Raw genomic sequence first — 115343 nt, forward strand, 5'->3', positions numbered from 1 at the left:
GACTATATGAAATTATTTCAAAAGATATAACAGGCAATCAATTTAATGAGCTTTGATTAAACCCTAAAGTTGTTAAATAATGTTTATGTAGCTTACTTCACAAACCGACATTTTATTGTCGGTCAAACGAAAAAATAGCTATAAATAATAAAATTCAAAATATTTTGCTTTTCTTTAAAAATATAGTATACTAATTACAAATGAAAATGACCGGTTATTTAGTAAAATAAATAATGTCTGGCTAAGTCTCCGACGAAGAGCGGTTAAAGAACTAATGGAAACATTAGTTTTTTTAATTCTTTTCGAATTCATGATAAAACTGATATTTTGAGACATCATGATCAAATATTTTTAAAATATAAATGCTGTCTTTTAGTTAAAAAATCATAACTGTGTTGTGAAATACTTAGGATTCTAATTAAAATGTAAAAAAACAAGCTCATAAATTAGCTTGATTCTGAATTAATCCTCTTTAAGTGCATTCATTATATGTTTATTATTATTGACAAAGATTTTTCAAGTCTGAATTGATGGTTTTGGTTTTCAATTATATAGCTTTGCTAGAGGTATAATATTTTCCTTTATAAATTTAACAATTTGTTCTTTTGTACTATGGTTTACTTTTCGATAAAATAAAACCATTAAAGCTAGATAGTTATAGAATTTTGCATCTATTAACTGAATTTTTTCTTTAGGTTCTTTAACATCTGCCTCTATGTATTCAAGAGCTTTTTTGTAGGCAGCAAAGAGAAAATTCATTTTATTTCGAAAATTATCTCCACTGAAAGCCGAAAGGGAATTACTTCTTCTGTAATATCTAACTCCTAAAACATTAACATGAGCAAAGGATTTAGCATTGATAAATAATTTAGTTACCGGAGCAATATCTTCGAACAGTCTAGATTCAATCTTAATATTCAATGAATCAAAAAAAGATTTTTTAATAAAATTGCCTCAAAAATAAACAATATTATTAATTAAAAACTGAGAAGTTGTTTTGATGTTTGAATATTTATATAATGGTGGCAATATTGAATAATTACCTCTTTTTGTTTTGAAATGATAAAGAACTTTACTTGTTACTGTATCAGCATCAGTCTCAAGAGCTTTTTTAGACATTTTTGCTATAGCATTTTTACCTAGGTAGTCATCATCGTCAAGAAATAAAAAATATTTGGTTTCACAATTTTGAATCAAAATATCACGCACTTTTCCTAATCCGGAGTTTGTTTCCGTACGAATTACCTTAAACCTTGAGTCATCTTTCACTTTGTCTTTAATAAATTCATATGTACCATCGTTACTTGAATCATCACAAATTACAATTTTAAAATTTTTTTGTTTTTGTCACAAAATGGTTTTTAGCGTTTCTTCAAAGTATTCCTTAGCTTTGAAAACTGGTACTAATAAGGTTACGATAGATTCGTCCATTAATTTTCTTTTTTTAAACATTATTTATTCAGTTTGTTAATAACTTCTCGTCTTCATTCAAATTCGCTTTTTGCAATATCTTCAATGTCGAATTGAACGTGAAAATTCATTTCCTCAGCGATTTTGGTTGAGTCAGCTACTAAATAATCCGGGTCCCCCTCTCTTCTATTGCTCAAATGATACTTAATTTCAATATTATTGGCTTTTTCAAATGCATTGATTATTTCTAAAACAGAATAACCTTTTTTTGAGCCAATATTAAAAATGTTTGAATCATGATTGTCTAAATAACTTACAGCTTCTATGTGTGCTCTAGCCAAATCGCATACATGTATGTAATCTCTAACACATGTTCCATCTGCAGTATTGTAATCATTACCGAAAACTTTTAGCGGTTGTGTTAAATTAAAATATGATGAACTAATTGCCGGGATAATGTGATTGACTTTACTTTGATTTTTAGTTAAGTAACCTATTTTTAAACTATCAGATGCACCCGCAACATTAAAATATCTAAAAATAACATATTTAAATGAGTGAATTTTAGCTAAATCCTTAATAATATTTTCGACCATCAGTTTACCGTAACCGTAAGGATTAATTGGTTTTTGATCATCAGTTTCTTTTAAAGGTTTACCGCGGCCTAGACCGTATGTAGCCGCAGTCGAAGAAAATATTAATTTAGGAACATTGTATTTTTGAATGCAACTTAAAGTGTTTATTGCTCCGACAACATTATTCTTATAATAATTTATCGGTTGCAAAACTGACTCACCAACAGCGATTTTTGCCGCTAATAAAATGACAACATCAATCTTATTTTGATTAAACACATTCTCTAATTCACCTATTTTAGTAAAGTCCCCTTCAATTACTTCCGCTCCGGTAGTAAATTCTCTAAATCCAGTTGAAAAATTATCAAAAATAGTTACTTATTGTTTTTCTTTTAATAATTGTTCTTTTATATGTGAACCTATATAACCAGCTCCGCCAATAAGTAAATACTTCATTATAACTCCTTAAATTTGCACTAATATTATAGTAATGTATCTTAATTATATATTGTCAATAATTAATTTAAATTTAAAAAGCAAAATAAACACATTTCTTGAAAAAATTCATCTAAAACATAGTTTTTTAATCCACAATCAATAATACGGAGAAATAATATTTTTATAAAAGTGGTACGGTTTTTAACCACAAAATGTTTGTAAATCTTGGAATATATAATATACTGATTACAAATAAAAATGACCAGATATTTAGTAAAATAAATAATGTCTGGCTAAGTCTCCGACGAAGAGCAGTTAAAAGAACTAATGGAAACATTAGTTTTTTTAATTCAATAATCAGGGAATACTTTACAAAATTTGTTGTAAATAAACTCGGGAATTATTATTAAGTTTAATTCTTGCAATTAAATGAATTGCAATACTCCACTTATTTAAATTGAATCAAAAGAAAAAACTAAAATCATATAAAATTATAATTACAGTATAGGAGTAATGATGAATGATAAATTAAAAAAATATTTAGATAATACACCAAATGATGAAGGTTATTTTGGTGAATTTGGTGGTTCATATTTGCCTGATGATTTAAAAGAGATATTTAATAATATTGCTACACAATATAAAATTATTTCAGAATCAGATGAATTTAAAAACGAGTTAAAAAATTTAAGAAAAAATTTTCAAGGACGTCCAACACCAATTTATTTTTGTAAAAATTTGAGTGCTAAATTTGGGAAAGCAAGAATTCATATTAAAAGAGAAGATTTAAATGAGGGCGGTAGTCACAAAACTAACCATTGTTTAGCTGAAGGTTTGTTTGCTAAAATGATTGGTAAAAAGAAACTAATTGCTGAAACAGGTGCCGGAAGTCACGGTTCTGCTGTAGCACTTGCTGCTGCTCATTTTGGTTTGGAGTGTGAAATTCATATGGGGGCTGTGGATATCGCTAAGCAACAGGCAAATGTTGAAAAAATGAAAATTTTAGGTGCTAAGGTTGTCCCAGCAACACACGGAAATCAAACGCTAAAAGAAGCAGTTGATTCAGCATTCGAGGCATATCGTAAACAAAGCGATACGGCCTTGTATGCTATCGGGAGTGTAGTTGGCCCACATCCATTCCCATTGATGGTTCGTAACTTTCAAAAAATAATTGGTGAGGAAATGCATGAGCAATTCAACACACAATACAATAAAAATCCTGATTATGTCGTGGCCTGTGTTGGAGGAGGTTCAAACGCAATTGGTTCTTTTTCTGCATTCCTGTTCAGCGACACGAAATTAATCGGAGTTGAACCATTAGGCAAAGGTAACAAGAAAGGTAATCACGCTTCTACTTTATCATTTGGCAAACCAGGAATTTTACATGGTTTTAAATCAATATTACTTGCAGACGAAAATGGTGAACCAGATGATGTTTATTCAATAGCTTCTGGTCTTGATTATCCTGGCGTCGGTCCAGAACATGCCTATCTAAAACAAAATAATTTGGCAACATATGTTTCAATTAATGATTTAGAAGCTCTTGAAGCATTCTTGTTTCTGTCTTCAACCGAAGGAATTATTCCAGCACTTGAATCTTCTCATGCTCTTGCTCAAGCAATTAAGATTGCTAAAGAATTTAAAGACAAAGAGATTGATATACTAGTTAATTTATCTGGTCGTGGAGATAAAGATTTGGCGTATGTTCTAGAAAATTATAAAAATGAGATTGAAGAATTCAGAAAAAATAATCATTATTAATTTAACGAGTTCAATATAAATATCAGTAATTTAGTAAAAAATAAAAAAGATTAGACTAAACAGCTAATCTTTTTTTAATAATTATTTTTTCATTTTGCTATTGTAATTTTTAGCATTTTCAACAAAAGAATCAATTTCAACATCTGAAGCTAAGACATAATGTTTATCAGCAACTTTTTGTCATTTTGGTTGAGTTTCTTCTGTGTAATCATGAATTGAAGGGTCGTATAATTTTCCAACCAATGAACCTTTTTCAGCTTCAATTGATGGAACAGCATCTAAAAGACTTTGGGTATAAGGATGGTGAGGGTTATAAATAACAGATTTTGTCGGTCCAACCTCAAGTAGTGTACCTTTATTAATTACAGCAATTCTATCTGAAATATATTCAACCATACGCAAATCGTGAGCAATGAAAATTATAGTTAAGTTGTACTTTTCTTTAAGTTCTTTAAAAATGTTAATTACTTGTGCTTGAATCGAAACGTCAAGAGCAGAAATCGGTTCATCAGCAATAAGTATTTGTGGTTGTAAAACAACAGCTCTACAAATACCAACACGTTGTTGTTGTCCGCCAGAAAATTCCAATGGAAATCTATTAAGAACAGTTTCATCTAAACCCACTTGATGTAAAATGTCAATTATCAGTTTTCTCTTACATTCCTTTTCAGTAAGGTTTTGTTCATTATCGCGTAGTTCTTTCCGTTCGCCCATAAATTCAATAAGTTTGGTAAAATCATCTACATTAATGACTTCTTTTAAATGGTTGAGTTCATTTAATGTTTCAACATGTAAGAAATCATAGAGTTGTTGTTCTGTATCTCAATGGTTTCTTATCTCTTCTCAAGGGTCATCAGAAAAAACTAATTTAGGGTTTATTTCTTTTAACTTATTATTTAATTCAATATATGTCTCAATATCTATATTAGTTAAATAAAGGTATTTTGAACATTTTAAATTCGTTAAACCTTCACCAACAACGGTTTCAACATTCTTAAAGGGGTTTAAACTATTTGTAGGATCTTGAAAAATCATTTGCACTTTATTTACCATAAAGTCGATAATGTCTTTACCTTTTTTAGTTCATTTTATAATCTTATCTTTGTTTTTAGGAATAACTCTATCTAAGATTTTAATTTGACCAAAGCTATGAGGGGTTAAACCAATTATTGCTCTACCAGCGGTTGTTTTCCCAGAACCAGATTCTCCAACTAAACCCAATACTTCACCTTGATAAATATTCAAGTTTAGATCTTTCAAGGCATAAAAGGTTTTAGCGCCATAACCATAAGTGACATCCATATTTCGAATTTCCACAATTGGTTTTTTGTCAACACAATTTAGCATTTCGTCGGTGCCGGGTCTAATTTGACGATAAACTTTTTTACCAAAATGTCCTGATTCAACATAAAATTTTTTTTGTTCCATGATTTATGCCTCCTCTTGTTCATTTTCTTTGTTGCATTCGTCAATTAATAATTGTGTTTGTTTGTTCAATTCAGTAACTTTTTCTAAATCAGTTTGATATTGTATGTTTTCGACAAATATACCATCAGGATATAAGTTATTTAATCTATCAAAATATCTCTTCCATAGGTTTTGAATTACCTTAGGTGGTTCGTAAAATGGTGCTAATTCGTCTAGCAATGCCGACTTAACAAAGTGAGTTGGCGAAACATAATAGAAATCTGCTTCCTCATCTTTGTCTTTTATTAATGCGTAATCATTACGAACGGCAAAAGCATCACCTTTAATATTGTTTAGCGAACTAGGTACAGCGCCTTTTATAACATTAAGACGTTCATCATTGTTATAGTCAGGCATTGAAGAAATTAAACCTCAGGTGTATGGGTGTTGTGGATGCATTAACACCTCTTCACGAGTTCCAGACTCGATAATTTGACCAGCATACATGATGTTAATAAATTCTGAAATGGACGCAACAACACCTAAATCGTGTGTGATGAAGGCTACAGCTATTTTGAATTGTTCTTGCAATTCACGAATAATATCCAGCACCAAAGCTTGAACAGTTGGGTCTAAGGCAGTAGTTGGTTCATCCATTACCAGAATTTTAGGTTTTAGACTAACAATGGCAGCGATTGCAATACGCTGAATCATACCGCCTGATAATTCATGAGGGTAAAGCTTCATTACTTGTTCAGGATTATTAATTTTTGCTAATTTCAAATATTTTATTGCTTCTTCGTTAGCTTGTTTTTTGTTTTTACAAATGCCATTAATTAGCATCCCTTCAATTATTTGATTACCAACTTTCATAGTAGGGTCAAGAATTGACATTGGGTTTTGAAAAACGGCACTAACGATACGCCCTCTTAATTTAGATTTTTCTCAATTGAAAAGATTAAAATTATGAACTTCTAGACCATATAATTTGACGCTACCTGATTCAATAATTGAGTTATTACCAGTTAATCCGTAAAGCAATGAAGTAATAACAGATTTACCAGAACCAGATTCTCCAATAATTGAATGGATTTTTCCTTCATAAATTTTGAAGCTTGGACCCCTTAAAACTAGATTTTTTTCTCTTGGATTAGCCGGGTTTTTAAAAGTTAAGTAAACATCCTCAATCTCCGCAGCAACCTTTATATCTTCGCCTAAAACATGCTCAACTTTTGCATTTTCGATATAAGAATCAAAATCTATGTTAGATTCATTCTTCTTACCAAATTTGAATAAGTGTGTTAATCTATATCAAATGTTTCCTCAAAAATCTTTTGTGTTTCTTCAAAATGATTTATTTTGTTCCTTAGTTACAGTTAAAAGATTTTTAGGATGTGGTTTAGCTAATTTTTTTATCACCTGTGGATATAACTTCGTGTAAGGAGCTTTATTTTCAATGTTACCGATTTTTAATGTTGTTTTAAAATTTTCTGAATAGTATTCAATTTTCTGCTTATAAGATAATTTTCTTCAATCTTGAGAATTAATTTTTTTCATATGATTCTCCTATCTTTGTCTCAACAATGAATCTTGAATACTTGCTGATATAAGTTGTATCGACGTTGTTAATAAAACAAGCATACATGAAGGCAACAATACATAACGCGGATATGCTGTAAACACTTTAGAACCCTCAGAAATCAAGTTACCCAATGTCGGTATATCAATACTCAACCCTATGAAAGCCAATGATGTTTCACTAAGAATAACACCTGGAATGTGAAATACAATTTCGGTAACCAATAGAGGAATTACTACCGGTAAATAGTTCAATAATATTTTATATGTAGGGGTACCTAGAATTCCTGACGCTGAAACTCATTCGAACGTTTTAGCTCTTAACACCTGTGAACGCATTTGGTTGGCTATACCAGTTCAAGATGTAAAAGTTAAAGCAAACACCATAACTCAGAATGTTGGGCGTCAAACAATCGTGATTACAATTAATATGATTATTGAAGGAACGTTTGAAATAACTTTGATTATATAAGTCATTATAGTGTCAAAAATTTTAAAGTGGCCCATCATTATTCCAATCAATAACCCAACAAAAACTTGAATAATTGTAGTAACCAATGCTAAGGCAAGCGAATATCTTAAACCTCACCATAACCTTGCAAATAAGTCTCTACCTAGGTAATCAGTACCAAAAATTACTGATGATTTTTCGAAAAAGTTTAAATATTTATTATCAATATCTAAAGTATCGGGATTTGCTGTTGCAAAAGGAATAAAGATTGCACTGATAACCAGTACCAAAAACAATACTGCTCCAAATACTCCAGCAAAACTACGTGAATATCTGTAAAATAGTTCTTTTCATTTATTTTGTGGGTCTTTAATATGTGCTGATTCATGGTAATCTAATATATTACCCATCATTTCTCATTTTTTATAGTTTAGCGGTTGTAGGAAACGATTAGGAGCTAATTCCTTACCGTGTTCATTATTTGCTGCTGTATATTTTTTATTTATTTTTCAATCAAACATGATACCTACTTACTTCTTCTAACACGTGGATCAATGGCTTTATAAAGCGCATCACGACATGTGTAAGAAAGAATTGTTATTAATGAGAATAATGTAACCATAAACAAAATGATGTTGTAATCCTTTGAGGTTATAGCGTGTAGTAGCAACCCGCCACTACCAGTAATGAAGAATATTTGTTCAACAAACATACTTCCAATAAAACTACCGAATATAACAACCGGGAAAAATGTTGCAATTGGGAATAGAGAAGGTTTAAGTGCGTGTGTTCACACGAATCTAGATTTCGATAAACCTTTTAAATAGCAAAACTTAGCATGTTGCGAGTTAAGTTCCCTATTCAACTCAGTTCTAATGTATTTTATATATACAATTATAGAACTCAATGATAATGCGAGACCTGGCAAAATATACGTTGCTAAGTCAGTTTCAACATATAGATAAGGTATATTAATAGCCCGACCAATCAATAATAACCATAAGGCGAATACTAATGATGGAATTGATGAAAATATTGAAACAATAATTGTAGCAATATGATCAGGCAATTTATCAGGATTCATACCAACATAAACACCAACCGGAATTCCAATTAGCAATGTCAACATTACTGAGAAAATTCCAATCAAAAATGATTTATAAAATCTAATTCAAACAAAATCATTAATATCTTGTCCAGGGAATACTGAATATGAGATACCAAAATTACCGTGTGTTAAGTTTTTTAAATAGATAAAGTATCTTTCAAATAATGGTTTGTCAAGCCCATAAGTCGCTTCAATTGCTTTTGCCGATGATTCATCTAATCCGGCTGTTAAGGTTGTTGAACCAGGTATTGAGTTAATTAAGAAAAATGTAATTGTTACAACAATTCAAGCAATAGTTAGAAATTCGATCGCCATTATAAAGAATCTAATAATAGACTTTGCCAAAGGAGACTGAATATTTACAATGCTAGCAAACTTTGAAATTTTAGGTTTTAGCTTACCTGTAAAGTCAACGTAAGAAGCTTTTTCTGTGATTTTATTGCCGGACTGCTCAATGAATGATCTGTCCACAAAATTATTTTTTTGTTCCATATTTTCTCCTCCTATTTAATTAATGTTGGCAAGTCAGGTGATGGACGATTTGCCACATCATATGCATATTGCAATGAATAAGCAAATAAACTTTCAGTACCATTTACTCTTGAAACTTCTCAATATGTATCAACTTCCATTAACGGAATTACTGGTGCGGCTTCTCTAACTATTTTTTCGAATCCAGCAATAACTGCAAACCCATTAACCTCAGTTCAACCTTCATTTCTTTCTTCGTCTGTGTATTGTGCGGAGAAGAATTTCATATGACGCTTAGTATAATCATTTAAGTTTTCTCCGTTGTACATAACAGATAAATCAACTATTTTATCTCAAACATTTGGGCTCTTAGGTTGCACACCCAAGATTCTCAATCTTTGTTTTAAGTTTTCAATCTCTTTAGCTTTCTGAAGATCAAGTATTACTAATTTATTATTTTTATCTCTTGAATATCCCATTTTCGTGAAATAATCATGATATGTTCAACTGCCGGCAGGATTATTTCTGAATCCTGTTGTTTTTTGTTGTTTTGAATTGATTTCATCAGGTTTTAGAAAAACTCTGATGTAAGAATAAATATCGCTACCGAAGGCATCAAAGTTACGATATATTAAATCATATTTACCAGTTGTACGTCAGTCCTCATAAACATTCTCAGGTAAGTTTTTAATATCAATGTTGATATAATTGCCGAAAGCTTTGGCCATAAAATCTTTTAGAGCCAATCCGGCATTTTTTTGTTCATCAGTTGAATTCGAAATGAATTTCAATGTAATTTGTTTTTCGTTAGGATGAGATTTTTTGAATTCTTCTAGAAATGCACGAGCAACCTCTAGGTGGTATGCTTTATCGGTTCTGTTTACAGTTTCAAATCTCATTGATTTAGAAATATGATCGATATGTGCGTAGTTTTGAACCGGAATTGGAATTCCTCATTTTTTATCCTGGGCTTCCTGTTTAGCTTTTTGATAAATAAATTGGTTAAGGTAATTAGTTTTATCGCTTGAATCTTCAGGATAACTACCATATTTTGTGTACATATAGTCGTGGTCAAAACCAGATTCAACAGCATCACCATAGCTAGACGAAGCTTGACCAAAGGCTGTTCAAGTTATAACTGGGAATGAAGATGATCAACCTACGATATTTAACATATCATTTCTATCAATGGCATAATAAATTGCATTTCTTAAATTGATATCATTAACAACAGAATTTGAGTTAGTTTCTTTATCTAAGTTGAAAGCCAGAGCAATCGTACCGAAACCATTTGATTTCTTCATATATTTTCTAGTTTTTAAATCAGCCCAATATTTCCATTGAAGTACTGGTGGAATTTTAGAAGCTGATATATAACCATCTTCATACATTGCTGAGTTAATATTTGGGTCGTTAGAAAAGTAAATTTTGATTTTGTTGCTAATTGTTTTACTTGATGAATAATATTGTTTATTTTTTTCTAGCGAAATAAAACCTTGGGGTCCCAAAACTAAATCTTTGATATTGAATGGACCGTTAGTTAAGAAATGAGATTGTTTCAAACCAAACTCTCTAATTCCGCCAATTGATTCAACAAAACGACGATTAATTGGAATGATAATATTTGAAATATCATGATATGCATTATTGATATCAGTAGGTTGATACTCGTCGTAGGCTATTCTTAAAGTGAATTCATCTAAAGCTAGTACTCTATTGGTAAAATAATGTTTAGGTTTAAGTTTTTTGATAAATTCATTATCTAAAGTTGTTTGCCCGTTAGGCAACAAGTTTCTATACAACTTATTGACTTTTTCAGTATATAACTCTGTATTTTCATCAGAAAATTCAATATCACCAAGTTTATGTTTAAGAGCACGTGATTGTTCCAATAAATCCTTAAATTCCTTAGACGGCGTTTGTTTAGGATCGAAATATAGGTATTTCTTAACTTTGGTTGGAATTCTTTGAGGTATTGACTCTAATTCTTTATCTGAGTGAAGATTCACTGAATACTCTGGGTTGGGTAACATTAAAACTGTTTCATCTTTTTCAAAGTTGAAGTCAGGTGAATAAGGAATTGCTCCCAGCACAGTTTTATTGTCAATATTTCAATACATTCTGCCTGAATAAAACCCAAGATTTAAGGCAGCTTTTTTGATATTTTCTACTTCTTTTTCATCACCTTCAACTTGACTTGATCAAGGTTGATAACTTGGGTCGAAAACATCATATACTCACTCACCATTAACTTTTATTAATGGCGGGTATGCAAACGGATTTTTGTAAGCAACGGCATGTTTTTGAATGTATTCTTGTTGTGCCTGCATAATTTCACTTGATGATTGAAATTTTCTTTGTAACATAGTTGTTACTTTTTGAGAACCTGTTTCAAGGTCAAAAATATAGTGCATAGCATCAATATAATCATCAGCCCTAACTAAATCCCCGTTGCTTCATTTACTCTGTCCATCGTTTAATAAAACATTTAAAGATAAGAATTTGTTTGACGGTGTTTGCACGCCGTGTACTGCCAAATACTCAGATTGGTCTGTTGTGATGGTGCCCGGCGCTGAACCGAATCCATCTAAGGCATAAAATCTACCTGAGTTTTCTGGATTCGGGTTGTCTAGTAAGTATTTATCAAATGAACCATCCTCACTAGTTTGATAAATACCCATGTTAATTTTAGGAATATTTGCAAGTCTTTTAATTGACTCATTTGGACCAGATTTCAAAGGTGATTCAACTAACGATGGTAAAACTCTATTAACAGATGGATATTTAATGTAATTAAGTGAATTAATTGGGTCAGTTGCTAAACCTAAGTCATAGTCTTTTTTATTAGCACATGATAAAACACTCAAAGGTACAATCATGGCAGTAATAGATAAACTTGATTTTATTAATAAATTATTTTTCTTCATGTTGCTCCTTTATTATTTTGTCCCATTAAATTGAACACCAACTTTAAATACTGGTGTATTTTTACCATTAATATCTTTAATATAAACAGCAGTTGGTGCTTGAGAAAATGTTTTACCGTTTTCCGAAATACTTTGATTTGAACCTAAATCAATTTCAAGTGTTTTATTTCCAAGCTCATTATCTGAAAAGTAAATTTCATACTCGTGATTTGGAGTTAGTAATTTATTTGAATAATTCGACATTATTCCGTAATCAGAAACTCATGCAACAAATCCTTTACCTTTATGATGTCCGTTAGAATCTGTGTAGTCATAGACTTCATCCTTTAATCAGTGACGAGACGCCGGATTAGTTTCATTATTTACGTGTTGTGTTGTGTAATAAAACATATTACTACTGTGATTTTTATTGATTTTTAGTGTTTTTATTTCGCTGGTAACTAAATCTTTGAATACTAGATAGTTTGCTTTTTTGGCATCTTCTGAGTTTAAGTAACCAAACATAGCGATAGCATCCTTATCTGTATGTCTTCAAATATTTGATAGGTTACGTAATCCAACACCTTGCGATTGAATGTAATATTGTCAATAAGCTTTAGCACGATTTGTAACCTTTTTACCTTCTAAATCGGTAATTGAAATAGTATCATCTGCAATCGGATTCCCTTCATCATCATAAATTCTAAAATTAAGCACATCTCTATATCAACGGTCTTTAAATCAACCATTATTAATTGATTTAAATTTTCCAAAATATGTAGATTGTCTTGTTGAATCGTTTGAAAAACTTGTTTTTTTGGCCATGTCGCTAGGAATAAATTCCATACCTAATTTATCAGCTCTAAGTTTTCCTTCAGCATCTTTTCGAGTTTCATAATTAGTAATTGTAGAAATAATAGAATGTTGGTTTGAAGAGTTCATTTCAATTAATGCTTTATTTCATTTCGCAGTAGGTTGGCCATCGATAACATACTCAAGACCTGTGTTAGATTCATTTACTCCACTAATAAAACTTGGTAGGTTTCTAAATTGCGAGTTTGAAGGAGAATATGTAATTTGTAAATTATCACGGTTGATTACTTCAGCGAATGAATAAGTATAGTCTGAGAAAAATTCATTGAATTTACGTTCTGTTTTTGTTTTGAAATATGAAACAACATCATCAGAAGGTTTGGCTTTTTTGGTAATACCTTTCACAAATGCTAACAAAATATCTTTAAGTGAGAATTTACCTAATCTAAAATTGTAAAGTAGTTGAGTTGAATACATTTGTGTTTTGTTATCAAGTATTAACTCATCAAACATAGTAAATTGATTTAAATCAACGCCATTTTGGTCAGCGAATTCTTTAAATGTATTAAATAATTCCTTTACAGAAATTTCTCAATTTGCTCTATCAGGATTTTGTTTACCAACTACAACATCATCAGATTTTCAAAGTCCGTACCCTAAATCTTTATCAAAAATTCAACCATAAGTTAACTCATTTTGACTATTTTCATTGATTTTACTATCGATTTCGCCTAAAGTTAACTCTTTGACAAATAATGCAAGTTTTGAGTTAATAAATCTGTTCATTACCTCATTGGCCAATAATTGTTCATCATTAGAATTAATCAATGCTGTAAGTCTTGCTTTTTCCTCTGAAGAAAGCGTTTTTGCTGATGCTAATGATTTAGTTAAGTTTGATGAAAATATTTTTAAATTAAATCTTTCTTTTACATACTCTAAATCTCAGTTAACTACTCTGTTATCTGGATCTAATTTTGCCTTTGTTGTATCAACACTAGCGAATTTCATAAATTGTTTATAGTCATTAAATGTAATGTTGTAACCATATTCTTTTTTGCCGGCTTTGACTACGTAATAACTTCCAAATAATGATTTTTCAACATCCTGCGAAAGAATTGATTCGTTGATTTTTAAGGATTTCATCTCTCAAAAGGCTGGGAAAGATTCATATTTAGGGTTGTTATTTACAATAGAACCGTCAGCCTTAACCATTAAATAGCTATGTTGATTAGCTTTATTTCCAACCAATTGAGAAATATAAGGTTTGAATCAGTTTAAAATAGGTTTTTGATGCAATTCTTTAAGAGTTGATAAATCCAATTCTTCTTCAAGGAAACCTCACGAGATTGCTTCAGGTAATTTTACGTTTGGCAGATATTGTTCAGATTCACTTAATCATAGCGATTGTTTACCGCCGGCCGAAACAAGTTCTAATGTCGAGCCGTTACCTAAATACATTGCGACAAGTAAATTGTTAAGATTTTGTTCTTCTTTTTTAACCCCATCAAAAGCATTTAAGTAATATACTTCTTGGAATGATTCTTTAAAATTAGGGTCTTTTGAAGGATTTGACGGGTCGAATAGCACATCTCCGTTTACATCATAAAATTTAGCTATTTCATAATTATCATGAATATAACCTTTTGATTTATCTCTTGATTTCAAATGATCAATATATGGCAATAACATTGCTTTATTGTAATTTGGATCGATTGAAGGAAAAATTTCAGCGTAACTTGGATATGCAATTGAAGTTTTAGGTTTTGTTGATGTATCTGTTGTGGCAAAGTCTCAACCATTAATCACAAATTCTTCAACTATCAATGATCTAATTGTGTCAATTGCCTCTTGAATTTTGTCATTAACAAACTTAATAGTTACATTATTACCTTCAGCATCAACTTGATAATATGAACTTCTTGGATCTTCAAAATCAATATTCAACGGAACATTAACTATCGGGGTTCCATCAACATTGTAAACAAGAACTTTTGTAATCTTTTTAAATTTGCCTTCGGCATTTCTTTCACCTTCAACAATCTTAGGTAATGCCACGCCGTTAACATCTTCAAATTCAATAAAATTGCCTTTTCCGTCTTTTATTACGCCTTTTAACATATCGAGCGAAGCTTTTTTGAATCTTCATTTTCCGTCGGCGTCTTTAACCATGTATTTTACTGGGAATTGATTATCTGAAAATTTCGTTGGGTTTAGCGTTCCAGAGTTTTGGTCTAAAGTATTCATCAATCAAAGGTCAAATACTTCTAATCATTTTTTGTCTTCCGGTGTATCAATACCATTAGCTTGTCTACGCAATTTGGTTGCTTCAACTAAACCTTCATAAGTTTGCAAGAAACGACGTTTTTTGTTTTCCATCGCTTGCTTAAGATCTTCGTGGCCTATCTTATGACCTCAGACATCCTCAGGGTTTTCAACAGTGCTTTTATCTGTAATGACCTTACCATTAACTTTTTTAGGTTGGTTGTAAAGCAAGTATTCACCTTCATTATTTTCTGAAACAACATTAGGCTGGTTCAATAGTGGTGATGAATTTAATTTTAGGTGTGTTCTTGCTTTAAGATACAAGTCAAGTGCTTTTCTTGAATAGTAGTTTTGAATATTTGGGGTGGCGCCAGGTAATAGAGCTGAACCATAAATTGGCTTTTCACCTTTATCGCCTAAATCTTGAGCAGAGTTTAATGTAATATGATGACCATACTCGTGAGCAGCAACGAATTTTAAAAAGTCAATTGAAATACCTTTATATTCAGTATTATTCATTGCCAGCAATGCCCATAAACCAACACGAGAATCGGGTGTAAATCCTAAATATTTTCCTTTTTCAACTTTGTATTCAATAACTCCGTCAGCATTTAGTTTTTTAACTAAATGTTCGCCTTCTAATCACTCGCCTGCTCATGGAATCTTATTTAATAATGTATTTGTAAAATTATCGTAAGCTTCAACATAAACATTATAAGTAGGTACACTAATTGTTTGACCATTTTCGTCGACAATTAGTTTGCTTCCTTCTTCTTTAATAATTGAAGGTTGAACTACTGCTTTATAGCCTAAAACATCAAAAAGTTCCTTAACTTGTTCAAGTTTAGAATCACCAACATTATCACTAGTGTTAGCATCTATATTAAATTTTAAATATTTAGTTGACATGTAGTTATCATATTTATCATTTTTAACCAGTTGTTTTTCCTTCAAGGTTAATATCAATTTTGTTCCTTGTTTTTGAACGCTATTTAACTGCATTCTATGAATGTATTTTTGAACAAATTGGTCAACATTTGTATCGTTTTTGATTATTCCTAAATTTGTTAATTTATCAATTAATTCAATTTTTGTGGAAGCAACAATCAGCGGATTTGTGCTGTTTATCTCATTACCTTCACCAGTCAATAGTGGTTCATGTCATTTTTTATTTTTTTGGTCAAGTTCTCAAATTTGTTTTGCTACAGAAACTGCTTTTTCAAATGTGGTTTCGTATTTTTCGTCAGCAATATTAAAACTATTAGCATTAGTTAAAAGTTTTTGTAAGAATTCAATTGGTTTTTGAATAAATTCATCATTATTAGCAAATAATTTTGTTTTAGTTTCGGTATAAATTTGTAGACTCTTATTGAAGCGATCAACTTGAGCTTTAGTGTATACATCTTTTAAAGGCGACGAATCTTTGCTAAATGAAAAAATAAAATTATCATTATTTTCGAAATCAGTAAATGTTCAAGCTTGTTTTAAAACTGAAATTTTATTCAAAGTGTTATAAACTTGTCCATCTTCGAACTTATTATTTTCCGCTAAATATTCATAGTAAAGTTGGTTGTTTTGCAACAAAACCAATTCCTTTTGTTTTTTATTTTTTTCATCTTGTGTTGGTAAATTATTAATTTCTGATTGCAATTTAGTTACTTTAGTTTTATAGTCTTGAGCTTTAGCATAATTCAATTCAAAATTAGATTTTTGGTATGCAATAAGCGGGTTGAATAAAACAGCGATATATTTTCTATGGCTATTATTTGTCGTACCATCTAAATTATATTTTCTAAAAATTGGACTAGAAACTAATGAGAAGTAATCAGTAATCATCTCATCAAAAATTCCACGATCCGCAGTTGTGCTATAAATTTTACTTTCATATGATTTAACATAATCTAAAGCGTTCTTTGCTTCCACTAAAATTTTAGATGTAGTTGATTCATTGTTGGCAAGATTCTTATTGAAAATATCAATGCTTTCAAATGCTGTAGCAACTAGCTCATTCATTAATTTTGATATTTCAGAATTACTTAAGTCAACTGAAGATAATTTTGATAATAAGACTGATAATTGCTTGTCATATAGCTGCAATTGAGATTTGGTGTAACTATCAAAATCGGATTTATATTCTTTAGAGATTTTAACCATTTGAGAATATGAAGAAATAATATTAGATAAAATTTTTGCAACTTTTATTTTATAAGTTTCAATGTTTGTTTGAATTTGTTTTCTTGTAACATCAATATCAGCCATAACTGATTTAAATGATTCTAATGAACCAACTAAATCGTTATCTTCTGTAATTAACTTAACAATTTCGTTATACAAAATCTTTTCTTTTGTTTTTTCGTCTTCGTATTCGACTAAAGATTTCAAAGTCATCACTTTAACATACTGATCGACATCTAGCTTATAATTGTTTCCTAAATCAGTCAGTTCTTGAATTGCCTTTTTAAATTCAGCAACAAATTTATCAAAACCTTTTGCGTTAACTTTATTATTAATTGAATCTGATTTTTTGACTAGCCCCTTGTTTTTAATGAAGGAATCTTTGATTGTATTAAATTCTTGATTATCTTTTGCCAAAGATGATTCAAGTGTCTCTTTAGGTTCATTATAGTCGTTTTTAACTGTTTTAAGCTCGGGAGCATAAACATAAAACTGTTTAGTTTGAGTATCACTTTGCGAACGTAAAAAACCATCAATATTTACATATTCACGTCAATTTATTTGATTTAAATTAGATATCTGTGATAGTTCATCAAGAGCAATTAATTGCGTTGGTAAAAATCCTAAGTCGTTTGAGTAGTAAACATAATCATTGGATTCTGGCTCTAATTTGGCAAAGTTATTGCCGCCTAATATTTCATTATAAAATTTGAATAAAGGTCTATTTTGAGAAATAAAATCACGTAATTCTTTAACATAATCTGCTTTTTGTTTAATATTAGAAAATTCGGTAACAGGTGTATTGAATTTTGAAGTTTTTACAACGTTAGCTAACTTGTATAAACCAATTAGTGATTCAAGATGTTCAGGAGCAATTTTTGCTCTTCTAAGTATTTTGATTAATTCTTGATTAATCTTTGGTTCGTCCAATTTTGTAATTTTCTCAGTTAAGTCTTTAATTTTCTTATTTGCATTTTCTAATTCTTGGTCGCTAGGAATCATTTTTTTGTATTCTAAGATTTTTTCAACAGCAAAATTTACAAGTTGTTCTAGCTCATATTTATTTAATTCCAATGATTTATTTTCTTTTTCGATTTTGAATATTTCAAAGTTTTTTTGCTTTTTAATTACTTCGTCAGTTGATGAATTAATCTCTGCACTCAATTTTGTAATTTTATCTTTATTAGATGCTATTTTATTGTTTAAATCTTCTAATTGTTTTTGTGAGTTTACTTTATGCTCATTAAATTTATTGATAATTTCATCATAATCTTTATTTTTTTCAATAATGACTTTATTTGCGATTGTAATTTGCTTTCTTAGATCTTTGATTGAGTCAAGATCTTCCACTAATTGCACAAATCTATCTTTATTTAAAATATTAAAATAAATGTTATTAGCGAATTTATTTGAAAAAAGAGTCTGGATATCACTTTCTAAATTGCTATATTCTCTTTGGCCTCTTTCTAACCCGTGTGTAATGCTTTCAACATTTTCAGCACTAGCAAAATGATCACCTTGTTGATATTGAACATTTTCAATTGAATCGAAAAGTGCAAATGATGTCCCATCATTAAAAATTATTTTTAGATACTCATCTTCAGCACCGAATTCTTTCGCATCAATATTCGAGGTATAAACTGTGTCCACAATTGTTTTCTTAACAAATTTAAAGTTGTTTATATTTTTCAAAACTCCATTCTTATCATTGTTTTGGTATTTTTGAGCTAATTTAGCAAATTTTTCTTGCGCTTCTTTTTCATTATCAGCAAATACAACTGAGATGTAATTACTTTGGATATTTAGTCTAGATTTTTCGATATCGCTAAACGAATTATCTTTAATAATTGATGGTAAATCACCGGAAATTGCAAATACAGATTTATTTAATAAACCACGTTTATCATTAATTGTTCTAAAAGATTGTGTTTTTAAGGTTTCGTCTGAAATATTAGTTAAAGAATTATATTGAGCAATACTTTCTAAAAATTTTGTTAATTCAGAACCTGAAAGTAATTTTTTATTAATTTTATAAAGCAATGAGTCAGTCGCGTTTCCAGATCCTCCCAATTCACTGTGCAATGGAATAGAACCAAAAAACGCATCAGGGAAAAACTTGATGGTAGTATATTCTTTATCCTTATTTGAGTGAGAACCTAGTGTTATATTGTTACCGTTTAATTCAACACCTTTGACAATTGAAAATTCCTTAAGGGTGATAATTTCTGGACCTCACGAAACATTCTTCATAAATCATTGAGTGAATTCGTAAAAATCTTTAGCGCTTACAGCTTCAATATATTCATTGTAAAAATCAAACATACCGTATCTGATATTCAAGAATGGCATTGCATGATTTTCATTGTAATAAATTTTTAAGAATTCATTATAGTCCACTCATTTATCTTTGTATTTAACTGAACCATCAGGGCCTTTGTTCGGGTCAAATTCTCCGATTGTTTTATCTTTATCTGTATTGACAAAAGATAAAACGGCGCCAACGCTAGGGTCGACAAATTCGTTCTTAAGTTCTTTAGCTTCTGTCCCTTTTTCTAAAACCGGTTTAGTTGAATTGTATTTCATAATCCCAATTGTTGCTGCTGAAGCAAGCACAATAATTCCAAGTGAAATAGCATATTTAGGTCACACTAACGTTCTTCAATTAAAAGGTTTTTTACTTTTATTTTTCTTTTCCTTCATATTCCCTCGCAATTAATATTCATATTAATTTATATATATAAATAAAATTATATATTAATATTTAATTAGCGTATAAAAATAGATAATTATTTATTTTTTACTAATTACACTGAAAAACGTGTATATTCGTAAATTTTAAGCAAAAAATAATTCGCACTGTTATAGAGCGAATTAATATTATTTTTTTGTTTATTTTAGATACTCTTCGTATAGATCATTCATAACCGAACTTAACGCAAATGATTTAGCATATAGTAATAATAGAGAAGCAGCATCAAAACGATCGTAGTTATCATCCAACCCTCAATATTGGTCTGCACCAAATCTAATGAACTTGTTTCCAAAATGAATGTCTCTTGATTTTAGTTCATTTAACCATGTATAGTATGCTTCTCTTTTTTGCAATAAATCTGATTTTAGCTCATCTTTTTTATCTGAATTTTTACCATTAAATCAATCTATTAATGCTTTAGCATAGTTTGTTTCTAACTCAGTGAACTTAGCATGAATTTCTGGAATAAGTTTCGGATCAGCAACATCTCAAGTCTCGTCATTGCTTTCCACCTTCATAATTTGTTTGTATTCTGAGTATTTTGTAATTGATTTTAATTCATTTTCCAGTCAAAGAGCGAAAGGGTCATTTTTAAATTGTTCTTTTTGTAATTTATTTTTTTCAAAATCTGATCTCATAGTTTTAGATCAATAACGCAATAGAATATAAACCTCATGTCCCGAAAATACCTTGCCATATGTTGGAATATTTTCCATCTTCTTTTTAGCTCTTCTTATTTCATTATCGTAAGAATCTAAAGTTTCTTTCAACACATCTACAATTGGCGGATTATTGTCTGATACAGATCCAAATTTTTGTTTATTTTCTTTACTTAATTTGACAATTGAATCAATAATGGCTTTTCAACTTTCGTCATTTATAGTTGCTGCCTTAGTTTTAAATTCTTCCACTTTTGTTTTAAAACTACTAATTTGCTCATTTAATAACTGTTTTAATTCTGATGAATTTTCTAAATATTCTCAATCTCTTCCATATTCAGTAATGGTTTTAAATGTTTCAATAATAGCACCAATTTGAACTAACTTGTCATTTACGAATTTTATAGCATTATCTTTAGATGCAAATTCATTAGAAATAAATTGGTCGTAAATTCCAACAATTTGATTTAGTATTTTGATTGCTGGTTCGTAATATTCATCACCAGGCGTTAAATAAGAATTCTTAGCCAAAATATTGAATTTTCCATAGAAAGAATCAATGGTTGTGCCTTCTTTACCACCATAAATATTTGCAATCACTAATTTTCCATGATTAATAATGACTTCAATTTCATTTTTTAAATTTTGTTCATCTAATGTAGATGACAATGAATGTAATTTTTGAACTTCCTTATTAAAATCTGTAATCAATTTAACAATTTTTTTAGCACCATCATCTCCATACATGTGAGCTCATACTCCAACAGGAGAGTTAGTATTCTGATTTACAGTTAAATCAAAATTCTTTGTAAATGTGTCAGAAACATTTTTACTTGCAGATGATAATTCTTGAATGAATTGAATTGCAGAATTTTTATTTGTAAATTGATGTTGAAGTTTAAGTGTTTCAATAAGAGTTTTTTGTTCTTGTAAATTGCTATTATCACGTTCTTTATTTTTTTTCGCTGATTCAATTAGAGCTTGATATTTTGAGGAGTTATCCCATTTTAATAGATTTTTAAGGTTGTCAGTTTCTATGTTTTCTTCCAAATCTGTATGTAAATTAACTAAATTTTTAACAATTGTAAATTCTTTTACAAGCACTAAATATTCTTGATATCTAGCAAAGGATTGAGTAAAAGTTTCGTGATTCATATCGAAAATTGCTTTTATTTTTGTTTGGAATTCTCTAATCAATGAACTGAAAAGCAATTTTTTGGCATTTGAATCTTTATTGCTTTTAGTGGTCAATTCACCAATGAATTTAGCAGCCAAAGAAGCATTGTTATTTAAGTTGAAATTGCTATCGACTTTGTCATTCATTTCTCTTTTTGCTGATGAATTATCTATCAATAAACCTTTAAATAATGTTTCTTTAGAAGAATCGATGAATTTTTGGAATTTTTCTTTAGTAGAATATTCCGTGAAGTATTCTAGATTGCCTTCTTGCGTTGCGGATACTAATGTGTTTGTGATATCTCTGATTTCGTCAAACAGCTTTTTATAACGTACAGAATAAATAAAATCTATACCTCTGTTAACTAGAAATGACTTATACTGAGCAACCAAATCAGTTAATTGTTTTTTAGCACTATCAATAAAGTCTTTGTCAACAATTTTTTTATAAACTGGGAATAACGACATTTTAAAATCTGATAACTTGTACTGTGGCATTAATGATCTTTGGTGAGTTGAATTACCATTAATAATTTTTTCGATAACGCCATCTTTTTCATTTTCTAATTTATATCAATTTGAAATTTGATGAGACAATAGTGCAGATTTTTTGGCATCTTCGTATTGTTTTTTGTAATTGTTTAAATTTTCAATTAATTTTGCTTTAATCTCACCACCATTGTTACCTTGTGTATTATAAGCGTCATCGACTTTTGAACTAACTTGTTCAATAATTCTTGAAATATCATTTATTCTTCAATCAAAAAGAGCATCAATTAATGGGCTTTTAGGTTTGGCAATAGTCACAGGATTTTGCGGATTATCAACATATTTTGCAACCAATTCAGCTCTTTTTAAATTAAATAAAATCTTATTTTGTCAAAATCATACATTTTTAGAATTTTCCTCTATATTTTCTAAATCAGAAATTTCTTCAGTAACTTGTGTAGAAATTTTATCAAATAGTTCTTTATTTTCCTTAAACGCATCTGGGCTTTGTTCAGCCATTGCATTAGGGAAATCATCCTTAAGAAAGGTGACAACTAATTTAAATAACTCCTTAGCAGATAAATTATTAGTTTCAATTTCAGTACCATTTAATAAATCAATTTCTTTTTGCAAATTATTAATTTCTTCTATTTTATTATTTACTTCCTCTTGAGCAAGCTCAACATCAACAGATTGTTGTGCAATTTTTTGTTTTAAATCAGCCAATTCCGATTCAAGTTTTTCTTTTTGTTGATTGCTATCTTTTTGTTGATTCTGCAAGCTCTGTAATTCCTTCTTTAAATTAATTACAATAGTTGCATCATTAACATTTTCGCCACTTGAGTTACATGCCGCGCCTAAAAAGGCACTAGACACAGTAGCTAATGCAGTTAATGATAATAACAGATTTCTTTTTTTCATATTTTCTCCATTTGTTATGTATATAAAAAGTAGATTTTCATTGAAAACCTACTCTTATTATTTTTATTCTTGTTGGTAGGTTTATGATAACCACCATAATATTAATTAACTATGTGGTCGCGCATTAAAAATTCATCATTTTGTTTTTGATGTTTTGAATTTTATTTGAAATGCGAGTACATAACTTATTTAACATAACGTCGTTATTATACAATATATTTTTTTCTTACCTTTTAAAAAAATATTGCATTTTTTGTAAAACGCAATATTATCAATATTTGTTTATAAAACATTCTTTTTAATTAAATTAATATAATAATCAAGTTTTTTTTGTGAATCAATTGCATCATTTCCATAGGCGAAAACATAAAATTTTATTTTCGGCTCAGTTCCTGAAGGTCTCATTGCTAGTCAATCTGGCTTGTCATCGAAAAATAACTTAATCATATTAGACTTCATGAAATCAGTCTCTAAATTATAATCATGAATTTTTTTGTTGGTTGAAAATAAGTTTTTAAATTTGTCTTGTAGTACTGATAAATCAGTATTTTTGCCAATTTCAATATCTATTGTTTTACTTGAGACAAATCCATGTTTTAAATGAATCTTATCTAATACATCAATTAAGGTTAGACCTTTTTGTTTATAAAATTGTGCCATTTTAGCAACAGTAACCAATGATTGTATTGCATCCTTATCTCTGGCAATATCATGATTAATTAATGAACCATAACTTTCTTCAAAACCATAAAACATATCTTCATCTTTTTCGACTATCATTTTGCCTATTCATTTAAACCCAGTTGGAACAACATAAGTTTGTAAACCAAATTCTTTAGCAATTAGTTCCGGTAAATTGGATGAAACATACGAATACACTAAATATTTATTTTTTAGACTATCTGTTGAATTTTCTAATAAATATTGAATGGTTATTGATGCAGTCTCGTTACCGTTTAAATGAACATAATTACCATTGTGTAAGACCCTAACACCAACTCTATCAGCATCAGGGTCAGTAACCACCAAAATATCACAATTGTGTTTTTGTCCTAGTTTTTCGACCAACTTATAAACATCATCTCTTTCTGGATTTGGATATTCACAAGAAGTAAAATTACGATCCTGTTTGAATTGGGTAGGTTCAAAGAATACATCAACTCCTTTAGTTAAACCTAATTTATTAAATACTTTTTCCGCAACTACTGAACCTGTGCCGTGAAGCGGAGAATATGCAAGTTTAATATTAGAGTTGTTTTTATCAAATTTAACATTGCCTCCAACCGAACATGCTTTTTCAACATATTCATTTCATTCACTGGTTTTTACATTTCTAATATTTTTGCTTGTTGGTCAGTTATATTTACAACTAAATTCGTCAGGATAAGATGAAAACGGTTGAAAGTATTGTTTAATTTCAGCTATTTCTTCAGGAAGACATTGCGATCCAAAATTATTATAAAGTTTTACTCCATTATATTCCTTGGGATTGTGGCTTGCTGTAATATTAACTCCAGCGTCCGCCTTATTTCTAATTATCAAGTACGAAACAAATGGTGTTGGAGTTATTTTTCTTGAAAGAATAATTTTAATTTTGCCATAGCTATCTAAAATTTCTGCTATAACCTTTGCATATTTATTAGAGTATCTTCTATTATCTCGACCGATAACAACTAGTATTTCTTTTTTGTTTGAATATTTAGCAATTAAATATTTTGCTAAACCATGAGCAATTCTTTGAATATGGGCGTGACTTAGATGGTCAATCCCATGACCAACCTTGCCTCTAATACCAGCCGTACCAAAATCTATTGGTTTAATATTACTTTGTTTATTTTTCATGTACTAATTATAAAATAATAATCTATTTTGTTTCATGAATCTCTCTAATTATTAGTTTTACCTTATTCAATATAATATCAATAATATTAGTAAATTTTACTCATTATTAGCATTAAATTGGTTTTGTGGTTATAATACTATCTTGAGGGGGGCTAAATGGAAAATAATATTATTGCTAATAAATCAAAAATATATACCAGTTCAGAATTTATTAAAAACATTTTTAAAGTTAATATTATGGAGCTGGTTACTGCATCAATATTATTAAGCATTCACTGTTTAATGATTTTAACTGCTAAATTCACAATTTTAAGAGTTATTCCAGTTCAACTTGAATTTATTTTATATATATTCTATGGCTTATTATTAGGTCCTTTTAAAGGTGGGGTTCTAGCTATTATTGGCGATACTTTATTAATGCTTCTTACAGGCAGTATTGGTACGTGATTCTGACTTTATGCAATTGTTCCGCCTTTGATTTCAATTGTTTCTTGATTATATTTAATAATGTTCCAAAAAACCAAATACACACGTTTTATAGTGTCGTTTGCATTGACTATTACCGCATTCATTTTAACTGTTTATATTTATTTATCGCATTGCAACGAAGATGGTACTTTTCCGTTAACTAAAAAAATCGCCGCTTCTAAAACATTAATCATGATTATGATAATTGTGCTCGGTATTGCTTCTATCTTAATCTCGATAGTTTTCACAACATTGTATTTTGTTACAAAAAACGATAAATGAAATTATTACATGATGGTAACCTCATTAATAATATTTGTTTCAGTAATATTTAGATGGGTTTTAGGTCCCGTGTCTTACATAGAATGATTTAATTACATTCATCACGCAAACGAAAATTCTAAATTAAAACATTACGGAACTGACTTTATTATCTTGTTTGTCAAAATTGTTATTAAAGATTTATTTGTAATACCAATTTATATCTCAGTATTGACCCCAATTTTTGTAGTAGCATCAATATTAAAAGAAAAATATCTAATTAACTATAAGAAAAATCGTTATTAATACTCAATTTGAGTATTTTTATATATTAAATTTTAAATTAGTATAAAATAAAATCATGAAATCACGAAGAATAAATAGAATAGAAATAATTAATGCATTATATTCATGCGAGTTATTGGGTGTTTATGATCTAAAAAATGTTTTTGAACACTATGATGAATTTACCACCGAGCAATTTAAACAAGTTGAAAAAATATCACTAAATAGAGAATATTTAAAGAAAATCATCGAAAAGTTTTTGATTGAAAAATCATGAGATGAAGAAAGCCCACTAATTAGAGCTATATTATTGAATGCGGCTTATGAGTTCTTTATTTTGGGTGCAAAAATCGTGATTAATGAAGCCGTAGAAATCACAAAAGACTTTTTTGGTGAAGAGTTAGAATTATACAAACATGTTAACAAAGTCTTAGACAGCATTTATAAATTTTTCGTTGTTAACGAAGCATTAATGAGAAAATACTTAAAATAAGAAAAAACACCAATTGGTGTTTTCATCTTTTAATAGCAACAATTGTTTTTTTAAAAAAAGCGTAATGAATTCAATTTAACTCGTTTTAGTCAAATTATTGACATTAAAATTTATCAATTATAGATAGTAATTTAGGATTTATTTCTTCTATGATTTCTTCATGAGTCATTTCACTTCTTGGTGCAACTTTGTTTCCATCGACTAATAATGTGTCAACAGATTTAGCTCCTAAGAATTCAAAAATACCTTTTAAGTTATCTAAGAAAGCAGCAAAAGGATATCAGCCAACTGGAGCACCTTGGGTTCCAATTAAAATAACTTTTAATTTGTCTAATAAACCAACCGATCCACCTTTTTTGCTATATTTGTAAGAAAATGTTTTGTTAGCTACGGCTATAGCGTCTATAAAATTCTTAATTCCTGCCGAATATGAAAAATTCACCATTGGTGTTGATAGAACCAAAACGTCTGTATCGTGCAAAATGTTAATTCATTGATCTGAATCAACATTTTTAAAAAAATCATTAAATTCTTCTGCGTTTAAAACAAATCTAACAAATTCAGAATTAGTAGTATCGAGTCTTGTCAAAAATGAATTTTGATGCTTTTCCATTAACTTTTTAATCATTTCATTATTGATTTTTTGTGATAACGAATCTTTATTCACGGTTCCGGTCACTGATAAAATTTTTAATGATTTCATAATATTTCCCCCTAAACTTTATTAAATTATAACACCAATAATACCACTATATTAACTCATTAACAAATATATATTTGAGTATTATCAGTAAAAGAAAATTACTAAATGATAAATTATTAAAATTAATCTTTTTCATAATATATTGAAGATAAAATTCAAATTAAATATAATAATTATATGCAAACAAATACAAATATAAGTAAAATTTCAAGTGAAATGAAAATCGGAATAATTAGCGGAATAATTAGTATGTCATTTTTAATTATTTTAATTTTAGCACTCTACATTAGAAATGTTATAAAAACAAGTAGAAAAGATACAGCCGGTTTTGCTTTTGAAGACCAAATTACACGACGTTTAGCTTCTTATTGTAAAAATTCAAATTATAAATTCATTAAAGGCGAAAAATTTAAATATGCTGGTGAAAATTTCTTTGAAATTGATGGATTTTTAATGACAAATAAGTTTTTAATTATTGTCGAAATAAAATACATCATCGGTGAACTTACAGGCCAAGCCAGCGATAAATTAATAAGTGTTATAAATAACGGTAATACTACTCGATTTACCAATCCATTAATTCAAAATTTCAAACATATTGAACATTTTTATAAAATGTGCGGTTTTAAATTTCCTGTTCTTTCACTGCTAATTTTACCAAACGGTTCTGAATGCAACATTACTCATCAAGGTGCGTGATCGGTTGTAGCTAATGAAGATAATTTCGAGAATGTTTTACATGAATTAGATGAAGAATTGAAAGAAATGCCTAATATTTCAAAAAATAAAGTTGACGACATATTTACAGCGATTAAAGAACATAAAGTTGTTTCACTTAAAGATATTAAAAAATGAAATAAAGGAAAAAATAGTGCTTGAAAATAAATTGATTGATATCAAATTACACCCTGAAAAATATAAGTTTTTTTCTACTTATAGCTTAGATTCACGAAATATGACTAATTATGTTACGACATCTTATATTTACGCAAATAACATTATCTTGGTTAAACCGAAAATATTAAGCAAATTTAGCAATGATACAAAAAAACTAACTGAGGGCCAAGCCATTCTTGATGGTACATTGATTGATAAAATACTTTCCAAGGCACAACTTATTAAACAAAAATGCAACATAATCAGTGCTGATCTAAACAATAATTCAATTTATATTTTTGGTAATGAATATAATGTTTTATTTCACTTCAATAATTCAATTACTGAGCAACTATTTCTTGATAAATCCAAAAATATTGCACATTTTTGACTAAAAAATAATGCTCGAGTAAATAGAGAGATTAGATACAAAAAAATGATTGCAATACTAAGTGCAAATTTAAGATTAATAATTACAAAAATACAAACTTCATATGAAAAACTTTTAGCTATTGATCATATACCTTTTAAAATTCAACCTCTTACAAGTATTTGAGGACGATATAAAAAATCCTTACGCGAACCTGCAGAAATTAAATACAATTTAACTTTGATTGGACTGGGAATAGATTTTATTAACGCAGTTGTGGTACATGAACTTACACATCATTTTCATAAAAATCATGACCGAGAATTCAGAAATGCTATGTATAAACTTGATACTAATTCAATTAATTATGATAAAAAATTGAAAGAATATACTTCTGTTAAAGTAGATTTAGTGAAACTAAATTAATTTTACGCAACGCATGAAAAACGCCCATATTATAAAAATAGGATAACCAAGTATCCTATTTTTATAATAATTCTTTATATTTTTTAATGTAAATACGTTTTACAATTAAAGTCAATAATACATACAATAATATTGAACCTACTAGTAATGCATAGAATCAAGGGTTTAACGCTTGTACTTTAAGTGCCGTATTTAATCATGGGATATAAGGACAAACAGTGATTAGTATTGAACCAATTATTGAAAAACACAATAAAGGCAGGGCTGGACGAGATTGAATAAACGCAACTTTTTCAGTTCTTATAAAATGTATTACCAATGATTGGGTTCACATTGAAATTATGAATCAGCCTGTTTGGAATAACATCATAAACTGTTCGTCATCCACGCTTAATGAAGGATATAAATAAGGTATAAAAACAAATCTTAATAATACGAATGCCAAAATATCAACCATAGATGAAACAGGACCAAATCAAAGCATAAATCGAGCAATAGATTTTGGGTTTCATTTTCTTGGTTTTCTCAATAAATCTTTATCAACGTTATCTCAAGGAATAGCTCCGCATGAGATGTCATATACTAAGTTTAAAAATAGAATTTGTACAGCCATCATAGGAACGAAAGGCAACACTAAAGCAGCAAATAAAATACTTATTATGTTTCCAAAATTACTTGCAACAGTCATTTTAATGTATTTGTTCATGTTTGCGTATGTTTTACGACCTTCTATAATTCCAGTTGCTAAAACATTTAAATCTTTTTCAAGCAAGATAATATTAGCACTTTCTTTGGCAATATCAACTGCAGTATCTACGGAGATTGAAACATCTGCTTTTTTCATTGCTGGGGCATCATTAATACCATCTCCCATATAACCCACAACATGTCCTTTATCTCTTAAGGCTGTAATTATTAAAGCTTTTTGATCGGGCGAAAGTTTAGCGAAAATATTATAATGTTCAACGATATCTTTAAGTTCATCATTAGTAAGTCCTTCAATATCTTTACCAAGTATAACTTTTTCACTCGGAATACCAACTTGCTGACATATTGCTCTAGTTACACGAGCATTATCACCTGTTAAGATTTTAACTTCAACACCATGATCGTGTAGGTTTTTGACAGCACTTGCTGTCGACTCTTTTGGCGGATCTAAAAATGCTAAGTAACCAATTAGAATCATTTCTGCTTCATCTTTTACGGCAAAACTTCCCACAGAACTAATATCAACATCTTTGCGAGCTACAGCAATAACCCTCATACCTTTATCGTTTAAATCATCAACATTGGATAATACTTTTTTAATAATCCGGTCGTTAAGAACCTCGATTTTGCCCTTTATTTCAATATGAGAACAAATCGAAATCATTTCTTCAACAGCGCCTTTTGTGATAACTTGCGCCTTTTGATTGCTATCCTTGACGATTACTGACATTCTTTTTCTTTCGAAGTCAAATGGTATTTCGTCTATTTTTGTGTATTCACTTTCCAATGAACGTAATTGTTCATCTATCGCACTAAGTTCATCAGTCTTACCTATAATTGACAAGTCAAGTAGGTTTTTTAAACCAGTTTGATAATATGAGTTTAAGAAGCCATAACGTAATACACGATTATTATCCTTCCCTAAAACATCAAGATGACGTTCAAGAACAATCTGGTCTAGCGTTAGAGTACCAGTCTTATCTGTACAAAACACATCCATTGCTCCAAAGTTTTGAATTGAATTTAAACTTTTTATAATTGTTTTCTTTTTCGACATTGTGACAGCACCCTTTGCCAATGTCGAAGTAACTATCATTGGCAACATCTCGGGAGTTAAACCAACAACAACTGAAATAGCGAATAATAGTGCATCAAGTCACTTACTGCTATCGCCTTTAATCTGTCCTTTGACGCCAATAATAAGAAGAACAACTGGTACAACAATTAGCATTATTTTAATTAATAATCACGAAATAGATTTAATACCTTTTTCAAAATCAGTTTTAACTGGTTTTTCGTTAATTTTTTGAACAACTTGACCAATATATGTTTGGTTACCGGTCGCAACAACTATCGCACGGGCAGAACCAGATATGACATTAGAACCCATAAAAGCTAAATTATGATAATCAACTAGATTTTCATAATCATATCCTTCTACCAAATTAGCTAGTTTTTCAATGGAATGCGACTCGCCAGTAAGCGATGATTGAGAAACAAACAAGTCTTTTGCCGACAATATTCTAACGTCCGCCGGAATAATGTCACCAGCTGCTAAAATAACTATATCTCCCGCAACAATTTCTTCTAAAGGAATCTCGTAAAAAACTCCATTTCTTTCAACTCTTGCTGTAGTTGAAATCATCTTAACCAGTTTTTCAGATGATGCGCTAGATCTTACTTCCTCAACTAAGTGTAAAATTCCACTTAAAATTACCATTGAAAGAATAATAACCATAGTGGCCGGTTCAGCTGAATCTCCTTGATGGAGTGGAATTATAATATCAGTTACCATTGATATTAAGGCTAATACAATTAAAATTATTGAAAATGGGTTTAAAAACGATTGCACAATTTTGTGTCATAACGTATTCGAAGATTTTTTATCCAATTTATTTGAACCAAATTTCTCAAGATTTACTTCAATTGCTTTATCATCTTTCAAACCTTTTGGCGAAGAATTAAATTCTTTGTATAAAGCACTAGTACTGGAGGTAGCGGCATTTTGCATTCGTAATTTGATTTCTTGTACATTAAGTACTGGTTTCTTCGTTTTCTTGGCCATAAACACCTCCTTGGCTAATAATTTAATTTTATATTATTATTTGTGTTTTATATTATGTTTAAACAAAAAAGAATTATCATTATAAATAATAAATATTCAAAAGGGGAAATAAATATGAGTAAATATACCAAATTAGCGACTCGTCTTAAAGAATACATGGAAATAGAAGCCATGAGTAGATATGAAGAACCTGTTGCACAAGCTTTAAAAAATAACACGCAATCTAACAATCTTGAATACACAAGAGATGGTTTTGGTTCTTTGATTATTTCTAATAAACAAACAGATCCAAATGCACCAGTAATTATGATTGCTGCTCACATGGATGAAGTTGGATACTTTGTTAGAAGTATAGAAGAAAACGGTAATATGTTAGTTTCACCAGTTGGTGGAATTTGACCCGCTACTGTAATAGGAACAAAATGTAAATTAGTTACAAACAAAGATAACAAAATAATTTATGGAGTTTTCGGACATACTTCAATTCACATTTTGGAAAGTGAAAAAATTTCAAAGGTTCCAACTAACAAAGAACTTTATATCGACTGTGGTTTTAATTCAAAACAAGAAGCGTTAGATTTTGGAATTGAAGCAGGTGATAGAGTTTACATGTCAGGCGAAGCTATAGATATGCCTAATAATTTAATTGCCGGTAAAGCAATGGACAATAGAGCCGGTGTTACAGTTATTGACTTTTTAGCAAATAACATTAAAGACTTAAAACTACCTAATAAAACCTACATTGTAGGCACAGTTCAAGAAGAAGTAGGTTTAAGAGGTGCTAAAACTGCAACCTCAATTATTGACGCTGATGTTGCGATTGCAATCGATACATGTGCAAGCCATGATACAACAGGTTGCATCAAAGGTGGAACTAAATTAGGTGACGGTGTTGCTTTACTTGTTAAAGATGGCGGTTTACTAACAAATCCTAAATTAACAGAAATGCTAATGTCGTTAGCCCGTAAACATAATATTCCAGCTTATAAATACATATCTGAAGGGGGCGGTAATGACGCTACATCACTTCAATATGGTAAAGGTGGGGTTCCAGCTATTACATTTTCATTACCACAACGTTATTTACACTCTCCAATCGGTGTGTGTTCATTAGTTGACATTCAGGCAGCAATTGATTTAGCCACTGAGTTTGTTAAAACGTTTAACGCAGAAAAAGCAAAAGAATTAAAACATCAATAATTATCAATTTACCAAAACACTTGAAATTAATGTGTTTTGGTTTTTTATATCAAAATAAGTCAAAATTCCGGAAATATAAGTTAGATTAGCTTATTGGTATGGTAATTACCACTGATTTTTCTTTAAACACATGAAAAATAATAAAATTTACAGGTAAATAAATTGGAGGATATATGAAAAAAATTATTAAACTAGGAATTCCTATTATTGGTTTAACTGCTTTACCATTTTGTGCAGCGGCATGCAATAGTAACAATCAAGATAAAACTGAAGATAATTCAAAAATTGATCCCATTAAAGAAGCTGAAGAAATTGAAAAACAAAATCTAGAAAAAAAGTATAATCGAAATACTGTTTCTTTAGAAATGACAGGTGTAGACCAAATATCATTGAAGGATTTTAAACCTAATTTTGAGACTTATAAAAAACAAATAGTTATAAAACTTACTGATGGAGAAATTCCAAAAAATTACAACGTTGATTTTTATTTAAACCCGCAAGTATCAGGATATGCTAGCAATTCTGAAAAGAAAGGTAATTACAAAAATATTGGTATAGCTATTACATCTGATAAAAATATTACAATCAAAATAGAATTTATAAAATTACCTGGATTCAAGGCTGAAGAAAGCACATTGCCAAAACCAAGACAAGAAATTATTGATGAATTGAACAAAATTACAGTAGAAAGCCCTAGAGCAGAAGACATTAAGATACTTGAATCTGTTAAAAGTAAAATTGATTTACTAAATGATAAAGATGCTAGGGCAGAAGAATACAAAATATACGTTCCTAAAAAAATTCTTTCTGACAAGAAAGAAAAACAAACATCAACAACTAAAATTAAAAATGATTCAACAGTAACAAACAAACAAAAATAGAATATATTTTACATGTGCACGGAAAATTGTGCACTTTAAGAAAAAAACAAACACTCAATGTGTTTGTTTTTGATTACTTCTTAGTTTTTTGGTTTCAGTAAGTTGTCAGATTAGTTTGTGTTTTTTGGTCCGTTGGAACAATAGCTTTATGTACAACATTGTATGAATATAATACTTTATTTGTTACTGGATCTTTAATATCGTAATTATCCTTAATTTCATACAATTGTTTAGCATAAAATTGTTCATATTCATCTAGGTCTGAAAACTTATTTTCCAGTGCGTAATTATATTGCGCTTTAAATGCAGGGGTATAAGAAACATAGTCAAAGTTTGTTCAAGCACTAAATTTTTCAACTGTTTCAGTTGGTAGTGTTGATCAATCAAGCTGATTTAAACCACCTAAAAAAGATTTCTTCGCCGTGTCAAGAAGCTGGTCGTAGGTTTTTTCGTCTACCAAATCACTTTGTGCTATCACTAAACCATCAACTAGTAATAAGTTTGATTTTGGTCTAATAAATCTAATTGTTCCATCGGCAACTGTTTCAATATTATCGGTTGAAAAATAAGCATCTGTTGCATCACCGTTATAGATAATTCCAGCTTGAATATTAGACTGGTCGTTAATTAAATTTGTTAAAAGCAACTGGCCATCACCTAACAACTGAACGTTAGAATCCGTTAAAGAATATCCAGTACCATCTTGAATTAATTTTGAAAAATTATCAATTAAATTTTTATATAAATCAGGAGCATCAACTGTGCTTGCATTACCTGAAATATTACTGTCAAAGTATTCTTTTTCATTATCATATTCGTAGGCAGAGCCATAAATCATATTATCTCTAACAGCATCAGTAATTTCTCAACGATTGTAACCATTAGCTTTTAAAGCTTTTAAAACATCAATAAATCTCGTTTCTTTTTTATCATTACTCTTATCTTTATTAAATCCGGAGCTGTATAATGAATTAAGAATTTTTTGGTCTGTTTCATAAAGTTTTTTACGACCTTCGGATGTTGATAGGTCGAAATTCCTTAAATTATTATTAACTTTTGTTGGATTATAAGCAACAACCATGTCCTGACTGAAATAAGGAATAAAATAATCGTACAAATGACGTTTTACTCCATCTTTTCAATCCTTACCGTTAAAATCAGTTTCCAATGTTTTATCATATGATGTCAAATGTTGCCAAACTTGGTCAGTATATAAACTTTTTTGGAATTCGCGATACTCATTACTTAATTTATATTGGTCAAAACTTTTATTTAAAGCTCACGTAGGAGTTTGATCAGCAAATAGTTTTAAATAATCAATTTCTTTTAATTTATTACGTCTGATTAACTGAACGGCTTGTGCATCCGAACCGATCCCACCTAAGGCTTTTTTTGTTAAAATTGCTTTCGTGAATTCATTTAGTGTTTCAAATTCTTTAAAATCATATTTTTCGCTAATAATCGCAACCGCATCATCTGACATGTACGATTTATAGTTGTAAAATGTAGGTTTAAATGGTTTTTTAAATTTATATGTTACACCAGCAATCATAACCGCGCCTACCGCCGATGCTGCTACACCCAAACTTATTTTTTTAATTAATGATATTGTCTTAGTTTTCATTGTTGCCTTTCGGTGCTATTTTTTTAAGTTTATTTTTGCGAACTTTATGTGCAATATAAATAGCATTTCCAATTAATGTTAAAGTAAGAACGGACGCTCCAACAACAAGACCCCAACCTCTGAAGTTACCTTCATAAAGTTTTGTACCTAACGTTGAAGTGTTGGTAGTTGTTTTTAAAATTATAAAATCATCAAATGAAAGAAAGGCGGCCACCAATCCAACAAAAATTATTGATGGAATCATGTAAATAAAATACGTTTTAAATCAAGCTTTAAATTTAGAATAACCTAAATCCTGACTCGCTTCAAAAAGAGAACGTTCAAATTTTTCACTTCTTGGATACATTAAACTAATGCCGTATGGCAACGCCATAACTGTATGACCAACAATCCCTCTTAATAAACCTTCTTTAGCTACAGATAGTGTTCCAAAAAAGAACGAGAATACAAGTACCAAACCAATTGCTGTGATGTTATCAGGGTTAATCAAAGGTATGTTGTTAACTGATTTAATTACTCTTTCGTAGTTTTTATTCTTTTGTCTTCATAATGCAAAAACAGTAACTAACGAAATCGAAATAACCAAAACTGCTGTAAAAATTGCAATAATTACCGAGTTAATTAACGCAACATCTCGACCACCATCAAAAAATGTTGTTCACGACTCGGCGCTAAATGTATTTCATTTTGATGATAAATAACCTTTATCACTAGGTTTGTTAAAACTAAAAATTGCTGCAAAACATAACGGGATATATGTTAATGCCAAAATTATATAAATATAACTTTTCTTTAGAAATTCAGTAAATTTAGACATGTTTACCTCTTTTCGCTAATTTAATAATTGCCCGTGGTAAGAAATTAATTATTCCATAGCAACCAATAAAAATTGCACTTACAACTAATACTAGTACTGAACCTGCAGATAATTCAAATGCGTTTGATGCATCTGAATATTGATTAATTAAGGATCCTACCGTTTGTAATTGAGCTGGGTTAGATAATAATTTATCGCTAATAACAAATGTTGTTGCAGAAGCTAGGAAAATTAAGCTTAGACCACTTAATATTGCTTTAAAACTATAAGGAATAACAACCTTAAATAGTGTTTTTATTTTGTTATAACCTAAATCTCCGCTCGCTTCTATAATATTTTTAGGCATATCTCGAAAAACTGAATAAAGAGGCATTATCATGTAAGGTAAGTTTAAATAAGTTAAAGCTAAAATCATAAATCATTCAGCGTTTAAAACATCTTCATCAAACATGCTTAAGAAAAATCCTCTAATTGCATAAATTTTTGCTATTGTAAAAATAATCATTGGTGAAAGAATTAAACTCATTGCGTATATTGGCAATATTTTGCTTCTTGATGTAGCAGTAAAATACGCATAAGGAAAACCAATTAGTAGGCAAAGAATTGCTGATATAACACCAATTTTTAAACTACGCCCAATAATTTTTCAAGTATTAAATTCTTTAACTAACTGCGCATTGTCAAAATTTTCTCTAGGAGTAAAAGCTTGGACAATGATTAAAATAACTGGCAAAATTATCAAAAATATTGCAATTGCTATATAAGGCAAAAGCATCAATAAGCGCTTATTTAAAGCTAATTTTGTACCTAATTTAGAATTCATCTTTTGAGTAATCTCACTTAGGATCTTTTGCCATGATATGAATTGAGTCAATTGTTCAACTAATTGAAACTTTTGCTCCTTGTTCAAATTTCTTTGCAGTTTCTACAAAAATATGGTAACCGTTTTTGAAAACTACTTTTAAATAGTAATAACTGCCACGATACGACATTTCTTCGATTTTGCCAATAATACCCGTTTTTTTCCTTGTTTCGTCAGCGTACATAATGTCAACGTCTTCTGGTCTAATTAAAACATCTACTTGTGAATTTGGTTCAAATTCATCTTCATCATGAACAGTTTTAAATGTTTTATCCATGAATGTTACTGTAGCATCTTTGTTGAATTTTGCACTATAAATATTTGAATCACCAACAAAGTTTGCAACTCATTTATTAACTGGATAGTCATAAATTTGCTTTGGAGTGTCATATTGTTCAATAACACCATCTCTCATGATTGCTATACGGTCTGATAGTTCTAATGCTTCATCTTGGTCGTGAGTTACAAAAATAAATGTAATTCCTAAGCTTTGTTGTAGACTTCTTAAAAGTTTTTGCATTTTTTCTCTAATTTTAGCGTCTAGTGCACTTAGCGGTTCATCTAAAAGCAAAATAGTTGGTTCAATAACTAATGATCTAGCAAGAGCAACACGTTGTTTCATACCACCAGATAGTTCATTAATTGCTTTAGTCTCTGAACCTTTTAGTCCAACTAGTTCAACAATTTTAGCAACTTCTGCATTCATTTCTTCTTTTGAAATTTTTCTTGTTAAGTATACTTTTTCGAAGTTTTCTTTTTTCATATCAACATAATTTTCTCAATATGAATAGTTGAAGTCTGAACGGTCTAATCATTTTCTTCTTCTTTTATAAGGAAGAGAGTTAGTTTTCAAATTTTGCATTTCTGATTCATATTTCTTTTGTAATGAATCTAGTTTAGCCATTTCTTGTTTAGCTTTTTTATCTCATACTTTAATTTTTTGTTCTAATAAAGTTTCGTGTTTTGGGTTAATGGTATCTTTAGGAATTCTTTTTAGAGACAAACCATATTTAATGTTACCTTCAACATTTAAATGCGGGAAAAGAGCGTAATCTTGGAAAATGGTTGATAAATCTCTTTTGTGCGGTGGTAAATCTTTAATATCTCTATCATTAAATTTGATTTCACCACGAGTCGCTCTTTCGAAACCAGCAATAAGTCTCAAAATCGTTGTTTTTCCTGAACCTGATGGTCCTAACAAGGTAACAAACTCACCTTTTTTAATTTTTAAGTTAATATTTTCTAAAACTACTTTGTCACCGAATTCTTTAACAACTTCTTTTAATTCAATAACATTTCGAGTGTTTTGTGTTTTATTCATAAATCCTCCTAAATAGTTATGTGTAAATACTAGTGAGCCAGGCAACTCAACTAGTAACTATTGGAAGCTAAATCAAACAAGTCTTCGAAATACTCGGCATGCGAAAAACTAAGTGAGGTGCAAAACTCACTTGAAAAATTCTGTAATATATACTTAGTACCTGTCTTAATTGAATCTTTCATAATATTGCTTATTATATATAACTTAATTTTTTTATAAATAAAAACATATTATTTTTTTTATGCTAATTCCATCAAAAATAAAATCTTATTTCGTTATTATTTTTAAATCTTTTTTTACTATTTCACTGATTATTCAATGTAGCTAATAAAAATAACATTTTAATGCACTGAACTATAATACACATTCCAGATACATTACCTAAATATTGTAATATAATGAATTATTATAAATAACATATTAATATTTAGAGGTAATTATGAAACAATACAAAAATTTAAAAGAAGTAGACAAAAAATATTGCTTTGACCTTGATAGTTTGCTAGAGGGAAAAACTATTGAACAACTATTTGAAAAATATACTGAATTAATGGAATATTTCATTGAAACTAAGGATTCGAAATACGACAATATAGAAGCTTTTATTGAAAATTTGAACAATCGTGAGGAGGTTGGAATATTAACCAACAAAATTCACAATTACATATCAAATAATTCAAATAGAGAGCTAACTAATAGTTATTTCACTGAATTGAGTAACAAATGAGATTTGATTAACCATGAAATTGCGCAAAAAATGGGTTCAGAAACTGTGAGATTCTATAAAAACATCGATAAAATAAAATTTTGAATCAATGACGAAAGACTTAAAGCACACAAAAAGTCTTTAGTTGAAATAATTGAAGAATATGAACATAAATTAGATGATTCAGTTGAAGAATATATTATTAAAAAAGAAAAATCTTCACCATCTTTTGAAGGAGTTTTTGACTTAATAACTGATGCTGAAATGGACTATGGATTCCCACTTGATTCTAAAGGAAAAAAACACAAATTAAGTCCTGCAGCGAGGCTACAATATTTAAAATCAAACGATTCGGTTTTAAGAAAAAATACTGCTATTAATTGACAAAACGCCTTATATAGACATAAAGATTCATTAGCCAATCTTCTATTCCAACAATTCAATACAATTGCAACAGAAGCTAAAATCAGAGGTTACAAAAATTCAGTTTATATGTTAACAAAGGAAGATAAAGTTGACGACGAATTATTACAATCGCTTTTTAAAAGGGTCAGCGGACTAAAGAATGTTATTTCTAAAAAGAACAAATGATTCAAAAAGTTTTATGAAGCTAAATTCAATGAAAAATTCCGCCCAAAATATGACTCATTTAGGGAATTAGTCAATGTTAAGTCCAACTACACAGTTGAAGAAATGAAACAAACTGTTTTTGAGGCATTAAAGCCTTTTGGAAAAGAATATTCATCTATGATTCAAAAAGCATACGACGAAAACTGAATCGATTTTATGACTATAGACAACAAAGTATCCGGAGCATATTCTATCGGTTCCACATATGGATTAGATAAAAAGTATATATTGATGAATTTTGATGGAGATTTAGGTTCTGTAGAAACATTAGCTCATGAATTGGGTCACTCAATGCATTCGTACTTCAGCGACAAAAATAATGATATAAACAATTCTGATTACCCTATATTTTTAGCTGAAATAGCCTCAATTTTCAATGAATTGATGCTATATGACCACTTATTAAAAACTTCTAAAAACGATTTATTTAAGTTCAAAATTGTACAAAGTATGATTGATGGTTTTGTCGGAACCGTACACAGACAAACGCTGTGGGCTAATTACGAATATAATTTATATTCTGCAATTGAAAAAGGTGAAGTTGGTCCAAGTTATGAATCAATAGCAAAAATTTATTATGAAAATTCATTGAGATATTCAACAAAAAAACATAAATTTGACAAGAAGGATCAAATGGGTTCTGTTATAGTTCCTCATTATTACTACGGTTTTTATGTTTATAAATACGCAATCGGACAATTGGTAGCGAACTTTTTCTATACTAAATATAAAAATGATGGTGAAAAATTCCTGCAATCTTACACCAATAATTTTTTATCAGCAGGTGGAAGTGATTATCCATTAAATATATTAGCTAACATTGGTGTAGATTTAAAAAGTGAAGAGTTTTATCAAATAGGTTTCAAATACTTTGAAGAATTAGTTGAAGAATATATAAAACTAGGTAAAAAAATATTCAAAATTTCCGAATAAACACATATTACAATGTAATAAGACAAAGGAGGTTATATGATTAAAATGTTAAAAATGCTACCAAAAAAAATTAAATTCACATTTATTTCAGGGGCAATAATAGCTTTTGTTGCTGTTATTGTTAGTTTGCTTTTACCAAATTTTATATCTCAATTCATAAGATTAATTTTTGATGATAAAGAATTACAAACGATTGAATTATTGAGTGGAAAAATTACCTTGTTTAAAGATAAACCTCGAAATGAGGTTAGAGATTGATTAATAATAATGATTGCGATTCAAACCGCAATCACTGCACTATTAACATTTGCGTTTACGGCTATATTTGTATATGCTGCGGAACAATGCTCATATTTTTATAGAATGAAACTATATGACAAGATTAATAGTTTGAGTTTAAAAAACATTTCCGATTTAAAACCAGAATCGATTATGACGAAAATTTCAAATGATGTTGCTGTCTTTTGGGACTTTTTAGTTGTTGGTTTTAGTACGATGATTCGTGGTTTTATGATGATTGTAGGCGGGATAATTATGGCCTTTATGGTTAATACAACAATGGCTTTAGTTATCACACCCGTTATTCCTGGTCTACTTATTCTAATAACAATAATAGGTAAAATAACTAGTCCTCTAATTAAAAAAACGCAAAAAAATCTAGAGTATGTCACAAAAAATATCGATGAAAACATTAAGGGATCTCGCACTATAAAAACATACAATCTTGAAAATAAAAGAAGTAAACAATTCTCCGGTTCTAATGAAACATGATACAAATTAAGTGTTAAATTCAATTCAATAATTTCAATTCTTCACCCAGTGTTCTATACATTAATTAATTTTGTTGTAATTGGAATATTCATGGTAATAAGACACCAAACGCTAGAACATGTGGCGACAGCTACTGACTTAGTTAATATGAATATTTTTATTGAATACTTATGAACGATTGGTTTTGGAATTATCTTATTAACTGTATTTATTATTTTCGGTTTTAAAGCTAGGGTATCAGCTGGTAGATTAATGGAAATATTTAATGCCAAAGCAGATAAATTGTATGTTGAAAACGGAATTAGAATTTCTGATATTTCTAACAAAAATAATCTAAATTATGATTTAAATATTAAAAATTTAAATTTTAAATACTATCAAGATAATCCAAACTACGCCTTAACTGATATTAATCTAAACGTTCCGTTCAAATCTTCACTAGGAATTATTGGGTTATTCGCCTCAGGAAAATCAACTCTTGTCTCGTTGCTATTGAATAATTATGTATACAACGAAGGATCTATAACTATTGGTGGTCACGAGGTTAACCAAATCAACACTAAACAATTATTAGACACTGTCGGCATAGTTTATCAGGACCCAATGCTATATTCAGGAACTATTAAATCAAATATGCTATGAGCCAAACCTGATGCAACTGACGAAGAAATAAATCTAGCCCTAAAAAATGCTTGTGCTTACGATTTTGTGTATAAATTTGATGATAATCTAAATCACCCAGTTACACAAGGCGCCACAAATCTTTCAGGCGGTCAAAAACAAAGAATTTCAATTGCTAGAACACTTTTACGTAAACCTAAGATTTTAATCCTAGACGATTCAACGAGTGCGCTAGACAACATTACAACTAAAACAGTAATTAATAATATTATTAAAAATTATGACTGTAGCACTATTCTAATTTCTCAGAAAATTGGGGCGTTAAAAAATTGCGATAAAATCGCTGTAATGGATTCGGGTCACATTATTGACCAAGGTAGCCACGAGCACTTAGTCAAAAATTGTCCCTTCTATAAACAAATTCATCAAAATCAATTGGAACAATAAAGGAGGTTAAATGAAATTAAAACGTAAACTTGGTTCAACCCTCGGCATTATTAAGTTAGTTAATAAATATTCTGGAAAATCGAGATGATTATTATATTTGGGATTTTTAACTACTTTGATTAATTCTATTGCTTATATTGCAGGTACCGTTATTACGGGTTTGATAGTTTCACATGTCTTTACACCCGAAGCATTCCAAAACCCGACAAAGTTCAATCATAACTACTTTAATTTAATGGTATCATTAATGAGTTTATCGTTCTTAACTTATGCAGTATTTAGATTTGTAGAATTTAGAATTTATATCATTTGTGGTTATGCTACTGCTAAAAATATGCGTAAAATTGCAATGGATAAATTACTTAAAATGCCTGTTTCTTATTATGATAAGAAAAAAACTGGAGACCTTATTTCCACTTTGGTTAACGACGTTAATAACATTTCAGTGTCTTTAAGTCAAATTTTAAACCAAGTGCTTTCAAATATAACTCACCTAGTAATCACGGCAATTATGATGTTTCTATATAGCTTCACAATTTCATTAATTACAGGTGTTATTACCGTGATATTATTCTCAGTTGCTGCTGTGATGATACATAAAGCACGCCCAAGAATTGAAGCGGTTTGAGATGGTTTTGGCGATTTAAACGCATTTGTTGAAGAAAGTGTTAAGAATATGAAAATTACCAAAACCTTTGGTCGTCAAAAAGAATCGACTGAAAAATTTAAAAAAATTGCTAATCACATCTATAAAAACGCATTAGTTGCTGACTTATATGGACAAATTGCTAACCCGTGATTTATCATGTCAACCAACATTGTCGTCTTAGCGTGTGCGGTCTTAGCATTAGTGTTCAAAAATTATAATCTGCCGCTGTGAGCATTGATGCCTCATCCAAACGGTCCTGATGCAGGATTTATAGTTGCTTATGTTGGTTTAGTCTTCAATATTACTGGCGCATTACAAACAATTACTAACACAATATTCGCTTCGCAAAATGGGATAGTTTCTTCCGAAAGAGTTAATCAATTAGTTAATTTAGAACCGCCTAAAGAATTATCAAATCAAGTTGATTTAACCAATGTCAAAGGTCACATTAAATTTGACCATGTTTGGTTTAGATACAACACCTCTAAAGATGAATGGCATCTAAAAGACGCGTCCTTCCAAGCATTACCTGGCCAAAGTATAGCTTTGGTTGGTGCAACCGGTGCTGGGAAAACTACTGTTATCAACTTATTAAGTAAATTTTATGATTACGAAAAAGGTTCAATTACAATTGACGACATCGAATTAAAAAATATTACAAAAACCAGCCTAACAAACGCCATGGCTGTTGTCTTACAAGATTCATTTATGTTTAAGGATAGTGTTTACAACAATATTTTAATTGGCAACAAAGACGCTTCCCAACAACAAGTCTACGATGCCTCTGATATTGTCTCGGCCCACCAAACTATTTTACGTCTTGAAAAAGGTTACGATACTCAATTACAAGATAACGATATGTTGCTTTCTAAAGGCGAAAAACAACTGCTAGCCATTGCAAGGGCAGTACTAGGCGATAAAAAAATATTAATTTTGGATGAAGCCACATCAAATATTGACTCTAACACTGAAAAAATAATTCAGGATGCTTTATCTAATACTATTATGAAAAATAAAACAAGCATTGTAATTGCGCACCGTTTAAGCACAATTAAAAATGCTGACTTGATTCTTTATGTTGAAGATGGCTACATTGTAGAACAAGGTACACACGAACAATTACTTGCTCAACAGGGAAAATACGCCTCGTTATATAAATCACAATTCGCTTAATATAACACACAAAATTTAACACTTGAAAAAGTGTTATTTTTATTGAATAATATTTAATTAAAATAATTTGCCTAATAACACTCAATATTAATTGAATAAGTTATTTATTCACCTATTCTCAGGATTTAAATGAATAATATATAGTAGTAATGCAAATATTATCATGAAAGACAATTTAGGATAAAAAATGGATACATATTTAATTTTAGAAATATCAATGTTTACTATATACGGATTAATACCTTCTTTTTTTATAATATTCAATTCACTCGCACTTATTCATATACATAAAAATATTTATCTAAAATCATGAAAAATAACTCAATAGTTTTTCTTTGCTTGTTCACGATTTGATTTAACTTATTCCTTTTATTATTCATAACAAGCTTGACTTATACAATACAAAAATTCTCAATTGATAGTAGTGACAAAATATGGCCAATTGGAATTTACAATTGATTAGAAAAATTCGATGTTTTTTGAATGCTTGTAAATGTTTATAGTTTTGCTAGGTTCCTAGTAACTAGTGCATTATTAGTTTTGAATATTATGTTTTAGCGAAATTAAAAAATAACACTAGTGCAAGTGTTATTTTTTGACACCTAAACTGTATGTTTATTAAAAGATGAAAATGTACACAAAATTGATAATTTTCTTCTGGTCAAGCCACTTATTTTAGCAATACATAACATATAATTTAACTTGATTATTCATTATTATTGATTACATCAATCTATTAACAAAGAAAAAAAACTAGATACACCGGTTGTTCCAGATAAACCAGTCAAGCCGAGCGAAAAAACTGACTTTTCGAATAAAACAGCCATATTTCCACCTAAAGAATTTATTAAAATAAAACATTTTGATGAATTAACTGCTAACGATTTAGGTCAATCTAATTTTAGAGTAATCTACTAGATAAGTAGACATTAAGATTTTGTTGCTGAAAAGGAAGTAAACACAAACAAAATTACAATTACTTATAAATTAAGTAATTGTAAAGAAACCATAAATGTCAAAACCGCAGAAGTTAGAGTCGTTCAATTCAAAAAAAAGAATTACCGAAGAAAAACAAACAATCAAAATCAAAGAAATAAAAAAGAATTAGCTAAAATCAATGTTACTTTTGAATTAAATGCGTGCAAAAGAAAAAAACTTTTGATATCCCTTGTTACTGATTTCAAATAATTAACTAGAACAGATTTAAATTTCAATAGATTCAGATAAAAAAGAATTGTTTATAAATGATTCGCCTAGTCTTGTAAATTAAATATCAAGCGCAACGTAAATGTGCTTGATATTTTTATTATTTTATATAATATTAGAAATAATTCATCAAGAACAAAATTTGTCTAATTAGTTGTAAATAAACTATAATAAAACAATAGGCATAAGCCTATTTTTGTTTTCTTTTATGATGAATAAAATATTTATATAATCCACCATTTTTATGTTTTGGAGCCACTTCATCAGCCAGAGCTTTCAATTGACTAGTTGCATTACCCATAGCTACCAATTTTCCAACGTAACCTTTAAGACATGCATCGGACATTGAATCTCCAATATGCACAGCATCAGATAAATCAATTCCCTTTAATTTACAGTACTCTACTGTTGCAATAGCTTTGTTAGTTGATATGTCTGTTATTTCAACAATAAAGTTTCGGTTAGCAGCATAAGCATTAACTTGATCCGGGTAAAGTTCTTGAATTTCTTTTATGATGCGTTTCGTTTTAAAAAAACTTTTCAAAACAAACGCAATTTTAGTGATATTTCTATGTTTGCTAATGTCAAAATCTTTATTAATTGATATTGTATTCATTCATTTTTTAAAAAACAAATTGCCTAAACAATGTTGAAGTTTGTTTTGCACATATAAGTGTTCCCCGTTTGAATCATAAACAACAAAAACGACTTTGCGCTTAGTAGCGTAATTGACAATATTATTAACAGCTTTATCTCTAATATTGATATAAGTAGCTAATTTACGGTCAATATAAACTTCTGCACCTGAGGAACAAATAATATCATCAATTGACAATTGTTTCATTGCTTGTTGAACTCGCATATCTGTATAAGAACGACCAGTTGAAAAAACAACATTAGCAAAATTCTGCATAATTAAAATAGCGCTTTGATTGCGATAAGAGATTCTCGTAATGCCATGTTGGTCAAATAATGTTCCATCAAGGTCAATGAAATATGTAGGTTTACTTGTGTTTTTCATTCTATCTATTATAAATTATTATAAACAAATGCAAAATAATGGAGCAACTATCAATTTAGCTAAAAAAGCATAAAAAAAATAGCAGCTCCCTATTTTCCCATCTCTGGTATCGTCGGCACTACAAGGCTTAACTACTGAGTTCGGAATGGTATCAGGTGATCCCTTGCGCTATAACCACTATTAATATAGTACTATTTTTTATAATATTTCAAAATATTTTTTTGTTTTTTTAATATCTGAATTTTAGAAAACAAATCATAATATTACTTATTTTTTTTCTTACACTTTTTAGTAATCAAAATAGTAATGATAATTAAAACTCCTAAAACTGGTATAAATATCAAATATAAATAATTCTTATTAAAATTATTTTTTATTTTTTTGTTTAGTTTATCGTCATTATTTATACGATACTCGGAATGACTGATTTGTTTATTGGAATTTTTAATCTGTTTTGCTGGTATTTGCTTAATTTCTTTTAAATTATTATTTGTGCTATTTCTGATAGAGTTATCAATTATTTTTTTTGTTTTTATGGCGCTGTAGGCCTTTAAAGGTATTTTTGCCTCAATTTTGTTTTTATTGACATCATTCTCATGTTTGGTTTGAACTATTGAATTGGTTTTATCATTTGAATTGTTTTCGTCAATAACATCTATAATCTTATTCGCATTATTATTAACCCTTATATTCGAAATTAAATAATTTTTTTGCTCTGTTAAATTTTTATATGAAGCATCATAAAAAATATTAATACTTTTGTTTTCAATGTTTTTATTAATTGATTTAATTGAAATATTTAATTCTTTACCATTTATTATATTTATATCTCCAATATTTATATCTTTTAATAATAATTCGGATGGAACCTCAAACTTCACTCTCGATAATAAATCGCTAAACTTATTTGATATAAACATATCACCGGCTTTTGATATGTCTTGAAATGAATTAAGCGACCTTTTTTTAATTTCGTCTATCGGCGTTGAATCTAAATTAATATTACTTAAAATTAATTTATAAGTTTTCATTTCTTTGATAAATAAACTCACATTAGCAATAAATTCATCAAAAGCATAGCGATTGACAAGATTCAAATAACCATTAATTTTGTTAATCAATTCTGCTGCGTCATTGAGATTTTTATTACGTACTTTTGTTTCTATATCAATTTTATTTGAAATTGATTTTTCAATAGTTTTATTAATGGAGTCGATTGCATTATCGTATCATAATAAATTATTAATATCTACATTACTATATTTTTTTATAGCTAAATTCAACTCATTAATTATTGCTGAGTAAATCGGTTTATCCATAGATTTAATGAGTTCGTTAGCTTTGGCTATTTCATCATTTAATGCTTGTTTTTTAGTCGAAACCTCTTTTAAGTAATTAAACTTATTGATATTAATAAAATCGTTTATTAATTGTGATTTCGAAACAGTAAAATCGTTGGACTTAATAATATAATCAATAGATAATGTACCATTAACATCGTCAGGTGTAAGACTTAAATTAGTAACTATAAAACTTTCATTGTTATTCAATTTAATTAAATCATCACTTCTTATTTTACTTGGAAGTTGATTATGTTTATTTTCGGGAATTGCAAAAGAGAATTCTTGAACAAAATTATTGAATACTTTATTTTTTTCTTTGTAGGTATTAACCAATTCATCAATTATTAATATATATTGATTTATTAACTTATTTAGCTCAGAAGTTGCTTGAACAATATCTTGTAAACTGGCACTTAATTCAATTTTGTTATTCCTTACTTTTTCAATGATTTCTTTAAATGTTTGATTTAGAATGTTTCCCGGATTCTCGTGTTTTGTTAAACTTGAAAATTCATCAAGAGTAAGTAAATAATTATTAAACACTTTTTCTTTTTGTTTTTCATTTTTAAATTTTTTAGAACTTTCAATTAAATCAATAATTGAAAGTCTAAATTTTGTAATTTCATCGTTCAGTAATTCAGGATCGGTGGAATTTATTATTGAATTATTTAAAGAATCAAATTTTTCTTTAAATTCGGTTTTACTTTTTTCATAATTACTGATATATTCACTTTGACTATATATGTTTTCGTGTTGTTTGATTAATCTTTTTGCGATATTAATAGAATCTAATAAGCCTAAGTAATTGTTTTTAATCTGAGTATATGATTCTTTCGATAATGACCCTTTAAGTTCATTGATAACCTTTTTAAACTGAGTTTTTGAAAAACTTTTAAATGTTTTTTCGTCGCTTAATGGTCTATTAACATCTGCTTCTAAATCAAAATTTGTTTTTAATTCCTTGAATTCCTTGAATTTTCTTACTAAGGATAGGTTCTTTTTGAAAATTTGTTTTTCAAATTCGTACAATTTTGATGATTTTGTAATCAAATTGTTAAAATCCATGAACATTGTATCAATATTGAAAATATTGTTATATTTACTTAATTTTTTGATGTAATCATCAATTTTGTCAGATTCTATAAAATGTGTCATTTCAGAATTAATTGTTGATAGCAAGTTTTTAAGTTCTTTTTGTTCAGTTGAATCCAAATACCCAAAACCTTTAATAGTATCAAGGTTATTAAATTTGTCTTTTTGAATAGTTAACTCATTCATTTTATAATCTAGAGTTTGAAAATTCAAAAAAATGCTTTTAATTTCTTTTTCATTTAAAGTATCAGAAATTTGACGCAATAACTCTCTTGATTGGTGTAAATTCAAATTTTTTAATGATTTTATTTTTTTGGCATAATCAACCAAAATTAATGAGTTAATTTCTTTATTAATTTCCTTAGTACTTAAATCAGTATAAATTTCTAAAGAATCTAATTTTTCTTTCAAAATTTTTCTGTGGCCGGCAATAATTGATTGGGAATCGTTGAAAGTATTTAAAACTTTATTATAAATTTTTGTTGAATTAGAAATAGACAACTCGATTTCATTTAAAGCCGATATTTTTTCCTTTATGAATTGTGAATTCAATACCTTTAGATTATTATCATTTATCACATTATTAGTTTCCTCAATGAGTTTCGAATAAGATCTTTTATCGGGTGAGTTTAAGTTAAAATAATTTTTCTTCTTAAAATTATCAGAATCTCTAATTAGTTTTTTTAGCAAATTTAATTGGATTTTAAAAGATTCAGATTGATTAATAATTAAATCCGGGTTGAAAGAATCGTCAATAATTTTTTCCTTTATCTCATTCATAAAATGAGGCAGAAGAACTTCATTTTCACCTTTAAAATATTGATTATACACGGATAAAGTTTTATTTATTTTTTTTACTTGTGATATTAATGAACTTAAATAGTTATACATCTGATTGCTCAAGTTTCTAGCTAAAATCATTGTATTATTTGAATTATCATTACTTATTAATTCATTAAATATTTTATTTGGCTTCTCTATTCCATTGGTTAACTTCTCTATTCAATATGATTTTGCAAAATTATAATCCTGATAATTATTTTCAAAGTCTGATTTTATTTTTAATAAATTCAATGATTCAAAGTCATTTATGATTGCTGGTAAATATTTACTTATTCATCTATATTTTTTTAATTTATTCGAAAAATCAACCAGTTGACTAGATGTAATCACTTTATCATTTTCGGTATCAAAAATATTCTTCAATTTCGTTCTAATTTCATTCGTAAAGTTTCTTATTTTGCTTGCATTTTGTTCATTAAATATTGAACTTAAATTATCTATTTTAAGTTCAATTTGGCTATCAGAAAAATTGGCCAAATCATCAATAAGTATTTCCATTAGTTTAGATATTGAATGTCATTTAGAATTAATATCATCAAATTCTAATCTCGCATTAGTTTGTGTTCTTTTTAAACTTTGAATTTTTTTTATGAATTTTTCATCAATATAATTGTAGATTTGAGGATATTCTTGTTCATAATATCTCTGAATAGATTTAATTTCGGCAACTAAATCTAGTTTTTCATGTAATAAATCATCTCTTAAAATTTTAATTGATAACTCATTTTCGTTATATTTTTTCGGGTTATATCAACCATCATTTGGAGTTAATTTATATGTAACAATTTTTAATTTGTTGGCTAAATTAAAATGAAAGTTAGAACCTAAATCAATAATCAATTCATTTGAATTGAATTCTTTTGGAACAGTTATTTTTTTAATTGTGTGCTCATCGACTATTATCTCAAATATTGCGTTTTTATAGCAAGATGGATTATCTGATGTATCTATTATAATTTTATTATCGCCTTCAAAAACACTTTTAGCTGAAATTTTATTCATCAAAGGGCCTAATCCACCATTATTTATATAATCATCTTTATAATTAAAATTTGTACGATATACCGACTGAATTAATGCAGGACCTGGATAGTCCATATAAACAATACCAAGGGTACCTAAGTCATTATGTTTATTTAATCACTTATTGACGGCAGGATTGACTTGTTGAGAAGATGAAAATGGTCTTCATCCACTCGCCATAGACATAAAATTTACATGTAATGTTGCATCTAGATTACTACGTTTGTTTGCATTTTCCATCGCTTGGGTAATATATTTAACTTTTTCGTCTATAGAATTTATACCATTATAATTATCTTGAATAGTTTGTTCAGAGGCAATAAATTTATACATAAATCCACCTCTTGGATTAGTATTAACTTTATGATGCCAATGGTTCAATATTACGATTTTACCTCTAAATTTATCAACATTAAACCCTTCTTTTGAAAGTTCTCAAAACGATTTACCATCTGGATTGTATAAATACTTCTTAAATTCATCAAGAACATCATTATAAATTTTATTTGCGCCCTGTGCTTGTCATTGTTTATCCACATTGAAGTATTCGTCTTTTACTCTGGCTACAATAAATTCAGTTGGATGTTTATCTAAAAAACTGGCAAAGTCACGAATTGCATCTCTAAATACTTGATTTGAATTAACTGGACCATGAACCAATTTTCCATCATTTTGCATTCTTAAATCAAACGCACGAATTCCGATTTTTAATTGGTCATGGAAATTGTAATATTGAGTCAATGCATATTGTCAACCAAAAGCATATGAAATACCGTATCCATTGTACATCGATGAGTCATGCGTACCCGGAATACTTAAAGAAAAAAAGCTTTTATTATCAGGTATTTGCGACATTCAATCACTTGCTTGTACATTGTTAATATCATTAACTACGCCACTATCAGCAACGTAGGTTAGGTTACTATTTTTGTGTAAGTTTTTATCTATTGAGTCATTTATATTCATAGCAACACCGGCAATAGAAGCAATCAGTATTGGACTAATCAGTAACAGTCTTTTTTTCATAACACCTCCTGAATTCAAGCTGAAGAACAATTTTATTCTTTTTTGGAAAGAAAAAAATAACAAGGAATATCCTTGAACTAAATCATTATACAACTACTAATCATAAAATATACAATTAATTTTCCAAATAAATAGAAAAACAAATTGAAGCGGTCAATTGAAACAAAATTATCCCTAAATGTTTGTTAAATTATCTTTAAGAGTGTTTTCTGATGATTATTCAGTTCAATTAAAGAGCCCAATTTTAAATTATTTGGTAGTTCTAAATCACCAAATTTGATTCTTTTTAAATAAATAACATTGAAACCAAAATAACTCATCATTTGTTTTACCTGATGATATTTTCCTTCATAAATAGTCAGTTCGCATTGTCTGTTATTTAAAAACTTAAAATCATATTCCGTTACCTCATAACCATCAATTTTTATAGAATCAGAATGCTTACGTATTTTTTCATCAAAATCTTTATCAATTTCAAGAAAGTATGTTTTAGGAATGTGATTTTGTGGCTTTAATATCCAATTAGTTCACTTACCGTCATCGGTTATTATTAATAATCCCTCAGTATCTTTATCCAGTCTTCCAACACTGAAATATTGTGTAGGCTTTAAATCAAACAAATCAAAAATTGTTTTTGCTCTAAAATCGCTGTTGGCACACAAATACCCCGAAGGTTTATTAAACATATAATAGTGATATTTCTCGTATTTAATTTCACTATCACAAACCTTAATGATATCTTTAACGGGGTCAACTTTAACTATTTTATTTATAATTTTACCGTTTACGGTTATCATCCCTTTTTTTAATAATCTGACAATATCTTTGCGAGAATATTGTGTGGAATGACAAATAAATTTTTCTAACCTAATTTTGTTCATACTTACCTCACATGAATTTTGATGCTCTCAATTTATGAATTGTTCTCCATGGTGCTCTTATTTATAAAATTTAAAACTTTGACATAGTCTTTACGGTCAAAAGCTAAATACAATTCATTAATTGAATGATTCAAATAATTTATTAATTCTCCAGGAAGTTTATTCTCCGGAAATTTTTCGATTAATGATAAATGTTCGCTATTGCTTCAAATTACTTGATTATTTTGATTGATGTCAAATGGTATTTGAGTTTTAGCAAGAATTCCACCATTATTTAAGGAAAAGAATTTAGTGTTTTCTCCACCAACATATACCAGGAATTTTTTCTCAAAGAATTTTTTGTTAAAAATACTTGAAATTTTTAATACATTAATATTATCTGCTCAATCAGATTCAAGAGATTCAGTTTGAATAAATTTATCATAAATATAGTAATTATTAAAAACTTGGGTAGCACTTAAATCATTTTCAATGAGAATTAATTGATTATTATTTGAAGATAATTTTAAAAAGTCAATATAAGTATAGGTTTTTATCTCGTTGCGAATTGTTTCTGACTTTTGACATGAAACTGTCGACATAACTGACGGTGCAACAATACTAGTAGCTAATAAAATTTTCTTCACATTACCTCCAAAACTACTATTTAATTATACATATCTCAAAAAAAGCATAAAAAAAATAGCAGCTCCCTATTTTCCCATCTCTGGTATCGTCGGCACTACAAGGCTTAACTACTGAGTTCGGAATGGTATCAGGTGATCCCTTGCGCTACAACCACTGATAATATTCTATAATAAAATTATAAAATGCCAAATAAATTTTGCTTTTTTTGTGCAATTAATATACATCTAAATATTAATTTTCCACTAAATTAAATCAGGATGAAAAAACACAATTTTTAGACTGTATTGAGATGCCAGATGTTAAAGAAATATCGGCAGACGCCTTCTAGAAAACCATATTTCTTGCGAAATTAACTAAAGCCAACTCAGGAATTACACCATTATGAATGATATGATGATTTCTGATGAATAAGCTAAAGGTATAATTACTTTACTTGAGGAAATAAAAATTATTCCAGATTTACATTTTGATTTAACGATAACTTGACACATATTGTTATACATATATTTCACGCTTTCCATAATTGTTTGAACTTAGCTAGCGTCGTGAGCCAAAAGCAACTAAGATTGGTGATCCGCCCATTTAAAAATATTGGGTCCCTTATTGAATATTGAATTACCATAAGAAATCGAGATAGGTAAAAAAGTTTTTGGTAAATAAAAACATTAGCAAAAATAACTGCTCATTATAGTTTAGGGAATTTATTAATTAATCCCAAACTTGAAAAAAAGATTAATTTCGAATCACGACTATTCGTTTTTCATTGGTTAGACTGCCCTCGTGGCGCTATTTGTGTATAAAAAAGGTAGCAAAATTTAGGTTGAATCTTTTTTTAAATCAACATTAATTTGACTAAGGTACATACTATTTTTTAAACTCTTGAATTTTCAAAAAAGCATAAAAAAATAGCAGCTCCCTATTTTCCCATCTCTGGTATCGTCGGCACTACAAGGCTTAACTACTGAGTTCGGAATGGTATCAGGTGATCCCTTGCGCTATAACCACTGATATTATTTTATAATAAAATTTTAAAATACCAAATAAATTTATCATTTTTTACATATAAATCTATCGGTAAAAAAAATAAGCCAACGGCTTATTAATGGTCAATTTCTTGACATGGTACGCCCTAGGGGATTCGAACCTCTGACCCAATGGTTAAAAGCCATTTGCTCTACCTGCTGAGCTAAGGGCGCATCTTCTTATGGAGACCTTTCGGTCATCTGGTACCCAGAACTGGACTTGAACCAGCACGGTGTTACCACCGAGGGATTTTAAGTCCCTTGCGTCTACCTATTCCGCCACCTGGGCAATTTCATTTGAAAATTGCTATTTAATTATAAGACATTTTATAAATGAACAAAATATTTTTTAATTTTTTTTATTTGTTAATATCAACAGAAATTAACTAAATTATTTTAACATATTTTATGATCAAAATAAAATAAATTAAGGTTTTAAGATCAAATATTTTATGATAAAAAAATATTTATTTTCTTTGAATTATTTTTTTTCATGCTAGAATGTATATCGTAACTTACGTTACAATAAAAGTGTTAAACCTTTTCATATCTTAATTTATTTTTTATACATCCTAACAACCGAAATCATAATATGGTTGTTTTTTTATATCTTTTTGACTGATACAACTATAAATAACACGTATAGGAAATTTTAGGTTATTCTAGATTTTGAATATTATGGTGATGTATATTTGTAAAAAAATGACTAATAATATAAAAAAATAAAAATAAGCCACCGGTTGGCTTATTTTTGCGATCAATTTCTTGATTTGGTACGCCCTAGAGGGTTCGAACCTCTGACCCAATGGTTAAGAGCCATTTGCTCTACCGGCTGAGCTAAGAGCGCATGTAATATTGCATATTAATTTTAGTACTTTTTTTGTAACTCGTAAACTTTTTTAATAAAAATATAAAAAATAAGGCCACGCCTTATTTTTTGAATTAATCTTCATCGTTGTTTTGAATATTACGTGTTTTAATAACTTGATCAGCAATATTTTTTGGACATTTTTCGTAGTGATCGAATTGCATTTGATAGTTTCCACGACCAGCAGTCATACTACGCAAGTCAGTCGCATATCCAAACATTTCTTTTAAAGGAACATGAGCTCGAATAATGTGAGCACCGTCATTACGTGTTTCATTATCAACGATTTGTCCTCTACGACGTGTTAAATCTCCCATAACATCACCGAAGTAATCTTCAGGAATAACAACAGCAACGTCCATAATTGGTTCTAATAATACTGTTCCTAATTGATCTTTAGCTTTAGTTAGAGCTTTAGAAGCAGCGATTTTGTAAGCCATTTCAGATGAGTCAACATCGTGGTATGAACCATCAAATAAAGTGGCTTTAATATCAATCATTGGGTAACCAGCTAAAATACCACTAGCCATTTTATCTTCAAGTCCCTTTTGAATTGACTTGATGTATTCTTTAGGAATTTTACCGCCGACAATTTTGTCAACAAATTCAAATCCTTGGTCTTTGTTAGGTTCGAATTTAATTCAAACGTGACCATATTGTCCTTTACCACCTGATTGTTTAATGTGTTTACCTTCAACTTCTGCATCTTTAGTAATTGTTTCACGATATGAAACTTGTGGAGCACCAACTTTAGCTTTAACACCATGTTCACGTTTTAAACGGTCAACAATAATGTCAAGGTGCAATTCACCCATTCCGGCAATAATTGTTTGTCCTGTTTCTTCGTCGGTGTAAGTTCTAAATGTCGGGTCTTCAGCAGCTAATTTTTGAAGACCAAGCGCTAATTTTTCCATAGCATCTTTTGTTTCGGGTTCAAGTGCTTGAGAAATAACTGGTTCTGGGAAAATCATTCTTTCAAGAATGATTTTTGGCGACTTTTCAGCAACTAGTGTATCACCTGTTGTTGTTGCCTTAAGACCAACTAAAGCGTTGATATCTCCGGCATAACATTCATCAATTTCTTCACGTGAGTTAGCGTGCATTTTGATGATACGTCCAATACGTTCTTTAACATCTTTGGTTGTATTGTAAACATATGAACCTTTTTTTAATACACCGGCATATGTACGGAAGAAAGTTAACGATCCAACGAATGGGTCTGTCATAACTTTAAAAGCTAGCGCCACGAAATCATGGTCATCGGTAGCAGGAACTGAAATTTCTTCTTCCCCTAGGTAACCTTTAATAGCAGGTATATCTAATGGAGACGGTAAATAGTCAACTGCTGCTTGAATCATTAATTTAACACCTTTATTTTTAAAACTTGTTCCACAAACACATGGGAAGAAAGTAGATGTTAATGTAGCTTTACGAATCATTGATTTAATTTCTTCAACTGATGGTTCAACACCTTCTAAAAGTTTCATCATAAATTCGTCATCATAAGTTGAAAGAGCATCAATAAGCATCGCTCTTCTTTCTTTAGCAACATCTAATAAATCGGCTGGAATTTCAGTGATTTCCGGATTTTCTTCTGGAGAACCATCATAGATGTATGCTTTCATTTCAACAAGATCTATAATACCTTTAAAGTTTGATTCGGCACCAATAGGTACTTGAATTGCAACTGCATTCCCGTTTAATCTTGTTTTAACCGAGTTAACTGACATGAAAAAGTCAGCACCTAATTTATCCATTTTGTTTACGTAAACAATTCTTGGAACTTTGTAGTTTGTAGCTTGTCTTCAAACTGTTTCTGTTTGAGGTTCAACACCGCTTTGCGCATCGAGAACTGTAACAGCACCATCAAGTACACGTAGTGAACGTTCAACTTCAACTGTAAAGTCAACGTGTCCTGGTGTGTCAATGATGTTAATTCTCGTGCCTTTTCAAAAGGCTGTAGTTGCGGCTGATGTAATTGTGATTCCACGTTCTTGTTCTTGGGCCATTCAGTCCATTTGTGAAGCACCATCGTGTGTTTCACCTAATTTGTGAATTTTACCTGTGTGTAGCAAAATTCTTTCGGTTGTTGTAGTTTTCCCTGCATCAATGTGGGCCATAATACCGATATTACGGTAGTTTTCTAATTTATATTCTCTTGCCATAATATCTTATTATCATCTAAAGTGAGCAAAAGCACGGTTGGCTTCGGCCATCTTGTGTGTGTCTTCACGTTTTTTGATTGCTCCACCGGTTTTGTTTGATGCATCAATGATTTCGTTAGCTAAACGTAAATCCATTGTTTTTTCGTTTCTTAGACGTGAATATTGTACTAGTCATCTTAATGATAATGTTTGTTTTCTACGTGCAGAAACTTCGGTTGGAACTTGATAGTTTGTACCACCAATTCTTCTTGTTCTGATTTCTAGTTGAGGTGTGATGTTTTCAATTGCCAATTGGAATACTTCCATTGGTTCTTTGTTAGTTTTTTCTTTAATAATGTTAAAGGCTGAGTATAGAATATCTTGCGCTACGGATTTTTTACCATCTAGCATAATTGAGTTAATTAATTTAGTAACTAGAACTGAATTAAAAATTGGGTCAGCAAGTACTTCTCTAACTGGAGCTTTGTGTTTTCTTGACATAATTTTCTCTCTTTCTTTCTAAGTATTAGTTACTTGATTTTTCTCTCTTGGTTCCGTATAGACTTCTACCTTGTTTACGGTTGTTTACTCCCGCCAAGTCTTGTGTACCTCTAACGATGTGATATCTAACACCAGGTAGGTCTTTAACTCTACCACCTCTGATTAGAACAACTGAGTGTTCTTGTAGGTTATGTCCTTCACCACCGATGTAGGCAGTAACTTCCATACCATTTGATAATTTAACACGGGCATATTTACGCATAGCCGAGTTGGGTTTTTTAGGAGTCATAGTTGCAACACGAGTACATACACCACGTTTAAAAGGTGCAGATTCTTTACGACTTGTTTTTGTAAGTGTATTGAAACTTAAGTTTAATGCAGGCGCATTTTGCTTACGTACTTTTTGCACTCTACCACTACTAACTAATTGATTTGTTGTAGGCATTTTATTTTTCCTTTCTTTATAATAAATATATTAATGTCCAATATTGCCATTTTATAATAGCGGACTTATTATACAACAACCCATCCGTGCGTATCAATAAAAATTATTTTTTTATTTTCGGTTGTGAAATAACGTTTTTGTACTAAAAATATTGGTTGTTTTAGTCTAAAAAGTGAAAAAAATTAATGAAATTAGAGAAAAAATAACAATAAAATAAACAACCAACTTAATTTATCAATTGTTATATATAATAGATATACAAAATCTTTTAAGGAGATAAAATGATTAAATACAACACAATTGAAAAGCAAATACACCTAAACAAAGAAAAATTTGCAAGTTTAAAACACAATCAACTTATGTTTGCCTTAGCTAATAAAATAAAATCAACACCCGAGGTTTTAAAAGGTAGAGCAATAGACGAAATAATGAATAAAGAAGTAACAACTTTAATTGAAGAAGTTAACAAAGACAAAACAAATGTTTTAGTTGGTAGACCTTTTGTTAACATTATTGAAGCTGAGGAAGAATTAAAAGCTGAAATAGTTTTAGTTTACTATTCAGGTGATGAAATCAATAAAATTGACTTAAATAATATTAAATTTGATTATCAACCAACACGAATTGATCAATCAATGCTTGATACAATTTTTAATGAATTTAAGAAAAAATATCCAATCTTAAAGGAAGTTAAAAATCGACCAGTTAAAGAGGGTGATATTTGTGACGTTAATCTAATTGCTAAATATGATGGCGAAGAAAAAGATAACCAAAAAAATATTAAATTACAAGCGCAGAAGAGCGAATCATTTTCAATTAACCAAGAATTAATTGGCAAAAATATTGGTCAAACATTTGCCTTTAATGATCCATCAAACTATAATTGAACGGTCACAATTAATAAAGCATTTCATGAAGAAATTATTAATGTTACCGAAGAAAACTTTGAACCAATGATTGATGAAAATATAAATAGTTTAGAAGAATTAAAAAATGAGTTTGAAAAGAATATTAGAAAAGAATATTATTCAAATGAACTATTTAGATATTTCAGTGTTTGTGCAACTGAATTAGCAAATTCAAATGATATTGAAATACATCAATTTTTACTAAATGATTCATTGGATAGAGTCGCATCTCAAGAGGCTCGTCCAGGGGGTATTTTAGATGGTTTAAAATCAATATCTGAATTAGATAAAACAAATCCTGATCATTTAAAATTAATGGATATTGCTTATAAGTCAGTGTTAAGCCAAGTTTCTTCAATAATTTTAATGCAAAAAATGAGTAATCTTTATGACCTTGAACCAACACAAGAACAAATTCAAAATGAAATAACTTTCATTAATAAAATAGATAAAACATCTCGAAATACTGAAATAAACCCTGATATGATTGCCAGTGGTTTAAAAAGACAGTTCGCTGCTTTAAAAATAATTCAAATACTTCACCCGGATGTTGCTAAGTTATTTTTAGACAATATTAAATGTAATTAAAAATGAAGCTAAGTCTTCTTTTTTTAATTTGTTTACTAAACAAACTGAAAAATGAGTATATTCGTCAATTTATAGCTATCTTATATTAAGATAAATAAATTACAATATATTGCTTTAGCATTTATATAAATTTAATATTTGATATAATAATAAAATATTAGTTTAATGGGAGGAAATATGTTAGAAGTACAAAATTTAAGTAAAATTTTTAGCGACAAAAAACTATTCGAAAATGTTAATTTGAAATTTACCGAGGGAAATACATACGGAATTATTGGAGCTAATGGTGCTGGAAAATCTACATTCTTAAAAATATTATCAGGCGAAATTGAAGCAACTAGTGGACAAATAATAATTGAAAAAGACCGTAGATTGAGTGTTCTAAGTCAAGATCATAATGCATATGATGATTTAATCGTCACAGAAGTAGTTGTAATGGGCAATACTGATTTGTACAAAATAAAAAATGAAAAAGATGCAATTTATGCTAATCCTGATGCAACTATGGAAGATTATACAAGAGCTGGTGAATTAGAAGAAAAATTCGGAGAATTGGGCGGATGAACGGCAGAAAACGATGCTCAAGAATTATTATCTGGGCTACAAATACCTAAAGATAAATGAGATGTACCGATGAACCAGTTAACTGCTAATCAAAAAATAAAAGTTCTACTGGCTAAAGCTTTGTTTGGAAATCCAGATATTTTAATCATGGATGAGCCAACTAACCACTTAGATTTGCGTTCAATAAAATGATTAGAAAACTTTTTAGCAGATTACGAAAATGTTGTTATTGTTGTAAGCCATGATAGCGATTTCTTAGACAATATCTGTACCCACATCGTTGATATTGATTTTAACGAAGCACGTATTTACACTGGGAACTATACATTCTGAAAAGAAAGTAGTCAGCTTGCTTTAGAACTTATGAAACAGCAAAACGCTAAAAAAGAAGTGCAAATTGAAAAACTTAAACAATTTATTGCTCGTTTTAGCGCCAATAAATCTAAATCACGTCAAGCTACATCACGTAAAAAATCGCTTGAAAAAATTTCACTTGACGAAATCAAACCGTCAAACCGTAAATACCCTTATATTAATTGAGAAATAAACCGTGAACCGGGAAAAGACATCCTAGAAGTCGAAGGACTTTGTTATGAGGAAAATGGCAAGAAAATGTTCCAAAATGTATCATTTACACTGTCACGTGGAGAAAAAATGGTATTAATCGGGGATGATGATATCGCTAAAACAAGATTCTTGGAATGTATATTAGGTCTAAAAAAACCTACGAGCGGTAGTGTTAAATGAGGTCAAACAATTAAAACCACTTATTACCCAAATGATAATAAGAAATACTTCAATGAAGATATGTCAATTTTAGAATGAATATCTCAATGACCTCTAGAAAACACCACCGAAGAAACGCGTGATGTTTCTGATCAAAGAATGCGTGGTTTTTTAGGCAGAATGCTTTTTTCAAATGACTCTGTATTTAAGAAAGTTTCAGTTACTTCAGGGGGTGAAAAAGCAAGACTAATGTTTTCTAGAATGATGCTTTTAGAGGCTAACTTTTTGATTTTAGACCAACCATTAGACCACTTAGATACTGAAAGTATTGACTCTTTAATTACAGGTTTGAAAAATTATCGCGGTGGCGCAATATTTACCACATATAACAGAGCCCTGGTTAACCATGCCGCTAATGTTATATTAGAAATTGCCCCAGACAAAAGTTTCATTTACCACGGAACCTTAGATGAATACGAAAAATTAATGGATTATTAAGTCGCTATTACGCTTTTTTTAATTTTTTCATATTACTACTATTTTTCTTTGTTGCAAAAGTATTTTTGAAATGAAAATCACAACTCGTGAATTATCTTTTTTATCCAATTAAATAAATCGACTAGAGAAATACGAAGACAAATAACTAAGTAGAATAACATGAGGTGTTGCGGGATTTGCAGTTTGTGTCTTACCAGTTATCTCAGAGCATCATGTAATAACACAACAACAAAGAAAAATAAATTAAAATCATTGTATAAAGATAAAGAATTAGGAGAATTAACTAGTGTTAATTTAACTAATACCGAGTTTACAAAATTCATTGATTCACTTTATAAAAAAACAAATAAGGAAATTGATGGACTATTAGACATTCAGATTTCGTTAATTCAAGACGCAATTAATAAAATCAAAACTCTTAAACAATAAGGCAAAAAAAATAACATTTCTATAGCAAATGTTATTTTTATATTATCTTCTAAAAGAGATTTTAAAATTATTTAATACCTTCTCATTTTCAGTTTTTAACTTCGTCAATGTCAGTACCGTGTTCTCTAATGTATTCGGTGTGGTAAGCTAATGTATCGTCCATTTTCTTAATGAATGAACTTGCTTTGTCACCATAAACTGCTTTAGCAGCAGAAATTGACATGTGGAATCTATCCATTTGTGATAATTGACGAATGTCAAATGAAGTTGTAATATCACCGTGTTCACGGTAGCCGTGAGCTAATAGATTTCTATTGTGACGTGTAAAGAAGATATCTCTTAATAAACTTTCGTAACCGTGGAAAGCAAATAAAACTGGTTTGTCTTTTGTAAAGACTTTGTCAAATTCTTCATCTGTTAGACCACGAGAATCTACTGATGGGTGTCTTAGTTTTAAGATTTCAACCACGTTAACGAATCTAATTTTTAATTCAGGGAATTGCTTATTTAAGATTGAAATTGCAGCTAATGCTTCAATTGTAGATTCGGTACCTGAAGCAGCAACAACTAAGTCAGGTGTTTGATCAGCTGAAACATTTGATGCTCAATCAATAACTTTGTAACCTTTTTCAACTAATTCTTTAGCTTCAGCAACTGTAAAAAATTGCTCTCTAGGTTGTTTCGAAGCAACGATAAGGTTAATAACATTTTTTTCTGCAAACGCTTTTTCAGACACCGCTAATAATGTGTTTGTGTCAGCTGGTAAGTATTCTCTAACAACATCAGCATTTTTGTCGGCTAAGTGTCCTAATAAACCTGGATCTTGATGTGTGTAACCGTTGTGGTCTTGTTGGAAGGCATTCGAAGTAGCGATTAGGTTTAATGATGGTAAATTATTTCTTCAATCTAGTGGTTTACACTTGTTAATTCATTTTAAGTGTTGTGTAATCATTGAGTCAACAACTCTTAAGAATGCTTCGTATGAAGCAAAGATTCCATGACGACCAGTTAATACATACCCTTCTAGGAAACCTTCTGCTTGGTGTTCTGAAAGTTGTGAATCGATAATTCTACCGGCAGGTCCTAAGTTTTCGTCTAATAATGGGTCGATACGATCTAATCATTGACGTTTTGAATGTTTTAGACAATCAAATAAACGGTTTGATTTAGTTTCATCAGGTCCAAAAACTCTGAAACTTGTTGGGTTTAATTTCATTAATTGTGCGTAGTAGCTACCAAGGTTAGCCATATCTTGAGAAATTACAGTACCAGGTTTGTCGAATTTAATTGCAAAATCTTCTCAATTTCCCAAAACAAGATCTTTAGGGTCAATTCCACCGTTTGTGGCTGGGTTCATTGCCATTCTCTTGTTACCTTTAGGAGCAATGTAAAATTCTTGTTTAATTTTGCCGTTTTCGTCAAAGATTTCATGTGGTCTATATGATTCTAGTCATGCTTTTAATTCGGGTAAGTGTGTTGGATCTTCAGCTTTGACAGGAATTGGAACTTGGTGAGCTCTAAAGCTACCTTCGATTTGGTTTCCGTCAAATTGTTTAGGTCCTGTTCAACCTTTTGGCGATCTAAAAATAATCATAGGTCATTCAGGTCTTGTTTGTTCATCGGCAGATTTCTTATCAGCTTCTGCTTTAATGGCCATAATTTTTTCAATAGCATAGTCTAATTTATTAGCCATTTCTTGATGATAATCATTAACTTTTTCAACTTCAACAAAGATTGGTTCTCAACCAAAACCTTTAAATAAGTTAGTTAGTTCTTCATTGGTTCTTCTTGAGAAAATAGTTGGGTTAGAAATTTTTCCACCATTCAAGTGAACAATCGGTAATACAACACCATCATTTTTTGGGTTAATAAATGTATTTGAGAACCATCCGGCCATTAATGGTCCGGTTTCAGCTTCGCCATCACCAACAACTGTAGCGGCTATTAATGAAGGGTTATCTAAAATAGCTCCAGTAGCATGAGATAATGAGTATCCTAATTCACCACCTTCGTGTAATGATCCAGGTGTTTCAGGTGCTGCGTGTGAAGCTGTACCGCCAGGGAATGAGAAAATTTTAAATAGTTGTTTCATTCCTGCTTCATCCTGAGTAATTTCAGGGAATAATTCTGTATAAGAACCATCCAAGTATGAGTTTGCTACCATAACTTGTCCGCCGTGGCCTGGTCCTTCAATATAGAACATATTTAAATCATATTTATTAATAAGTCTATTTAGGTGAGCATAAATAAAGTTTTGTCCTGGAATTGTACCTCAGTGTCCAATTGGATAAACTTTGACATCAGCAGCTTTTAATTCGGTTTTCAATAATGGGTTATTTTTTAAGTACATTTGACCAACAGAAATATAGTTTGCTGCTCTTCATCACGCATCAACTTTTTCTAAATATTCTTTTGAATCAAAATCGATATTTTTATTTTTCATGTTTTCCTCCTTGCTTATGCTTATAAATTATAGTAAATAAAGCATTAAATATTACATTTAAATTTAAGTATTATATAGAGTTGTGGAATTGATAGCATATTTTCACTATATGCTTTTTGCATAAACCTTATAAAAACGAGTTGATTCGTTTAAAACCAGTTCAAAAAATCTAAAAATTAAATTTTCATAAAAAAACACCAACAATGCGGTGTTTTAATTGAATTATTTAAATTCGTGAGTTACGCCAACTTGACTAAGCGTGTCATTGTGTACCTTAGTAAAGTTTTTTGAAGCGGTATTGAATCTTTCTCATTCTGCGTCAGTTAGCGACATTTTTTCAGGTAAGTATTCGTATCCATTTTCTCCGACAATAACCGGGATTGAGAAATAGATTCCTGGGTGTTTAAAATCATCAGGTAATTTAACACCAACTGTCATAATTTTTCTCTTATTGTTTAAGATAGCTGCTGTAATTTCATACATTGAGGTACCAATACCAAATTGAGTATTACCTTTACGTGAGAAAATTTCGAAAGCTTCTTTTTTGGAATCTACGTATAATTTTTCCTTAACTTCTTCGGTAAATTGAGGTAAATCGTTAATAAAAGTTTCACCAATTTTTGCGGTTGATCACACCGGAACAGCCGAAGCTCCGTGTTCAGCAATAATTGAAACTGTCACTGAATCAGCTTCAACATTGTAGTGACGTGAAATAAGTTTTTTAAGTCTTGCCGAGTCTAGAATAGTACCTGCAGAAATACATTTTTCTGCCGGTAATCCTGAGGCATAGTGAAATACTGCTGCCATGACATCACACGGGTTAGCCGCAACAACAACAGAACCTTTAAATCCAGTTTTCTTTAATGTGTCACCGAATGTTTTCATTAATTTTGCATTTGCTCCCGCCAATGCTAGACGGTCTGCGAATGATTTATCTGCTGGAATTGATGCACAAACTGCAACAATATCGGCATCTGCTGAATCTTTTTCTAGAGAACCAACTCTAAATGTTGACCCATTTCTTGGCATGATGGCAACCATGTCAGAAAAATCTTTTGCGTGTGCTAAAGCAATGTCTTCACTTTTATCAACAAAAACTCATTCCGCTTCTAGCCCTCTACACACAGAAATATTAACGTATGTAAAACCTACATTTCCTAATCCTACGACGATAATTTTTTTCATTTTTTTGCTCCTTTTTTACTTCGAACATATTTCATAAAAATATATTTAGTTTTAATTAGCTTTTTTAGCTATCTATATTATAAGTAAAAATAAATTAAAAAATGTCTTATATTTTGTCGTTTTGAATTTATTTATACTACTTTTTATGCATAGTTTTCGCAAATTATGAAAACAACCATACATAAAAATATTTTTACAAAAATTAGTTAGGAATTATTTTTACTTTTTTGAATTTCATATATTATTTACCTAATCAAACTGGAACGACATTTCCACATCTAATACAACTATAGCAAAATTTAAAAGAAAAACACTCAAAATGAGTGCTTTAAGAATAAATATTAGCTTATTTTCTGTAGTCAATAACTGCCCTACCAATGAATTCACCTTTTTCAAGCTTTTCAAAGATATCAGCTACATCTTCTAATTTTACAACTTTTGTAACTTCTGATTTTACTAGGCCTCTAGCAGCATAGTCTAATGCTTCTTTTAGATCTTTACGTGTACCGACGATTGAACCTGCTAGTTCACGTTCACATAGGACTGTTCAGAATACTGAGACAGGGAATTCGTCTTTTCCTAATTTATCTTTAGCTGGTAATCCAACCAATACTTGACGACCTCCGCGACGTAGCATTTCCATACCTTGAACTGCAGCAGGGGTGGCAACCGATGTATTTACGACACCGTGAACTCCACCTTCAGTAACTTCAATAACTTTAGCAACTGCATCAACTTTTTTAGAGTTGAAAGCAAATTCAGCACCTGATTTTAATGCTAATTCACATTTTTCATCAGTTAAGTCAATACCAATTGGACGGTATCCCATTGCCTTAGCATATTGAATAGCTAATTGTCCAAGTCCTCCAACACCAATCACAGCAACAAAGTCACCTGGGCGTAGTTTTGCTTGTTTAATTGCCTTATAAGTTGTAACACCAGCACACACAACTGGAGCACCAGTAATTAAATCCAAACCTTTAGGAACAATTCCTACAAAGTCTTCATGTCCGATTGCATATTCGGCATATGAACCATCTTTAGTATATGCAGACATGTTTTGATTTGGACACAATGTTTCTTTGCCATCTAGACAGAATTCACAGTGACCACACGCATCGTGAAGTCATGCTAAACAAACTCTATCACCAACTTTTAAATGCGTACAACCTGGACCTAATTTTTCTACAATCCCAATTCCTTCATGTCCCGGAATTAGTGGGTATTTAGGTTCTACTAATCAATCATAGTTTGCTGCATGCAAGTCGGTGTGACAAATACCGCTTGTTTCCATTTTGATTAAAACTTCTTTTTCTTTTGGTTCGGGAATATCCACCATTTCAACACTTCAATTACGTGGTGAACGCACCACAAAAGCTTTCATTTTAGCCATATGTTATATCCTCTTTTCTTATCTTTATGTTTTTATTTTTATACTTTTTTTGATAATCTAACTGCTTATCACTTTAATTTTATTACTTTTAATTATGTTGATTAGTTAATTGCTTTCATAATATTATTGAATTGTGGTAAATAATTCCATAAAATTAGCATTTTTAAATTAAGATTCAAAACTAAAATTAACTATAATTTATGTATGAATAAAAAACATAACATCCTTATTTATATTGCCACGCTATTGAACTTTTTGCTTGCTTGAATATTAATTATTCCGATATTTTTATTAAATATGAATTTTTCTAATCTCTTATTAATAATTGCTTTTATATGGTCTCCTTTAGTGGGGTGCATTTGCTTATCAAACATTGTTATGTTTTCAATTTGAATTTATTTATATAAGAAAAAAATGAATATTAAACTGCTGAAAATAAAACTATTATATGCAACCAGCTGTATTGGACTTATTGTAAATTTAGTATACCCAGTATTATTTATATTATATATATTTTGGTTTTCAGAATATTCATTTGGTGAAACAGTAATCATTATTTTATTATTAATAAAATTTATTGATTCCGTCGTGCTATTGATTTTAGTTACTTCAGCGCTTTTAATTAAATCTAAAAAATAAAATATCAAGCCTACGACAAAGGGCTTGATATTTTTCAAGAAGTACTAGCTAGATAATAGCTTTTTATAGACTTCAACAGAACAACTATTAATTAAATACTGATATGATTTCTAAAAGCTTTTAGAATTAGATTAATTATTTTTAGAAATATTATTTGTAACAATCAATTGTATGTTTCAAATTAACTCAGTTTGCATATATGGTTTTTTAATTTTTGAATTTTTTTCTTATCTTTGCTGATAGTTTTTGCAATCTATTTATTCTAACTTTATCATAAAAATTCTTAATGATTTCAATATAATTATTTATTGATTTATCTATTATTTTAGACCAATCAAAAACTATTGATTTGGCTGCTTCGCCCGCTGTATTTAGCTTTTCCCTATCGGAGAATACATTAACTACGCTTTTAACTAATGAATCTACACTTTCTAAACAGGTAAAACCATTTAAACCATCTATGATGAATTCGGCGGCGTTAGATTTCTTTATTACTAAACTTGGTAATCCTTGAGAAGCTGCTTCATGAATAACTAAGCCAAATGTATCAAAAACCGATGGAAACAACAATAAATCATGACTAAGATATAGACCCTTTAATAAATTGCAATCTCTTACTACGCCTGTAAAATTAATATATTTATAAACGTCTATTGACTTTGCATATTCAACTACCTCATCATATTTTCAATCACCACCGACCATAGTTAAATGATATCTGGGGTTAATTGCAATAAGTTTTTTGTAGGAATCTAACATTAATTTAATATTTTTTTCTCAAACAAAACGAGAAACAAATAAGAGATTGAATTTGTTTGAATCTATATTAAATTTTTCGATGGCTTGTTGTTTTAAAAATTCAGGATTTTCTGGAAATTTAAATTTGGTTCCGTTTGGTACAATAAAATGTTTGTTTTGAGTTAAATCAAGACCACTGTCAATCATAGAAGAACGAGAAACATGAAAAATACCATCTACATTTTTTATGAATTGCTGAACTACTAATCCACCAATTTGACCAATTACCGCGCTATTAACCGATTTTGAAATAGCCATTTTGAAGTTTGTGTGTAAAGTAATTACTAAAGGAATGTTATAACGTTTTTTAAGTTGTAATCCTATATTTCCAGCAAAAAAAGGGGAATGAACATGAACGATATCCGGATTAAATTCATCGATGACCATTAGTTCAGATTTTACTAGTGGTGTGCGAATAACTTGGTAGCCCCCTCATTTTATTACACTACATTTAATACGCATTGGTTTGTAACTTAATTCTAAATCCTTCTTTAAATCGTAGTCAGAATAAGCAGGTGCCAACACCAAAAATTCAATGCCCTTGCTCTGAAATTGTTCAATATAATTTTCCATAACACGCACAACTCCATCAACCATTGGAATAAAAGAATCCCCTACGATTACGACTCTTAGAGGTCTTGATTTAAGTTCAATTATTGGTGCTTTTTGTCTTCATAGTAATTTATTTTTCATGATTTTTATTTTCTTTCTTCTTTTTAGTAAACACATCCATATCGTATAAACCTAAATGACGAGACATAAAATATTTTTTTGGTATGTTCCAATTAGGTCCATATGTTGAAACAAAAAAGTCCTTATAATTTTTAAATATATTAACTTGAACATCTTCAAATTTAACAGAAATTAGATTATTCCAATCAATTGTAACTTTAGAAGCTCTCTTAACTTCCTTATTGCTTGGTCACGTTATAACGAAATCTATATCTCCACAAGTATCATTTAACATTTCATACGCTTGTTCAAAGGACAATTTAGGTCATAATCATGTTCAAATTGAAAAAAATTTAACAATTTTCATCCCTCATTGACATTTAAATAATTTTCTCTTAGTAAAGTTTTTTAAATATCTTATTTTTGTAGTTAAAGAATTATATTTTCTTAGATTTTTTTTAGTTGTTTTAACCGCAACAAAAATGTCTAGAAATGTAGCATCTTCATCAGTTTCGGAATCATTAGTAAACTTTCCGAATAACAATGGGTTATTGCTATTTTTAGAATGTTTTAAAAAAGTAGGATAAGTTTTTATTAATATATCTCACGATTCTTTTGGTACTAAAATATCAATATCATCATCCCAAGGAATAAATCCATCGTGTCTTATTGCCCCGAGCATAGACCCATAGAAAATCGAATATTTTAATTGATGTTTATTTGCAATTTCGAGAAATTGTTTTAATAAATTCAATGTTTTAAGTTGTTTTACATTCATAATTTCAATTATATATTAATTAAATTGCCAATTCTCTTTTATTTACACAAAAAAACATTGTTGTTGATGTTTTGAGTTTTAAATTTTGAAAATTGAATGTTTAATTTGACTCCAAATTTTTTAATTACACTATTAATATTCTCCCTTTTATGACGCATATCAAGTTGAACTTGATTGTTGTTTAATTTGGTAGCAAAGTATAGTAATTGTGAATTTTTGCGATTATTGACATCATAAATGTATTTAAATTCTGCATTAATCTTCGGTTTTTTCCTGGAGTATCATCTTGATATTTTGCATTTGTATTTTTTGGACTGAATATATAAGGTCTTTCAGTCGGAGTTGCAACTAGATATTGAGCTAAAGACTCAAACCAGCTGTCATTGTTTTTATTTTCAGGCATATTTGCCTCCTTTCTTGATAAAATTAATAATATGAATTTAAAAAACAAAAAAATACTTTGATTGAGTGTAAGTATAATTTGGTTACTATTGATGATTACGGCAATACTAGTTGCTACTGCTCCTAGATGAGGAGAAATGGGTACACACACCGTTTGAATTGAACGCAAAGGACAATGACCTTTTCAGAGCGAAGTATTCAATAATAAGCTTTATTACTATTGATATAAATACAGATATCTAGATTTTTATAACGAACTAGGCGGTAAATCTATGTATTTAGCGTTTGTAACCACCTATTCATTAATTGCTGTATTATTCGCAATCGCGTCAAGTTACTCAATCTATAAAACCATTAAGTTATTTAAACGCTAAGAATTCTCAACCGTCTTGTCCTTTGTGATAATTGACGGCTGGGTCTTGCGTATAAGGAATAAAGGAAGGTAAAAGACCTAGTTTATCAGGGTCGGGAATTTCTAAACTACCTTTATCTTTATTGAATTTAACTTGTCAATTTCAGTAATTTTCAGTTTTGATTTAAATAACTACATAATCAGAATAAGAACATACATTTTAGTGAACAAAAAAACACGTGGTTAAAACGTGTTTATTTTTATAACCTATTTAATGACGAAGTTGCCCGCAAAAATATCTAGTGTGTATTCGCCATCAGCAATCATTTCCCCTTCAATTATTTTGTATGCAATTAGACCTTCTACTTTGTTTTGAATATATCTTCTAATAGGACGAGCTCCAAATTGATGATCATATGAAGCTTTACCTATGAATTCAACTGCTTTTTCAGTAAATTTTAATGTAATAGACTTAGATTCTTTAATTCTTTCGGCTAATTTATTCAATTCTAACTCAACAATAGCATTAACAGAATCTTGTTCTAGATGAGCAAACTTAATTACTTCATCAATTCTATTAACAAATTCAGGGCTTAAGAATTTTAGTAATTCAGCTTTGACTGAAGGCATTTGCTCTAATTGTTCTTTAACATCAGCAGCAATATTTGAAGTCATAATTATAATTAAATTTCTACAATTAATTACTCTACCTTTTGAATCAGTAATGGCTCCATTATCTAAAATTTGCAACAAAATATTTAATACATCTCTATGAGCTTTTTCTATCTCGTCAAACAATAATATTGTGTATGGGTTTTTTCTAATTCTTTCAGTAAGAGAAGTAGAAGAATCAAAACCAATATATCCGGGAGGCGCGCCAATTATTTTAGAAACTGAGTGTTTTTCCATATATTCAGACATATCAACTCTAATCATTTGTTTTTCTGAATCGAATAATGAATAAGCCAATGCTCTAGCTAATTCGGTTTTACCAACGCCAGTTGGACCGGTAAATAGAAAACTAGCTAATGGTCTATCAGGGTCATTTATATTTGCTTTTGCTCTCAATACTGCTTGAGCTACTAATGATACCGCTTGATCTTGACCTTTAATTCTTTGTTTTAATTCTTTTTCTAGATTCAATAGTTTATTTTTATCGCTTTCAAGAAGTTTAGTTACAGGAATTTTAGTTCATTTCGAAACGATGGTGGCAATTTCTTCACTCGTAACTGTATCCTTAATTAAGGATGCATTAGAATTATTGATTTCATTTTCTAAATCTTTTATTTCATTTTCCATGTTTGGAATTTCAACATACAACACTCTTGATGCTTTTTCATAGTCGGCATCTTTTTGATATATATTCAAGATATGTTTCAAGTTTTCTAGTTTCGACTTAGCACTTGAAAGTTTTTCCAATCTAGCTTTTTCGAAATCCCATTTCTTTTGTAATGCATCAATAACATTATTTTCACTATTAATTAATTCATCAAGTTCAGATAATCTTGTTTTATTTTTTTCTTTCGCATCCTTATTTGGACTTAATGCTATTTTTTCCATTTCTAAAATTGCTAATTTTTGTTGTGCCTTTTCAAGTTCTTCTGGTTTAAAGTTAATTTCAGTTTTAATTGTTGAAGCAGCTTCATCAATTAAATCAATTGCCTTATCTGGTAAGAAACGATCTGAAATATATCTCGATGATAGTCTAGCAGCGGCAACCAATGCATCATCCTGAATTTTTACATTGTGGAAGTTCTCGAATCTTTCCTTAATACCTCTTAAAATAGCTATTGTATCTTCAACACTAGGTTCCAATACATCAATTTTTTGCATTCTTCTTTCCAAAGCAGCATCTTTTTCAATGTATTTACGATATTCATCAAATGTTGTAGCACCAATTAAATGCAATTTACCACGGGCCATTAAGGGTTTAAAGATATTAGCCGCATCCATGGCACTGTCCTGATTACGACCTGTTCCGATTAACATATGAATTTCATCAATAAATAAAATAATATCTCCGTTGCTTTCTTCAATACGCTTCAAAACTGCTTTTAATCTTTGTTCAAATTGGCCTTGGTATGATGCACCTGCGATTAATGCGGCTAAATCTAATTCAAAAATATCCTTACCTTTTAAGTTTTCTGGAACCTGTCCTTCAACAATTTTTCTAGCTAAACCTTCAACAATTGCTGTTTTACCAACTCCGGGTTCACCAACTAGGACTGGATTATTCTTTGTTTTACGACTCAAAATACGAATCATCCGACGAATTTCATCATCACGATTGATGATTGGCTCTAATTCGTTTCTGGTTGCTAGATCAGTTAAATTGCGGCCGTATTTTTTTAATACATCTTCTTTTTCTCCGTTATTTTTTTGATTTGGGTTTAAATTACCAAAGATATCATCAAAATTAAAATCCATAATACCTCCTTATTCAATACAATTATATTTTAGCACTCTAATTGCTTATCTGCTAATTTTTTTTATTTTAAATTAAAATAAACTTTCCTTAATTTCATATTTTCTGAGTCTAATTAATTTCTTTTCGATTATTTTGAATTTAAAATGTCCCAACTAGTATTTGAGTTATTTTTTTTCTTAATATTAGTTTATAAATTAAAATAATTTTATGAGATTAAGATACGATAAAAATGCCGAACCCAAATTACAAGCTTCACCTTATATGGTTAAGGAAAAACAATACCCCATCAAACTTAATAAAAATTGCGTTGTTGAAATTGGTATGGGTAAAGGCGAAATGATTGTGGAATTAGCAAGATTAAATCCAACCAAAACATTTTACGGATTAGAAAAATATCCTACTGTAGCCGCGAAGGCTCTTAAGAAAGCCGAAGAATATCAATTAAATAATTTTTATATAATTATTGCCGATGCAGTAAATATTCCAGATATTTTTGTGGGCAAGGCTAGCACTATTTGATTAACATTTAGTGATCCATGACCGAAAGCCCGCCATTTCCGCAGAAGGTTAACATATAAATCATTTTTAGATTTATATAAAATAATTATGGATGAAGATTCAATACTAAAATTTAAATCAGATAATGATAAACTATATGAATTTTCTTTAGAATCATTCAACGAAAACAATTGAAAAATAATTGATTTTGGCCAAGATTTACACCAATCGTCATACGCAAGTGAAAACGTCATGACTGGTTATGAAAGAAAATGAAGTGAACAAGGAAAAAATATCAACTTCATTTTTGTCAAACCTTAGATGCTCATTTGAAATGAGTATTTTTTTTATTTAAAAAACATTGAGTCTACTCAATGTCTTCTTCATCATCATGAATGTCATCATCAATTTCTGATTTATCACCGAACATTTCAGATTTAACATCCTTCAACAATTTTCTAGTTTTAGTATCTGTTTCTTTGCCTTTTTTAGCAAAATTAATTGAAGAATTTGCGAACGCTGGTTCATCACCATCATCAGTAAATAAAATTGTTGGAATTATTATTGGTTTACGACGTTTTTCTTTATAAAACAAATTCTCTAATCTATCAACTATTAATTGTTTAAGTTCAACAACATTTCACGATTCATTATTTTTAATGTAATACAAGGCAGCACCATGTGCAACACGTTTAGCCTCAGTAACTAAATCAAGGGAAGTTTTAACATAGAAAGCACCTCTTGAAATCAGTGTTGGTCTACCTAAAATAATATTTTTTTTGCGGTCAATTGTTAAACAAATATTAACAAAGCCACTTTCGGCAAGTTTTTGTCTTTCCTTAATAATGTTGGCATTTAAGTTAAGAGTATTATTACCATCAATATAAACCGGACCATATTCGATACGTTCATTGGTTTCAAAAACTTCTTGATTTATTATGTTATAAACTCTACCCTTTTCAGGAATAAATATATTTTTAGGGTCTACACCATTACGCACAGCACTTTGTCCATGAACAATACTCATTCTGTATTCACCATGGTAAGGAATAAAATATTTTGGTTTAGTTAATTGAAAAATTTTGTCGTGCTCGTGTTTGTATGCGTGACCAGACGTGTGCAAGTAACCATCCACACCATTTTCTTTGATATCGGCACCCAATTTAGCTAATCTATTAACTAAGAGTTCAATAACCATATGGTTTCCAGGGATGGGACTTGAAGAGAAGATAATTAAATCGCCTTTTTCGATTTTGACGCTTTGATGTTTACCATGAGACATACGGGCTAAGGCGGCTAATTGTTCACCTTGACTACCAGTTGTTAAAATAACCAAATCTTTTTCAGGAACATTCGCAACTTGTTTTTTATCAACTAAAACCTTGCTATCAACTTTAATATAGCCTAATTTACGTCCGATTTTTACTCCATTCACCATTGAACGACCAAAGGTTGCAACTTTTTTACCAAGTTTAGCAGCTAATTCAATAATAGCCTTAACACGAGTTAAGTTAGAAGCAAAAGCAGTAACAATAATTTTTCTAGTTGCTTGCCGCATGTATTTTTCAATGTCTTTAAGAATGTCATTTTCCGAAGGGGAATGATCTGGTCTCATTGCGTTAGTTGAATCAGATAATAAAACGGTCAGTCCCTCTTTACCAATTTGATCCAATCTCGCGAAATCTGTGTAGCTTTCACCAATTGGGTTGTAATCGAATCTAAAGTCACCAGTACACATTACTGAACCATTAGGAGTGTTAACTCTAATACCAAAAGCATCGGGAATTGAGTGTTGAGCGGATCAGAAATCTACTGTACATTTTCCAAATTTATGCACAGCAGATTTTTCAATTTCAACAAATTCAATACCTTTATTAATCTTGTGTTCATCGAATTTTAATTTCAGATATTGTATTGCAATTCTAGGTGCGAAAATTTTCTTTATTGGGACCTGTTTAACTAAATAAACAACCCCTCCAATATGATCCTCGTGTCCGTGAGTTATAAATAAACCTCGAATTTTTTCTTTATTTTGAGCCAAATATGAATAATCAGGAATAATTCCTTTAATACCTGTTTGCGCAGTATCGGCAAATTTAATACCCGCATCAATAATAAATATATTGTTGTCATATTCAACAAATAAAGATGATTGTCCAATTTCTTGTACACCACCTATGGCTACTAATCTTGTTGGTTTCATATTCCTCCTATTAATTGATTATTAAAATGAAAATAATGTATATATTAATTCCTAATTTATACCACAAATACCAATATTATTGAAAAAAAGCAATAAAAAAATGGCCGGTAGTAAGGGATTTGAACCCTTGAGTGATTTACATCACTATTTGTTTTCGAGACAAACCTCTTCAGCCACTCGAGCAACTACCGAATTTACTTCTACCCAAAAGCAATTTTAGCACATCAAAAAAAGATTTAAAGCAATATTTGATTCCGTAAATATCTCTGAATTACTAGATTAATATGATTAATATAAATTATAGATTAAAAAATAAATATGAAATATAGTAAAATGTAAATCATTAAATCAATATCAAGGAGGAGTTGTGAACCCAAACAATTATTATGACATTGTTGCTGGAGTACCTGCTAACTCAGGTTCCACATTATTCAATATCGGTTCTTTTCCAATTAGAACATACTCAATTACATTACTTTTAGGTATTTTGGCATCAATATTAACAATAACGTTTTTTTGGAAACGTGAAAAATATAAATTTGAAATTTTATATACATTAATAGTATTAACTATACCATCAGCCATTATTGGTGCTCGTTTATGAGATTTGGTTGAGGTTGCGTTATATGTGCCTGAATTCGACTGATCATCCTGATATAAAGTCTGAGAAGGTGGACTAAGTATTCAAGGTGGTGTTGTGCTTTGTGTCATCATAGATAGTATCTACATATATCATAAGCGTCATGAAGTAGATTTTCGAAAAGTTCTAGACATAATTATTCCCACAATTTTAATTGGTCAATTTATTGGCCGTTGAGGAAACTATGCTAACCATGAACTATACGGCAAGGTTGATTGAGATGGATCCTCTGTATTAATTTTTGGTAAAAACTTTGCACAAAATATGTTTATCAGCGACGCCTATAGTCAATCATTAAATCAACCCGGTTTATTTAGATACCCATTATTCCTATATGAAGGACTAGCAAATTTATTCGGATATATTGTCTTAGTTTGAATTATTAATGGTTTTGGACTGTTAAAACCAGGTTCATCATCATCAATGTATTTTATTTGATATGGTCTAGTCAGATTAGCGCTAGAACCTTTACGTCAAGATGCATATCAGTTATATACAATAGCATCATTAGTTTTCATTGCAATTGGTTCACTATTCTTTATTTACTTTCAGTTTTTCAACCACATACACTACCACAAAGAAAAACAAGGAATTAGATTTAGTTATGTTTACGCTCACCCTTGTGAATATTTAAAATACATCAACAAAACAAGATTATTTGATAGAAAAAAACAAGAATACTCTAAAGTTAGGGGGTAATATGAATTATGATCTTATAGTTATAGGTTCAGGACCTGGCGGTTCTAATGCTGCGTTATATGCAGCACGTGGGGGATTAAATGTTGCTATAATCGAAAAAGAAAATCCTGGTGGAAAAATTGTAACAAGTGCAACAGTAGAAAATTGATTGGGGACACCTTCAATCTCGGGATACGAACTGGGTCTCAACATGTTAAACCATGCTAAAGAGTATGGCGCTAAATTAATTATGGAAGAAGTAATAAAAATTAATTCATACGGAGTTTGAGATAAGGAAGTTTTGCTCGCAAATGGTCAAAGCTTAAAGTCAAAATCAATAATTATTGCCACTGGATTAAAACATAAAGAACCTTCTTTTATTAAAAATTATCAGCAATATAAATATCTTGGAATTCATTTTTGTGCTACATGTGACGCACCTTTATATCGCGATGAAAATATAGTTATGTTAGGAGGTGGTAATTCTGCTGTTGAAGAGGCGATCTTTGCTTCAAGGTTCGTTAAGAATGTCGATTTAATAGTATTAAATGATTTAACAGCTGACAAAATACTAGTTAATTCAATTAAAGAAATTAAAAACATCACAATTCATAAACATAGTGAGATTCTTGAATTAGTAGGCGATGAAAAAGGATTTTCCAAAATAGTATTACGTAATAATATCACTAATAAAAATTTTGAAATTGAATCAAGAGCATTATTCTCCTTGATCGGATTTATCCCTGATAATTCAATCTACGAACACCTAGAAATTGTAGATAGCTCTGGTTTCATTATAGTTAATGATGAAATGGAAACAAAAGTTGAAAATATTTTTGCTGTAGGGGACATCACAGCAAAAAAAGTAAGACAACTCATAACTGCAGCCGCTGACGGCTGTATCGCTGCAAAAATTTTAATTGATAAATTGAACATAAATTAAACTAATTACTTATTTTTTATTCAGATAACTTCACATTTGAGAGAGTAACAAAAAAATTATTGAATTATCTTTTTCTTAGTATAATAAGGATACTTTTTTATAATTATTAAATAATGACTGAAAGGAGCAAATATGGCTAGAGTAGATCAATTAACGGGAAAACGTGCGCAAACAGGTAATAAACGTTCACACGCTATGAACGCATCAAAAAGAAAATTCAACGTTAACCTACAAAAAATCAAAATTTACGTTGATGGCAAAAAAGTTACTTTAAGAGTAAGCGCTAAAACCGCAAAAACACTTAAAAGAAACTCAACTATTGCTTAATTCTTTCATTTTAATTAAACAGATATAAATACATTAAATTTGAAATCTTATTTTATAAAATATCAGGCATAGATAATATGCTTGATATTTTTAATCCTGAAATTTAATTAATATGATAATAACCTAGCACACGTGAATTGATTTCTTTAAGTGCATACAACATTTAATTAATCAAAATTTTACAATATTAATTTATTACTAGGCAGTCTAAAATAAACAAAGACATCTACCGCGATTCATAACTAACAAGAAAATAACAAAAATCATTATCTTGTTTATTTTTATAACAAAACACAACATTTAAAACAACCACATCACCATCGTAATATTTGGTTTTTGTTGCTTTTAATTAAATTAAAATAAAGCGAATTGTTATTACAAATATCCCATTAAAACATCTCGGTATTATTTTTTTAAAAATAATAATTAAAATGAATTAAACAACCGCTTTGACTAATATTTGATATACTAAATTATTATCGATAATTAACTTGATTAGCACAGTGTAACGGCGCGTTCCAAAAAAAAAAAAAAAAAAGACTTTTCTGTTAAATATTAGATAATTATGTGGTAATAAATAACTATATATATTGAGGTGAAAATGAGTCTGTTTAAAAAACGTAAAACTAAAGTAATTGTATTGAGTTTGTTGGGTAGTGTAATAGCATCCGGTTCAATAGGAACTATTGTTTATTTTGCTTCTGTAAATTCTCAACTAGCTACACACTATACATCCGCGCAAATTGCAAAACCTAATTTTATACCAAAGGATAATCTAGAATTAAAAAATACAAATCCTTCTAACGCGGATAACAACCTAAAAGAAATACCTAAACCTGAACCGCTACCAGAACCTGAAAAACCAAAACCAGAACCTGTTCCTAAGAAGGAAATACAAAAAATCCCCGAACCTGAAAAACCAAAACCTGAAAAACCTAAGCCTAAACCTGAAAAACCCAAACCTAAACCCGAACCCAAACCAAAACCGGCGCCTGAAAAACCCAAACCTAAACCCGTTCCATTACCCCCACAAAAAACACCTGAGTCACCATCAAGAGATAATAATAAACAAACTATTATTATCTCTGGAATAGAAGTGAAAGCAGATATTACGCCTTTTAAGCCAAGACAGATTTTTGATTTTGACGTTAGAAATAAAATCTCAAATGTAAATCCTTATATTAATGACAGCACCGGTAAATTAAATAGTGTTGAAGTAACAAAAGAATTAAGGGAAAAAGTCTTGAGTGATACTAAAGGAGGACTTAGTTCTGGTTTCGGACAAAAAGTTTGAGAATTATCGAATGAAATTGATGACCCAAACCAAATTAAAAGTTTTTGACAACAACAACCTTGAGTTTGAGAGAAAATTAGTGATAAATGACAAAGATTATTTGACTCGCCTAATGTAAAAAAATTCCTCAAAGAAGGCAAGGATATCGAGTATCAAAAAATGCTTGATAATAATGAATTCAAAAGTAAAGAACATAGATACTCGTGACTATATAAAAACTTTGATTTTACTAAAGTAACAAAATTAACTTCAAATGCTGAAGCACAGCTAGCTAAAGGTTTTACTACCGACCCCGATAATGTTTACATAAATGAAAACGGAGAAATAGACTCTTATGCCTATTCACCTGCGCCAGATTTTAACAGTGTAACATCAAGATTAAAACGTGATAACTACACCAGAAGAGTCTTTAGTTATAATACTGAATGAATGAGAAATCCAGATGATGTTAAAAACGGAATTTACCCAGGATGAAGTTCATCTAACATTAACACTGATCCTAGATTTGATGGGTTAATAAATCAGGGCGATGGTATTAACGCAATATTAATGAAACGTGATAAACCAGATAATAGTCCAAATCAAATTAACGAAGGAATTGTTATTGAAATAGATGCATCAAACAAGTCTGGATATGACAAAACAATCACATTAATCAAGAAAATCAAAGAAAAAAATCTTCCGGTTGTTTCATACCGTATACGTAACATGGGTCAAAACGATTCCGCTCAAGCGTTTAAACCTATTTTAGAAGAATTACCTAATGACATTAAACAACTTGAATTATTTTTCTCAGCTCAAGCCACAAATACTGGTTCGTTAATAGCGCTTGAAAATAAACACATAAAAGAATTATCGCTATACACCTTAGGAAATTCATTACAAGATGAGTGAACAGTTAACCCTCTTTCAGTTAGAAATACTGAATGAATTAACACCAACGACTATAATGTGAGCTCGGAATACAATATAAATTCTCAAATTGCTACAAGAATTACATTTGACACACTTGCGTTCGACCAAATTGATTACAACGAAAGTTCAAGTGACCCTTACGAAAGAATTAATTTAGGTTTAAGAATGGCTTATTATGCAAGAAATAATGAACCATTCTTCCAAGGTGGTCTTGGTCCAGGGCTAAACCCTGATAATAATGAAAAAGGAAATAGTTATCCAACCGGTTTAGATTTTAGTAGGGTTCCAAAAATAAGAACATTACATGGATTAATTTTTAACGATACTCAGAAACCTACAAATGGTTCAAGAAAAGTAACTAGAGTTACCTTCTTCAATAATAAAGAATATTATGAAATAGGATTAAAAGATTTAGATTCAGCTGGTTTAGAAAATTTTGCAACCGGTCCATTCCAAACACCGAAAATTTTCTTTTCTAACAAAAGAGGCACAACTAAATTTAAATATACTGATTCATCAATCACTTCAAATGCAATTTCAAACTTACAAACTTTTACGAGATATGCAAAAAATGGCGATGAAGCATTTACTGGAACAGTTTTATTAGACCCAGGCAACACATCTGTCAAATCAGCTCTAGAAGGAGCGGGTATAAAAGTTGAAATAGATAACGGATACGATTACTTATAAGGAGTTATCAATAATGAAAAAAAATAAACTAATACTACTTACAAATTGCGGATTACATATTTTGCCATTTGTTGCAATTTCTGCATCATGTAAAAATAATGATGACGCAAAAAAAGAAAATCAACCAGATAAAAAAGTTGATGATGCTAAAAATTCAAAAATTAATAATGATTCAGGTAAAAAAGATGTGCTTGGTTCTGAAGGTTTAAATTCTGTTAGACAACTTTCGTTTAATCAATTATTTGATTTACAAATTGAAGAGTTTGGTGTTACAAAAAGTAAAAATAGTTTTACTCCTCAAACTATTCAAAAAAGATATGAAGAATTAATAAAATTAAGCCTAAAAGATAGTTACAAAAATAGAATTAATGTAAAAATCACAACAGTTTCTACTGATTGAGATGCAAACCTTACCGGAAAATTAAAGATATCAGTATTACTATCTGACGTGAATAACCCAAATCTATCTGAAATTAGAACATTCGAACTTGATGGGTTTAAAATCAGTCCCAATGGAACAAATGATGACGGCACATTTCCATCAGATCCTAAGCAAAACGGATTTTCAGATAGCGATTTTGATAAATATGTGAAAGCAAGTCAATTAGAAAGATGAAAAATTGATAATGCTGATTATATGCAAGGTATTAAAACCCAATACCATAATCAAAGTGTTGATCAAATAAGACCAGAATTAAATTACACACCTGAATCAGCAAAAAAATTTAATTCAATAGCCAAAGATGTAAACATAAACACTTATGAAGATGCCGCTTATAAAGGACACACCTTACCAAAATTAAAAGCAGATGGAAGCTTTGATGGATTATCAATTTACCCAAAAAGTGCTCCTGCCAAACATTCAAAAGTTGACTTTCTTGGTGGTAGAGACGTTTATCAATCTATAGGTTTGGCGCGTTTACTTCCTAACGAATTTTATAAACAAATAGGTCTTGAAACACTCGCTGTTGGTTTTAACTATGCTGAAACCTTCGCGGAAGAAATCGCTAAAGCAAAACAAAATATTGAATTAATTAAAAAATGAAAAACAAATAAAGAAACCATTAGACTTCAAGAATATATAAAAGCAGCTACCGATCAAAAAGAAACTGAAAAAAATATCTTAAAATACGACGAAGAGAGAGAATTAAACAGAGCGGCTGAACAAGATAAGCCAGCAATTAAAAATGATTTTGCAGCTAAATACAAAAAAATAGATGACGAAATTAACAAAATTAAGAGTTATACGTTTGACGATTTATTAAAGATTTTTGAGGATGAATTAAAAGGCTACGAAGATGAATTAAAATACAACCGTAAGTCACGTGGTGCTAACGGGACTATGTGAATAATGGATTATGAAATTCCTAATAACGGGGGATATCCAACCAAATGATATTTTGGAACTAATTCACACGTTGCAAAATTAATGTCTTCTAGCACCTTTAATGGTTTTAACGTAACTGTTTTAAGCCCACAAACTGGCGTGAAATCCTTACTGAGATTAACCGGTTTAGACGATAGATTCACTAACTTTAATTTTGGTGGAAACAATATTGGCGAAGCTGTAAAAAAAGTATATGACGCAACAGATTATTTAAATACTTCACCATCACAGTACCTAACAACTTCTGATAAAGAAAAATATAAAGATGTTGAAGAAATGATTGATTTTGCAGTTATTGAAGTTGATTTTAAAAAATTAGTTAATTTACAAAGTTCGGTAATAAGAAATACTAAACCAGTACTTGATAATTCAGTGTTATCAAACGGCGATGCACAAAAATTAGCTAAATTAATTACTAATGATTACTATAGTAGAAGCGATGATAAAAAAACTAAGTTTCTTTCTAAATCATATCTATTAAATTACCAAAACATTGATTTTCCAATTGCAAAAAGAAAAGGCGATACAAAAACAACTGATGAATTATTTGCCTTGGGTTATCCAATGGCTCGTGAAGATTTCTTCTTAAGAAGATATTATGACGATGACCAAATAAAGTGAAAGGAAACATACCAAAGCTTATGAACAAACTCAGATTATAGATTCTACAGTGGTACTAATGTAAGCGAGGGCGGTCAGCCCAACTTCCCAGAGGAAAGATATAAAAGAGGTAACTACTTATCATATCAAGTTGGATACCGTTCATTTATTGATAAACCGGGTTTAAATGATGGATTTATCGTTTCACCTATTAGAGGCAAGGAAATTTATAAAACATATAGTGATGATAAAACCACGTTAAAAAGCTACTTTAACACTGGTTTACAATATATGTTAAGACACTTTGTTCCTATTGGTGGTTCATCTGGTTCTAGTGTTAGAAATCAAAATAATGAACTAGTAGGTGTTCATAGCACAATCATACCGTCCGCCAAGACTGACTTCGTAGCCGCTTTCAGATCTGAAGGATATGACTATAAAGGTGCTTACGGTGATTACAACCTTCCACAATACGATTTAATTTATGGTGGTGGCAAAGATCAGAAAACATCTTATTTAGATTCATTAATTAAAATTTATGGTGAAAACGGTCTAAAAACCTGGTTATTTAAAAAAGGTATTTCTAAAAAGAATGTTCCGAGTGAATTTTTGTTCAATCAAAATCAAAACAAGGAAAAACACAATGTTTAATTTAAGAGCGAAGGAAGGGGCGTAATGACATCACCTATATTTAGTGATAAGAGAATCTATGATGACTATGAATCAATGAATTCTAAACAAAAAAATAATTTATCTATCAAAATATATCTAAGTATTTTAGGAATTTGGTTTTTTTGTTCGCTACTATTTATTTTGATATTTTCTAACCAGACTATAATGTCGGCGAAGTTGTATCAAAACAATTCTAGTTCGCTTGAAATTATTAGATTTTTCAACTTTTCAACTTTAGAAACAAGAGAATATAATTTTACTTTATTGTTTCGAATATCCATTTTACTGTTTTTACTAATTTATCCAATAACTAAATCCTTTAGAGATATCCTAATTAATAAGGAAAAAATTAATAATTATTGACCTTGATTTAGTTTGTATTTTATATTATCGATTTCATCATTTATATTATTCTTTACATATCATAGTTTTGAAGCTATAGAAATAGCAAAAGTTTTATGGGTGTTTATTCCTTTATACTTTATTGACCTAAGTTTTTCGCTTTATTCATATAATGTAAAGAAAAAATCTGACCCCATTACTTATGGTAATTCTTCTATATTAATTATTTCTCAAGTTTTCAAAGCACTATTAGTTTCATTTATTTTGACTATTTTCTTTACTTGAACCGCAAAGTCCGTTAACCCCGATTCACCTTCAAGCGCGAAACTAATGCTAATTGCAAATGATTTTAGTGATTGATTTAAACAATTATTTACTGAGAAAAAAGCAATTAATTTACTAATAATAATTTCTCTATTTTCTGGTGTGGCAATTTTGGTATTCTTTTCTAATTGAGATAAAATCAACTTGTTTTTAAATAAGCAATACGATTCTGCGTTTACAAGGAATTCGATTTACTTTTTACTTATTTCAGTATTAGCAATTTTAACCTGAACTACAAGTGTTTTTTTCGTAATTAACAATAAAAGGAGTTTTGTAATTCCAGATAAGATATATATTTCTAATTATTGATATTTATCTTTTTCAGTGATTTCACTACTAATATTGGCATTCTACTTAATATCTTCATTTGTGAAACCTTTTAAAACAAAAAGTCTAATAAAAAATACTATATCAATTTCTGGTTTTTCAACACTAAATTGAGTAAGCTTTTTTATTCTCACTATGGCAAATAATGATAATAGAATTAATCTAATTAATCTATTTATTACTTCAATCGTCTCAATCATTATGATGATAATTTACCTAAAAAGAAATATTTCCGCCACAAAAATATCTCTTTCGTTTATTTATCTTCAATTGGCATTTTTAGGAGTTTTAATATTCATTTTTGACCTAAATCAAATTCTAATATCTAAAGATAATTTTGGATTTAATTATATAAATTCCGATTTATCTCTTACACAAATTCTGACAATTACTGAATTATGTATTGCAATAGCATATTCACTATACTCAGTTACCAATTTATGATTTACACTATACAAATTATCAATACACAAAAAAAATATAACTAAGGAGGTGAATAATGAAAAATAATTCATTATTGAAAAAGAAAATAAAATCAATGAAATTGCAAAATGAATTATCACTTATTAACTTATACGATTCATATAATTCCTTAATTAAGGACCCAGAATTTATATCATTTGAGCAATTAAACGCGTCGGTATTATTATCAAAAGGTATGGGTTTTGAATCGCCTAGTTTTACGAAATTCAATAACAAGTTAAAAGAAGCAATTGCCAAAAAGCACGACATAATATTTAGAAATTTTATAATCAGTTTCAATATTGATCTTAAGTTTAGCCAAAATATTTTGGTACCAATCATAAAAAATGAAATTTCATCTTCAGTAATTTGCACAAATCTATCATCATCGAATGACCCAAATCTCGATGATTATCTATGTAGTTTAAACGACAAAATAGACTCTCTTTTAAAAACAAAATCTTATATAGAAATTATGCCTGGTACAGTACTATTTAATAGCACTGAAAGCAACACTTTGAAATTGTTGTTCGGACCCGAGGTATTATCTTTAATTAAGGATTAAAACAATGCATTTTAAAAAAATTGAACAAAAAAGAAACAGTCTAGAAAATATACATCTACGCGTTAGTAATGAAAAAAATATTTTATTAATTAATATTATGAAATTGAACAAGAAATTACAATTTTATGTTCAAAACGCATTAATTAATAAAGAATTAATATCCAGCCTTAAATCACAATACGTTATAAAAAATGATTTTATAAACAAAAACAACAAGTTAAATTTAATTTTTAAAAAAATTTTTAAAAAGCCTAAACAATTGTGAATTTACTTAACTGAAGAACAAAAACACTCAACAGATTCATATACCCGATACGAGAAAATGATTTTAAAAAATACTAAAAAAATGTCTGTTGATTTTATAACTATTGGTGAAAGAGCAAAGGAATTTTGTGAACAAAATAAATTGTCAGTTTTAAAGTCGTTTAATAATTCGCAAAATGAAAAGGAACTTGCATATGATTTATCCTACTTAGTAAAATTTTTATATGTTGATGAATTATATGATAGCGTTCATTTTGTCATAAATAGCAACAAAGCATTCAGCAGAGCATTTACTCTTTTACCTCTAGAAAATTTTGATGTAAATAAATTAACTAATATGGATAAAATCTCTTTTGAAGGCAGTGTAAAAAATTACGAAATCTATCCTAATATTGAAAAATTTATTGACAGTCAAATAGATATATTTTTATCAAACGCAATTCATTCACTAATAATAGAGTCGTATTTTTATAATGCTAAAAATAATTTAATATCGACTAATCAAATTATTAAACAACTTGACGAAGATATTTTAAAACTTAATAAACAAATTATTAAACACAAACGTGAAAAAGAAATTGAAGAAATAGTGATGTTTTTTAGAAAAAATAAAGATGAAGAAAAGGATATAAATGGAAAAACAGAATAATATCATTAAAGTCGTAATTAATTCATTGGCTAATATTCCTCTAGTTTTTAATAAATGTATATTGTATTTAAACGTCAACGACGAAAATAACTGAAAGTTAATAAGTGATAAAGCATTAGCAAGCTTTGATAAAACTATTATAAAAATTGAAGACTATCAGAGAGATGAAACGTTTTTTTGCTTTTTATACAATACAAACATTGTCTTGAACAATAAAATCGCTTCAATCAATAGTTTTTCTAAAATAGTTTTATACAAAATCAACAAACAGTCAAGTGAACAAGTTGAAAATAAAAAAATGTATAAAAAGATTACCAACGAAATAAATTATTTAACTTCTGCACAAAGTATCGGCCTGTTATTAGATGAGGCGATTAAATTAGATAAACTAAAAACCAAGCAGTATGAATATAAAATGAAAATGTTATTATCATTAGAAACATATGAAGGAGATTATTATGAATAAAAAAAATAAATTGTTATATTCATTAGGATCTATTTCTTCATTATCTTTCCCTTTGGTTGTAGTCAGTGCTAATACTCAAACCGTTGAAAAACCAGATGATGTTCCATTGACACCAGATCCCGATTTTTATACCTTTAAAGACGAAGCGAATAAACAGATTGCTAATTCAATCGAGAAATCTATCGATGTAATTATTGGTTTCATCAAAGATAATTTAAATAAATTGAAAAATGATAATAAAACAGATTATAAAATAGTTTTATCACAAACGATTTATTTCAACAAATTACTCACTTTTTTCGAATCAAATAAACAAAAAATAATATCTGACCCTGATAAATATGGTTTTTTCATAACCTTCCCTTACGCAATTTCTAGAGAAAAAAAATTGGGAAAGGGGAATGTTGAATTTAATGGGAAAAAATTTGAAAATATTGTTTTTGGTCTTTCAGAAGATTCAAAAACAAATTATGAACGTGCAATTGATAAGAAAAGCATAAAAAAGGATAATGAGAACGAAAACACGGTACAGAAAAATATCTTTCAAAATACCATTAAGAAGTACACAAAAACGTTTTTATCTGAGGTTAAAAATATTGTTTTTAACAACTCTGATATTTTAGTAGTAGACAAAGACTTCAATCTTGAATACATTAAAGATTCTGATGGTTCCGCATCATCGGCGTTGTCCATACAAATACCTAAGGGGTTTAAAACCTGAGATGAATACTTTATAAAAAAAATAACACCAAGATTTATTGAATTTGATTTAAAACAAAATCAGGAATTTATCCCTCAAGAAATCAAAAAACCTAAGTCGCCAGAAACCCCTCCTCAATTACCGCCTTTAATTCCCGGTAAACCTGCATTACCTACTAATCCCGCGATAACGAATGCTTCTCTTGATGCCTTACCCAGCCTGGTTCCTTTATTAAGATCTGATTATTCGTCATTTAGTTATGAAGATTTAGTTGAAGAGATTAATTTAAAAAAACGCGATATTTTTTTCTTTAATAATCCAATAAATACAAGATACGTATATAATGTCGAACAAATTTACGATAATAAAACAGCTAAAATATCCATTTCCGAAAGAAAAAAACCAGAATTAAAAAGAATTTACACAATTGGTTTTAATCTGGAAAATAATAGAAATTCTTTTGTACAAAAAATCTTTTATGAACAAATAAGTGCAATTGAAGAAACTGCAAGAAAATTTTATAACGCAATAGGTTTAGATGAAAATTTAGATTACACAAAAATCAGAAACAGCAACCTACAAAATATTGTCTTTGGTATGGTAGATCAATTTATAAAATTAATTTATTCACCCGAATTTTTACAAAAACAAAACGAAAGTATAAATTATTGAATTTCAAAAATGAATAACATAAATGACACTTATACAATAAAAAACGCAAAACACGACATTATTAATTTATTTTTAAGTTCAGTTACATCCTCAACATTCAATTCCGAACACAATTGAAACGCTATAGCTCAAATTTACGATTCTTTTTTGAGTAACGATTATCCTGAGTATTTTAAATTTAATAACAAAACAATTTTAAAAAACTTTGAGTTAATGAATAGTAATTACAAACAAAAAACTAATCATACAAGTAATTATGATATAAGCGTTATTGATCGTTTTGTGGATTTGATTAGCAAAAACGTCTATAAAACAAAGGCTTTATCAAATCCAACAACCTTTAACTTGGAAAAATGGTATAACAGCTTTACCAAACAATTAGGAAAAGTTAATACTCAATTTCAATATTTAAGTATTCTTTCAGATAGCAAAACTATTAATGAGGATACATACAAAAATTATAGCGACGCATACGAAAAGGCTGTCGAATTTATTAACGAACAAAAAGCATCCGTAAATGAATTTAAAAAGAATTTTGGTATTGTTTTAAGCGTTATTGGAACAATAATTTTTCTTCTTAATATAATTTTAATATCGTTAAATTTTAAAACCTTAAAACAAAGAAAATTAAGAACTCTTTACATCATTTTAATCCTAGTTGGTTTGGTGATTATATCAGTTGGGGCAGGTTTAGTGTTTTTAGGAATGAAAGGAATATAAAATGGTTAATTCAAAATTATTAAATAAAAAAACTAACATAAATAAACCAATCATAAGTTCAATATTCGACTATATGATTGAAGTCTCGGGAGACTTTAATTACTCACAAAAACAAATGTTCAAAATCAAATCAAAACCTCATATCAAATTGCTTTTAATTAGTGCTCAAATTAACAAGGCAATATTGTTATCAAATGACTCAAAACACGAATTATGCGTAGGTGATGAGTTGGAATTAATTGACTCTAATTTTAGTATTTCAACTAACCATAATTTTTTTGGTAAGGTTATAGATGTTTCCGGAAATATAATTGTTTCTGATGACGATAATATAGCAGTTTCAAATGAATACTCTCAACAAACTAGTCAGATTTTTAAATTAGCTCACGATCTTATGAGCGTTAAGACATTAAACGAACAACTTTACACAGGAATCACATCAATCGACTTATTAATCCCTATTGGAAAGGGACAACGTGAGTTAATTATTGGTGACCGTCAAACCGGTAAAACTCATATTGCGCTAAACACAATTATTAATCAGGCAAATAAAAATGTAAAATGTATTTATGTAGCAATCGGTCAAAAAAGAGAAAGTATCGCTTCTATCTACTCCACATTAAAAAAATATAATGCTTTAAGAAACACGATTATTATTGACGCTTCTGCCACTTCAACATACGACCAATTTTTAGCGCCTTATGTTGGTATGGCTCACGCGGAAAACTTATCATTAACTGATGATGTATTAATTGTATTTGATGATCTAACTAAACATGCAAATGTTTTTCGTGAAATGGCTTTATTATCTGATGCTCCCGTTGGTAAGGAAGCAATGCCTGGTGATATGTTTTTTGCGCACTCTCAATTGCTTGAAAGATCGGGTAGTTTTGTAAACAGAAAAACAATTACTGCTTTGCCTATTTTGCAAACAATAGATGGCGATATAACATCACTAATATCTTCAAACATAATCTCCATAACAGATGGACAAATTGTTACAAGTAGCGATCTTTTCGCCTCTGGTAAATTACCCGCAATCAATATTGATTTATCGGTATCGAGAACTGGTTCAAGTGTGCAAAATCACACAATCACAAAAGTTGCTGGAGAAATTGGTAAGATATTTAGAAAATATAAACGTCACTTAAAACTTGCTACATTAGATTACGAATTTAATAGTGAAACTTCTTCATTACTATCAAAAGGAAAAATGATAGATAAAATGTTCTCACAAAGAGGCTTTTCATTATATTCTGATCGTTTTATTCTGCTAACTTCAAAAATAATTTCTTGAGGATTATTTAAAGGCGTTAAAGACGAACAAAAAGCAATGAGATTTTTGAATAAATTAATCGACACTAACAAACAAGCTCGCGAAACTTTTGAAATTATATCTAGAGATACTAATTATGATGACAATATGATAAAAAACTACTTCGCTTATGCACTGAAGCAATATTCTGATTTTCTGAACCTAGATTGAAATATTAAATTTGAAACGAAATTTTTGGACTTGGACAAGAAATATCTTGACAATATCGCATATGAATTAGGAGATAAATAATGATTGGAAAAATAATAAAATTTAATTCAGATGTAGTAGAGGTTGAATTTAAACCTAACGAATTACCAAAAATAAATGACTTATTAACACTACACAATGCCAAAACTTTCTTACTTGTAAAAAGAATTATTAATAATACTACGGTTGGTGCAATAATTATATATGTAGACAAACCAATAGCCCTTTCTGATAAGGTAGTCAACACAAACAGAAGTTTCATGGTTCCCGTGGGACAAAAATCAAAAAATAATATCTATGGTTTTGAAGGTAAGCCATTATTATTGCAACACATCGCTCCTGATTATGTCGAAATGAATTCAACTATAAATAATGAGAAATTTATCAACACAAAACCCGAACTTATTGAAACAGGAATAAAAGCTATTGACTTTTTCATTCCGATTATTAAAGGCAACAAAATAGGAATATTCGGGGGCGCTGGTGTTGGTAAAACGGTTTTAATGAAGGAAATAATATTTAATGTAAATAACAAATCATCAAAACAAACAAGTAATATTTTTATAGGTTCTGGTGAACGTTCACGTGAGGGGATTGAACTTTATAACGAGCTAAAAGAATCTGATTTGTTGAAAAATTCTGTAATGTTCATTTCTAAAATGAATGAATCGCCAGGAGCTAGAATGTCTATTGTTCCCATTGGGATTACAGCTGCCGAATATCTTCGTGACACGGAACAAGAGGATGTATTGTTATTTATAGATAACATTTACCGTTTTGTTCAAGCAGAAAATGAAGTTAGTTCTTCGTTAGGGAAAAAACCATCGGTAGGTGGATATCAATCAACATTAGAAAGTGATATAGCGAACGTAGAACACCGTATGTTTAAAAATAAAAACGGTGCAATTACGTCATTTCAAACTATGTTTTTACCAATGGATGATTTATCAGATCCATCAGCCGTGGCGGTTTTTAACCACCTAGACGGAAATTTGGTTTTATCAAGAGCACAGAGTGCTAAAAATATATTCCCGGCCTTTGATCCTCTTGCAAGCCAATCTAACTCAGTAAATGAGACTATAATTGGTAAAGATCATTTTAACGCAATATTAGAAACTAAAAAAATATTAAAAACTTATAAGGACCTAGAGGATGTTATTCTAATTTTAGGTTTTGACGAATTAGATGATGAAAGTAAAATAATAGTCAAAAAAGCCCTTCAACTAGAAAACTTCTTTACTCAGAACTTTTTCATGACCCAACACTTTACAAAGTCACCTGGTCAATTTGTAAAACTAGAGGAAACCGTAAAAAGTGTTCAACGTATTTTAAATGGAGAATATTTAAAACAAAGTCCTGAAATATTTTCTTATGTTGGATCGGCACTAAATATCCCTACAGATAAAGAACTAGGATTATAATAACTATCAAACTCTAAACACACATATATTAACTAAGCTGCTTTTGTAGCTTATTTTTTATAAAACAATTATCATTTAATAAAAAAATAAAAAAATAGTTAATTAATATTTGCTAAAATAATTTCATGATTAAAAAATATAATAAACTTGTTCTTGGTCTTTTTAGTACACCTATTTTAATTCCAGTCATAGCAGCTTCATGCAATAATAGCAATGAGAATAATAAGTTGGACTCTTCAAAAGAAAACAATGTAATAAAACAAAATTCGAAAGATGCATCTAACAATACTCAAGAGAGTGGCGATGTGTCAAAAGAAAACAATGTAATAAAAGAAGATTCGAAAGATGCGTCTAACAATACACAGGAGAATAAAAACTCTTCAAGTGACAATACCGATGAAGAGGATTCTAAAAACTTGTTTGTTTTTAAGGAAGTAATTGAGGACAAACCAATAAACAAATATTCTGATGAGAAAATAGATAATCCAAAGAAATTATTTGACGAAAATTTTTTTCCTGATAATTATGAACTGAAAGGGACCGAACATAATAAAAACATAACTCAAAAATATTTCAGTTCAGAAATGTTTAAATCGCTTAAAATCAGCGTTGATAATTTTTGAACAGGTGAAATTCCTAAATGAATGAAAAGAAAAAATTACATTGAGACTGATAATTTATTTTCAATTATTCCAGATTTATCCGTTTATTTCACTAATAATGATGGTTCAATCACTAAGCACGTCCGCAAGGTTATGCCTTCGTTTATCGGCGACAATGAACTCGAAATATTAAATAACAAAATAATTTTTAAAAAAAACATAAACAATTATCTAAAACAAGATTTTAACAATAAGAAAATTAAACTATATTTTAAGATTCAAAGTAATCAAATAAAAGATATTACTAAGAATTACAATGTTACTTCTCTTATACCTATTGAAATTGATATAGAAGATTTAATGCAAACAAATAGGGTAAACAATTATGAATTTGCCCAATTAGAAAATGTTGATATACCTTTTGATATCAAATTTAAATCCCTAATTACAAAAAATGGTCAATTAAAGGTAGAAATAATTATTCCAAATAAGAAAATCGTAGCCAACAATTATAAAATTGATGATTCTGAGGTGTTTATCGACAAATATGGAACCCTAACCGATATTAGTTACTATGTTGAAAAAGGAAAGGATAAAAATTTCTCAATTACCTCAAAAATTTATAATAATTCCCCTTTCGCTAAATTATCATCTCTATCACAGTTATATGATATAAACTCCAATAGCGGTACATTAATGCCAGGTGGGAAAAGAATAAAAAAAAGTGAAGATAGAATATTCAGCAAAATCAGAGAACGTGTTTTTAGCGTAGGTGGCGGTACAATGACAATGCTCGCAAAAGTTAAACCGTCTGACGATAATGATTTAAGATATTATTTCATCACGAACAGACACGTTACTGATATATTAGAAAAAAAATGAACCGATAATCGGGTTAATAAAAAAATGGTTATATGAGATTTTGATGATAAAAAAGTGGCAAGCAATAGTTACGATATATCATTAGATATTAACGACTCTGATTTAGAATTAAATCTTTGAATTGCAGAAAATCAATATGACAGAAAGGGACATTTAGAAAATAATGAAACTTCGAATGCTGATATTTCAATAAATATAATTGATGTTAAAAATCTTTATGATGAAGCATTAAAAACTGATAATAAAAATATAATTAAATATCTTGAAAATTGAAAAGTATTAAAACCATTAAAATTATCAAAATATACAAACTTTATAAATAATGACAGTTTTCTTAAATTTAGGGTTGCTTCATTCCCGGTTTCAAAAAATGAAGAATATTTTGACAGAAGATATCGCGAACATATAATTAATCAGCCAAGCCAAATTATTCTAAATGAGCAATTGTATGAGAATCAAAAATATGGTCATTTCAAATCTTTTACACTGCAAGATGATCCTATAAAATCTACAGATTTTGACTTAGTATCAGGCGCAAGCGGTAGTATGGTTTTTGATGAAAATTACGACATGGTAGCTTTATTTATGCAAAATATTGGCGATGATACATATGGTTTTGGTTTATTGAGTTCGTATAAGTTTGATTATTTAGGATACGAAAGCAACAATAACCCAAATTCATTTAAAAATAAATTGATTGAATTATCTAATAAGTATCCCGAAAAATATCAACTAATAGACTTATCATAAAATATTGGAAGCGTAAAATTTTAGTGTGTTAATTTAAGCACATACGCCTTAAATATCTGTTTTAATTATACTTGGTTTTATGATTCGTTAAATTTTTGAGAATTTTCTTAATGAACTCTGTGAACTAGAAAACAAAAAAGCTTTTTTTAAAAAATGTGAAAGGGCTTTTTTGTTTAATACATTTGTGATTAAATGTGGAATTTAATTGGTATTATCGTGCATTTAAAAAGCACGTTTTAAATTTTATTAATTCCTGTTAATTTTTAGATATTAAGTTAGAATTTCTGCGGAAGCTAGTAATTTTTCAAGCATTTTTTTCTCTTACATTTGAATTTCATGATTCATTGATCACGTTTTATAAATTAATCACAAATTCTCTGCTTCTCTAAACGACACGATAGAACTTTTTTGTTAAAACGTCATCGTAAACTAAATAGTGTTTTTGCAAAATAGTTGATAATCTGTCAATTATTCTCTTTTCAAACATTCGCTTTTAAAAATTTGTTTTCAATAATAAACATTAATTCTCCGGAGGAATTCATATGAAATTTGTTTTGCTATTTCCCATGTAGTAAAACCTCTTATTTTCTTCTGTTATTGGCACATAGTAATTATTCATATATTGAACACAACCAGCTGAGTAATTCTTTTAATCAGTAAATGAATTCTATGTTCATTTTCTTTTGTCGTTTTTTTAAGGCATTTATTTTATTATTTATATTTTGATAAACTTTAATTATATTCTTGAATTGTTTTTTGAATGTTTATTTATTTCTTCAATAGTACAGCAATTTTTGCTGACACAATACTCTATAAGTCATAGTTTGATTGTATCTTTGGTTCTTTCATCATTTGGTTAAACTCCCTGTAACTTTTAAATTCTAGTCCTATATTTTTAGAATTTAGTCATTTTACCATAGGTATGTTATTTTCTTGTTTGGCAAAAAGTGGTTCTTCTATCAGTTTTAAACTTATTGGATAGCCATATCGGGCAAAGAGTTGTCCAGTAGTTTAATATAACCGACTGTTGTTTCTTCTTTTTCAGCATACAAAGATAGAATCTTTTATGTTTCAGCATCTACTGCTAAGTAAATATGAAAATCATGTAAATGTTTAATTCAAGCTTCACTACAAGCGTCTAATTAAAGCATTTCACCAAATTCATATTTGTGAAGATTCAGTAATCTTTCTAATTGAACTTTCCGTTGATTTTGGACAATTGTTGAATTAACAAATACTTACTGTCATATTTTTCTTTGTCCTTATTTCTCACAATTCTTCTTTTAGTTTGTGGTTATTTGTGTAGCACTATTAAACCTTTTTTGCAGAGCAACGTTTAATAAAATATTGGTATGTTTATTTGCTTCTTAATTGAAGTGAGCAACCTTCATTGCAATTTCTTCTAAAGCTGATTGTTAAATGATCTTTATCTTCTTTTTTGATGAATTTAGAATCGTAACCTATCTTTATTTATGATAAAAAGAATTAGATAGTCAGATAATTTATTAAGCGCAAGCTTATTTTTTGTTGGCGTGATTTAATTTAATTAAAATTTCATTTTTTTGATTCGTCGTAATTTTGAAGCAATATTTTTATGTTTTTTAGCCGCTAGTACGAAATTTTAATGACTTCCGCTTCTTTTTTAGAGACCGTTTTGTATTTTTAAAATAATTTTGTAACACAATTAATTTATTTATAATTTTGTTTTGTAAACTTATTTATCTAATTTTTCTTCAGTTTTGTATTTAGCAATTTTATAAATATTTTTGTCATTTATATCTCAATAAAATAAGATCAAAAAGTCTTTTTTTGTTTTAACACTAAGTGGACTTATTTTTTACATGACAATATTTACTCATTTTTTCATTTCTTTTGTTTAGTCGCTGAAAATTTTGTATAATACAGACACTAAATATTTTTGATTAAGTCAGCCAAGTAGTCAGCTCTTTTTTATCCATTTAACAAAAGATATAAAAAACGCAAGCTTTCACCTGCGTGCTAACCCACCATTTTTTTACACGTCCATTCTAATTAGGAACTACTTTAAATTATGAATTTACACAAATTATTTACGACCCAAATATTTAAGGGTTAGGAAATTCCTTGTTATATAAATGTTCTACAAATCTAAAAATCGACTTCATTTTTTCAATTTTTTCTTCCATTCGTTCAAGTGAGTCTTGGTCCATTATTTTATTATTTTCTATTTCTATTTGATATTCCTTGCGTTTCTTTTTGTTGATAAATTTTAAATATTTTTCAATATTTTTCGCCTCGTTTTTTCACGCAGAAATTTTCGTACTTCTTAAATAATTGTCGTATTCTTGTTTCCCTTCCTTAGGATCTCTTATGTAGGCACTAATTACATCATAATTCATGTATGCTAAATAGGGAATTTCTATATCCACAGCTACCCCATTTTGTGTGTACGGTAATTGATCTTCGTCCGCGATTTCCTGTTTTGATGCGGCGATTCAGGCATTATTTGATGATATCTCCAAACTAGTGCCATCAGGTAGTACAATTGGTAATATAGAATACATTCCGCCACCTGATCTGTTTCCAATTATTGTTGCCAATTTGCTTGTTTTCGCAATGTGTGCAAGCAAATTGGCAGCACTAAAAGTATTAATACCAGTTAAAATGTATCATTTATAATTTGGATATCCATCTCTCATGTCATATTGGCCATCTTTATTAACATCAACTCTATATTTTGAATATGATAACTGCTTATTGATTGTTTCGTAGAAGAAAATTTGCTGGTCTTTGTTAGTTAAGAAACCAGCAACTTTTTCCATCGCTGCAATTGAACCGCCACCATTAAGAGACAAGTCCAAAATTATTTTTTTAATCGGTGTTTGATTTTGTCTTATTAACTCTATTGCTTTATACATTTTCTCAAAACTATCATGCTCGTGCTTTGCACCTTTCATTAAGTTATCATTTGAACCGACAACAAACTGATCTAGATATATTATCGCTGTGTCGTCATGAAAACTAACAAATTTGTTTTCGTGGTTTGAAAGAACGGCGCTACGAATTTTTTTTAATATACCTAACCAAGCAATATATTCATTAACTTTTTGACTTCTAGTCGCCCCATAAGGGTTTGCTCTGTAATTTTCTGGATGATAATATGATCCAGACTGTATTGACGAGTGTAATTCATTTAGGTGTTCGTAGAAAAAGCTTTCATAAGCAGATGTATTGTCAGCGATATTGATTGATAGTAATTGTTCTTTTAAGCCGTTTTTTGTAAAATACTCATCAAAATTTTTTACATTATTTTCTTCTAAAAATTTACCTCTAAGACCATAAAAATTGTCGAAGACAAACAAAATAAAATTATAACTATTTATTCTAAATTTCTCTGTTTGCATTTTATTGTTCAAAACACTATTCATTATTAAGTTGTATTCTTTTGGATCTATATCTTTGTTTATAACCGTGCTAACACCAACAAATTTTTCACCGTTAAAATAGATGTTGTAATAATTTTGACTGAAGAAAAGCAGATTAAATACGGAAAAAGGAAGGTAAATATCGTTATTTGCTGTTTCAATACTCATGTTATATTTACCTAAGTCTAATTCACTATATTTTTTATCAGCTAGTTTGGTGACTTTGGTTGATAGATATTCGATTCACTTTGTATAATCAATTGTTTCGGAACTTTTTAATACTTGAAAGGCGTCTAAATTATTTAATAAAATTTTGTTTTGCTTTGTGTCAAAAATTATTTCGTTTTCTCCGTTAACGTAATGGAGTTGATTCCCGATTCTTGCCTTAAATTTAAAAGACATAGGGTCTACCACTCCATTCATTTTTTTGATGAACTCGTTAACGTTTATATACATATCTTGATTTTTCGTATTTTTGAAAGTTTTTATTTTGACGTTGTTTAATTTATATTCGCTTGAATTGTTGGAAAACTCAAATTCTTGGTTAAATTCTAAATTATTTGGCAGTTTTTCATTTTTATTTGAAATGTTAACGCAAGATATTGTTGCAACCGGTATCGTAAACAATGAAGCGAAGACAGAACTATAAAAGAATCTAAGTTTTATCTTATTTTTATTATTTCTTCTCATTTGTTAATTTTTGAACCTTCGTATTTATTTTTTTCTAGATCAAAATCAGATTTAATTGAATATACATTTGGTAGTTCTTCATCACTTTGAATGCTTATGTTATCGGTAGTTAATTCAAAATTAACAATTTTTATAAGCTTAGTTAATTCATCAATCTTACTTTGAGTGGTTATTAGTGTATCATGTGAATTATATTTGCGTTTAAAAATGTAGTCGCTAAGTATTTTTAATAACACCTGATCACTTTCGTAATTTTGTAATCCCAGTATAGTTTTTAACCTAGTTTTTTGTTGAACATTTAATGTATGCACTTTCAATTCCACCATATGCTTAGCAATTAAACTAAGGTATTCAATATAATATTCAGAATTTCTCACAATTTCTCTATATTTTTCCAGTAGTTTACTTAATTTAGTTATTTTTATTTCTATTTCATCAAAATTATTTTTGTTTGAGTTATATTTTAGATCTTCATTACGATAATTATTTCTAGTTTCACTGCTCAATTTTTCATCTTTTTCAACACTTTCATAAGAAAATTTGTAGTTAAGCAAGTTTATTATTTGTTTTAAACTTGTAATATTCTTATCAATATCACTCAATTTTTTATTTTTTGTTCAAGAGTATTTGTAGTTGATAAGAAAGTTTTTAATTTCACTCATAATAGAATTATCATTATTGTTATCTGCTTGGGTTAAACTAACTAATTCTGATTTCGCCTTTTCGCTAATATTTGGATAGTTATTTACAGCAACCGTTGCTATATTTTGTAAATATGAAACATATAATTGAAGTTCTTTAATTCTTTTATTTTTAATGGCTTCTAATTCGTTTATTTTACTTCGTATTGAGTTTTCATCTTCAATTTTGATGTTTGTTGATAATATTGATTTTAATTTATTTTTTTGAGTAACACTGGTAACATAAATGTTTTCCAATTTTGGAAACAAATCCATTGAAATTACTACACCTACTGTCGAGCTTTTGTTCGTTGTTATTAAATCCAAATCAAAATTTTCTGGAATAGATAATGTTTTCAATTCAGGTAAGTGGGTAACAAAAGTATTCAATTCTTCTGGTAGTGTCAAATCAGTAATTAATGTGTGTCTAAATCCGTAAAATTTTTTTAGTGTGCTTGGTAATACCAATGAATTTATCGAAGTTTCATCAAAACCTGAAATTTCTATAAGACCTTCATTCAATGTTAAGTTTGTCAATCTATTTGCATTATTAAAAGCAAACTCAACTATTTCTGTTCCTTCCGGTAAAACCAAATCCGTAATAAGTGTCCTATCAAATCCACTGATTTTCCGTATTGTTTTAGGGAGAATCAGCGAGGAAATTTTCGTATTAGAAAACGCGCCTCGACCTATTGATTCGAGTTTATCATTAAATTTTATATTTTCGAGTTCATAGTAATCTTTGAATGCATCTTGTTGAATATATTTAACTTCTGGCAATAATTGAATACTAGTAATTTCATTATCATACAATGAACTCACCATTTTTTTTGTTAATGTTGTTGATTTGATGTCTCTTAGTATTTCACCTACTTTTACTTTTAGTTCATTTTCCTTTTGTCCATATGTTTCTTCATTGTAATTTGATTTATCTGCATTTATTTCATTTGAAAATAGGCTTCTTATTTTATTTTGAATATTTAAGTATATTTCATCATTTCCGAATTCTCTCTCAAAGTCATTGATTATTTTTGAACATTTAGATAGATATAGTTCATATAACTCTTTATTGCTTTTTTTATCCAAAACCATTGCATTTTCAATAGCTAATTGCAGGCTAGCAGTTGTTTTTATTAATTTGTAATAATATCTTAAATCATCGTTTGTAATACTTTGGGCTTCATTAATTGCTGATATTAATAATTCTATAGCATCAGGTTTAGTTAGTTTATTCAACGTAATTTTTGTCTCAAGCAATTTCTTGTTAAATTTATCCACGACCAATTGACGCTTTGCATCAATACTAAGATTATTGTATTTTTCTGTTTCTTCTATAATTTTTTTTAGTCTTTCTCCTGCTTCTACCAATTCTTTAACTGTCTTAGCTTCATGGAAAACTTTGGTTGCTTCATCTATTCCCCTTGCAGATTTAATGAAAGCCTCATTCCCCTCTTCAGAACTATAGGATTTATGTTTGATTTGGGCATCCTCAATTATTTTTTGCAATTTTTCCTTTTGAATTTCCAACTCCGTTTTTAGAATTTCATTGTCATTTTGTGTATCGTCAGTTTTATCCTTACTGCAGGCTGTCGAAACAAATGGAATTCAAGATATTGAACCTCCGATAAGTATTAGTTTATTCTTTTTCATTTTGTCCTTTCGAAAAATCATTATAAAGAATTTGTTGATTTCTAATATCCTCAATTCATTCTTTATCATTTATTAAATATTTACTATAAATATTTAATAAGTTTAGCCGAGGTCAATAAGTTTTTGATATTTCAGCATCTTTTACATATTGTGGTAATGTTAATTCCTCTACACCTGTTTCACTAAAACCGGAGAAACTTCTTAATCTTGGAGGTAATGTAAGTGTGTTTATTTGTGTTTGATTGAAACCTCCTATTTTCCGTAACGTTGATGGTAATTTTATCTCATTAATTCGAGTAAAACCGAACCCATATAATTCTTCCAGTCCTTCAGGCAAAACAATATTTCTAATTTTTGTGTTATATGTAAAAGCGTCGTTGGTTATTTTCTTTAGATTTTCGTGTAAAATAACCGAAGAAATCAAGGAATTTTGACCACCAAAACCACCTAATATTTCTAAATTTTTTGGTAATTCAACCTCTTTAATTCCGGTGTCATTAAATGAAATTGGCAATATTTCCCTAACCGTTGAAGGAATTTTCAAAATTGTTAGATTTTTATTAAAACCGAAGCCTCCCAATACTTCCAAACCTTCATTTAAATATAAATTAGAAATTGGCGCCCTATCAAAAGAGGATTTGTAAATAACTTTAAGTGTTTTAGGTGTTTTTAAACTTGTGATATTTGTGTTTGCAAACCCACCCAATGATTCTAATTTACTAGGTAAGGTTATTTTTGATAGTCCCGTTTCATCCAAAGTTTTAGGTAAGATGTGTCTAATTGAATTCGGTAGATGTAATTTTCTTATATAGGTCCCAGCAAACCCACCGAGTTTTTTTAAATTAATTGGTAGATTCAACTCCTTTATTTTTGTGTTATCTAAGGTCCCTTCTTCAATAATTTCAAGGCTATTTGGTAAGTTTATTTTCTCAATATTTCAATTTTTGAATCCACCAAGAGAAATGAGATTAGTTGGTAATTTTAGATCAATGATCTCATATTGAATATCGCTTTTTAAATCAAATGAATGAGGAGCTATAAACTTCACACTTTCAGGGATTTTTATATTTCTAATACCCGTGTTTGCAAATCCTCCGAGGTAAATTAATTTTCTAGGTAAATTTAGTTCAGAAATAGGTGTGGAATCAAATGAACCTTCATATATTTGTTCTAAACTTTCGGGCAATTGCAAAGAATTTATAACTGTTCCCTGGAACCCCCCCAGTTTTTTTAAATTATTTGGTAGTTTTAAATAGTGTATGTTTTTTGAATATGCCAAAGTGTTCGGATGGATTTCTACAACAGAATCCGGTATATTAATTTCGCTAAAATTTGATTTCTGAAATCCCCCAATTTTGATTATTTTCTTAGGTAATTCAATTGATTTCAATCATTCCAATTCGTTGAAGCTATTTTCAAAGATCTCGACCAGATTGTCGTTGAATTTTATTGACCTCAGGTTTGTATTAGAGAAACCGCCTATTTTTTGTAAATTCTCATTTAAAATTAGTTCTTGTATTGGCGTGGAATCAAAAGAGTGTTCATTAATTATTCTCAATGAGTTTGGTAAATTCAATCTACGAATTGAAGTGCGTGCAAATCCACCAATCTCTTTTATATTTGAAGGTAACTTCAATGTTGTAATTTTTGTATCATTAAAACTATTATTGTGTATTTTTTCAATGTTATTATCTAACTGAATATGTTTAATATTACTTCGGGCAAACCCCCCTAAAATTCTTAGAGAACTAGGTAAATTTATTTCGGATACATCAGAATCATCAAACGCATTTTCTTCAATTTCCTCTAGCCCCTCATTAAAATCAATTTTTTTTACTAAGGTTTCTTTAAAACCGCCAATTTTTTTAAGAGAATTAGGCAAAGTGAGGGTGTCTATTAGTGTATAGTTAAAACCATTCAAGTATTTAATTCCTTCAGGTAGTTCGATCATTTTTATTGGTGTATAGTCAAATGCTCCCTCTGCAATGCTAACCAATTTTTTAGGAAATTTTACTTTTGTCAGTTTGTAAAATTTGCTAAATGCATTTGGTCCAATTTCTGATATATACTCAGGTATCACAATTTCACTAGAATTTTTATCAAACATTTTAAGTGCGTCCCGATCGCTCAAAAATTCTTTTCTATCATCAGCTTCATTGCTATCGTTATCATAGCTACATGAGACAACTATTGGAAAAAATGACCCAATAGGCAATATTGATAACATTTTTAATTTCATATTTCTCCCCCTATGGAGAGGTTTTTATTTATTGGCAATTTAATAAATAAAAATATCCTCTATATTAACCGAAAAGGGGATATTTTTTAAACAAATTCGTGCTACGCATGAATTACCATGATCAGCACATAGGTATAATCTCAGCCTTTTACAGCACCCTTTTCATTAATATTATATTACTTTTGCAATCAAAGAAGAAAATATTTTGGATAACGAAAAGAGAAATGATAGAGTTATTTAGCAATTTCATAGTGTAGTTGTGAAAATTTTGTGTATTCAACGCATTTAATTTCATTGATTTCAGCATAACATTTATTGTTTTATTACATTTTTTAGGGATTCAAATTACAGACTTTGTGAGATCTGTTAGATATTTTTAGAAAAATAGATTAGTTCTTGTAACTAGATAGTTGTCAATAATTTTGTATTACTTGATTTAATACAAGGATGTAGTACGTTTTGGAGTTTGTTCGGTGATATTTATTATTTAAATGTGGTTTACGCATTTATATTTAGTTCTTTAAATGATTGGATATTTTAATAAACCCTGCTGGGTGCAATTTTTTTTGAAACTTTTGTGCGACTCGGAAATATATTTATGACTATATTGAACTATATTTTGAGGTCTATAACATCTGCATTCAATTCAAAATATTTTAATAATTCTTTTCTTTAGTTTACCTCAAATTCTAGTTTGAGTTAGATAGTGAATTAATATTTCGCTCTACCAATTTAACAAAGTCTCGTCGTCTCGGAAAATGAATCTCATAAGTGGTTTCAAAAATTTCAACACTTCAAAAATCATTTGATAGGTGTTTTACTATGAAGGTTCTCAGACACTCTTTCCTATTTATTCAGTATGAATTGAAGTCCTTTAGTAGGTATAACTATCTATTTTACATTTTTTTGTTCATCCGATATCTAACCATCCTTCACGAGTTTCATTTTTTAAATTAACATCATCTTTGCCTCATCTGTCTTAAATACATATTTATCGCAATTCTTATTAATTTCTACAGGCACATTTACACTTTTTTTATCAAAAAGTATGATGTTTTAATGGTATATAATAAGTAGACCAAAATATACAACGGTGTATTTCCAATTCTCTATTCTTATAAATTTCAATATCTTTTTTTGAAGTTACTAATCATGTTTGACAATATTTCTTTTGATGGATTTTACATATTTTTGTCAATATATCAACAATTTTCTTGTAGGTAAATTTCTTGCAGAATTGCAATAATTATGTTATTTACGTCATCAGTTTCAGTTTTATTTTCAAGATATTTATATTTGGTTCGTCCATTTCTATCCCTCAGAATTGAAATAGTAATTATCCGCCATATTTTGTCATGATTTTCTAATATAAACTGTTTCCACTATTCTTAACTTCTCTTGTTCTTTCACCCTCATTAAAGCCGGTTTGTTCATCAAATTACTTTTCATTAAAGAGTTTATTGCATTAAAGTTTAGTTACATTATCTACTTTATCTAAATAATCTTAGTTTCGTGATTAATTTGATTTTATTTTCGTATTTTCAATATCCGTGATTATTTTGTGTATTTTTTTGTTTTGATATACTAGCCATTTATGGAGCGTTACTTTTTTACGCATTTTTTAATAATTATGAAATCCAGAACCAAAGTTCTTGGTTTCATAAAATTATTTATGAAACTATTTAAATTTATTTGCATCATATAACATTAAAAAAAATCTTTTACCTTGTTATAGTAAAAGATTTTTTTAATCAGAAGCAAAATTCAACTTGTCTAAGGATTCAATTTTGCTTTTAATAAATTCGCGATTGTTATTAATAAACATATTTAAAGCTCTATTTACTTCAGTATCAGTCATCTCAACAGTAAGAGAATTGATAAACATCACAAGTTTGTCTAAAACATCCTTGATTTTATCGTAATTTTGTGCAATATTCATTGTCACAAACAAAAATAATTGTTTATTATAAATGTCCCATCCAAATTCATCACCTATTTTTTTCAAAACATTCCCATCAACTTGTAATAGTACATTGTAGATAATATTTGACAAATATTTATAAACTTTGTCATATCTATTTTTAACATTTTCTATTGTTACATTACTATAGTCGGAATAGTTGGAAAATTTTGATAATTTATTAAGATCGAATTTATCTTTTGATTCATCCATTTTAAAATGACTAATGAAAGTATTGAATAATTTACTTTTTAATGAATCAAATATATTACTTACCATACTATTTAAGTCTCTAAATTTATTCTTGTTTGATTCTGATAAGGAAATACTATTAGCATAATTGTTATTGTCGCTACGACCTATATGTATATCATCTTTGAACTGGTCTAATAGATGTTTTTTTGAATCTCATTCACTTTTTCACTCGGCAGATACATAATCGTTAAAATAATGATGAGAAGAAGAGTACAATGTATCCGATTCACCATATTTTTGTATAAAACCATACTTTTTATCGGCGAATAGAGAGTTGAGAATTACATTATCAGAATTGTTTTTATTATATTCGGTAAATAACTCAATAAATTCATTTATGCTATAACCGTAAGATCCAAATGGTGCAACGGCCACCATCAATCTTATGTATTCTCTTCCTTTTTTGGATAGCTCATCGTAAAAATCGGCGTCGGAAATCGGTTTTAATGCGTCTAATCTAACTTTGTAATTAAATGACAAATCAGTCTCATTATCAATTTTTTTAACAATTTCTTGAATAATAGATTTGTTTTCATCTAATTGTGTTTTTAATACTTTTAAATCAGGAATGGCGGAAACTTTTTTAATTATATCGTCAATATGACTTAGTAAGTTCACGATAATATCTTGCCGTTCAGATTTATTAGCTGATGTTATTTTTCCTAAAAATGAACTACTCATATTATTAAAATCATCAAACAAAATATTTTTTAAATATTCATTTTGGCTTATTTTCTCACCATAATTACCACTTTTAAATAATTCAATATTTTCTTTTATTAAAGGATATAAACTATTTAAACGAGAAATATTAACATCTGTAATTGTATTAATAGCTCTCTCACCAAGTCCAAAAAATCTATAATTAAATCTGGATGGATACTTGTTATACAATAAATCATTTAATAAAAATAGGTTTATTATTTGCAGCGTTAACTTATTTCGTGAGTCATTTTCGTCAATTGTTTTTAATAACTGTTCAAGTTTATCAACATCAAAATATATTCCTTTAACATTAAGTTCTTTACATTTATAAATAGATGATTTTAGTTCTAATAAAATGGTGTTTAAGTCCCTGTTTTCATCAATGCGATAATCAGAATGATCTAAGTTATTAACAAACATTTGGTATTTGCTTATAAAATCATATAATTTATTTTGCTTCAACTTATTTAATAGTTGTTCCGGGGTCATAAGTTTTAATGGTAAAGTGTCTAAAAGCTGATGAAATTCAATAAAGATATTTTTTAAACTATCTTTTTGTATTTCGAAATTATTTGAGATTGGTAAATCATCTACCAAACTCCAAAGTTGTGTTGGTGCTCTATAATACTCATTTGAATATCCAAAACCAGGATCGTATTCAATCATAAATGAAAGAAAAGAAAAATCATATAAATTTCCATTTGTGAAAATATAATGTGCCAATTCTTGAAATGAACTGTTATTCATAATATACGAAGGAAAAAGTGTTTTTTTAATATTTTGGAATGTATTAAAAATGGATTTATCAAATTTTTGTTTTATTAAAATCTCTATTTCGTTTAAAACTTTATTTAGGTTGTTTTTTTCGGTTTCATCTTCGATTTTATCCAAATAGTTAATTTTGTTGTTTGGGTCAAATATAGCATTCAGATATACATAAGTAACATTGTCATTACTAAACTGAACATTGTTTTTACGTAAAAAATTAATCGAAAAATCCACAGCTTGATTTATATCTTTTATTTCTTGTTCGGAAATCAATTCTTTTAAATACGGATTAAAAACGAAATTATAATTATTATTAATTCCAACAGATGGATTGTAGTTATCCTCGATATTTTTATAATAATAAACCGGTACGTTGCGTTTATCTCACATGAAAATACCAGGATAATAACTTGATCGATCGTGGCATTTAGAAAATTCCAACACTATTTTATTTATTGAGTCTATATAATTAAAATCCTTAGTTACTGTTGACTTTTTTGCCTCAGTCTCAACCAAATTTAAAATCACATCAGAATTAATAAGATAACTTGTTCCTAGGTTATAGTCATATATATCTTTCAATACATTACGATTAACAATAGTGTAAAAGTACGAACCGTAAAAATGTTTGTCTTTTAAATTGACAACCCTTGGATCTGTTGCTATTTCAATAAAATGGTTGAATTTATTTTGATAATATTCCTTGGCTTGAGCTAAATATTTTTGAACTTGATCACTTCATTTCGCGTTTGGCCCGCTTATGTATTTAAATATAGAGGGGTTAATTCTAAGATTACGAAACAAACCGACAGGAGGATCGACATGAAAAATATTAACACCTTCAAGTTTATTTGGTTTGTTTGTAAATTTGATTGTTGAATCTACTAATTGATTATATATTTCACGAACGTTACGAGCAGGGTCTTTAAGTTGTTGTCTAGCCAAAATCACAGCTTCTTTAATTTCATGTCTAGGTTTTTGGTCGTCTTCAGCCAGTTTAATTAATTGATTAATTTGATTTAGATAAAAATCGTTAACTGTGACGTCTAAACTACTTACATTTTTATTGTCCAGAATTTTGTTTATAGTTAATACCTTAGATTTGTCACCAACAACAGAAACCGCTTTATTTATATTTCGTATTGTCTTGCGTTTTAAATTTAAAATTTCGGCATCATTGACAATATTATCTATTTGGTTTTTGTTTTTTATTAGATTTGGCAATAATCTAATTTTAAATTTAGAAACATCCTCCTTAGTTAAAAAAGTTAGTTGCTTAAGTAGATTCAAGGTTTTTTCTAATTCAATTAATTTATTATCTTCATTTTCTTTCTTTATTGTGTTAATGAAATGATCTAATTCTTTCGAATTTTGATTTAATAATTCCTTCATTTGTTTGCTTAGCAATATTTTTTTATTTTTCTCAATAAACATTAAATTATCAATATTGAATCAATCATATTTATTTTTGCTTCGTGAGTTATTTAATAAATGTGCTGAATCAACAACCACATCAATATTAGTTTGATCGATAATCAAAGTTGGATCAATTTTCTTTATAAACTCTTCAATTTCAACTTCGGTTAATCTATCTAAATTCCTAATCTGTTTTTTTGCTTCTGTTATTTTTTTAAGTTTATTTATTTGATTGAGGGTAACATATTTATCATATTTTTTAGCCATTTCAAACCGATTTTTACTATTTTTAATATCTTTAATTGCACTAGGTTTATTTATAAAATTTAGGTTATTTATTTTGTAATAATCAATTATCGCTAAAATGGTTACGGATGCCACAGAAATTGTTGCAGTTGCAACTATAGATTGTATTATTTTTCGTTTCATATCTCAACCTCGTTCTCTGAAATTTCGAATTTCACATTTGTCATAATTTATTTAAAGTATTTTACAATAAAATTCCTAATTTTTATAAAGTATTTATTAATGTATTGAAAAAATAATTGCGGAATTAACAGGAAGTTATCATTGATGTATAAAATAATAAAAAAATAAGCCAAAAAATAATAAAATACAAGAAAATAAATTCCTTAATTTTACGAATAACCTTTAAATAAGACTTATAAGTTCACAAAAAATTTTTACGTTGCTTCCATAATTTGTATAAAATAAGAATGCATTTAAATACACGTCGTTATGACTTTTGTCAAAGCAAATATTAAATAAACAATCCAAAAAAACAATCATTCACGACGTTTTATATTAAATACCAATAAATCAAGTAATTTATTGTTGCTTTTTTTATTCGTCAAATTTAAAATATTAGAAAGGAGATTCATATATGGAGAATGAACAAAGAAAACACATCAAACAAGATCGCGCAAACAGATTATTTGGCAATACTCCAATTAAAAAAGCTATTTGAATAGTTGTTATTCCTTCACTTCTTACAGCCTTGATGGTTGGATTGTATTCGTTCGCAGACACCATCTTTATTCAACAATTTGTGCCAAAAACAAAGATAATTTTTGATACAAATACTAACCCTGGAGAAATTTACAATTTCTTGCCTTCCTTAAACATCCGTCACATCACACACGATGAATATTATACTTTATATGAAAAATATAAAAATATCGGGGCTGGTATTCCAGAAATCAACGGTAATTTAATAGTCTCAACTGCTAATGCTGCATTTCAACCATTAATTGTATTTTCGAACTCAATAGTTTTTTTGGTACCGGTTGGAGCAAGTATTTATTATACGAAATGTATTGGTAAAGGATATGAATTTACTGGTAAAAACCTATGAGCAACTATGTTTTGAGTTTGCTTTAGTCTATCGCTTTTAGCGACATTGATCTCATTTACTCTTGTTGGGTCTGGTTTAATAGATTCGTTAGCAGGTCGTAACATTGTTGACCCTAATGTCGTAAAAGACGCTAATGAAAGAGAATTACTTCAAGCATATTACGATGCTGCTCACAATATGAGTGTTTCATGAGCTAGTCAATATGTATATATTTATGCATCAGGAACTATTATTCAAGGTTTAAGCTTATTCCTTTCTTACTTTATTAGAGCTGAAGGGTATAACGTTTATACAATGGGGGTTGGAATCGGTTCTAACATTATAAATATTTCGCTTGATGCTGTCTTTATTATTGTCTTAAAACAAGGTGTTTTAGGTGGTGTTGTAGCCACTATAATAGGTTGAACATTCAACTTATTAATGTATGTGTGATATGTAATTTACTTAAATATAAAAGGTAAATCGTGATTGGACTTTAGAAAATTATTTAAATTTAAATTTAATAAAGCACTTTTGGGTCCTACATTTTTACTTGGAGCTAGTGGGTTTGTTCGTGGTTTTGGTACAGCGATAGCTTTTGCGGTATTAAACTTACTATTTACCAAAACTTCATTCTCCTTAAGCGGAAGCTATCAATTCTATTTAGCTAAATGTATGCCCGTTTTATTCCTATTCGTAATGGCAATATTTGGAATAAATGATGGTGCAAGATCACTATTATCATTTAATTACGTAAAACGTGACTTTAAAAGATGTAGAGAAATATATATATGAACATTAATAGTTGCTGTAACTTATGCAGTGTTGTCATATATTTTAGTGACTGCAACTGCTGAATCAGTCATTGTTAAAGTTTTAAATACTACTGATGATACTAAATATGAGGTTGCAAAATTCATGAGAGTTATGATGTTAAGGATTGTCTTTTTGTCATTCTCAATTTCATCAGTCTTACTTTTCCAAGGAACAAACGATATTGAAAAATCATTATTATCAGTCTCAATGGAAAATTTCATTTGTTACCTAATAATTGCACCACTAAGCTGATTAATCGGTTCGTTAATATTCCGTTATACCGGAAGTTATGAATGAAGCAATTACGCAATACTTATTGCATTCGTAGTTAACTCATTAATTTCATCAATGATTTTATTTGGTTTTTCTTGACATTACACAACTAAAAAACTTCCAAATATCGACCAAACCAAATTATCATGAAGCAGAAAAATTGAACATAAGTTTTTTGTTCAAGCTGCTGAGTATGAAAAACAATTTGCATAATAGAGCAATGCTCTATTTTTTTTACTAAATTTACTCATTATTCAATCGAAAACAAAAATAGAGATTACCCTATTTCGTTTTTATTCATTTTTTGCTTTTGAATTCTAATAATATTTTTTAAGTCTTTTAATTCTTTAAGAGTTAATTCCCGATAAGTACCTTCCGGCATTTTATCAACATTAATATTAGCAAATGATACACGCTTTAAATTAATCACTTTGTGACCAATAGATTCAAAAAGCTTTTTAACATGATGATATGAACCAACGTGCAATGTTACTAGATAACTTTTGTGCTCGACTTGGTCAACTATCTGCTTTGAAAGTTTATTATTTACCATTACTCCTTCATTTAACATTCTGAATTTTCTTAGTGAAAGTGGTTCATCAATACGCGCACGGTATGTTCTTGGTATTTCATATTTAGGGTGAGTTAATTCATTCACTATTTGCAAATCATTCGTCAAAATTATTGTTCCAGTCGTGTTGTAATCAAGTCTACCGACTGGAACAACTCTATAATCATTCGGTACTAAATCAGCCACTGTCTGACGCCCAAACTGATCTTTTGAACTAGATACAGTTTTTTTTGGCTTATTAAGTACATAATATACAAGTTTTTCAACCTTGTTTTCAATTAATTTACCATTAATTGTTACATTATCATTTTTAGTAACCTTAACGCCTAATTTAGCAACCACGCCATTGACAAGAACTTTTCCTTCCTTAATCATTTTTTCAGCTTCGCGTCTAGATGCTAAACCTGCCTGAGCTATAAATTTGTGTAATCTTATTTCTTCCATTTTTTCATCTCTATTCCATCCATTTATCGTAGATTTTTTGCTGTTCGGCATCAAAAACCACACCTTTAGATTTATTATATTCATAATTAACTCTAACCACTTGCTTAAAACCTTCTTCTAGATTATCAAGAGCTAATTGACGTAATTTTTGAACTCCACCAAAAGCTCTTCCATCGCAGATTTTGTCTGCTATAAATAAAATTTTGTCTAATTTAGTTAGATTGCTTTTTAATGTTGTGTGACACTCAATAGCATCAACAATTTCTTGGTCATTAATCATATATACATGTTTAACCCACAATGAACCACAAACCTGGTGCAACTTGTGACGCGGATAAATTATCTTATCAAAACCATTTAAACCAAAGCTAGATATAAACTCTCTTGACGCTTGTTCCGGAACCTCTTTACAAATATCGTGAAAAAGACCTGCAAAATATCCTTGATTATAAGTTAAACCATTTGCTTTTGCTAATTTAGCACTAAATTCTGCAGCAGCCACTGAATGTTTTGCTCTTAAAGCAGTTAATGTGGAATGCACAATTTCTTTAGCAAAGAGTCTGTTTTGGCCTATAAAAGCATTGACCTTGGGGTCAGTGTAAGACAACATACCTTTTCTGATGGCTGTTGAGGATTCTACATACAACTCGTTATTAAGTTTTAGGAGATTAAATCTTTTAATATTTGTTTTATTGAAATTATTGCTTCGTTTAAAAACTACAAATTTGGCAGTCTTGGTGATTTCTTCAATAAATTCTCACTTATGTAAAGTAGGCAAGCAATCTGAACCAATTAGAAAAAACAATTCATCAAATTCGTATTTTTGAGCAAAATATCTAATTGTTTGGTAAGTATAACTTACTCCACCTTTCTTAATTTCATACTCTGAAATTTCAAAATTCTCTGGGCAACCTTGTATTGATAACTCTATCATTTTAATTCTGTCTTGAGCACTAACATTTTTTTGTTTTTTCTTGAATGGATTAGTAGCTGCAGGAATAAAAATTAACTTATCAAGTCCTAATTGTTCATAAGCATATTTAGCAATCTTAATATGTCCATTATGGACTGGATTAAAACTGCCTCCAAATAATCCTATTTTCATAATTAACCTTTCTTTGCGGTATCTTCGCATAAATAACGTGACTGAATATTTTCTTTCACTTTATCACTTTCAAATTCGTCACCTGTTTTTAATGATTTTACTCTCATTTTATAATTTATATTTTTAATAATTTTTTTAATCTTGTCTTCATGTTCATCAGTTTCAAATAAAGATATTGGTTTTGCAACATCAAATTCGTTTATTAAACGAGATAATTTGACTCCAATACCTCTAATAAAATTCTCTTTAAACATCTTATTAAAAATTGAACTAGCTTTCGAGTAAATCTCATCACTATCATTAGTTGGAATATTAAGCGTCATTTGTTGACGAGTTCATCGTTTAGTAGTGCTTCTCACCGAAACACATATTACGTATCCAACAGTATTACGATTCTTAGCTCTCAAACTTACTTTTTGACATAAATTAAATAAGATTTTTAATATTTCATCGCGCTCATCTAAATCAAAAGATAAAAATGTTAATTCATTTCCTATTGATTTTAAGTCATTGTGTTCATAATTTAATTCTTCATTAAATATACCCTTTGCCTCATTGATAAAACGGTTAGTTCTTGAACGAAAAATTTCATATAAATCTTGGTCATTTTTATCACGAGAAGCTAATTTGCCTATTGTGTCGATTCCAATTTCTTTTAACTTTTGAGAAGTACTCTTACCAATACCGAAATATTCATCAATTGCCAAAGGTCAAATACTATCTTTAATATCTATTATTTTGGTTTGCTTCACACCAAAAGGTTTGGCTAAATTAGTTGATAATTTAGCGAGAAATTTATTATGAGAAATGCCAATGGAAATAGGTATTCGAAATTTAGAATATACGTGTTTTTGCATTGATTTTGCTAAATTTACTGCATTATTTTCATCAGTAATATTTGTAACATCAACCCAACACTCATCTATTGAATAGACCTCAATGTTTTTAGTGTAATTTTCCCCAAGAAAATCAAATATTTTGTTTGACAAATTAATATATAGATCAAAATTTGGTTCTATAAAAATTGTTCTTGGTTCTTTTTCTAAAATCTTGTAATTAGGTCACCCAGATTTCACACCTTTTGCTTTTAACTCGTAACTTACTGAACAAGCAATCGACCGCTTAAGATTTTTGCCAATTGCTATGGGTTTACCATCATACTGGGGGTTCAATACTCGATGCGCACTAGCAAAATATGAATCAAAATCAATATGAAAAATTATTCTAGACATTTAACTCTTCTTTAAGGGCATTCGATAGTAACGTTGCACAATAATATCTATTAGGATGTTCTTTAACATTATTAAAAATTGCTAACTCTCCCAATTCATTTTCTATTGAACTATCACCACCATTTTTGATAAAAGATTCATATTTTTCAATAAAATTGGTCACTTCGTCTACGCTTTTACCGTTAAGTTCTTTACAAATTAAATCAGTAGAAGCAATCATAAATGCGCAACCTTTCCCATCAAAATATAAATTATTTATTTTATTATTATTAATTTCAAAACTAAATTCAAGATAATCAGCACAGGCTTTTCCGTGTCTGATTATTTTATTATTATCTATTATTTTCTTATATTCTGGTGTTAAGTAATGTGCCATAATAATTTGGCGTTTTTGTTCTTGATTAAATGACAATGAAGTCCCCTCCTTTTTCTAAAGAATCAACAAGTTTCCTGATTTCTTTTTTATTATTATAAACTCCTAATGAAACCCTGACATATGAATTTTCTTGCATCACATTTCTAACATAATATGCGCAAAAAAGTCCAGATCTTACATATATATTTTGAGTACCTAAATAGTGCGCTATATCGTGAGAATCTACACCTTTAATATTAAATAAAATAATGTGATCATCAGGTTTTGTATAAATTTGAATATTCGGAATTTTTGATAGTTTTTTATAAGCATAATTTGATAAATCTTTCAAGATTTTCTGTGTTTTTTCATATCCTAAATAAGTGTTAAAAAAATCTAGCGCTTTATCAAACATATAAATACCAGCAAAATTGGCCGTGCCCGATTCAAATAAATCAATTGAGTCATTTTTAATTCAAGTACATGATTTATCTATGTTAAGAACTGACCCACCACCAAAAAACACAGGCTCAAGTTTTTTTAATAAATCATTTTTTATTGCTAATACTCCCAGTCCTGTTGGACCATAAAATTTATTAC

At 29.2% G+C, this 115343-nt stretch carries 71 protein-coding genes, 4 tRNA genes and 3 rRNA genes (1 of these 78 running past the window's edge); 30 read left to right on the top strand and 48 right to left on the bottom strand.

What is annotated here, in order from left to right:
* Positions 1-462: 462 nt before the first annotated feature.
* Entirely contained in the window at positions 463-1452 is a 990-nt protein-coding gene (locus KQ878_RS00005; protein ID WP_216567696.1) for a glycosyltransferase family 2 protein, read from the bottom strand.
* A complete protein-coding gene (galE, locus tag KQ878_RS00010) occupies positions 1452-2357 on the bottom strand; it encodes a UDP-glucose 4-epimerase GalE (RefSeq protein WP_308506968.1) in 906 nt (301 codons plus the stop codon). The genes KQ878_RS00005 and galE overlap by 1 nt, the downstream gene beginning before the upstream one ends.
* Positions 2358-2939: 582 nt before the next feature.
* On the opposite strand from galE, the gene trpB reads away from it, so the two are divergent.
* Positions 2940-4184 carry a tryptophan synthase subunit beta gene (gene trpB, locus KQ878_RS00015; RefSeq protein ID WP_216567697.1) on the top strand — a complete coding sequence of 415 codons (1245 nt, stop codon included), beginning with the start codon at positions 2940-2942 and terminating at the stop codon, positions 4182-4184.
* Between the two features lie 81 nt (positions 4185-4265).
* On the opposite strand, the gene KQ878_RS00020 is transcribed toward trpB, so the two are convergent.
* The 8 genes from KQ878_RS00020 to KQ878_RS04270 form a co-directional block, all read right to left on the bottom strand.
* A complete protein-coding gene (locus tag KQ878_RS00020) occupies positions 4266-5612 on the bottom strand; it encodes an ABC transporter ATP-binding protein (protein ID WP_216505661.1) in 1347 nt (448 codons plus the stop codon).
* 3 nt (positions 5613-5615) lie between these two features.
* On the bottom strand, positions 5616-7148 hold the full coding sequence (locus KQ878_RS00025; protein ID WP_216505662.1) for an ABC transporter ATP-binding protein: 1533 nt from the start codon (positions 7146-7148) through the stop codon (positions 5616-5618).
* Positions 7149-7157: 9 nt separating this feature from the next.
* Entirely contained in the window at positions 7158-8141 is a 984-nt protein-coding gene (locus tag KQ878_RS00030) for an ABC transporter permease (protein ID WP_216505663.1), read from the bottom strand.
* A gap of 5 nt (positions 8142-8146) precedes the next feature.
* On the bottom strand, positions 8147-9220 hold the full coding sequence (locus KQ878_RS00035) for an ABC transporter permease (protein WP_216567698.1): 1074 nt from the start codon (positions 9218-9220) through the stop codon (positions 8147-8149).
* Positions 9221-9231: 11 nt separating this feature from the next.
* A complete protein-coding gene (locus KQ878_RS00040; RefSeq protein WP_216505664.1) occupies positions 9232-12126 on the bottom strand; it encodes an ABC transporter substrate-binding protein in 2895 nt (964 codons plus the stop codon).
* Between the two features lie 12 nt (positions 12127-12138).
* Positions 12139-20055: a PDxFFG protein gene (locus KQ878_RS00045; protein WP_216567699.1), complete on the bottom strand. Its 7917-nt coding sequence runs from the start codon at positions 20053-20055 to the stop codon at positions 12139-12141.
* 189 nt (positions 20056-20244) lie between these two features.
* Positions 20245-23352 (bottom strand): coiled-coil domain-containing protein, encoded by a 3108-nt coding sequence (locus tag KQ878_RS00050; protein WP_216567700.1) that lies wholly within the window; start codon positions 23350-23352, stop codon positions 20245-20247.
* A gap of 282 nt (positions 23353-23634) precedes the next feature.
* Entirely contained in the window at positions 23635-25194 is a 1560-nt protein-coding gene (locus tag KQ878_RS04270; RefSeq protein ID WP_258451639.1) for a phospho-sugar mutase, read from the bottom strand.
* 156 nt (positions 25195-25350) lie between these two features.
* Here KQ878_RS04270 and KQ878_RS00060 point away from each other — a divergent pair, with 156 nt between their 5' ends.
* On the top strand, positions 25351-26229 hold the full coding sequence (locus tag KQ878_RS00060; protein ID WP_216567701.1) for an ECF transporter S component: 879 nt from the start codon (positions 25351-25353) through the stop codon (positions 26227-26229).
* A gap of 55 nt (positions 26230-26284) precedes the next feature.
* A complete protein-coding gene (locus tag KQ878_RS00065; protein WP_216505721.1) occupies positions 26285-26701 on the top strand; it encodes a transcription antitermination factor NusB in 417 nt (138 codons plus the stop codon).
* 103 nt (positions 26702-26804) lie between these two features.
* On the opposite strand, the gene KQ878_RS00070 is transcribed toward KQ878_RS00065, so the two are convergent.
* Positions 26805-27404: an FMN-dependent NADH-azoreductase gene (locus KQ878_RS00070; protein WP_216567702.1), complete on the bottom strand. Its 600-nt coding sequence runs from the start codon at positions 27402-27404 to the stop codon at positions 26805-26807.
* A gap of 177 nt (positions 27405-27581) precedes the next feature.
* On the opposite strand from KQ878_RS00070, the gene KQ878_RS00075 reads away from it, so the two are divergent.
* Complete coding sequence (locus tag KQ878_RS00075) at positions 27582-28289, top strand: nuclease-related domain-containing protein (RefSeq protein ID WP_216505719.1); 708 nt, start codon at positions 27582-27584, stop codon at positions 28287-28289.
* Entirely contained in the window at positions 28276-29076 is an 801-nt protein-coding gene (locus tag KQ878_RS00080) for a YgjP-like metallopeptidase domain-containing protein (RefSeq protein ID WP_216505718.1), read from the top strand. Before KQ878_RS00075 ends, KQ878_RS00080 begins: the two co-directional genes overlap by 14 nt.
* 61 nt (positions 29077-29137) lie before the next feature.
* On the opposite strand, the gene mgtA is transcribed toward KQ878_RS00080, so the two are convergent.
* On the bottom strand, positions 29138-31849 hold the full coding sequence (gene mgtA, locus KQ878_RS00085; protein WP_216567703.1) for a magnesium-translocating P-type ATPase: 2712 nt from the start codon (positions 31847-31849) through the stop codon (positions 29138-29140).
* Positions 31850-31963: 114 nt separating this feature from the next.
* On the opposite strand from mgtA, the gene KQ878_RS00090 reads away from it, so the two are divergent.
* Both KQ878_RS00090 and KQ878_RS00095 read left to right on the top strand, forming a co-directional pair.
* Complete coding sequence (locus KQ878_RS00090) at positions 31964-33049, top strand: M42 family metallopeptidase (protein WP_216505716.1); 1086 nt, start codon at positions 31964-31966, stop codon at positions 33047-33049.
* A 173-nt stretch (positions 33050-33222) separates the two neighbouring features.
* Positions 33223-33930, top strand: a complete 708-nt coding sequence (locus tag KQ878_RS00095) for a hypothetical protein (protein WP_216505715.1) — start codon at positions 33223-33225, stop codon at positions 33928-33930.
* 73 nt (positions 33931-34003) lie between these two features.
* On the opposite strand, the gene KQ878_RS00100 is transcribed toward KQ878_RS00095, so the two are convergent.
* The 4 genes from KQ878_RS00100 to KQ878_RS00115 are packed head-to-tail and all read right to left on the bottom strand — an operon-like array spanning position 34004 to position 38554.
* Positions 34004-35554 carry a type 2 periplasmic-binding domain-containing protein gene (locus KQ878_RS00100; RefSeq protein ID WP_216505714.1) on the bottom strand — a complete coding sequence of 517 codons (1551 nt, stop codon included), beginning with the start codon at positions 35552-35554 and terminating at the stop codon, positions 34004-34006.
* Positions 35544-36371, bottom strand: coding sequence for an ABC transporter permease (locus tag KQ878_RS00105; RefSeq protein ID WP_216505713.1), 828 nt, complete (start codon positions 36369-36371; stop codon positions 35544-35546). Before KQ878_RS00105 ends, KQ878_RS00100 begins: the two co-directional genes overlap by 11 nt.
* Positions 36364-37194, bottom strand: coding sequence for an ABC transporter permease (locus KQ878_RS00110; protein WP_216505712.1), 831 nt, complete (start codon positions 37192-37194; stop codon positions 36364-36366). The genes KQ878_RS00105 and KQ878_RS00110 overlap by 8 nt, the downstream gene beginning before the upstream one ends.
* Positions 37184-38554, bottom strand: a complete 1371-nt coding sequence (locus KQ878_RS00115; protein ID WP_216505711.1) for an ABC transporter ATP-binding protein — start codon at positions 38552-38554, stop codon at positions 37184-37186. Before KQ878_RS00115 ends, KQ878_RS00110 begins: the two co-directional genes overlap by 11 nt.
* A 439-nt stretch (positions 38555-38993) precedes the next feature.
* Between KQ878_RS00115 and KQ878_RS00120 the strand changes: the two genes are divergently transcribed.
* The 4 genes from KQ878_RS00120 to KQ878_RS00135 all read left to right on the top strand — a co-directional run bounded on the left by KQ878_RS00120 (position 38994) and on the right by KQ878_RS00135 (position 45402).
* The gene (locus KQ878_RS00120; RefSeq protein WP_216567704.1) at positions 38994-40823 is read left to right on the top strand and encodes a M3 family oligoendopeptidase; all 1830 of its coding nucleotides are present in this window, start codon (positions 38994-38996) and stop codon (positions 40821-40823) included.
* A 36-nt stretch (positions 40824-40859) separates the two neighbouring features.
* Entirely contained in the window at positions 40860-42662 is a 1803-nt protein-coding gene (locus KQ878_RS00125) for an ABC transporter ATP-binding protein (protein WP_216505709.1), read from the top strand.
* A 10-nt stretch (positions 42663-42672) separates the two neighbouring features.
* The gene (locus KQ878_RS04275) at positions 42673-44484 is read left to right on the top strand and encodes an ABC transporter ATP-binding protein (protein WP_216567705.1); all 1812 of its coding nucleotides are present in this window, start codon (positions 42673-42675) and stop codon (positions 44482-44484) included.
* A gap of 702 nt (positions 44485-45186) precedes the next feature.
* Positions 45187-45402, top strand: coding sequence for a hypothetical protein (locus KQ878_RS00135; protein ID WP_216505707.1), 216 nt, complete (start codon positions 45187-45189; stop codon positions 45400-45402).
* Positions 45403-45880: 478 nt separating this feature from the next.
* On the opposite strand, the gene KQ878_RS00140 is transcribed toward KQ878_RS00135, so the two are convergent.
* The 13 genes from KQ878_RS00140 to rpsL all read right to left on the bottom strand — a co-directional run bounded on the left by KQ878_RS00140 (position 45881) and on the right by rpsL (position 58526).
* Positions 45881-46711, bottom strand: a complete 831-nt coding sequence (locus tag KQ878_RS00140; protein ID WP_216505706.1) for an HAD hydrolase family protein — start codon at positions 46709-46711, stop codon at positions 45881-45883.
* Between the two features lie 76 nt (positions 46712-46787).
* Positions 46788-46893: ribosomal RNA gene (rrf, locus tag KQ878_RS00145) — 5S ribosomal RNA — on the bottom strand.
* An 81-nt stretch (positions 46894-46974) separates the two neighbouring features.
* Positions 46975-52038 carry a hypothetical protein gene (locus KQ878_RS00150; RefSeq protein ID WP_216567706.1) on the bottom strand — a complete coding sequence of 1688 codons (5064 nt, stop codon included), beginning with the start codon at positions 52036-52038 and terminating at the stop codon, positions 46975-46977.
* Between the two features lie 185 nt (positions 52039-52223).
* Positions 52224-52919 (bottom strand): pseudouridine synthase, encoded by a 696-nt coding sequence (locus tag KQ878_RS00155; RefSeq protein ID WP_308506965.1) that lies wholly within the window; start codon positions 52917-52919, stop codon positions 52224-52226.
* A gap of 32 nt (positions 52920-52951) precedes the next feature.
* The gene (locus tag KQ878_RS00160) at positions 52952-53545 is read right to left on the bottom strand and encodes a hypothetical protein (RefSeq protein ID WP_216505703.1); all 594 of its coding nucleotides are present in this window, start codon (positions 53543-53545) and stop codon (positions 52952-52954) included.
* 53 nt (positions 53546-53598) lie between these two features.
* A 5S ribosomal RNA gene (gene rrf, locus KQ878_RS00165) occupies positions 53599-53704 on the bottom strand.
* Positions 53705-54449: 745 nt separating this feature from the next.
* Positions 54450-54555 (bottom strand): 5S ribosomal RNA (gene rrf, locus KQ878_RS00170).
* 111 nt (positions 54556-54666) lie between these two features.
* Positions 54667-54742 (bottom strand) — tRNA-Lys (locus KQ878_RS00175).
* Between the two features lie 28 nt (positions 54743-54770).
* Positions 54771-54857, bottom strand: a tRNA-Leu gene (locus KQ878_RS00180).
* Positions 54858-55339: 482 nt separating this feature from the next.
* Positions 55340-55415, bottom strand: a tRNA-Lys gene (locus tag KQ878_RS00185).
* A gap of 95 nt (positions 55416-55510) precedes the next feature.
* Positions 55511-57601, bottom strand: coding sequence for an elongation factor G (fusA, locus tag KQ878_RS00190; RefSeq protein ID WP_216505063.1), 2091 nt, complete (start codon positions 57599-57601; stop codon positions 55511-55513).
* Positions 57602-57610: 9 nt separating this feature from the next.
* On the bottom strand, positions 57611-58081 hold the full coding sequence (gene rpsG, locus KQ878_RS00195) for a 30S ribosomal protein S7 (protein ID WP_171111705.1): 471 nt from the start codon (positions 58079-58081) through the stop codon (positions 57611-57613).
* Between the two features lie 25 nt (positions 58082-58106).
* On the bottom strand, positions 58107-58526 hold the full coding sequence (gene rpsL, locus KQ878_RS00200) for a 30S ribosomal protein S12 (protein WP_171111703.1): 420 nt from the start codon (positions 58524-58526) through the stop codon (positions 58107-58109).
* A 281-nt stretch (positions 58527-58807) separates the two neighbouring features.
* Here rpsL and KQ878_RS00205 point away from each other — a divergent pair, with 281 nt between their 5' ends.
* From KQ878_RS00205 to KQ878_RS00215, 3 genes are all read left to right on the top strand, one after another.
* Complete coding sequence (locus KQ878_RS00205; protein ID WP_216505064.1) at positions 58808-60022, top strand: trigger factor-related chaperone; 1215 nt, start codon at positions 58808-58810, stop codon at positions 60020-60022.
* Between the two features lie 177 nt (positions 60023-60199).
* The gene (locus tag KQ878_RS00210; protein ID WP_216505065.1) at positions 60200-61810 is read left to right on the top strand and encodes an ABC-F family ATP-binding cassette domain-containing protein; all 1611 of its coding nucleotides are present in this window, start codon (positions 60200-60202) and stop codon (positions 61808-61810) included.
* A gap of 159 nt (positions 61811-61969) precedes the next feature.
* A complete protein-coding gene (locus KQ878_RS00215) occupies positions 61970-62239 on the top strand; it encodes a hypothetical protein (RefSeq protein WP_216505066.1) in 270 nt (89 codons plus the stop codon).
* A gap of 67 nt (positions 62240-62306) precedes the next feature.
* Here the strand turns inward: KQ878_RS00215 and KQ878_RS00220 are convergent, their stop codons facing one another.
* From KQ878_RS00220 to KQ878_RS00250, 7 genes are all read right to left on the bottom strand, one after another.
* Positions 62307-64682, bottom strand: coding sequence for a phosphoketolase family protein (locus tag KQ878_RS00220; RefSeq protein WP_216505067.1), 2376 nt, complete (start codon positions 64680-64682; stop codon positions 62307-62309).
* Between the two features lie 222 nt (positions 64683-64904).
* Entirely contained in the window at positions 64905-65867 is a 963-nt protein-coding gene (locus KQ878_RS00225; RefSeq protein WP_216505068.1) for a lactate/malate family dehydrogenase, read from the bottom strand.
* 346 nt (positions 65868-66213) lie between these two features.
* Positions 66214-67260, bottom strand: coding sequence for a zinc-dependent alcohol dehydrogenase (locus KQ878_RS00230; protein WP_373422545.1), 1047 nt, complete (start codon positions 67258-67260; stop codon positions 66214-66216).
* 230 nt (positions 67261-67490) lie between these two features.
* Positions 67491-67634 carry a hypothetical protein gene (locus KQ878_RS00235; RefSeq protein ID WP_216505070.1) on the bottom strand — a complete coding sequence of 48 codons (144 nt, stop codon included), beginning with the start codon at positions 67632-67634 and terminating at the stop codon, positions 67491-67493.
* Between the two features lie 472 nt (positions 67635-68106).
* Complete coding sequence (locus KQ878_RS00240; protein WP_216505072.1) at positions 68107-69390, bottom strand: glycosyltransferase; 1284 nt, start codon at positions 69388-69390, stop codon at positions 68107-68109.
* Positions 69380-70147 carry a diacylglycerol cholinephosphotransferase Mf1 gene (gene mf1 / locus KQ878_RS04280; RefSeq protein WP_216505074.1) on the bottom strand — a complete coding sequence of 256 codons (768 nt, stop codon included), beginning with the start codon at positions 70145-70147 and terminating at the stop codon, positions 69380-69382. Before mf1 ends, KQ878_RS00240 begins: the two co-directional genes overlap by 11 nt.
* A gap of 181 nt (positions 70148-70328) precedes the next feature.
* Positions 70329-70550 carry a hypothetical protein gene (locus KQ878_RS00250; RefSeq protein WP_216505076.1) on the bottom strand — a complete coding sequence of 74 codons (222 nt, stop codon included), beginning with the start codon at positions 70548-70550 and terminating at the stop codon, positions 70329-70331.
* 91 nt (positions 70551-70641) lie between these two features.
* On the opposite strand from KQ878_RS00250, the gene KQ878_RS00255 reads away from it, so the two are divergent.
* Positions 70642-70923: a hypothetical protein gene (locus KQ878_RS00255; protein ID WP_216567707.1), complete on the top strand. Its 282-nt coding sequence runs from the start codon at positions 70642-70644 to the stop codon at positions 70921-70923.
* A gap of 245 nt (positions 70924-71168) precedes the next feature.
* Here the strand turns inward: KQ878_RS00255 and KQ878_RS04170 are convergent, their stop codons facing one another.
* A complete protein-coding gene (locus KQ878_RS04170; RefSeq protein WP_216505079.1) occupies positions 71169-73328 on the bottom strand; it encodes an ATP-dependent Clp protease ATP-binding subunit in 2160 nt (719 codons plus the stop codon).
* A 208-nt stretch (positions 73329-73536) separates the two neighbouring features.
* On the opposite strand from KQ878_RS04170, the gene trmB reads away from it, so the two are divergent.
* Positions 73537-74148, top strand: a complete 612-nt coding sequence (gene trmB / locus KQ878_RS00265; RefSeq protein WP_216567708.1) for a tRNA (guanosine(46)-N7)-methyltransferase TrmB — start codon at positions 73537-73539, stop codon at positions 74146-74148.
* Between the two features lie 46 nt (positions 74149-74194).
* Here trmB and KQ878_RS00270 read toward each other — a convergent pair whose 3' ends face one another.
* Together KQ878_RS00270 and KQ878_RS00275 are read right to left on the bottom strand one after the other, a co-directional pair.
* A complete protein-coding gene (locus tag KQ878_RS00270) occupies positions 74195-76030 on the bottom strand; it encodes a ribonuclease J (protein ID WP_216505083.1) in 1836 nt (611 codons plus the stop codon).
* A gap of 101 nt (positions 76031-76131) precedes the next feature.
* Positions 76132-76221 (bottom strand) — tRNA-Ser (locus KQ878_RS00275).
* Positions 76222-76397: 176 nt separating this feature from the next.
* On the opposite strand from KQ878_RS00275, the gene lgt reads away from it, so the two are divergent.
* From lgt to KQ878_RS00350, 13 genes are all read left to right on the top strand, one after another.
* Positions 76398-77369, top strand: coding sequence for a prolipoprotein diacylglyceryl transferase (gene lgt / locus KQ878_RS00280; protein ID WP_216567709.1), 972 nt, complete (start codon positions 76398-76400; stop codon positions 77367-77369).
* A 1-nt stretch (position 77370) separates the two neighbouring features.
* On the top strand, positions 77371-78291 hold the full coding sequence (locus tag KQ878_RS00285) for an NAD(P)/FAD-dependent oxidoreductase (protein WP_216567710.1): 921 nt from the start codon (positions 77371-77373) through the stop codon (positions 78289-78291).
* A 132-nt stretch (positions 78292-78423) separates the two neighbouring features.
* Positions 78424-78618 (top strand): 50S ribosomal protein L28, encoded by a 195-nt coding sequence (gene rpmB, locus KQ878_RS00290; RefSeq protein WP_216505089.1) that lies wholly within the window; start codon positions 78424-78426, stop codon positions 78616-78618.
* Between the two features lie 601 nt (positions 78619-79219).
* Entirely contained in the window at positions 79220-81517 is a 2298-nt protein-coding gene (locus KQ878_RS03815) for a putative immunoglobulin-blocking virulence protein (protein WP_216505090.1), read from the top strand.
* A gap of 13 nt (positions 81518-81530) precedes the next feature.
* Positions 81531-84155 (top strand): Ig-specific serine endopeptidase MIP, encoded by a 2625-nt coding sequence (gene mip, locus KQ878_RS04285; protein ID WP_216567711.1) that lies wholly within the window; start codon positions 81531-81533, stop codon positions 84153-84155.
* Positions 84156-84230: 75 nt separating this feature from the next.
* Positions 84231-85679: an MSC_0624 family F1-like ATPase-associated membrane protein gene (locus tag KQ878_RS04500; RefSeq protein ID WP_373422568.1), complete on the top strand. Its 1449-nt coding sequence runs from the start codon at positions 84231-84233 to the stop codon at positions 85677-85679.
* Positions 85669-86196, top strand: a complete 528-nt coding sequence (locus tag KQ878_RS00320) for an MSC_0623 family F1-like ATPase-associated protein (RefSeq protein ID WP_216505098.1) — start codon at positions 85669-85671, stop codon at positions 86194-86196. Before KQ878_RS04500 ends, KQ878_RS00320 begins: the two co-directional genes overlap by 11 nt.
* Positions 86197-86200: 4 nt before the next feature.
* Complete coding sequence (locus KQ878_RS00325; RefSeq protein ID WP_216505103.1) at positions 86201-87109, top strand: MSC_0622 family F1-like ATPase gamma subunit; 909 nt, start codon at positions 86201-86203, stop codon at positions 87107-87109.
* On the top strand, positions 87093-87575 hold the full coding sequence (locus KQ878_RS00330; RefSeq protein WP_216567714.1) for an MSC_0621 family F1-like ATPase epsilon subunit: 483 nt from the start codon (positions 87093-87095) through the stop codon (positions 87573-87575). The genes KQ878_RS00325 and KQ878_RS00330 overlap by 17 nt, the downstream gene beginning before the upstream one ends.
* Entirely contained in the window at positions 87568-89667 is a 2100-nt protein-coding gene (locus KQ878_RS00335) for an MSC_0620 family F1-like ATPase-associated subunit (protein ID WP_216505106.1), read from the top strand. The genes KQ878_RS00330 and KQ878_RS00335 overlap by 8 nt, the downstream gene beginning before the upstream one ends.
* A 19-nt stretch (positions 89668-89686) precedes the next feature.
* Positions 89687-91234: an MSC_0619 family F1-like ATPase alpha subunit gene (locus tag KQ878_RS00340; protein WP_373422569.1), complete on the top strand. Its 1548-nt coding sequence runs from the start codon at positions 89687-89689 to the stop codon at positions 91232-91234.
* Entirely contained in the window at positions 91234-92613 is a 1380-nt protein-coding gene (locus tag KQ878_RS00345) for an MSC_0618 family F1-like ATPase beta subunit (protein ID WP_216567716.1), read from the top strand. Before KQ878_RS00340 ends, KQ878_RS00345 begins: the two co-directional genes overlap by 1 nt.
* 125 nt (positions 92614-92738) lie before the next feature.
* Complete coding sequence (locus tag KQ878_RS00350; RefSeq protein WP_216505109.1) at positions 92739-94847, top strand: hypothetical protein; 2109 nt, start codon at positions 92739-92741, stop codon at positions 94845-94847.
* A gap of 2084 nt (positions 94848-96931) precedes the next feature.
* On the opposite strand, the gene KQ878_RS04290 is transcribed toward KQ878_RS00350, so the two are convergent.
* The 4 genes from KQ878_RS04290 to KQ878_RS00370 form a co-directional block, all read right to left on the bottom strand.
* Positions 96932-98941 carry a S41 family peptidase gene (locus tag KQ878_RS04290; RefSeq protein WP_216505110.1) on the bottom strand — a complete coding sequence of 670 codons (2010 nt, stop codon included), beginning with the start codon at positions 98939-98941 and terminating at the stop codon, positions 96932-96934.
* The gene (locus KQ878_RS04295) at positions 98914-101271 is read right to left on the bottom strand and encodes a leucine-rich repeat protein (RefSeq protein ID WP_216505111.1); all 2358 of its coding nucleotides are present in this window, start codon (positions 101269-101271) and stop codon (positions 98914-98916) included. The genes KQ878_RS04290 and KQ878_RS04295 overlap by 28 nt, the downstream gene beginning before the upstream one ends.
* The gene (locus KQ878_RS04300; RefSeq protein ID WP_216505112.1) at positions 101258-103510 is read right to left on the bottom strand and encodes a leucine-rich repeat domain-containing protein; all 2253 of its coding nucleotides are present in this window, start codon (positions 103508-103510) and stop codon (positions 101258-101260) included. Before KQ878_RS04300 ends, KQ878_RS04295 begins: the two co-directional genes overlap by 14 nt.
* A 1747-nt stretch (positions 103511-105257) precedes the next feature.
* Positions 105258-109043 carry a hypothetical protein gene (locus tag KQ878_RS00370; protein WP_216567717.1) on the bottom strand — a complete coding sequence of 1262 codons (3786 nt, stop codon included), beginning with the start codon at positions 109041-109043 and terminating at the stop codon, positions 105258-105260.
* Positions 109044-109497: 454 nt separating this feature from the next.
* On the opposite strand from KQ878_RS00370, the gene KQ878_RS00375 reads away from it, so the two are divergent.
* The gene (locus KQ878_RS00375; RefSeq protein ID WP_216567718.1) at positions 109498-111249 is read left to right on the top strand and encodes an MATE family efflux transporter; all 1752 of its coding nucleotides are present in this window, start codon (positions 109498-109500) and stop codon (positions 111247-111249) included.
* A gap of 64 nt (positions 111250-111313) precedes the next feature.
* Here the strand turns inward: KQ878_RS00375 and KQ878_RS00380 are convergent, their stop codons facing one another.
* The 5 genes in view from KQ878_RS00380 to KQ878_RS00400 are tightly spaced (at most 2 nt apart) and all read right to left on the bottom strand, a layout consistent with a single transcriptional unit that may run on beyond the window.
* A complete protein-coding gene (locus KQ878_RS00380; protein ID WP_246778270.1) occupies positions 111314-112102 on the bottom strand; it encodes a pseudouridine synthase in 789 nt (262 codons plus the stop codon).
* On the bottom strand, positions 112062-113156 hold the full coding sequence (locus KQ878_RS00385) for a nicotinate-nucleotide adenylyltransferase (protein ID WP_216505118.1): 1095 nt from the start codon (positions 113154-113156) through the stop codon (positions 112062-112064). The genes KQ878_RS00380 and KQ878_RS00385 overlap by 41 nt, the downstream gene beginning before the upstream one ends.
* A 2-nt stretch (positions 113157-113158) precedes the next feature.
* Positions 113159-114388: a Y-family DNA polymerase gene (locus KQ878_RS04305; protein ID WP_216567719.1), complete on the bottom strand. Its 1230-nt coding sequence runs from the start codon at positions 114386-114388 to the stop codon at positions 113159-113161.
* Positions 114381-114800, bottom strand: coding sequence for an iron-sulfur cluster assembly scaffold protein (locus KQ878_RS00395; protein ID WP_246778271.1), 420 nt, complete (start codon positions 114798-114800; stop codon positions 114381-114383). Before KQ878_RS00395 ends, KQ878_RS04305 begins: the two co-directional genes overlap by 8 nt.
* Positions 114790-115343, bottom strand: the 3' end of a protein-coding gene (locus tag KQ878_RS00400; protein ID WP_216567720.1) for an aminotransferase class V-fold PLP-dependent enzyme. Its footprint extends 604 nt past the window's final position; 554 of the gene's 1158 nt are visible here — the last part of the coding sequence; its start codon lies off the right edge, out of view — the gene reads right to left on this strand; its stop codon occupies positions 114790-114792. Before KQ878_RS00400 ends, KQ878_RS00395 begins: the two co-directional genes overlap by 11 nt.

Source organism: Mycoplasma zalophidermidis (assembly GCF_018913985.1).
GTDB classification, from domain to species: Bacteria; Bacillota_I; Bacilli_A; order Mycoplasmatales; family Metamycoplasmataceae; genus Mycoplasmopsis; species Mycoplasmopsis zalophidermidis.